This is a genomic window from Limosilactobacillus fermentum, assembly GCF_013394085.1.
Taxonomy (GTDB): Bacteria; Bacillota; Bacilli; order Lactobacillales; family Lactobacillaceae; genus Limosilactobacillus; species Limosilactobacillus fermentum.
This window is the reverse complement of record NZ_CP040910.1, coordinates 579,946-694,491: the sequence shown is the minus strand read 5'-3', so window position 1 is coordinate 694,491 and position 114,546 is coordinate 579,946. Positions and strand designations below refer to the sequence as shown.

The 114,546-nt window shown below is 52.6% G+C and carries 102 protein-coding genes, 19 tRNA genes, 3 rRNA genes, 5 pseudogenes and 2 other annotated features (2 of these 131 cut by a window edge); of the genes and pseudogenes, 15 read left to right on the top strand and 114 right to left on the bottom strand.

Translation table 11 applies throughout. The annotated features are described in order from the left end of the window. From FG166_RS03445 to FG166_RS03350, 20 genes are all read right to left on the bottom strand, one after another. Positions 1-190, bottom strand: the 5' portion of a protein-coding gene (locus FG166_RS03445; protein ID WP_003682112.1) for a 5'-methylthioadenosine/adenosylhomocysteine nucleosidase. 518 nt of this gene lie to the left of the window's left edge; the window shows 190 of its 708 coding nt (coding positions 1-190); its start codon is at positions 188-190; its stop codon lies off the left edge, out of view. A gap of 12 nt (positions 191-202) precedes the next feature. Beyond that, positions 203-439, bottom strand: coding sequence for a hypothetical protein (locus FG166_RS03440; protein ID WP_003682113.1), 237 nt, complete (start codon positions 437-439; stop codon positions 203-205). Further along, the gene (locus FG166_RS03435) at positions 440-988 is read right to left on the bottom strand and encodes an NUDIX hydrolase (protein WP_003682114.1); all 549 of its coding nucleotides are present in this window, start codon (positions 986-988) and stop codon (positions 440-442) included. It lies immediately after the preceding gene. A 1-nt stretch (position 989) separates the two neighbouring features. Next, the gene (locus FG166_RS03430) at positions 990-1,202 is read right to left on the bottom strand and encodes a cold-shock protein (protein ID WP_003682115.1); all 213 of its coding nucleotides are present in this window, start codon (positions 1,200-1,202) and stop codon (positions 990-992) included. Between the two features lie 140 nt (positions 1,203-1,342). Further along, on the bottom strand, positions 1,343-4,135 hold the full coding sequence (ileS, locus tag FG166_RS03425) for an isoleucine--tRNA ligase (protein WP_003682116.1): 2,793 nt from the start codon (positions 4,133-4,135) through the stop codon (positions 1,343-1,345). Between the two features lie 59 nt (positions 4,136-4,194). Next, positions 4,195-4,409: a binding site (T-box leader), on the bottom strand. Between the two features lie 19 nt (positions 4,410-4,428). Further along, the gene (locus tag FG166_RS03420; RefSeq protein ID WP_003682117.1) at positions 4,429-5,115 is read right to left on the bottom strand and encodes a DivIVA domain-containing protein; all 687 of its coding nucleotides are present in this window, start codon (positions 5,113-5,115) and stop codon (positions 4,429-4,431) included. A gap of 24 nt (positions 5,116-5,139) precedes the next feature. Then, positions 5,140-5,925 carry a YlmH family RNA-binding protein gene (locus FG166_RS03415; protein ID WP_014562260.1) on the bottom strand — a complete coding sequence of 262 codons (786 nt, stop codon included), beginning with the start codon at positions 5,923-5,925 and terminating at the stop codon, positions 5,140-5,142. Positions 5,926-5,935: 10 nt separating this feature from the next. Further along, positions 5,936-6,214, bottom strand: coding sequence for a YggT family protein (locus FG166_RS03410; protein WP_003682120.1), 279 nt, complete (start codon positions 6,212-6,214; stop codon positions 5,936-5,938). Continuing rightward, positions 6,211-6,681: a cell division protein SepF gene (locus FG166_RS03405; RefSeq protein ID WP_003682121.1), complete on the bottom strand. Its 471-nt coding sequence runs from the start codon at positions 6,679-6,681 to the stop codon at positions 6,211-6,213. Before FG166_RS03405 ends, FG166_RS03410 begins: the two co-directional genes overlap by 4 nt. A 38-nt stretch (positions 6,682-6,719) precedes the next feature. Next, positions 6,720-8,009, bottom strand: coding sequence for a cell division protein FtsZ (gene ftsZ / locus FG166_RS03400; RefSeq protein ID WP_003682124.1), 1,290 nt, complete (start codon positions 8,007-8,009; stop codon positions 6,720-6,722). Between the two features lie 26 nt (positions 8,010-8,035). Then, complete coding sequence (ftsA, locus tag FG166_RS03395) at positions 8,036-9,418, bottom strand: cell division protein FtsA (protein ID WP_003682126.1); 1,383 nt, start codon at positions 9,416-9,418, stop codon at positions 8,036-8,038. A gap of 143 nt (positions 9,419-9,561) precedes the next feature. Next, the gene (locus tag FG166_RS03390; protein WP_003682127.1) at positions 9,562-10,407 is read right to left on the bottom strand and encodes a cell division protein FtsQ/DivIB; all 846 of its coding nucleotides are present in this window, start codon (positions 10,405-10,407) and stop codon (positions 9,562-9,564) included. Positions 10,408-10,423: 16 nt separating this feature from the next. Continuing rightward, positions 10,424-11,530, bottom strand: a complete 1,107-nt coding sequence (gene murG / locus FG166_RS03385; protein ID WP_003682130.1) for an undecaprenyldiphospho-muramoylpentapeptide beta-N-acetylglucosaminyltransferase — start codon at positions 11,528-11,530, stop codon at positions 10,424-10,426. Then, on the bottom strand, positions 11,530-12,906 hold the full coding sequence (gene murD / locus FG166_RS03380) for a UDP-N-acetylmuramoyl-L-alanine--D-glutamate ligase (protein WP_012390998.1): 1,377 nt from the start codon (positions 12,904-12,906) through the stop codon (positions 11,530-11,532). The genes murG and murD overlap by 1 nt, the downstream gene beginning before the upstream one ends. Before the next feature lie 27 nt (positions 12,907-12,933). Beyond that, the gene (gene mraY / locus FG166_RS03375) at positions 12,934-13,893 is read right to left on the bottom strand and encodes a phospho-N-acetylmuramoyl-pentapeptide-transferase (RefSeq protein ID WP_003682135.1); all 960 of its coding nucleotides are present in this window, start codon (positions 13,891-13,893) and stop codon (positions 12,934-12,936) included. A 36-nt stretch (positions 13,894-13,929) separates the two neighbouring features. Beyond that, positions 13,930-16,086 (bottom strand): penicillin-binding protein, encoded by a 2,157-nt coding sequence (locus FG166_RS03370; protein WP_003682138.1) that lies wholly within the window; start codon positions 16,084-16,086, stop codon positions 13,930-13,932. Continuing rightward, entirely contained in the window at positions 16,086-16,454 is a 369-nt protein-coding gene (locus FG166_RS03365) for a cell division protein (RefSeq protein ID WP_003682140.1), read from the bottom strand. Before FG166_RS03365 ends, FG166_RS03370 begins: the two co-directional genes overlap by 1 nt. Positions 16,455-16,472: 18 nt before the next feature. Then, complete coding sequence (gene rsmH, locus FG166_RS03360; RefSeq protein ID WP_003682143.1) at positions 16,473-17,417, bottom strand: 16S rRNA (cytosine(1402)-N(4))-methyltransferase RsmH; 945 nt, start codon at positions 17,415-17,417, stop codon at positions 16,473-16,475. Positions 17,418-17,431: 14 nt separating this feature from the next. Next, positions 17,432-17,863, bottom strand: a complete 432-nt coding sequence (gene mraZ / locus FG166_RS03355) for a division/cell wall cluster transcriptional repressor MraZ (RefSeq protein WP_003682145.1) — start codon at positions 17,861-17,863, stop codon at positions 17,432-17,434. A 141-nt stretch (positions 17,864-18,004) separates the two neighbouring features. Then, positions 18,005-18,346 carry a hypothetical protein gene (locus FG166_RS03350; RefSeq protein WP_015638729.1) on the bottom strand — a complete coding sequence of 114 codons (342 nt, stop codon included), beginning with the start codon at positions 18,344-18,346 and terminating at the stop codon, positions 18,005-18,007. Positions 18,347-18,467: 121 nt separating this feature from the next. Here FG166_RS03350 and FG166_RS03345 point away from each other — a divergent pair, with 121 nt between their 5' ends. Continuing rightward, positions 18,468-18,584 (top strand): DUF4044 domain-containing protein, encoded by a 117-nt coding sequence (locus FG166_RS03345; RefSeq protein WP_021815855.1) that lies wholly within the window; start codon positions 18,468-18,470, stop codon positions 18,582-18,584. A 134-nt stretch (positions 18,585-18,718) separates the two neighbouring features. Here FG166_RS03345 and FG166_RS03340 read toward each other — a convergent pair whose 3' ends face one another. From FG166_RS03340 to FG166_RS03330, 3 genes are all read right to left on the bottom strand, one after another. After that, positions 18,719-21,028, bottom strand: a complete 2,310-nt coding sequence (locus tag FG166_RS03340; RefSeq protein WP_003682149.1) for a DNA translocase FtsK — start codon at positions 21,026-21,028, stop codon at positions 18,719-18,721. 9 nt (positions 21,029-21,037) lie between these two features. After that, positions 21,038-21,544, bottom strand: a complete 507-nt coding sequence (locus FG166_RS03335) for a tRNA (cytidine(34)-2'-O)-methyltransferase (RefSeq protein WP_003682151.1) — start codon at positions 21,542-21,544, stop codon at positions 21,038-21,040. Between the two features lie 171 nt (positions 21,545-21,715). After that, a complete protein-coding gene (locus tag FG166_RS03330) occupies positions 21,716-22,570 on the bottom strand; it encodes a methyltransferase domain-containing protein (RefSeq protein WP_003682153.1) in 855 nt (284 codons plus the stop codon). 111 nt (positions 22,571-22,681) lie between these two features. On the opposite strand from FG166_RS03330, the gene FG166_RS03325 reads away from it, so the two are divergent. Next, on the top strand, positions 22,682-23,710 hold the full coding sequence (locus tag FG166_RS03325) for a lactonase family protein (RefSeq protein ID WP_035430808.1): 1,029 nt from the start codon (positions 22,682-22,684) through the stop codon (positions 23,708-23,710). Positions 23,711-23,766: 56 nt separating this feature from the next. Here FG166_RS03325 and FG166_RS03320 read toward each other — a convergent pair whose 3' ends face one another. From FG166_RS03320 to yjbM, 3 genes are read right to left on the bottom strand one after another with little or no spacing between them, the layout of a single operon-like run. After that, positions 23,767-24,657 (bottom strand): RluA family pseudouridine synthase, encoded by an 891-nt coding sequence (locus tag FG166_RS03320; protein WP_003682157.1) that lies wholly within the window; start codon positions 24,655-24,657, stop codon positions 23,767-23,769. Continuing rightward, positions 24,657-25,466 (bottom strand): NAD kinase, encoded by an 810-nt coding sequence (locus tag FG166_RS03315; protein ID WP_003686313.1) that lies wholly within the window; start codon positions 25,464-25,466, stop codon positions 24,657-24,659. Before FG166_RS03315 ends, FG166_RS03320 begins: the two co-directional genes overlap by 1 nt. A 14-nt stretch (positions 25,467-25,480) precedes the next feature. Continuing rightward, positions 25,481-26,161 carry a GTP diphosphokinase gene (gene yjbM, locus FG166_RS03310; RefSeq protein WP_003682160.1) on the bottom strand — a complete coding sequence of 227 codons (681 nt, stop codon included), beginning with the start codon at positions 26,159-26,161 and terminating at the stop codon, positions 25,481-25,483. Between the two features lie 162 nt (positions 26,162-26,323). Here yjbM and FG166_RS03305 point away from each other — a divergent pair, with 162 nt between their 5' ends. Further along, positions 26,324-26,950, top strand: a complete 627-nt coding sequence (locus FG166_RS03305) for a DsbA family protein (RefSeq protein ID WP_015638724.1) — start codon at positions 26,324-26,326, stop codon at positions 26,948-26,950. A gap of 330 nt (positions 26,951-27,280) precedes the next feature. Here the strand turns inward: FG166_RS03305 and FG166_RS03300 are convergent, their stop codons facing one another. The 4 genes and pseudogenes from FG166_RS03300 to FG166_RS03285 form a co-directional block, all read right to left on the bottom strand. Then, entirely contained in the window at positions 27,281-28,303 is a 1,023-nt protein-coding gene (locus tag FG166_RS03300; protein WP_003682162.1) for a competence protein CoiA, read from the bottom strand. Between the two features lie 52 nt (positions 28,304-28,355). Next, positions 28,356-29,069, bottom strand: a complete 714-nt coding sequence (locus FG166_RS03295) for an adaptor protein MecA (protein WP_035430811.1) — start codon at positions 29,067-29,069, stop codon at positions 28,356-28,358. A gap of 136 nt (positions 29,070-29,205) precedes the next feature. Further along, entirely contained in the window at positions 29,206-29,610 is a 405-nt protein-coding gene (gene spxA / locus FG166_RS03290) for a transcriptional regulator SpxA (RefSeq protein ID WP_003686304.1), read from the bottom strand. A 294-nt stretch (positions 29,611-29,904) separates the two neighbouring features. Then, positions 29,905-31,192, bottom strand: a pseudogene (locus FG166_RS03285) (ISL3 family transposase). Positions 31,193-31,372: 180 nt separating this feature from the next. Here FG166_RS03285 and FG166_RS03280 point away from each other — a divergent pair. Both FG166_RS03280 and FG166_RS03275 read left to right on the top strand, forming a co-directional pair. Then, positions 31,373-32,358, top strand: a pseudogene (locus tag FG166_RS03280) (IS30 family transposase). 154 nt (positions 32,359-32,512) lie between these two features. Continuing rightward, a complete protein-coding gene (locus FG166_RS03275; protein ID WP_003682168.1) occupies positions 32,513-33,007 on the top strand; it encodes an antibiotic biosynthesis monooxygenase family protein in 495 nt (164 codons plus the stop codon). Between the two features lie 46 nt (positions 33,008-33,053). Here the strand turns inward: FG166_RS03275 and FG166_RS03270 are convergent. The 22 genes from FG166_RS03270 to FG166_RS03165 form a co-directional block, all read right to left on the bottom strand. Continuing rightward, positions 33,054-33,127: transfer RNA gene (locus FG166_RS03270), tRNA-Asp, on the bottom strand. A 7-nt stretch (positions 33,128-33,134) separates the two neighbouring features. Continuing rightward, positions 33,135-33,208, bottom strand: a tRNA-Met gene (locus FG166_RS03265). Positions 33,209-33,218: 10 nt separating this feature from the next. After that, positions 33,219-33,290: transfer RNA gene (locus FG166_RS03260), tRNA-Glu, on the bottom strand. 137 nt (positions 33,291-33,427) lie between these two features. After that, positions 33,428-33,515: transfer RNA gene (locus FG166_RS03255), tRNA-Ser, on the bottom strand. Between the two features lie 3 nt (positions 33,516-33,518). Continuing rightward, positions 33,519-33,592 (bottom strand) — tRNA-Ile (locus FG166_RS03250). 7 nt (positions 33,593-33,599) lie between these two features. Further along, positions 33,600-33,670, bottom strand: a tRNA-Gly gene (locus FG166_RS03245). A gap of 4 nt (positions 33,671-33,674) precedes the next feature. Next, positions 33,675-33,747, bottom strand: a tRNA-Phe gene (locus tag FG166_RS03240). A 14-nt stretch (positions 33,748-33,761) separates the two neighbouring features. After that, positions 33,762-33,835 (bottom strand) — tRNA-Asp (locus tag FG166_RS03235). 7 nt (positions 33,836-33,842) lie between these two features. Next, positions 33,843-33,916: transfer RNA gene (locus tag FG166_RS03230), tRNA-Met, on the bottom strand. 8 nt (positions 33,917-33,924) lie between these two features. After that, positions 33,925-34,012: transfer RNA gene (locus tag FG166_RS03225), tRNA-Ser, on the bottom strand. A 45-nt stretch (positions 34,013-34,057) separates the two neighbouring features. Then, a tRNA-Ile gene (locus FG166_RS03220) sits at positions 34,058-34,131 on the bottom strand. 16 nt (positions 34,132-34,147) lie between these two features. Further along, positions 34,148-34,221 (bottom strand) — tRNA-Met (locus FG166_RS03215). A gap of 33 nt (positions 34,222-34,254) precedes the next feature. Beyond that, a tRNA-Pro gene (locus FG166_RS03210) sits at positions 34,255-34,328 on the bottom strand. 5 nt (positions 34,329-34,333) lie between these two features. After that, positions 34,334-34,407 (bottom strand) — tRNA-Arg (locus FG166_RS03205). Between the two features lie 3 nt (positions 34,408-34,410). After that, positions 34,411-34,499, bottom strand: a tRNA-Leu gene (locus tag FG166_RS03200). An 18-nt stretch (positions 34,500-34,517) separates the two neighbouring features. Further along, a tRNA-Gly gene (locus tag FG166_RS03195) sits at positions 34,518-34,589 on the bottom strand. A gap of 16 nt (positions 34,590-34,605) precedes the next feature. Beyond that, a tRNA-Thr gene (locus FG166_RS03190) sits at positions 34,606-34,678 on the bottom strand. A 22-nt stretch (positions 34,679-34,700) separates the two neighbouring features. Next, a tRNA-Lys gene (locus tag FG166_RS03185) sits at positions 34,701-34,773 on the bottom strand. Positions 34,774-34,776: 3 nt separating this feature from the next. Then, positions 34,777-34,849: transfer RNA gene (locus FG166_RS03180), tRNA-Val, on the bottom strand. A 6-nt stretch (positions 34,850-34,855) separates the two neighbouring features. Beyond that, positions 34,856-34,972 (bottom strand): 5S ribosomal RNA (gene rrf / locus FG166_RS03175). Positions 34,973-35,037: 65 nt separating this feature from the next. Then, positions 35,038-37,958, bottom strand: a 23S ribosomal RNA gene (locus FG166_RS03170). A gap of 197 nt (positions 37,959-38,155) precedes the next feature. Next, positions 38,156-39,731, bottom strand: a 16S ribosomal RNA gene (locus FG166_RS03165). Together the 16S, 23S and 5S rRNA genes with 19 tRNA genes alongside form the textbook arrangement of a ribosomal RNA operon. Positions 39,732-40,313: 582 nt before the next feature. Between FG166_RS03165 and FG166_RS03160 the strand changes: the two genes are divergently transcribed. Then, complete coding sequence (locus FG166_RS03160; protein ID WP_003682883.1) at positions 40,314-40,964, top strand: VTT domain-containing protein; 651 nt, start codon at positions 40,314-40,316, stop codon at positions 40,962-40,964. On the opposite strand, the gene FG166_RS03155 is transcribed toward FG166_RS03160, so the two are convergent. From FG166_RS03155 to ccpA, 17 genes and pseudogenes are all read right to left on the bottom strand, one after another. After that, positions 40,905-41,585 carry a TIGR01906 family membrane protein gene (locus tag FG166_RS03155; protein ID WP_003682882.1) on the bottom strand — a complete coding sequence of 227 codons (681 nt, stop codon included), beginning with the start codon at positions 41,583-41,585 and terminating at the stop codon, positions 40,905-40,907. The two genes, FG166_RS03160 and FG166_RS03155, sit on opposite strands and share 60 nt — an antisense overlap. Further along, a complete protein-coding gene (locus tag FG166_RS03150) occupies positions 41,566-42,348 on the bottom strand; it encodes a TIGR01457 family HAD-type hydrolase (protein WP_003682880.1) in 783 nt (260 codons plus the stop codon). The genes FG166_RS03155 and FG166_RS03150 overlap by 20 nt, the downstream gene beginning before the upstream one ends. After that, on the bottom strand, positions 42,348-42,884 hold the full coding sequence (locus FG166_RS03145; RefSeq protein ID WP_003686077.1) for a YutD family protein: 537 nt from the start codon (positions 42,882-42,884) through the stop codon (positions 42,348-42,350). The genes FG166_RS03150 and FG166_RS03145 overlap by 1 nt, the downstream gene beginning before the upstream one ends. A 26-nt stretch (positions 42,885-42,910) precedes the next feature. Continuing rightward, positions 42,911-43,534, bottom strand: a complete 624-nt coding sequence (locus FG166_RS03140) for a metallophosphoesterase (RefSeq protein ID WP_003682876.1) — start codon at positions 43,532-43,534, stop codon at positions 42,911-42,913. Between the two features lie 56 nt (positions 43,535-43,590). Then, positions 43,591-44,787: an acetate/propionate family kinase gene (locus FG166_RS03135; protein WP_003682874.1), complete on the bottom strand. Its 1,197-nt coding sequence runs from the start codon at positions 44,785-44,787 to the stop codon at positions 43,591-43,593. A gap of 13 nt (positions 44,788-44,800) precedes the next feature. Next, complete coding sequence (locus tag FG166_RS03130; RefSeq protein WP_336297096.1) at positions 44,801-45,820, bottom strand: class I SAM-dependent methyltransferase; 1,020 nt, start codon at positions 45,818-45,820, stop codon at positions 44,801-44,803. A gap of 276 nt (positions 45,821-46,096) precedes the next feature. Then, positions 46,097-46,534 carry a hypothetical protein gene (locus tag FG166_RS03125; RefSeq protein ID WP_015638717.1) on the bottom strand — a complete coding sequence of 146 codons (438 nt, stop codon included), beginning with the start codon at positions 46,532-46,534 and terminating at the stop codon, positions 46,097-46,099. A gap of 2 nt (positions 46,535-46,536) precedes the next feature. Continuing rightward, positions 46,537-46,833: a hypothetical protein gene (locus tag FG166_RS03120; RefSeq protein WP_014562250.1), complete on the bottom strand. Its 297-nt coding sequence runs from the start codon at positions 46,831-46,833 to the stop codon at positions 46,537-46,539. After that, on the bottom strand, positions 46,793-47,278 hold the full coding sequence (locus FG166_RS03115; RefSeq protein WP_012390987.1) for a prepilin-type N-terminal cleavage/methylation domain-containing protein: 486 nt from the start codon (positions 47,276-47,278) through the stop codon (positions 46,793-46,795). Before FG166_RS03115 ends, FG166_RS03120 begins: the two co-directional genes overlap by 41 nt. After that, positions 47,256-47,573, bottom strand: coding sequence for a competence type IV pilus major pilin ComGC (comGC, locus tag FG166_RS03110; RefSeq protein ID WP_003682865.1), 318 nt, complete (start codon positions 47,571-47,573; stop codon positions 47,256-47,258). Before comGC ends, FG166_RS03115 begins: the two co-directional genes overlap by 23 nt. Further along, positions 47,573-48,604, bottom strand: coding sequence for a type II secretion system F family protein (locus FG166_RS03105; protein WP_240839902.1), 1,032 nt, complete (start codon positions 48,602-48,604; stop codon positions 47,573-47,575). The genes comGC and FG166_RS03105 overlap by 1 nt, the downstream gene beginning before the upstream one ends. Continuing rightward, positions 48,558-49,517, bottom strand: coding sequence for a competence type IV pilus ATPase ComGA (gene comGA, locus FG166_RS03100; protein ID WP_003686064.1), 960 nt, complete (start codon positions 49,515-49,517; stop codon positions 48,558-48,560). Before comGA ends, FG166_RS03105 begins: the two co-directional genes overlap by 47 nt. 191 nt (positions 49,518-49,708) lie before the next feature. Next, positions 49,709-51,723: pseudogene (locus tag FG166_RS03095) on the bottom strand (glycosyltransferase family 39 protein); the annotation flags it as partial. A gap of 133 nt (positions 51,724-51,856) precedes the next feature. After that, positions 51,857-52,897, bottom strand: a complete 1,041-nt coding sequence (locus FG166_RS03090) for a C40 family peptidase (protein ID WP_035430962.1) — start codon at positions 52,895-52,897, stop codon at positions 51,857-51,859. Between the two features lie 250 nt (positions 52,898-53,147). Continuing rightward, entirely contained in the window at positions 53,148-53,891 is a 744-nt protein-coding gene (locus FG166_RS03085) for a YebC/PmpR family DNA-binding transcriptional regulator (protein ID WP_003682859.1), read from the bottom strand. Positions 53,892-53,957: 66 nt separating this feature from the next. Next, positions 53,958-54,815: a hypothetical protein gene (locus tag FG166_RS03080; protein ID WP_003682858.1), complete on the bottom strand. Its 858-nt coding sequence runs from the start codon at positions 54,813-54,815 to the stop codon at positions 53,958-53,960. A gap of 17 nt (positions 54,816-54,832) precedes the next feature. Beyond that, positions 54,833-55,855, bottom strand: coding sequence for a catabolite control protein A (ccpA, locus tag FG166_RS03075; RefSeq protein WP_003682856.1), 1,023 nt, complete (start codon positions 55,853-55,855; stop codon positions 54,833-54,835). Positions 55,856-56,030: 175 nt separating this feature from the next. On the opposite strand from ccpA, the gene FG166_RS03070 reads away from it, so the two are divergent. Next, complete coding sequence (locus FG166_RS03070; protein ID WP_014562246.1) at positions 56,031-57,134, top strand: M24 family metallopeptidase; 1,104 nt, start codon at positions 56,031-56,033, stop codon at positions 57,132-57,134. 81 nt (positions 57,135-57,215) lie between these two features. On the opposite strand, the gene FG166_RS03065 is transcribed toward FG166_RS03070, so the two are convergent. Both FG166_RS03065 and FG166_RS03060 read right to left on the bottom strand, forming a co-directional pair. After that, positions 57,216-57,647, bottom strand: coding sequence for a YtxH domain-containing protein (locus tag FG166_RS03065; RefSeq protein ID WP_003682851.1), 432 nt, complete (start codon positions 57,645-57,647; stop codon positions 57,216-57,218). A gap of 11 nt (positions 57,648-57,658) precedes the next feature. Further along, the gene (locus FG166_RS03060) at positions 57,659-58,072 is read right to left on the bottom strand and encodes a DUF948 domain-containing protein (protein ID WP_003682849.1); all 414 of its coding nucleotides are present in this window, start codon (positions 58,070-58,072) and stop codon (positions 57,659-57,661) included. A 129-nt stretch (positions 58,073-58,201) separates the two neighbouring features. Here FG166_RS03060 and FG166_RS03055 point away from each other — a divergent pair, with 129 nt between their 5' ends. Both FG166_RS03055 and FG166_RS03050 read left to right on the top strand, forming a co-directional pair. Further along, the gene (locus FG166_RS03055; RefSeq protein WP_003682848.1) at positions 58,202-59,080 is read left to right on the top strand and encodes a mechanosensitive ion channel family protein; all 879 of its coding nucleotides are present in this window, start codon (positions 58,202-58,204) and stop codon (positions 59,078-59,080) included. Next, positions 59,070-59,912: an HAD hydrolase family protein gene (locus FG166_RS03050; protein ID WP_003682847.1), complete on the top strand. Its 843-nt coding sequence runs from the start codon at positions 59,070-59,072 to the stop codon at positions 59,910-59,912. The genes FG166_RS03055 and FG166_RS03050 overlap by 11 nt, the downstream gene beginning before the upstream one ends. A 238-nt stretch (positions 59,913-60,150) precedes the next feature. On the opposite strand, the gene FG166_RS03045 is transcribed toward FG166_RS03050, so the two are convergent. From FG166_RS03045 to murI, 3 genes are read right to left on the bottom strand one after another with little or no spacing between them, the layout of a single operon-like run. Further along, a complete protein-coding gene (locus FG166_RS03045) occupies positions 60,151-60,663 on the bottom strand; it encodes a YfcE family phosphodiesterase (RefSeq protein ID WP_003682846.1) in 513 nt (170 codons plus the stop codon). Then, positions 60,663-61,256: an XTP/dITP diphosphatase gene (locus FG166_RS03040; RefSeq protein WP_035430959.1), complete on the bottom strand. Its 594-nt coding sequence runs from the start codon at positions 61,254-61,256 to the stop codon at positions 60,663-60,665. The genes FG166_RS03045 and FG166_RS03040 overlap by 1 nt, the downstream gene beginning before the upstream one ends. A 1-nt stretch (position 61,257) precedes the next feature. Beyond that, positions 61,258-62,064 carry a glutamate racemase gene (murI, locus tag FG166_RS03035; RefSeq protein ID WP_003682844.1) on the bottom strand — a complete coding sequence of 269 codons (807 nt, stop codon included), beginning with the start codon at positions 62,062-62,064 and terminating at the stop codon, positions 61,258-61,260. A gap of 159 nt (positions 62,065-62,223) precedes the next feature. On the opposite strand from murI, the gene FG166_RS03030 reads away from it, so the two are divergent. Then, entirely contained in the window at positions 62,224-62,766 is a 543-nt protein-coding gene (locus FG166_RS03030) for a YslB family protein (protein ID WP_003682843.1), read from the top strand. 101 nt (positions 62,767-62,867) lie between these two features. On the opposite strand, the gene FG166_RS03025 is transcribed toward FG166_RS03030, so the two are convergent. The 4 genes from FG166_RS03025 to FG166_RS03010 all read right to left on the bottom strand — a co-directional run bounded on the left by FG166_RS03025 (position 62,868) and on the right by FG166_RS03010 (position 67,583). Continuing rightward, entirely contained in the window at positions 62,868-64,130 is a 1,263-nt protein-coding gene (locus FG166_RS03025; RefSeq protein WP_003682842.1) for a chloride channel protein, read from the bottom strand. Between the two features lie 145 nt (positions 64,131-64,275). Continuing rightward, positions 64,276-64,590 carry a thioredoxin gene (trxA, locus tag FG166_RS03020; protein ID WP_003682841.1) on the bottom strand — a complete coding sequence of 105 codons (315 nt, stop codon included), beginning with the start codon at positions 64,588-64,590 and terminating at the stop codon, positions 64,276-64,278. Between the two features lie 72 nt (positions 64,591-64,662). Then, complete coding sequence (locus FG166_RS03015) at positions 64,663-67,038, bottom strand: endonuclease MutS2 (protein WP_003682840.1); 2,376 nt, start codon at positions 67,036-67,038, stop codon at positions 64,663-64,665. A 17-nt stretch (positions 67,039-67,055) separates the two neighbouring features. Beyond that, positions 67,056-67,583 carry a CvpA family protein gene (locus FG166_RS03010; RefSeq protein ID WP_003682839.1) on the bottom strand — a complete coding sequence of 176 codons (528 nt, stop codon included), beginning with the start codon at positions 67,581-67,583 and terminating at the stop codon, positions 67,056-67,058. An 87-nt stretch (positions 67,584-67,670) separates the two neighbouring features. Here FG166_RS03010 and rnhC point away from each other — a divergent pair, with 87 nt between their 5' ends. After that, the gene (gene rnhC, locus FG166_RS03005) at positions 67,671-68,576 is read left to right on the top strand and encodes a ribonuclease HIII (RefSeq protein ID WP_003682837.1); all 906 of its coding nucleotides are present in this window, start codon (positions 67,671-67,673) and stop codon (positions 68,574-68,576) included. A 122-nt stretch (positions 68,577-68,698) separates the two neighbouring features. On the opposite strand, the gene FG166_RS03000 is transcribed toward rnhC, so the two are convergent. The 29 genes and pseudogenes from FG166_RS03000 to tpx all read right to left on the bottom strand — a co-directional run bounded on the left by FG166_RS03000 (position 68,699) and on the right by tpx (position 103,183). Next, a complete protein-coding gene (locus FG166_RS03000) occupies positions 68,699-69,004 on the bottom strand; it encodes a DUF1292 domain-containing protein (protein ID WP_003682834.1) in 306 nt (101 codons plus the stop codon). A gap of 11 nt (positions 69,005-69,015) precedes the next feature. Beyond that, on the bottom strand, positions 69,016-69,453 hold the full coding sequence (gene ruvX, locus FG166_RS02995) for a Holliday junction resolvase RuvX (protein ID WP_003682831.1): 438 nt from the start codon (positions 69,451-69,453) through the stop codon (positions 69,016-69,018). Then, positions 69,453-69,716: an IreB family regulatory phosphoprotein gene (locus FG166_RS02990; protein ID WP_003686035.1), complete on the bottom strand. Its 264-nt coding sequence runs from the start codon at positions 69,714-69,716 to the stop codon at positions 69,453-69,455. Before FG166_RS02990 ends, ruvX begins: the two co-directional genes overlap by 1 nt. A 209-nt stretch (positions 69,717-69,925) precedes the next feature. Continuing rightward, a complete protein-coding gene (gene alaS / locus FG166_RS02985) occupies positions 69,926-72,574 on the bottom strand; it encodes an alanine--tRNA ligase (protein WP_003682827.1) in 2,649 nt (882 codons plus the stop codon). A 252-nt stretch (positions 72,575-72,826) separates the two neighbouring features. Then, positions 72,827-74,209: a DEAD/DEAH box helicase gene (locus FG166_RS02980; protein ID WP_003682825.1), complete on the bottom strand. Its 1,383-nt coding sequence runs from the start codon at positions 74,207-74,209 to the stop codon at positions 72,827-72,829. Then, positions 74,209-75,168: a DHH family phosphoesterase gene (locus FG166_RS02975; RefSeq protein WP_003686029.1), complete on the bottom strand. Its 960-nt coding sequence runs from the start codon at positions 75,166-75,168 to the stop codon at positions 74,209-74,211. Before FG166_RS02975 ends, FG166_RS02980 begins: the two co-directional genes overlap by 1 nt. Before the next feature lie 225 nt (positions 75,169-75,393). Next, the gene (gene yajC, locus FG166_RS02970) at positions 75,394-75,804 is read right to left on the bottom strand and encodes a preprotein translocase subunit YajC (protein ID WP_003682821.1); all 411 of its coding nucleotides are present in this window, start codon (positions 75,802-75,804) and stop codon (positions 75,394-75,396) included. 82 nt (positions 75,805-75,886) lie between these two features. Next, positions 75,887-76,816, bottom strand: coding sequence for a tRNA guanosine transglycosylase family protein (locus tag FG166_RS02965; RefSeq protein WP_003682819.1), 930 nt, complete (start codon positions 76,814-76,816; stop codon positions 75,887-75,889). A 1-nt stretch (position 76,817) separates the two neighbouring features. After that, entirely contained in the window at positions 76,818-77,837 is a 1,020-nt protein-coding gene (gene ruvB, locus FG166_RS02960) for a Holliday junction branch migration DNA helicase RuvB (protein ID WP_003682817.1), read from the bottom strand. A gap of 10 nt (positions 77,838-77,847) precedes the next feature. After that, positions 77,848-78,450: a Holliday junction branch migration protein RuvA gene (ruvA, locus tag FG166_RS02955; RefSeq protein WP_003682815.1), complete on the bottom strand. Its 603-nt coding sequence runs from the start codon at positions 78,448-78,450 to the stop codon at positions 77,848-77,850. A gap of 53 nt (positions 78,451-78,503) precedes the next feature. Then, positions 78,504-80,447 carry a DNA mismatch repair endonuclease MutL gene (mutL, locus tag FG166_RS02950; protein WP_003682813.1) on the bottom strand — a complete coding sequence of 648 codons (1,944 nt, stop codon included), beginning with the start codon at positions 80,445-80,447 and terminating at the stop codon, positions 78,504-78,506. Positions 80,448-80,463: 16 nt separating this feature from the next. Further along, positions 80,464-83,106: a DNA mismatch repair protein MutS gene (gene mutS / locus FG166_RS02945; RefSeq protein WP_003686021.1), complete on the bottom strand. Its 2,643-nt coding sequence runs from the start codon at positions 83,104-83,106 to the stop codon at positions 80,464-80,466. Between the two features lie 93 nt (positions 83,107-83,199). After that, on the bottom strand, positions 83,200-84,759 hold the full coding sequence (gene rny / locus FG166_RS02940; RefSeq protein WP_003682809.1) for a ribonuclease Y: 1,560 nt from the start codon (positions 84,757-84,759) through the stop codon (positions 83,200-83,202). A 394-nt stretch (positions 84,760-85,153) separates the two neighbouring features. After that, positions 85,154-86,215 carry a recombinase RecA gene (gene recA / locus FG166_RS02935; RefSeq protein WP_024500762.1) on the bottom strand — a complete coding sequence of 354 codons (1,062 nt, stop codon included), beginning with the start codon at positions 86,213-86,215 and terminating at the stop codon, positions 85,154-85,156. Positions 86,216-86,308: 93 nt separating this feature from the next. Beyond that, positions 86,309-87,553 (bottom strand): competence/damage-inducible protein A, encoded by a 1,245-nt coding sequence (locus tag FG166_RS02930; RefSeq protein WP_003682806.1) that lies wholly within the window; start codon positions 87,551-87,553, stop codon positions 86,309-86,311. A gap of 76 nt (positions 87,554-87,629) precedes the next feature. Further along, positions 87,630-88,214 (bottom strand): CDP-diacylglycerol--glycerol-3-phosphate 3-phosphatidyltransferase, encoded by a 585-nt coding sequence (gene pgsA, locus FG166_RS02925; RefSeq protein ID WP_003682805.1) that lies wholly within the window; start codon positions 88,212-88,214, stop codon positions 87,630-87,632. A gap of 15 nt (positions 88,215-88,229) precedes the next feature. Continuing rightward, on the bottom strand, positions 88,230-89,234 hold the full coding sequence (locus tag FG166_RS02920; protein WP_003682804.1) for a helix-turn-helix domain-containing protein: 1,005 nt from the start codon (positions 89,232-89,234) through the stop codon (positions 88,230-88,232). A 96-nt stretch (positions 89,235-89,330) separates the two neighbouring features. After that, entirely contained in the window at positions 89,331-90,632 is a 1,302-nt protein-coding gene (gene yfmH, locus FG166_RS02915; protein WP_003682803.1) for an EF-P 5-aminopentanol modification-associated protein YfmH, read from the bottom strand. After that, positions 90,619-91,893, bottom strand: coding sequence for an EF-P 5-aminopentanol modification-associated protein YfmF (gene yfmF, locus FG166_RS02910; RefSeq protein WP_003682802.1), 1,275 nt, complete (start codon positions 91,891-91,893; stop codon positions 90,619-90,621). The genes yfmH and yfmF overlap by 14 nt, the downstream gene beginning before the upstream one ends. 255 nt (positions 91,894-92,148) lie before the next feature. After that, complete coding sequence (locus FG166_RS02905) at positions 92,149-93,006, bottom strand: amino acid ABC transporter substrate-binding protein (protein ID WP_003682801.1); 858 nt, start codon at positions 93,004-93,006, stop codon at positions 92,149-92,151. Positions 93,007-93,021: 15 nt separating this feature from the next. Beyond that, entirely contained in the window at positions 93,022-93,666 is a 645-nt protein-coding gene (locus FG166_RS02900) for an amino acid ABC transporter ATP-binding protein (protein WP_003682800.1), read from the bottom strand. A gap of 14 nt (positions 93,667-93,680) precedes the next feature. After that, the gene (locus FG166_RS02895; RefSeq protein ID WP_003686002.1) at positions 93,681-94,328 is read right to left on the bottom strand and encodes an amino acid ABC transporter permease; all 648 of its coding nucleotides are present in this window, start codon (positions 94,326-94,328) and stop codon (positions 93,681-93,683) included. A gap of 476 nt (positions 94,329-94,804) precedes the next feature. Continuing rightward, on the bottom strand, positions 94,805-95,338 hold the full coding sequence (gene mreD, locus FG166_RS02890) for a rod shape-determining protein MreD (RefSeq protein WP_003682797.1): 534 nt from the start codon (positions 95,336-95,338) through the stop codon (positions 94,805-94,807). Positions 95,339-95,353: 15 nt separating this feature from the next. Beyond that, positions 95,354-96,205 carry a rod shape-determining protein MreC gene (gene mreC / locus FG166_RS02885; RefSeq protein WP_003682795.1) on the bottom strand — a complete coding sequence of 284 codons (852 nt, stop codon included), beginning with the start codon at positions 96,203-96,205 and terminating at the stop codon, positions 95,354-95,356. 118 nt (positions 96,206-96,323) lie between these two features. Beyond that, positions 96,324-97,334: a rod shape-determining protein gene (locus FG166_RS02880; protein ID WP_003682794.1), complete on the bottom strand. Its 1,011-nt coding sequence runs from the start codon at positions 97,332-97,334 to the stop codon at positions 96,324-96,326. 162 nt (positions 97,335-97,496) lie between these two features. Further along, positions 97,497-98,123, bottom strand: a complete 627-nt coding sequence (locus FG166_RS02875; protein WP_003682793.1) for a JAB domain-containing protein — start codon at positions 98,121-98,123, stop codon at positions 97,497-97,499. A 52-nt stretch (positions 98,124-98,175) separates the two neighbouring features. Beyond that, the gene (locus FG166_RS02870) at positions 98,176-99,498 is read right to left on the bottom strand and encodes a bifunctional folylpolyglutamate synthase/dihydrofolate synthase (protein WP_003682792.1); all 1,323 of its coding nucleotides are present in this window, start codon (positions 99,496-99,498) and stop codon (positions 98,176-98,178) included. A gap of 229 nt (positions 99,499-99,727) precedes the next feature. Further along, entirely contained in the window at positions 99,728-102,382 is a 2,655-nt protein-coding gene (locus tag FG166_RS02865; RefSeq protein ID WP_003682790.1) for a valine--tRNA ligase, read from the bottom strand. Between the two features lie 47 nt (positions 102,383-102,429). Next, positions 102,430-102,648: a binding site (T-box leader), on the bottom strand. A gap of 40 nt (positions 102,649-102,688) precedes the next feature. Beyond that, a pseudogene (gene tpx, locus FG166_RS02860) lies at positions 102,689-103,183 on the bottom strand (thiol peroxidase). Positions 103,184-103,460: 277 nt separating this feature from the next. On the opposite strand from tpx, the pseudogene FG166_RS09745 reads away from it, so the two are divergent. Beyond that, a pseudogene (locus tag FG166_RS09745) lies at positions 103,461-103,771 on the top strand (IS30 family transposase); the annotation flags it as partial. Between the two features lie 271 nt (positions 103,772-104,042). Here FG166_RS09745 and FG166_RS02855 read toward each other — a convergent pair. The 5 genes from FG166_RS02855 to ezrA all read right to left on the bottom strand — a co-directional run bounded on the left by FG166_RS02855 (position 104,043) and on the right by ezrA (position 111,153). Continuing rightward, the gene (locus FG166_RS02855; protein WP_003682784.1) at positions 104,043-105,185 is read right to left on the bottom strand and encodes a glycerate kinase family protein; all 1,143 of its coding nucleotides are present in this window, start codon (positions 105,183-105,185) and stop codon (positions 104,043-104,045) included. 12 nt (positions 105,186-105,197) lie between these two features. Continuing rightward, the gene (locus FG166_RS02850) at positions 105,198-106,493 is read right to left on the bottom strand and encodes a GntP family permease (RefSeq protein ID WP_003682782.1); all 1,296 of its coding nucleotides are present in this window, start codon (positions 106,491-106,493) and stop codon (positions 105,198-105,200) included. Between the two features lie 388 nt (positions 106,494-106,881). Further along, positions 106,882-108,102 (bottom strand): tRNA uracil 4-sulfurtransferase ThiI, encoded by a 1,221-nt coding sequence (thiI, locus tag FG166_RS02845; RefSeq protein WP_003682780.1) that lies wholly within the window; start codon positions 108,100-108,102, stop codon positions 106,882-106,884. Positions 108,103-108,114: 12 nt separating this feature from the next. Further along, a complete protein-coding gene (locus FG166_RS02840) occupies positions 108,115-109,263 on the bottom strand; it encodes a cysteine desulfurase family protein (protein ID WP_035430955.1) in 1,149 nt (382 codons plus the stop codon). 180 nt (positions 109,264-109,443) lie between these two features. Then, positions 109,444-111,153: a septation ring formation regulator EzrA gene (gene ezrA / locus FG166_RS02835; RefSeq protein WP_003682774.1), complete on the bottom strand. Its 1,710-nt coding sequence runs from the start codon at positions 111,151-111,153 to the stop codon at positions 109,444-109,446. Between the two features lie 329 nt (positions 111,154-111,482). On the opposite strand from ezrA, the gene rpsD reads away from it, so the two are divergent. Further along, positions 111,483-112,088, top strand: coding sequence for a 30S ribosomal protein S4 (gene rpsD / locus FG166_RS02830; protein WP_003682773.1), 606 nt, complete (start codon positions 111,483-111,485; stop codon positions 112,086-112,088). A 267-nt stretch (positions 112,089-112,355) separates the two neighbouring features. On the opposite strand, the gene FG166_RS09740 is transcribed toward rpsD, so the two are convergent. After that, the gene (locus FG166_RS09740; protein WP_421648118.1) at positions 112,356-112,553 is read right to left on the bottom strand and encodes a YjcQ family protein; all 198 of its coding nucleotides are present in this window, start codon (positions 112,551-112,553) and stop codon (positions 112,356-112,358) included. A gap of 22 nt (positions 112,554-112,575) precedes the next feature. On the opposite strand from FG166_RS09740, the gene FG166_RS02820 reads away from it, so the two are divergent. Further along, the gene (locus FG166_RS02820) at positions 112,576-113,763 is read left to right on the top strand and encodes an IS256 family transposase (RefSeq protein WP_137876814.1); all 1,188 of its coding nucleotides are present in this window, start codon (positions 112,576-112,578) and stop codon (positions 113,761-113,763) included. On the opposite strand, the gene FG166_RS02815 is transcribed toward FG166_RS02820, so the two are convergent. After that, complete coding sequence (locus FG166_RS02815; protein ID WP_137876815.1) at positions 113,760-114,044, bottom strand: YjcQ family protein; 285 nt, start codon at positions 114,042-114,044, stop codon at positions 113,760-113,762. The genes FG166_RS02820 and FG166_RS02815 overlap by 4 nt on opposite strands. A 443-nt stretch (positions 114,045-114,487) precedes the next feature. Between FG166_RS02815 and FG166_RS02810 the strand changes: the two genes are divergently transcribed. Next, positions 114,488-114,546, top strand: partial view of a YitT family protein gene (locus FG166_RS02810; RefSeq protein ID WP_003682770.1) — the start only. Its footprint extends 787 nt past the window's final position; the window shows 59 of its 846 coding nt (coding positions 1-59); it begins with the start codon at positions 114,488-114,490; the stop codon falls past the right edge of the window.

Sequence of the window (114,546 nt, the reverse complement as noted above, 5' to 3'; positions counted from 1 at the left end):
TAATGAGGTGTTCGGCCGTAATCCCGGCCTCCACCTTCCCAATTCCGGATTCCACCAGGACCACCGCCTGGTTTTCAATCGTTCCCGCTAGGTAGGTTTTTCCCCCCAACACGGTTTCGGTGCGGTCAGTTAACCGCTCACTCAGGGCATGCAACTCTTCTGGCATGGCGCAAATAATTCCAAATGTCATGGTACTTCCTTTCTAACCAACGAAAAAGAGAATCAAATAAACAATTACGATCGCTACCACTAAACCCAAGATCACCCAGTTGAGCCGCCGCTTGAGCTGCCTAGTGGCCATCTCCTGGCGCTCCTTTTTGGCGAGCTCCAAGCTTTCCTGGCGGGTCATCGTCACGTCGCCACTAGCGTCCGGTGCCGCTTGATCACCAGCTTGCCTGCGTAAGTGGCGCCGACTCAGTTCTTCATTTGGCTCTTGCATCTAGTTCACCCGTTGGCTGGCCCAGTAATAAATGGCCATCACCGTTTTCATATCGATGATTTGCCCCGTGGCCACCATCTCTAAGGCTTCCTTCAAGCTCACCTTCAACAGACTCAATTCTTCATCTTGGTCCTTTGGCAGGGCATGGTCAACCGGGCGTAATCCCCTAGCCACAAAGAGGGTGATTACCTCATCAGAAAAGCCGACCGAACTAGCCGTCGCGTTAACCTGATCAAGGTGTTCAGCCGCCAGCCCGGTTTCTTCATTGAGTTCCCGCACGGCACAGGCCCGCAAGTCCCCTTGGTCACGATCGTCAACTTTGCCGGCCGGAATTTCCAGGGTAACCTGCTTTACCGGGGCCCGCCACTGCTGTTCTAAAATCATTTGGTCGTCATCGGTCAGGGCCAAAATGGCAACGGCCGGGGCGTGGTGAACCACCTCCCGAGTGGCGTGGTTCCCCGCCGGGGTCAGCACGTCTTGGACCTCAACGTCAATCAAATGGCCGCTAAAAACCGGTTGGTGTCCAGTAACCTTTTCTTCAAAGTCCATCTTAATCCTCCCGTTGTATAATCGTTACGTGGGCCGCTTGGGGTCCCCGTTGGCCTTGAACAATCACCATCTCGACTGCTTGTCCCTTTTGAATTGGGACCCGGCTGCGACCTTCAATGGCCCGCCGGTGAAAGTAAACATCCCCATCTTGTGGGGTGGTAATGTAGCCCCAACCCTTGGTGGGGTCGTAACTCTTGATCGTTGCTTGAATCATCTTTTCACCTACTTTCCCCCGCCAACGCAAAAACCGCCCACACCCGTCATCCGAGCGCAAGCGGTTTGTTGTACGGAGCGCTCAACGCTGGTTTGCCCAACGTCTTTCGTTCCTATTTTACACCAGTCACCAGGTAGCGACTACTTTTCTAAGCCTTCTTCAACCGTTTGGGGGAAGTTTTCCCGTACTAACTTAGCACAGCGGGCACAGAGTTGCTGGTAGGCCGGATCGGAGCCAACGTCTTCCTTGGTCATCCGGCAACGATCACACACTTCACCCTTGGCCGCTTGAACTAAGACGGCCGCATTATCACTGAAGCTTTCGGCTTCTGCTGGTGCCTCGCTAGCGTCGTGAACGCTCAGCGCTGAAACCCCACACAAGAGTCCCGCATCGGTCCCGAGGTCAGCTAGTAATTCTTGTTGGGAAGCCGTCAGGTACAGGTCGGCGCTCGCTTCAAGTGACCGACCAATCAACTTAGCGTTACGGGCTTCTTCCAAGCACTTAAGGACGTGGGAACGTAATTCCATGAAGCCTTCCCACTTTTCAAGCAGGGCATTGCCATTTTCAAACGTCCGGGCTTCCGGAATTTCCGTTAACTGAACGAAGTCTTCCGGTTCATCCATGTAGGACCACACTTCTTCAGTTGTGTGCGGCAAGATCGGCGTCAACAGCTTGGTCAGGCCGCTAAGAATTTCGTAGAAGGTCGCTTGCATCGAGCGGCGAACGTGGGAGTCTTCCGGTTCGATGTACAAGACGTCCTTGGCCACGTTCATGTAGAAGGATGACAGGTCGTTGTTGACAAAGTTAATCAAGTGCTTGTAGGCGTTTAAGAAGTCGTAACGATCGAACTCATCACGCATCCCGGCCAGGAAGCGATTGAAGTTAACCGTCATATACTGATCAACGGCTTCGCGCTTTTCGTAGGCAACAAAGTTCTCCGGTCCAAAGTCGCTGGTGTTCGCCAAAAGGAAGCGGAAGGTGTTCCGCAACTTCCGGTAGGATTCGGCGATTTGTTGCAGGGTTTCCATTGACACCCGCACGTCGGCGGAGGTGTCGGCCGACATTACCCAAAGGCGGATGATTTCGGCCCCCATTTGCTTAACCACCTTGTTCGGGTCAATCACGTTCCCTAAGGACTTGGACATCTTCTTACCGCTCTGGTCCAAGGTAAACCCTTGGGAGAGGACGGACTTGTACGGGGCGTGCCCAGAAACGACCACCGAGGTGATCAAACTAGAGTTAAACCAACCCCGGTACTGGTCGGAACCTTCCAAGTACATGTCCGCCGGGTAAGTCAGGTAATCGCGTTCGGCTAACACCCCTTGGTGCGACGAGCCGGAGTCAAACCAGACGTCCATGATGTCGGTTTCCTTGGTGAACTTGCCGTTCGGGGAGTGTTCAGAGGTGAAGCCCGCTGGCAAGAGGTCCTTGGCTTCCCGATCGAACCAGACGTTGGAGCCGTATTCCCGAAAGAGGTCGGAAACGTGGTTGATCGTTTCTTCGGTCATGATTGGCGTGCCATCTTCGGCGTAGAAGATCGGCAACGGAACCCCCCAGACCCGTTGACGGGAGATCACCCAGTCACCACGGTCCTTTAACATGTTCCGCAAGCGGACCTTCCCCCAAGTCGGGTAGTAGGTCACTTCGTCAACGGCCTTTAAGATTTCGTCGCGCATCTTGTCGATGGAGACAAACCACTGATCGGTCGCCCGGAAGACGATCGGCTTTTTGGTCCGCCAGTCAAACGGGTAGGAGTGCTCTAAGTCTTCTTCTAAAAGCAGGGCGTCGTGTTCCTCTAACAGGCGCAGGGAAATATCATCGGCGTCTTGGTAGAAGACCCCGTCAAATTCCGGCCCGTTTTCGGCGGTTAGTACCCCTTGGTCATTCATTGGGGCAAAGATCGGCAGGTTGTACTTCTTCCCGAAGTTGTAGTCATCATCCCCGTAACCAGGTGCGGTGTGGACCAACCCAGTCCCGGCGTCATCAGTGACGTAATCAGCCAGGCCAACTAACAACTCACGGTCAATGTATGGGTGCTTGGTGGTCATCCCTTCCATTTCGGCACCCTTAAAGGTCTTGACCACCTGGTAGTCGGTCCAGTTAAACTTCTGGGCTAAATCGCCCAGCAGGCTAGCTGCGACCACGTACTTACGGTCACTGCCGCTCGGTTGAACCAGGGCGTATTCGAAGTCAGCGCTGACGGCAACCGCTTCAGAGGCCGGGATCGTCCATGGCGTCGTTGTCCAGCCCACCAGGTAAGTATCGGAATCGAGCAGTCCCTTGCCATCCTGAACCTGTTCGGTGAAAAAGGCGGTCTTCGCAACGACATCGTGATATTCAACTTCGGCCTCGGCCAGGGCGGATTCGGAAGACCAAGACCAGTAAACCGGCTTCTTAGCTTGGTACAAGAGTCCCCGCTTAGCAAAGGCACCAAAGACCTTGATCTGGGCCGCTTCAAATTCCTTGGCCAGGGTCAGGTATGGGTGATCCCACTCCCCGGCAACCCCGAGGCGCTTAAAGCCCTTCTTTTGAATTTCGACTTGCTCCAAGGCGTACTTTTGACACAGGTCCCGGAACTCAGTTAAGCTCATCTTCTTGCGGTCGTAGCCAGCCTTAGTCAGTTGGTGTTCAATCGGCAACCCGTGGGTGTCCCAACCGGGAACGTACGGAGCCCGGTAGCCGGTCATCGACTTGTAGCGAACGATGAAGTCCTTGGAAATCTTGTTCATAGCATGACCAATGTGAATTGGCCCGTTGGCGTATGGAGGGCCATCGTGAAGCACAAAGCTTGGCTTGCCCTCGTTTAACTTTTGTCGTTGTTCATAAACCTTGTTTTCTTCCCACAGCGCTTCTCGCTGCGCTTCCGTTTCCGGGAGCCGTCCCCGCATTGGGAACTTGGTCTTACCAAGGTTTAAGGTGTCTTTAACGCGCATCTTAAATCCCCCTTCTCTGGTTAAAATCCAACGCTTAAAAACAAAAAGCGTCTCGTCCGCAAAGGGACGAGACGCACTCGTGGTACCACCCAAATTTCAAAAGGACTGCTCCTTTTGCTTTGTCATTTGGTAACGGTCATGAACCGGTGGTCCTTACTCGCTTCAGTACCACGCTCTGGGATGATTTGCTTGAAGGTCTTGATACCGGTCTTGCACCAACCACCGGCTCGCTTAATCGTCGACGTTTCGTACGGGTTCCCATCAATGCTTTTAATCGTCGTTTTAATGTTCGCCTACTTGCTTTCCCCGTCCGGGAAGATGACGACCGTCTTAGCCGCAGCCGGTTCCGCTGCGTTTGACGGTGCCGGTGCTTGACTACTCGGTTGTTCTTCGGCTATTGGAGTAGATTCTACACTGCCCTCAGAATTTTTGTCAAGATTGGATCCTAAAATCTTTTCGATTTCATCGTATTGGGAAATATCATCGTTGGCCAACAGCTCGTCCCATTCGCTTGACTTAACGACTTCCAGTTGGGATTCCAACATTACCTGCAGGCGCTGACGGAAGATCCGGGTTTGCTTCTTCAAGTCATTGGTTTCCGTGGTCAACTTCCGGGTGGAAGCAGCAGCCCTTTCGATCACCAAGTTAGCCTTTTCGTTAGCGGCCGCCACAATGTCAGTCGCCTGCTTTTGGGCCTCGCGAACCGTAATCTCGGCTTCCTTTTTAGCGTTGTTTTTAACCTTATCGGCCGCCTCTTGAGCCACCAAAATGGATTTGTTCAAGGAGTCCTTTAAGTCGGCAAAGTATTTGAGCTTCTCTTCGTTGGCCCGAACTTCTTCTTGCAATTCCCGGTTTTGGCTAGTTAGTTCCGCCACCGTTGCCGCTACCTCATTTAAAAAGGCCCCGACCTCAGCTTGGTTGTAACCGCGCATTTTCGTATCAAATTTCTTGCTTGTAATGTTTTCCGCTGTTAATGCCATTCTAGTTCCTCCAATCGCTGTCCACTATGCATGGATGACGGCTAACCGAATTCTAGTGCGCTCGTGACGGTTTTGCCCAAGCTCCTCTTGCACCTTAATCCGGCCGCCGTGCCGAACCGAAATCAAGTCCCGGCTAGCTAACTCATAATCCGGACGGTCAATTTCTTCCCAATTAACCCGGACCTGACCGCGTTCAATCAGTTGCTTAGCCCGGTTTCTTGAATAATTAAAACTGGCCGCCACCACGGCATCCAAACGTAAGGAAGCGACCGTGGTGACGAGTTCTTGCCAATCTTCTTGCGGTACCCGGGCCCCTTGCAATTCCCGTTTTTCTAAGCGCACCTTTGCTTTACCGATTGACGTTACCTGTTCAATCAGGTAGTCACTTAATTGTCTTTGTACGATAATCTGCCAATGCTCATCACTTGCGATAATGTCACCAAAGGCCCCCCGCTCAACTCCGGTTGACAAAACCGCTCCCATTACCTGTCGATGATGAAGCTCCGCGAACTTTTGGGGGTAGTTAATTTCTAACAGCTGTAATTCGAAATCGTCTTCCGTCGGCTGGTAATAAGCTGGGTAAGCTAAACCACGCTGCATTTCGGCGCCCGGATAAGCGCCTTTAAAGGCCACCTTGACCTCGTCTTGACGATTGGCAATTACCCGCATGATATAACGTTGCCGGGGGTTTAAAAAGGCGGTCAGGACCGGACGGTATTGGTCGCCGGCCGTGGTCAGCCAATCATTAACCTGGTCAATAAACGGGGCTTCATCCGCCCGGAAGTGCTGCTTGACGTTCACCTGCTCCATCATGCTCCCCCTACATTAAGTTGATTAAGATTTGCCCAACCATTTGAACCCCATACTGGGCAAAATAAATCACAATCAAGGCCACCATCGGGGCAAAGGAGATCCCGCCCAGTGGAGGAATAACTCGTTCAAAAAAGTTTAGGTACGGTGCCACTAGCTGGCTTAAAAAGCGGCCTAGTGAGCTATCCATGGCCCCCGGAAACCAGGTTAACAGGCACCAGATCACAATCAGTAGGCTATACAAACTCAACAGGCGGCTAAGCGCCCAAACAATAAAGGTAATAATCAATACCGGTCTCTCCTATCATCCAACCCATCACTAGAAAGGGTCGGGGCTAATTTCCCCGAGATTTCGAAGTTTTGGGGGGTGCACAAGAAAATTTCTGCGTCAATCCGTTCGATCTTTCCGCTAATGGCGTAGGTGGCGCCCTTCATGTACTCGACAATCCGGAAGGCAACCTTTGCGTCCATCTGATCAAAGTTAACAATGACGGCGTTGCCATTTAACAGGTGGTTGACGATTTCCTTCCCGTCCCCGTACACCCGTGGTTCAACTAGCTCAATCTTGCTAGACGAATTTGGTTGCGGAGCCACCCGGGCGTTATTGATCGAAACGACTTTATTTGAACGCGTTGGGGCCGGAGTCGGCACCGGGGCCGGGGCTTGTTGAGCCGGCTGCTGATCTTCGTAGTAGTCGGCCGTCTCTGGTTCATCGTCGACCACCCCAAAAAGGTTGCTAAAAAATTTACTTGCCATGGGCCATTCCTCCAGTCATTCTCTATTTTCGGTTCGTGTTACTTGCGGCGGTTCTTAAAGAAAGCCGGGGTAGAGAGGTCTTCCCCCCCGTCATCAACGTTAGACAGGTTGTCATCTTGGACGCTAAAGGTTGGCTTCTTGACGTGGTTAAAGCTATTCGGCCGGGCGCCACCTTCTAGTTCGTTGCCGAGGTCTTCGTTCCAGTTTTGGAACGGGTCATCGGTGGTTGCGAATTCCGACGTTGGGGCCGGGGCGGCACTAGCCTGTGGTTGTACCTGAACCTGTGGTTGAACCGGGGCTTGACTGACCGGCTGTGCGGCCGGCTGACTTACTTCTTCAACTGGCTTTTCGTCGCCCTGCTTGGTCTTGTCGATCCCCGTTGCAATTACCGTAACGCGGATTTCATCGTTTAAGGTTTCGTCAATGGCCATCCCAAAGGTAATGTCGACGTTGGTGTTAGCGGCTTGACGAATTACGCTAGAGGCGTCTTCGGCTTCGGTCATGGACAAGTCCTTGCCCCCCGTCACGTTAACCAGCACGTGTTCAGCCCCATCGATAGAAACTTCCAGCAGCGGTGAAGAAATCGCCCGCTTGGTGGCTTCCTTGGCCCGTTCGTCACCGCCGGCGGCCCCAATCCCCATCAAAGCGGCCCCTTGGTTGGTCATCGTGTGACGAATGTCAGCGAAGTCCAAGTTAATGTAACCAGGGTTAGTGATCAAATCAGAGATCCCTTCCACCCCTTGGCGGAGAACGTCATCGGCTTCCTTAAAGGCTTCCATCATCGGCGTCTTCTTGTCGATGATTTCTAACAGGCGGTCGTTGGAAACCACGATCAGGGTGTCGACGTTTTTCTCCAGGTTCTCTAACCCTTCGGCAGCTAACTTGGCCCGCCGCGTCCCTTCAAAGGAGAACGGCCGCGTTACTACCCCGACGGTTAAGGCACCGGAGTCCTTGGCAATCTTGGCAATTACTGGTGCGGCCCCGGTCCCGGTACCCCCGCCCATTCCGGCGGTAACAAAGACCATGTCGGCCCCTTCTAAGGCCTTGGTGATGTCTGATTCACTTTCTTGAGCGGCCTTGGCCCCAACCTCTGGGTTTGACCCGGCCCCCAGGCCCCTGGTCAGCTTCGGCCCCAGGTGTAACTTAGTCTTGGCGTGGGAACCCTCTAAGGCCTGCAGGTCGGTGTTGGCAACGATGAAGTCAACCCCTTCAACATTTTCGTTGATCATTTGGTTGACGGCGTTCCCACCACCACCACCAACCCCGATTACCTTAATCTGGGCCTGGGTTGGGTGTAATTGATCGAATTCGTTGGTTGCGTTATCCATGACTGTTTCCTCCGTCGTTATCAGTGTTAATCAAAGAAGTTGTTAAAGAAGTTCGAAAACGGATTCTTCTTTTTCTTCTTAGTTGGTTGGTTGTCTACCGGTTGTTCTTGTGCCTGAGCTTCCGGTTGACTTGGCTGTGGAGCGGGCCGACTCGGGGCCGGACGCCGGGTTGGTTGCGGTGCTGCACTGGTTTGGGCAGCTTGTTGCACTACCTGGTGAACCACACTGGCAAAGTTGCCCTCTTGGTGTACCGTTTCCTTTAGGAGTTGGTCGACGTCACGCAGGTCATCTTCGTATTTGCACAGGGCAATGGCCAGGGCAAAACTTGGGTGCCGAACCCCCATTTGGTCGGGAATGTACACCTTGACGTTGCCATCGTAGTACTCACTAGCGATTTCTTTAATACCAGGTAAAATGGCGACCCCACCCAGGAGAACCACGCCCCCTGGTAGTTGCGGGGCGTTAATGGACTGAAGCTTCTTTTGGGACCGTTCAAAGATCTGGCGGACCCGGGCCTCAATCACTTCGGCTAAGTACTTTTCGCTGTAATTGACCGGCTGATTTTTCCCGACCACGTCAACGGCCAGTTGCACCTCATCGCTAGCCTGGCGTGAATCAGCGTAGCCGTGATCACGCTTTAGTTGCTCGGCGTTTCGCTGGGAGGTATTTAAGACCGTTGAGATGTCGTGAGTAATCAAGTTTCCCCCTTCTGGGTCCACGTAGGCAAACTTGAGTTGGTGGTCGTGGATGATGCTGGTCGTGGTTTGACCACCGCCGAGATCAACCAAGACCGTCCCGAAGTCTTGTTCCCCATCACTCAATAATTCAAAGCCGGTTGCAATCGGGGCTACCACCAAGTCTTGGATCTGTAAGCCCGCCAAGGCGACCGCCTTTTTGGTGTTGTGGACAATCGTCTTAGGGCCCGAGTACATGGTGGCCCGCAACTCTAAGCGGACCGCCACCATTCCCCGGGGGTCTTCAATCTTGTTAAAATCATCAACCGCAAAGTCACGCAAGACAAGGTCAATCACTTCCCGCTCTGGGGGTAGGTTTTGGGTCATTGCGGCCGAGGCAACGTCAATGACGTCCTGATTAATGATTTCGCGTGGTTGACCCTGGTTGGCCACTGTAATCATCCCGTGGACCTCGGTCATTTGCAGGTAATTCGCCGGTAAACCAACAATCACCTTATCAATCTTAATGCCGGATTTCTCGGTTGCCTGACGAACCGCCGCTTGAATGGCGTGGGCCGTCTTTTCGATATCGACAATCACGCCCCGACTAAGCCCACCAGCCGGTTGCGTGCCAACGCCTACAACCCTTAGTTCGCCCTTAACGTCCTCGCAAACGAGGGCCTTAATCGAGGTGGTTCCAATATCTAATCCTACGTAGATGTGTGAGTCGTTCATTTCTCCCGGAACCTCCTAAAAATATTTTAATTAAAAGTAAGGGAAATCCCCTTTAGTTTACACTTTTAGTTAGTCTAAATTTTACCACAGAAAGTCCTTGTCCAAAAACCCCTAGATTGTCAAAAATGAATCCGGTTCCGGACTTACTTACTTTGATCGCCATAAGCATACGAGTAGGCACCGACTTGTAAGTCGATCACCCCCGCCGTATTCATATTGGTGACGATCGACGGGTAGTAATTCATTTTCTGCGCTAAGGTCGAGGCATTGGCTAACACGGTATTACCATCGTTCATGTAAATCTTTAACCGTTCGTCATCCGTACTTGTCGGGCTATAAGCAACTTGGGAAATTCCCTGACGAATTGTCGCCGACAACTGACCAACTTGTTTGGCCGTTTCGGTCAGCATTTCCTCGTGCTTGGCAAACCCGGCGTAAGTAATGAAGTTCGTCAGGTTGTTACTAATCTTTTGGTACTTTCCGGTCGAAAGCAAGAGTTCTTGGTGGCCGTTATGGGTTACGATTCCAATCACCGGGTTTTCCACCACGTGTACCTTCACCGACCGGGGGCCAACGAGGCTCACCCGGATGCTTTTGACCTGTAAATTATTTTGCTGCGCCTGCTTGGAAACCGCGGCTTGGTCAAAAACCAGGCGCCAGATGAAGGCACCAGCTTTAGCACCACTGGCGGCTTCCACTTGCTTTGCGGTCAGGTCCTCATTGCCAACCACTTTAACCTGGTTGACCTTAGAAAAGGGTGAAACCACGTAGATCATCGCCAGTAAAACGATGAAGAAGGGGATTAACACGGTCAAGGCCCGGCCCAAGTTACTCTTGATTTGATAGGCCCGTAGCTTAGGGAGCCCCTTTTTAAGCCCCTGGTGGCGCTTTTTAAACCGGTCACGCCCATCAATCACGCTCTGAGCTTCTAGCGTCGCCAAGCGATCAGCGTAGCGGCGGTGCTCCCGGTTATCACGGTGATTGGCCATGTTCCCCTCCTCCTTTCTACTTCTGGTGGTCTGCGATCGCCTTTTTCAAGACGGCGATTAGTTGGTCACTAGCGTCTGGATGACCAACCGCCTTTGAATTAGCCGCCATCTTTTGCCGGACGGCGGCGTCATTCATCAGGTGATTGGCTTGGGTAATTAAGGAACGCCCGTCTAATTGATCCTCTAAGATCATCAGGGCCGCCCCCTTTTTGACGAGGGCCTCCGCGTTTTTCACCTGGTGGTTTGCCGTCACGTATGGCGACGGGATCAGGATCGTCGGGATTCCCAGCGCCGTTACTTCGGCGATCGTCGTGGCCCCCGCCCGCGAAACCAGGGCGTCGACGTGTGGCAACTTGTCTGGCATGTCTTCAATGTATGGTACCACCTTAACGTTATCACCAATTGGTTGCCCCGCTAGCGCCCCCATAACGTCATCGTAGCGCTTCCGGCCGGTAGCGAAGATCACTTGGTAGGGCTGCTCGTTAAAACTTGGTAAGGCCTCAACCACGGCCTTATTGATTCGGGGCGCCCCTTGGGAACCACCAAAAATCATGATGGTGGGTACCCCGTCTTTAAGCCCGTCTTCGGTCCAGGAATAGGCCGAATTAGTGCGCTGGGCGACCTGTTGGGCCCGTGGGTTCCCCGTCATCGTCACTGACGACTTGGCAAACTGGCTCCGGGCCGCTTCAAAGGCGATCGCCACTTCATTCACGTAACGCGCTAAGAACTTATTGGTCACCCCCACCACGGAGTTTTGTTCGTGGATGACGGTTGGCACCCCCAGCTTGGCCGCCGCATATAAGACGGCCCCGGAAACATAGCCCCCGGTCCCCAAAACGACGTCTGGGCGAAAGTCTTTAATTAGTTTTTTAGCCTGGGCAACGGCCTTTAAAAAGAGGTAGACAGTCTTAACATTTTCGAGCGAAAGGCTCCGCCGGAACCCCTGAACTTCCATGGTTTCCAGCCGGTAGCCCGCCTGGGGGACAATCTTCGTTTCCAGGCCCCGTTTGGCCCCCACGTAAAGGACCTCGGTGTCTGGTTCCACCTGCTTCAACCGCTCAATTAGGGCTAAGGCCGGGTAAATGTGACCCCCGGTTCCGCCCCCCGATACCATTAAGCGCATTAGTTTTCCTCCTTTTTGCCGGTCAGTTGTTCAACGGCCTCAATGAACCGGTCCCCGCGCACCTCAAAGTTGGGGAACTGGTCCCAGCTGGCGTTAGCCGGGGAGAGTAAGATGACATCGCCCGGTTCACTAAGCCGCCAGGCCTCTGGCACCGCCGTCACCGCGTCCGTGCTTTCGACAATCGTCTTCACGCCAGCCTGCTCACCAGCCGCCTTCATCTTATCCTTGGACTCACCGAAGACAATTAAGGCCTTGACGTGCTCCCTGAAGTAAGGAACCAGTCGCTCGAAGGTGTAGCCCCGGTCAAGCCCCCCGGCAAGTAAGATGACCGGTTGCTCGAACCCTTGCAAGGCCACCTCTGTTGCCTCGATGTCGGTCGACTTGGAATCATTGTAAAAACGGCGCCCCTCGTAGTCCAACACGTACTGAAGGCGGTGGCGAACCCCGGTGAAGGTGGTCAAAACCCGGACGATCGCTTCGTTTGCGACCCCGGATAACTTGGCCGCCGCAATGGCTGCCAGGGCGTTTTCAACGTTTTGGGGCCCAATTAAGACCACGTCTTTAGCGGCCATGATCCGTTCTTGTCGCCAGTATAGGTCGCCGCCTTTTTGGTAGGCCCCCTCCTGAGACTTAGCGAGACGGGAGAACGGGACCACCGTGGCGTTGGTCCGCTTAGCTAGCTTTTGCCATTCTTCTTTATCCCAGTTGATGACCAGGTAATCGTCTTTGGTCTGGTTGCGGGTGATCCCCAGCTTAGCGTCAATATAGTTTTGCCGCGTCTTGTGGTAGTCCAAGTGGTTAGCGAAGATATTGGTGATCACGGCGATGTGGGGGCGGTAGGTTGGGGCGCCCAGTAGTTGGAAACTGGAGGCTTCGGTGACGATCGTATCGTCAGGACCTAGCTCTTCGGCCACCTTGGAAAAGGACACCCCGATGTTACCGGCGTACTCCACCCGGTGCGGGTTACCCATGGCCACCATCTGTTCAATCAAGGTCGTGGTGGTCGTCTTCCCGTTGGAGCCGGTCACCGAAATCAAGTGCCCCGCAAAGACTTGGTAACCTAACTCTAGCTCGGTGATAATGGGCGTTCCCTTCTTAACAAAGGCCGCCACTAACGGCGTATCATACGGGATCCCCGGGTTTTTTACCACCAGGTCAAAGCCTTCTTCGGCCAGGCTCAGCGGGTTAGAGCCGGTCACGGCCGTAATCCCCGCCCCTTCCAAGTCGGCGACCACGCGCGGGTCCTTTGGAACCTGTTGATCGTTAGCCACCACCGTTGCCCCCAGTTTTTGGAGGAGGTAAGCGGCGTTCAGACCACTAATTCCAAACCCTAATACCAGTACCCTTTTGCCTTTGTAATCATTAATTTGCTTCACAATCCGTACCTCAAACTCATCCAAGTATTATCCTAAAAACAAGATCGTCGCCACCGTAAGGGCGCCGGCAATTAAACCAACGAGCCAAAAGACCCTGTCAATTTTCCATTCGCTCCACCCCATCATTTCAAAGGTGTGGTGAATCGGCGTCATCTTAAAGAGCCGCTTGCCCGTCCGCCGGAAGTATGCGACCTGCAAAATCACCGACAGGGTCTCCAAGACGTACACGATCCCGATGATCAGAAGCGACCATTCGTGATGTAAAACCAGGGCGACCGCCGCCAGGCTTGCCCCTAACGCTAGTGATCCCATATCCCCCATAAAAATCTTGGCGGGCTTGTGGTTGAAGGGGAAGAAACCTAACAAGGTCCCGATCATGGCCAAACAGAAGAGGGCGACTTCAGTTTGCCCCTGTACTAAGGCTAAGACAAGGTAAGCAGCAAAGGAAATCGTTGCTAACCCGGTCACCAGTCCGTCTAGTCCATCCGTTAAGTTAACGGCGTTGGAGAACCCGACCATCCAAAAGATAATAAACAGGGCGTAAAACCAGCCCCAGTCGGTGAGCCCAAAGCCCATTTGAAAGCCCTCGTGTTGGTAAATGACGGCAAAAACCATTGCCCCCACTACCTGAGCTAAGAACTTTTGCCACGGCTTAAACCCTTCGTTTTGGTGGTTAAAGATCTTAATGGAGTCGTCCCACATCCCGATTAAGCCGTAAGCGATCAGGGTGAACAACAGGGCGCCTAAGGTACCATTCAGTTGGCCTTGCCAAGCCCCCACCCAGCCGCAGGTTAGTGCTGCTGACAAGATGAAGAGTAAGCCCCCCATCGTCGGGGTGCCGGCCTTTTTCTCGTGCCAGGTTGGGCCCTCTTCTCGAATCTGTTGGCCCTCTTTTTTCGCCCGGAAATAGCGGATCAAACTCGGCATTAACAAAAAGGTGATCAAAAATGCACTCACCAGGGTTAAGCCCGCTACCAAGATACTCATTAATTTGCCTCCAATTAAACGTTTTTCTTCTCTTTCTTACTTTCCCGTATAAGCAACCTTCAAGCTGTCGCCCGCCTTAACGGGGGTGCCCACGCTGATTGATTGGTTACTTGCGTAGCCGCTCCCGGTTAATGATAGTTTTAGCCCCATCATTTGTGCCAACTGGGCCACGTCTGCTTGTGACCAGCCAGAAACGTCTGGCATCGTCATTTCGCCGCTGGTCTTTAAGATCAAACGGCTGTTGATGATCGCCTCTTTACCAGCCGTCAACGACTGGGCGGTGATCTTTTTATTGCCACCAATCACGGTGACTTGCAACTTCTTTTTCGCCAGGCTTGTTTGCACCGTTTGGGCATTCTTGCCGACGTAGTTACCAACCTTGACTACCCCTTGTTGCCCCTCGGACTTGAGCTTTTCTTGGTCCAAAAGGTACTTGATGATCGGCGTTGAAATTGACGACAGGTGGGTTTCCGCCGCCTTAGTTAAATTCTTCGGCTTTTTCATCGATAGGTAGATGATGTACTTGGGGTTTTTAGCCGGGGCAAAGCCGGCAAAAGAGTAGATGTAATCATTCGTCCCGGTCTCGTAACCGTTTGTCCCGGCAATTTGGGCCGTCCCGGTCTTCCCGGCAATCCGGTACCCACTGACCTTATAGGACTGCCCAGTTCCGACCTTGTTGTAAATGACCCCTTCCATGTACTTACGGACCTGTTTAGCCGTCGAAGCGGAAATTGGGTGCCCCACCACGGTGGTTGACAGTTTCTTCACCGTCTTACCGGTGTTGGGGTCGGTCACCTTTTCGATCCAGTAGGGCTTAACCATTTTTCCGTTGTTGGCAATGGCAGTATAGGCTTGCATCAGTTCCATCACGTTAACGGTAATCCCCTGACCATAGGCGGTGTTGGCCTGTTCTAGCTTTCCCTTAAAGGTGGTGTAACCCGCCGTTTCGTTCCCCATGCCGTATACGTTGACCTTCTTTAGGAGGCCGAAGCGGCGGATGTATTTCATCCAGGTCTTGGCGCCCATGTTTTGTTCAACGTGGGCAAACCCAACGTTAGAGGAGCGGTAAAACCCCTCTTTATAGGTGATGGTTCCCCACCCACTGGTCACCCAGTCGGTGATCTTCCCCCCACCAAGGCTCCACGTTCCTGAGGTGTAAGTGGCGTTAGGGTCAAAGTTTCCGCTGTTAATGGCGGCTGCTAAGGCTAGCACCTTCATCGTCGAACCAGGTTCAAAGGTTTGCTGCGTTAATGCGTTGGTCCAAGAAGGGGTTTCGGACTTCATGTTTGGCCGTTGGGTGGCCGCCACGATTTTCCCGGTCTTGGCTTCCATCACGATGGCGGTAATCCCTTCTGCTTGGGTTTCCTTTTCCACCTTGGACACTAAGGTTTCCATCTGGTGTTGGACCTTATTGTTTAAAGTCGTGGTGATGTTATCCCCGTTTTCAACCTTACGCCCCTTCGTTGACGAATCAGCCAGTTGGTAACCATAAACGTCTTGTTTTACGGTTCGGTAACCATTCGTCCCGGTCAGCTGTTTGTTAAAGTACCCTTCTAACCCCATGTCCCCCACTAACTGGGTGGTCCCGGTTTTGGTGTTGGTTTTTAACGTGGTCATCCCGAGCAGCTGGCTAGCAAAGTTGCCCTCGGGATATTCCCGGGCCGGGATTTGCGTGAAGTTAATCCCTGGTAGGTTTGCCTTTTTAATCTTTTCCATCGTGGCGACTGACAGGTTAGAGCCGGCCGTCCCAAACTGAACCTGAAAGATTCCCTTACTACTTGGCGAGAGGATCTTGAGAATCTGGGCTTCACTTAGGTCTAAGTACTTAGCTAACACTTTAGCCGTCTTCTTCTTGTTAGTGACGTACAGGGCCTTGCCGCTTGCCGAGCGGTAGCTGGAATCAATGATGGCATAAACGGTGTACTTGCTAGTGTCCGTGGCGATCGGGTTCCCGTCGGCATCGTAGACCGTCCCCCGCTTGGCTTGAATCACTTGCGAGCTAGTGTAGAGCTTGGCCGCCTGCGATTTTAAGTTATGGTTTTGAACATCCTTAAAGATGGCAATATAACTAAAACGAACGGTAAACAGAATGAAAATTATGGCCGCTACCAAAAAGAACCACATCCCAAAGGTCTTTCGGTTTCGCCTGTTCTCCCCATTTATCGTTCGTTTCTTTTGCTGGCGCTTATCCATTACTTATTAACGTTCCTTACACTAGCGCTCGTATCCGTTAACCCGTACTTAGCCGCCATTTTCTTTAGGTGCGACTGACTCGTTAACTCCCCAATTTCTTGTTGCTGACTAGTGTTTTGACTGGTTTGGGTCGTGATCTTTTGCTGGATCGTCTGTAAAACCTGTTGCCGACTGGTGGTTTGAATCTTGGTGGTGACTAAAGCGATTGTCATCCCGATCACCATCGCCACCGCCAGGACGATGGTTAACTTTTCAAAATTTGAAAAGGGGACCCGTCCCGGTTTAGCGGCCGGGCTAGGCGTCGGCTGCGGGGCCGGAATTTTACTCGGGGTTGGGGAGGTTAGTTGTCGTGCTGCGTTCGATGCCATGTTTTCCACTACCTATCTTTATTTAAGTCTTTCAATCACGCGAAGTTTAGCACTGTGCGCCCGGTGGTTAACCTTCAATTCGTCTTCGGTTGGGAGCACTGGTTTTTTGTTGATCAATTTAAAGTCGGGCTGGGCGTCCGCTGGAATAACCGGCAGGCCCGGCGGTAAGTCCGGTAAACTAGTTGCCTCTTTAAACATTGTTTTCACCAAGCGGTCCTCTAAGGACTGGAAGGTGATCACGGAAATCCGACCACCAACTTTTAAGAGCGCCAGGGCCTGTTCTAAAGAATCCTCCAGCGCCCCTAGCTCGTCGTTGACGGCGATCCGAATTGCCTGAAAACTCTTCTTAGCCGGATGCCCCCCGTGGCGACGAGCCGCGGCGGGGATCGCCTCCTTAACGATGTTGGCTAGCTCCATCGTCGTTTGGATCGGTTGCTTTTGGCGCGCCCGTTCAATGGCCCGGGCAATTTGCTTGGCAAACTTCTCTTCCCCGTAGCGGTAGAGGATCCGGACTAGTTCTTGGTATGACCATTCGTTAACGACCTGGTAAGCCGATAAGGGCTGGTCTTGGTTCATCCGCATATCCAATGGGGCATCGTGTTGATAGGAAAAGCCCCGCTTGGCATCATCGAATTGGGGTGATGATACCCCAAGGTCGTAAACGATCCCGTCAATTGCTGTGACTCCCTGATCAGCTAGGGCCTGCTTTAAGTTCCGGAAATTGGTCTGCATTAAGGTTAGTTTTCCCTCTTCAATCGCCGGGCCTAAGTTAGCTTGGTTATAGTGGATCGCCGTTTCATCCTGGTCAAAGGAGTACAGGTGACCACTGGTGAGTTGTTTTAAGATCTCGCCACTGTGACCACCACCACCTAACGTGGCGTCAACGTAGACACCCGCTGGCTGAATGGCAAGCCCCGCCACCGCTTCGTGAAGTAGCACGGTTACGTGGTTAAATTCTGCCATCTCGTTCCTCCTTTCTAAAAGCTAAGCCCATCAAAACCAGCTGCTAACTGGTCAAAATCGCTTGCTGCAGCATCCTGGTAACTTGCCCACCGCTCGGCGTCCCAAATTTCAAAGTGGGAGGCGACCCCAATTACAACACAATCCCGCTCTAAGTAGGCGTGTTGCATTAAGTTGGCCGGTAAGTTGACCCGCCCTTGTTTATCAAACTGACACTCGCAGGCCGCGGAATAAAAATACCGCACTAACTTACGGGCGTTCGCGTTGGTCGATGGTAAGCTAGCCAGCCGTTGTTGAACGGCTTGCCACTCGATTAATGGGTAGCCATATAAACAATGATCCAACCCCCGGGTGATAATGAAATCATCACCCAACTGGGAGCGGAACTTGGCAGGGATGATCAGCCGGCCCTTGTCGTCGATTGTATGCGTGTATTCACCCATGAACACGGCGTCTCACCCCCAAATTAAAAACTACACCAACAGTCTACCACATTCCCCCACTTCTCACCACGGGTACCAATAATTAATTCCTTAAGAAAAAGGAGTGGACAACAACCACCGGTCCCCCGGGTCATTTTCCACTCCTACTTAAACCACTGGTAGTCGGTTACCCAACAGCGATAGCACGAAGGCAACGAGCCAAAAAAACACCGTCAGTTGCCAAAAGCGCGGCCAAAACCGTTGGTACAAGAACTGGTGACTGGTCCACAACTGGTGGATCACCAGTCCAATTCCGATCAACATCCAAATAATCACTGGATAGGCAAACCAGTAAAAAGTCAGGTTGATTAGGCAACTAATTATTAATAATGTTGTCCAAACCCACAACAGGTGAACCGGCTTCTTTTGCCGACGAATTAAACGATTGACCAACCATTCAACCAGGCCATAGCCCACTAGCATCACCAATTCAGTAATAATGTTTTTCACGCGCACCGCATCCTCTCTTACAATCCCGTTAATTCTACCACACAATGGGCTCTAATTTGATCTTAACGACTAGGTTGCGGTACACTTAACGAAAAGCAAATGAAGATGGAGTGAACTTGTAATGCCAAAAAAGAAAACCCGCTTCCAAAAGATCACCATGGTCGCCGTTTGGCTGATGTTAATCGCCATGCTCGGTTCTTTGATCTTCGGGGCAATCGTTTCGTTAGGCTTGCTCTAGGCCTAGTCAACGAAGCAAGTGGGAAATAAACTAGAATACAATAAGGGGCTAGGAGAAACCGTACTTTCTCCTAGCCCCTTATTGTATTTACGAATGTTAGACAGAAAACGCGGCCAATAAGCTGAGGTTGTTTTTTATTCTTCTGGTTGCCGGTAGACCTCACGGGGTTTGGCACCGTTGGCTGGTGAAACGTAACCCCGCTGCTCCATTTCATCTAGGATTCGGGCCGCCCGGTTATAGCCAATCCGGAACCGACGTTGAATCATTGACGTCGAGGCCCGCTGCTGGTCGGTAACAAAGTCCAGCGCCTCATCAAACAGCGGATCCGTATCTTCCGCTTCCTGGGCCGCTTCCATTTCGGCATCGGACACCACCATCGCTTCGTCGTATTCAGCTGGGCGCTCCTCTTTAATGAAGTTGACGACCGCCTCAACGTCTTGGTCGGAAATAAAGGCCCCCTGAACCCGAATCGGCTTGTTCTTGTCGATCGGCTGGAAGAGCATGTCCCCGCGCCCTAACAGTCGCTCCGCCCCGTTAGCGTCTAAGATTGTCCGCGAATCCACCCCGGACGAGACCGCAAAGGCAATCCGGGACGGGACGTTGGCCTTGATTAGCCCGGTAATTACGTCCACGGAGGGGCGTTGGGTGGCGATAATCATGTGGATACCGGCCGCCCGACCCATTTGGGCAATCCGTACGATCGCGTCTTCAACGTCATGGGAAACCGTCATCATCAGGTCGGCTAATTCATCCACGACGACGAGAATCAACGGTAGCGGGTGGTGTTCATCGTCTTCTTCCTTAGTCACCCGTTGGTTATAGCCAGCTAGGTTGCGGATCCCAAAGGCGGCAAACAGCTCGTAGCGGCGTTCCATTTCCGCCACTACTTTAGCCAGGGCCCGGGCCGCCTTTTTGGGGTCGGAAACTACGGGCGATAGCAGGTGAGGGATCCCATTGTAGACAGAGAGTTCCACCTTCTTAGGGTCAATCAAGAGCATCTTCACCTGGCTAGGCTTGGCCTTAAATAAAATACTAGTCAAAATGACGTTAATTGCCACTGATTTCCCGCTCCCGGTCGCCCCGGCGATCAAGAGGTGGGGCATCTTGGTCAGATCGGCGACCATTACGTCACCCGAAACGGTCCGCCCGAGTGGCACCGCTAGCGGTCGGCCATCGTTGGGGGTGGCCTCTTCTAAGGAGCGGAAGCCCACCGTGGCGATCTTTTGGTTCGGGACTTCAATTCCGACCAACGACTTACCCGGGATCGGCGCTTCGATCCGGATGTCTTTAGCCGCCAGGGCTAAGGCCAAGTCATCGGCCAGGTGGGTAATTTTCGCTACCTTCACCCCGACGGCTGGGCGAAGCTCGTACTTCGTCACGGACGGTCCTAAGCTAACATTTTCCACCGTGGCCTCGACCCCAAAGGATTGCAAGGTGTCTTGCAGGGTGCTGGTGTTTTCCTTGATTGCCTCCAAATCCTTGGTTTGGTCGGTAGGGGCCACCTCGGTTAAAAGCGTGGTTGGCGGCAATTGGTAGTCTTCGTCATCGCCTTGACCGTTGGCCCCGGCTAATTCCGGTTCCGCCCCCGCGTCGCTCGCTGGTTCGCTAGGCTTCGGTTGCCCCGCTACCATGATCTTAGGCGCAGGGGCCGGGCTCGGGCTCGGAGCAACGGCCGCTGCCGATTCGTTGCCTTGTGGTGGTTGATCGGCGATTGGTTCCGGCAGGTCCTTGTCCTCGGTCCTTGGCGAGGGGCGGTGGTCCTTAAAGCGTGCTAGCAGCCCCGATTGGTGGCGCTGTTGAACCCGGGACTTAATTGGTGCTTGCCGGGCCTCCTTTTGCTTGGCCCGGTACTTAGCAATGGCGGCGCTCACGAGGGTTGCCAACCCGTCAATCACACGGTGCCACGGGAGGTCGAAGAAAACGACGACCCCGACCAACATCAACAGCCAGGCCAACACTTGGGCGCCCAAATCAGCCACCAAATAAACGGTACCGCTATACAAAAGCCCCCCTAATAGTCCCCCACCAATCGCCACGGTGGTGTCGCCATTAATAATCGCTCGATTCAGGCTATTCCAAGTGGTTAATAAGTAATGACTATGGGCGTTTAAACTGTCAAACATCGCCACGTGCAGGGCCAATAAGAGGCCGGCGTAAAAGAGCACCGCCCCGCTTAACCAGCGGACCTTCACACGGGGGAAGCGTCCGTATAAAGTCAAGCCCAGGCAATAAATAATGGCCACTACCATCAGTTCCGGGGCCGTTTCCCCGCCGATCAGTTCAAATAACCCCATCACTAGGGTACCAATGATGCCTAGTTTAAAGAGGCCGACTAGCAAAATCAGGATCGCCAAAATCCCACTCAGGCTCTTGACCAACCGGTTTTGCACCTTGGGCTTGGCCTTTGCCCGCGGTCGGGTCGTTGTCCGTGCTTTGCGTGCCATAATTTCCCCCTACTTTAACTTATCAAATGGGTACTTGTGCACCCGGGCGAGGTTCGGGAAGCCTTGTTGGCGCAGGGCCTCATAAATCACAATTGCCGCGGTATTGGACAGGTTGAGCGCCCGGATGTTGTTGTCATCTTGAGGAATTCGGATTGCTTTTTCAGGATAACGGCGCATGAAACCCTCTGGCAACCCGGTCGTTTCCTTACCGAACAAGAAGTAGTGGTCCCCGGCGATGGTGTAGTCCACCTCACTATAATCGCGTTCGGCAAACTTAGAGGCGATGTAGAGGTGGTCTAGGTCAATTGAATCCAAAAAGGCCACTAGGTCATCGTGGTAAACCACCTTCACCTTGTCCCAGTAATCCAGGCCGGCCCGCTTCATATGTTTATCATCGGTCGAAAAGCCCAGCGGCTTAATGAGGTGTAAGACGGTATCAGTCCCCGCACAGGTTCTAGCAATATTACCGGTGTTAGCTGGAAAAAGGGGCTCAAATAATACAATGTGATTTGTCATCGTGAATCCTTTCAGCGTTTAAAATACAAAAAAAGCAGGGTCTCGGTGTAGCCACGGCGAAACGCTGCTTTAATGAAGTGCTCTTTAATAAATACCAACGATTGCTCGATGTCATCTACTAAATGATTTCTAAAGGTTATTTTAACACACTCGTTGGGGATTGCTAGTAAATTACGATCTTTTTTCGCCGACCAAAACGGTCACGTCCACCGTGACGTGAGTCAGTTGGCCAAGGTCCAGTTCAGCAATGGGACGGGCCTCCTTTCCCCAATGCAGCGGTGACATTTCAACCATTGCCCACCGAAGTTCGCTTGGCAACGGGAATTGGTAACGAACCGGGACCTGCTTAGCCCCCGGATAGTGGTGCATGAACAGGTCCACCACCGGTTGGTTATCGTATTCGGCGTGCCGACCCGTTTTTCCGTACAAGAGGTGGCGCAACTCTGCCAGGTAGCCGGAGTTGGGGATCACCTTGATTAGGGTCGCGTTAGGGGCTAAGACCCGGTCAAACTCCCGATAGTCAGACGGCGAAAAGAATTCAATCACGGCGCTAAACGCCCCCGCATTAAACGGGAGGTGACGCAGGTCGGCCACACAAAAGAAGCCCCCAAAGTCTAGCTGGGTCGCCAACTGGATACCCGCCTTGGAAATATCAAAACCCACCAAGGTGTCGTCTTCCTTGCGAAGCTTTGCCAACTGTAGGAGCGGGGTCCCTTCGCCAGTTCCCACGTCTAAGATGGTTTGCGACCCCACCGGCAATTGATTAGCTACCGCCTCAACCATCGGCATGAATAACCCCGCCTCTAGCAACCGGCGCCGCTCAGTCAGCATCGACCGGTCGTACTCATCATTGCTCTTTCCCTGCAAAAAGTACAAGAACCCGTGCTTGTTAAAATCGGTTCGGTGCCCGGCAGCGCAAACTAACGAACTTGCTTCCACCCGCAAGTCCTGATCGCCGCAAACGGGGCAGATAAAGAGACCCGGGTGGTTTTGCACCCACTGAATGGCCCGCGCAATTTTTTTCACTTTACTATCGATCCTTTCTACTAACTAGTTAGGTTGGCAACTGGTTTCCCCTAGCGTATTGAGGCGGTGACTGCTATTATTAGTGATGAAACTAACAAAGGAGTGACTATCGTGAACGAAGACTTTTTGATTGGAACTTACACTAGCAAGACTAGCAAGGGGATGTACGCCGTCACCTTGAATCACGACCACCAGCAACTGGAAAATGTCCGCCTCGTGGCTACCTCCCAAAAACCGGCCTACTTACAACAAGTCGGCGACCGGGTTTTCGCCATCAAGCAAGACGGTGACCTGGGGGGCGTGGCCTCTTACCAATTAAAGGATGGTCAAGCCGAATTAATCGACCAAAAGCTGGGGGCGGGGGCGCCACCGGCCTACGTGGGTTACGACCAAGACCGGAAGTTGCTATACAGCGCCAATTACCACAAGGGAACGGTAACGGTCTTTAAGGTTGCTTCTGACGGCACCCTGACCCAAACCGATGAGGTGACTCACCAAGGCGAATGTGGGCCGAAGCCGGAACAAGACGCTCCCCACGCTCACTATGCCGACTTGACGCCTGACAAGCGCCTGGCCGTCTGTGACCTAGGAATGGACCTAGTGGTCGTTTATGACGTTAGCGACGACGGTAAGCTCACCCAAGCATCCCGCTACCAGTCAGAGGCTGGCTTTGGGACCCGGCACCTCGTCTTCCACCCCAACGGTCAAGTTGCCTACGTTTTGGGTGAACTGAGTTCCAAGCTGGAAGTCCTTAAGTACGACGCTGAAACTGGCAGCTTCAGTCACGTCCAAACCGTTGCTACGATTCCGACCGATTGGACCGCCCACAACGGGGCCGCCGCCATTCACATCTCTTCGGACGGAAAGTTCGTGTACTCCTCTAACCGGGGAGAAAACACCCTGGCCGTTTTTGCCGTCAATGATGACCTAACCCTGAGTCACATTCAATCAATCACCACGGCTGGTGACTTCCCACGTGACTTTGAACTGAGCCAAGACGAAACCTTCCTGGTTGCCTCCAACCAAAATGGCGATAACTTAACCCTCTACGCTCGTGACACCACGACCGGTCAGTTAACCTTACTTCAACAAGATGTTGCCTGCCCAGAACCCGTCTGCGTTAAGCAGTGGGTTAAATAAGTCCACCTAAGACATGCCAAACCCCCACCGGTTCCCTTCGAACTAGGTGGGGGCTTTTAGTTTAACCACTCATCCTCAGCCCGCTGAAAGTCCGTGGGCAGTGGGGCGGCGACGGAAATTACCTTCTGCTTAAAGGGAGAGTAAAAACTAACCCGTTGACAATGCAAGGCTTGACGGGGCATCCCAAAGCCAGTCCCGTACATATCGTCTCCCAATAGGGGATGGCCCAAAAAGGAAAAGTGGACCCGAATCTGGTGGGTCCGGCCCGTGTGTAAGCGGACTCGTACCAAACTAGTCGTATCTGTCACCCGTTCACACCAGTATTCGGTTGCCGATGCCTTGCCATCCGGAGCCACCAACCGTTTCACAAAGGAGTCCGGATCCCGGCGGATCGGGGCGTCGATGTAACCATGACTTACGGTTAACCTCCCCTGCACCATTGCCAAGTACTCTTTTTTGACTTGGCGGGCCTTCAGTTGGCGGTCTAAGACTGCGTGGGCGAAGCGGTGCTTTGGAAAAACCACTAGCCCCGACGTATCCTTATCCAAGCGGGTTGCCACGTGGGTCACTTGATTGGGGTAATTTTGCCGTTGGTAATACCCCTTGACCCGGTTGACCAGGCTGTCTTGGACGGCGACGTGATGGGCAGGAACGGTGGCCACGCCGGCCTCCTTGTTAATCACCAAAAAGTCTTCATCCTCATAAGCGATTTCAAAGGTTTGGTCACTGACCGTGATGGTGGGATTAGCCGGCTCATTAGGAACCACTAAATAAACCACGTCGCCGGGCTCAACTTGGTCAATGGCCCACGCCACCCGATCATTGATCCTCATCTGACCGCCATGGAAGATGGCCACCTTAAGTAGCGAATTAGTCACCCCAAAGGAGCGAAAGACCGACCGTAACCGACGTGGTTGCTCGCCCAAGTAGTGCCACTTAAATTCCATTAGTAGGTCTCCCCGATAAAGGAATTCTTCACCCGCATGAAGAAGTTATTGTGGCGGTACTTGGCAAAGTGAATTTTTTCTTTGGCCACCCGGTAGGTAATTTCTTGGAGGTGCCAATCATCTTGCCCTAACATCATCTGTTCTCGGTCGCAGGTTAAAACGGCCGAGGAATCATCACGCAAGCGGAAGGTCAGTTTAGCATCGGTGCCAAAGATGACCGGCGACCCTAACGTTCGGAAGACGCGATTATTTAAGGAGGCCATTTCGGCTAACTGGAAGCCAATGATGTTGGGATCCATGATTGCGCCGCCCGCTGATTTGTTGTAGGCCGTTGAACCGGTTGGGGTGGAGATACACAGTCCATCACCCCGGAAACGCTCAAACAGCTGATCGTTAACGTAAACGTCGCACACCATTGTTTTAACAATGTTACGCAAAGTAGACTCGTTTAGGGCCACAATGTGTTTGACCCGTCCATCGCTCATCGTTGCTTCCATGTCTAATAGTGGGTAGGCCACCGACTGGCCGCTATCGTTTTGCAGGCTCTTTAAGAGTTCTTGAACCTCATAATTGCGCCAATCGGTGTAAAAGCCCAGGTGGCCGGTGTGGATCCCCACAAAACGTACTTGATCAAGTAGGTGTTGGTAACGGTGAAAGGCCGACAAAAGCGTTCCGTCGCCCCCGATGGTAATGACGATGTCTGGGTGATCCTCGTCATACTCGAGTGGGGTCCCTTGAATGCCATCCAAAATGGCTTGGCGAACCCGCATTGATTCGGTTGATCGGTATGTGTAGACTGCAATCTTCATCTCTTTTATGCCCCTTAAGCTTGGTGATTATCATTTTGTTCTTCCTGGTCACGGCCACTGGCCCGTTCCCAACCGGAAGACTTCCCGTAAGAAAAGAGGTTTTGCGCCTCTTGGATCTCTTCTCTGATTTCAGACATTTCTTGGTCCAGTTTAAACGCCGCCGCGGCCGCCCGTTGCAAGCGATCAGCCAGTTTCGTCGGAAAGTCACCCTGGTACTTATAGTTCAGGGAGTGTTCCACGGTGGCCCAAAAGTTCATTGCCAGCGTCCGCACCTGAATTTCGGCTAAGATCTTCTTTTCACCGGTGATCAACTGAACCGGATACTCAATTACAATGTGGTAAGAGCGGTACCCGCTTGGTTTAACGTTAGTTACGTAATCGCGCTCCTCTAAAATCGCAATATCACCGCGTTCACGCAGTAGGTCCACCACCGCGTAAATATCTTCAACGAACTGGCACATGATACGTAAACCCGCAATGTCTTGCATATCTTGTTCTAGCCGGTCTTCTGAAACGTGACGACGAACCATCTTTTCTTTAATGCTATCTACGGGTTTTACCCGTCCAGTGACAAACTCAATGGGTGAATGTTGGGCGCTCTCTTGGTATTGCTTGCGCATTCCCCGTAGTTTGACCTTTAACTCGTTAACTGCTTGTTGATAGGGCAACAAGAACGCATGCCAGTCTTCAATCATTTGATCCCCTCCGTAGCTATCAACTATTCTATCATAACGGCTCCGTTAGTCCCAAAAATGATGCTAGCCAAACCTGATTACTTTACAAGTTTTGCTAAATTTGCCAAAATAACAATATTAAAGGGGCTTTCCCCGAAACCTAATGATTGGAGGTACCTACCGGTGCTTGAAGTATCTTTATTTGTCAACCCGCTAGGGACCCGGTGCTTTAACTGCGAACAAGACCTGTTGCGAGCTGACCACCAACTACCCGACCTCGATTTAACCTTTAACTTCATTCCGCTCGTCAATATGCACACCATCGAACAGACCCTACGTCTATATAACGTTGCCCCCACCTTGGCCAACCGCCAACGGGTTTCTGCCACCCTCTACCAGGTTACCCTCGACTATAAGGCCGCTTTGTTTCAGGGACGCAAGCGGGGACGCCAATTCTTATTGGGGCTCCAAAAGGCATTAATTGACGAGGGACAAAACTACAGCGCTGACCTCGCCTACCAGATCGCTAAAGACAACGGACTCGACCTAGCCATGTTTATGGAAGACCGACAGGGTGAACTCAGTCAACAAGCCTTTAAAGACGACCAGCGGATTGCTAATGAACTGGGGGTCGCCGAATCAACCACCGCCGTCATTTACGACAGTAACCATCCCGATTACGACACCTTAGTTCACGATTTTGACTACGCAACCTTCCTCGAGGCGGTCTCGCCCACCAAATTCAATCATTCCCACCAACGCTTCTTTCGCCGCACTCGGCAGGGGCGCCCTAACTTTAGAACTTATTAAGTTAATGGCGATCGAGAGGCATTTGTCAAAAATAAGCCTAACCTAACCCGTCCTACTTAAAAACGATTTAAAGATCGGGTAATCGTGGTATGTTAAAAGAGTGAAGAAATTAGACCTCCACAAGGGACCTCGAGTCCGCGTACCGGTAATGGTACTCAGTATGGGACTTAATAGATATTTGAGGGTTTTATTCATGCAAACCACCATCGCGACCCTATTCATTTTTGGATAAGGTCGTTTTTGTTTTGCCTCATATCCGAATGTTAGACAGCAAACGTGGTCACTAACTACATGTCGTATGACTAAGTGGTTTATTGGCCACTCCTTTTTCTAGATTCCCTCTTGTTGGCGAACGAAGGCCAGCTTTTGATCAAAGTCGTCAAACCATTGGGGGAGCCTAACGTAACGGTACTCTTCTCCGCGGATGGTAATGATCCCCGCTTGAAGAAGATCCGCGGTTAACTCGTTTAGGTGGTGCATTCGCAGTGCCTGACGTTGGACTGGGGTAAGGGCCGGCAAGGGCAACCACTTCGTCTGTGTCGCTAACCAAGCCTGCCACCCCAGTGGGGGCCAACTTTTTCCTAGCGGTAACTGCTCTAAGGCCAGCAAAATCATGAGGCGCCACCGTACCGGGCGTTCAAAGGTTAAGGGCCACCATTCTCGACGCCCGTGAGCAACTAAGGGACAAGCAGCTACTTGGTGCCCCGCTTGGTAGGCTTGACGAACTAACCCATCCCTTAGCGAGGCGTGGCGGTGTAGATCGACCGTCTCAACACCCACCTGCGCCCACCAACGACCATTCCCAACCTGGCCCTGATAAATTGGCTGTAGGTAGTCTAACTGTGCTCGGTGGGGCTCCCAGAAGGTTAAACTGGGCCGGTTATTAACTAGTTGGGTAAAACGCGCTTGGATTTCACGGTGGAGGAGCCGCTTTTGGTAAGTTGGACCCAGTAGCCAACGAACCGCCACTCCTACTTGCTGATAACCTTGGGTCCGTTCAGCTAGCCGACGTGCGCTCAGGGGGCTACACTGAAATTCCAAGGCAACCGGGTGATTTTGGATGGTCACTAAAACGTCCGCTCGTTGCTCGATCTGGTCAAACGGAACCTCTAGTTGGGGATTCCATCCCCGTTGCTTGGCCCACCACCACAAGGTCTCTTTCCCTAGCAAGTGCAGCTCACTCTCCCCTTGTGCCAACTGACAACCCTGTTTAGGCCGGTGAGCAAAATGCGGCACCCGGCTACCCTGTCGTAAGACGAGTGGGGCGTCACATTCTGGGCAACGGTACCCTCGCGTCCGTTGGGCATCGCTAGCCCGCACCAGTTGTCCCCGTTCGTTTTTAGCCACTAACATAAAAATCCCTCCTTACTCAGTAAGTACGGAGGGATTTTTGCTTGTCACGAAATTAACTGAAGTAGTGGCGTGCCAATTCAAAGGCGGCGTGCTCCATCACCCGGTGGCCGTGTTCAGCAACTACCATGGCTTCCAATTTACTTGGCGAAGCGTATTCGTAAATGACGGCTAAGCGATCCTTTACACTTTCCGGCGAAAGTTCGCCGTTTTCAAAGAAGGTCACCACCAAAATGTAATGGTGGCCTTCTTGGTATAAGTCCGCCGCCATGTTACTGGTATCAATCACCTTGGCAAGGGCGACGAAGTCTTCAAAGGAATCAAACTTCACCACCCGGGTATATTTTTTAACGTCAGGGTCATTTAAGGCCGCGGCAATCTCATCGGCATCATCGTGAGTTTGTTCACTCGTATCAGCCCCGTGGCTTCGCTGGTCATTCTTATCGAAATCGTGCCCCCGTAGTTCATTTTGTAAGAACCGGGAGATATTTTCAGCGGCTTGTTCTTGGACGTCTTTGTCGGTAACGTCGCCATCGTGCTTAGTAATCGTTAACTGGATTCCGTCGTTAGTTGGCATCACCTGAAACAGCACCGTTTGATCCATCGAAAATTGATGCTGAGGGTCTACCTCGTCTAACACGGTCTGGAAAAAGTCTTCCATTTGCTGTTGGTTCCCCATCAAATCCATCATACCAATGCCCCGCTCGGTCAACTCATCCTTTTGGAGCATCACTTGGAGCGTGTAATCATTGATTCTTTTAACTTTCATTTTGCGCCCCCTCACTCCCAATTTCACAGATTGGTTTTGCTTATTCATTACTTAGTAATTTTAACGGATCCTGACGAAAAGTAAAGGGAGAGCCCATAACAAAAGAGGATGGCCAACCAATTGCCATCCCCGTTCATTATTCAACCAAATCTGCCCGCCGTTGCGCTTCCGCTAACTCAAGGGCCCGGACTTCCCGTGGTAGGAAACGACGAATTTCATCCTCGTTATACCCAATTTGAAGCCGCTTGTCATCAATGATGATCGGACGCCGTAACAAACCAGGGGTCTTGCGAATCAATTCGTAAAGTTCCGTCATTGGTAGGTCGTCAACGTCGATCTTGAGGCTCTGGTAGGCCTTTGACCGTTTCGAAATGATATCTTCAGTCCCGTTTTCGGTCATCCGGAGAATATTTTTAATTTCAGCCATTGTCAACGGATCGGCAAAAATGTTCCGTTCAGTAAAGGGAATCTGGTGATCCCGTAGCCACCCCCGGGCCTTACGGCAAGAGGTGCAACTCGGAGACGTGTAAAGTGTAACCATCTGAGATGCCTCCATTCATTTCTACTTTCCTGCTCTTATCGTTTTGTAACTATTATAACCTCCACTAGCAAATAATGAAAGACGTTTTCATAATTTTTTGTAAGTGAATTAGGTAATTTACCGCCTTCCCATTCATAGTCAAATAACGCTATGTCAACCATTCCGTTTTCTAACTCTGGTAACCCCTTCCTTTAGAACATGGTACCCGCTTATTATCAACCGATCATCCCAATTACTAACTACCAACCCTGGTAAAAGAAAAGGCTCTTTGTCAAATCCTGTTGATGGGTCATTTTAGGCGGCGGCCGGTGCTTGCACCTGGCGCCGCCTTTTTTAAAGCTTCCGTTCCCATTTGATGCAATCGGATCCGGGCGATGAAATGACCAAAGTTAGTAAAGCCATATGCCGTCCGTTGAATTAACTTGATCATGCGGTTGATCCCCTCAACCCGACCGTTGGAGTACGGTAATACGGTTGCGTTGTACACTCCTTCGCTGTTCTTGCGGAGGGTCTTAAGAACCGTTTGGAACGGCGCTGGCACGTCCCATTTGGTGAACAAGAGGTCCATTAATTGGTCAACATCGTGCTCTTCAAGAGCGGTCATGGCGCCCTGTAAGAGTTCATAACCGGCCGCTAACTGGGGATCAAGGTCCAGGCCAATTCCCACCCGTTCGGCCATCGTTACCTTTTGTCGTAAGTGGCGATCATAGTACTCCTTAGTGTAGTTAAGCGATGTGCTTTTAAGTAAGTACAGTCGCCACGAATTCTTCAATGCCCGATACTCACGCGTATTAGGGTCGAATTGCTTCATTACTGCGACCCGGACTTGGTTAAACGCCCGCGTAAGCATTGAAACGATGTGGAATCGATCCACAACCAGCTTTGCGTTTGGGAAGTAGCGGCGTACAAGGCCTTGATAGTAACTGTTTAAGTCTGTCGAGACTGATTTGACTCGTTTGCGCTCTTTTAGCGAGAATCGATCAAAGTAATGCGTGATACTACTCTTAAGCCGATCAGGGAGAATTTGGTAGATTTGTGAGGTATCATTATCAACGATAATGAAGCAATACTTCCCCTGCGGACCACGGAACTCATCAATGGCAATATTAGTGGGTAAAGTGCGACTATTAAAGCGAAGGAGCGCTTGATCACTGTCTAGGAGTCGGCCAATGGTACTAGGTGACACACCGGTAAACTTAGACACGTCCTTTTGAGAGACATTACTTTCAAGCATCGTAAGTGCCTTGTGTTTAACTGCTTTGGCAATGGAACAGTATTTATCAACGACGTTGGTCTTCGCCATGAACGAATCTTGGCAATTCTTACATCTCAGGCGTTGCTTACCGATCCGCAACATAGTGGGACAACTTTCGTTAATTGAGAGGTACTTAATGGTTTGGTAAGAATGGCCATTCTTAATGAAGGTATCCGCAAAGCCGCAATGTGGGCACCGATCCAATTTAAGCGAGACCGTCCCAATGAAGACCTGCGTCTCCCATCCGTCATTATTTTCAAAGACAACGTCTGTGAAATGAAGATTGGGGTCTTTAATTTGAAGGATATTTTTAATATAATCAGTCATAAGGTCACACCTCTTACTTTCTGGAATTTGCGTGGTAGTTAATGATCAGAATTTTAAGGCTGGTGGGGCCTTTTTTTGTGCGGCGAATTTACAATTGAAATGCAACACAAAGTAAAAAAATAAACCCATACCGGGTAGAATATGTTTAACGACCAAATCAAACAATTCGAGGTATCCGGTATGAGCTATAAACATCTTACTATAAAAGAACGTGAAATACTTATGTTTTTACGAGCTAAGGGGTTATCTATCCGGGCTGTCGCGTTACGGCTGGGGCGAAATCCAAGCACTATTTCACGGGAGTTAAAACGTTGTGCAGGTAATTATTCCCCAAGCAAAGCAGATAATGACTATCATCAAAAGCGGCAGAATTGTCACAAGAAGCGGCTATTAGACAGCCATCCACAATTACGCCGTCAAATTGTTCATTACATCTTAGATCTGCACTGGTCACCAGAGCAGATTACCGCTCGCTTTAATAAGGAACATCAATGGTGTGTTAGCTACAACACAATTTACCGTCATATCTATCAACACAATTTAGGTGAGAAGTACTCCTCACGTGGTGATACCGGTATTCAGCGCCATCTCAGACATAAACATCGGACCCGGCATTCAAAGAATACTAGACGACATCGAGAAGTACAGACCGACTATATCTCGATCCATGAGCGCCCTGGTTTTATCAACCAGCGTCAACGTATAGGTGACTGGGAAATTGATACTGTGATTGGTCGAACGGGTCACTCCATCCTTTTAACGGTTGTCGATCGGCTTAGTCGGCTTACGCTTATCAAAAAGGTTGTGCAAAAGGACTCGCAGGAGATAAATAAAGGCCTAGTTGAACTGTTAGGGGCCATTCCTAAAGAATTTGTTCATTCTATTACACCAGATCATGGGACCGAATTTCTTCATCTTGATGAAATCAGTGAAAGGTTAGGTGTTACTGTCTATTGGCCCGATCCATATTCGCCTGAACAGCGTGGAACAAATGAGAATACAAATGGATTAATCCGGGAATATTTTCCCAAGCGAACAGATATTGATAATTATACAGAACAGGACGTTGAACACTGCCAAAAGCAGTTAAATCAACGTCCTCGCAAGTGTTAAACTATGAAACCCCATATGAAGTATTTTTTGACAAACCGTTGCACTTAGTTTGACAATTCGCCGCCCTCAAAACCAAAAAATCCTGTCAACGAATCACCACTATGGTAATCCATCAACAAGATTTAGTGTAGAGCCAAAGAAAATAGGCTCATCTTCGTTCCATGTTAAGAAAACCGAGTAGAATAGACCTCGAAAGGAGAATTGCCCATGCTAAATCAAATCTCATATACATCTGGTTCCAAAGGGGTGTTGGAACCATTCTTAGCTAAGTACCCCAGCCGTCACCTTGTTATGACGATGGACGCCGCTGACCAAACTCGGTGCACCCTCTTTGATCTTTCCGGTGAGAAGCCCATCTTCTCTAACCCGATTAGTTTTACAACCCTTCAACAAAACGGTCTCCTAACCAACTTTGGTCCCTTCATTCACCTGGAATCTTATCACTTAGATGCTGATCCCGAAAAAGTACTTTTAAAGCATGCCCGTCAACTTCTGGTTGACCTGACGGATCAGCCCGGTTTTAACGGAGGAATGTTGTTACGTAATAAAGATCGAACGGGAGCCATTGTGATGTTAACCACGTGGGATAATGCTGGCGCCCTTAGCAATTGGACTGAAAGTGTACCAGCAAGGGTCCTAAAGGAATTCCAAGCCCCGGGTCTGCAAAACACCTTCTACCACCAAGATTATTTCGTTTTTTAAACTACAAAAAAGATCGGTTAAACACCGATCCTTTTTCTTCTATAGACGGTCCGTACGAGACTCGAACTCGTGATCTCATCCGTGACAGGGATGCGTCCTAACCAGCTAGACCAACGGACCAAAGAAATTGCGGGGGCTGGATTTGAACCAACGACCTCCGGGTTATGAGCCCGACGAGCTACCAGACTGCTCTACCCCGCGATAATAAAAGTGACCCGTACGGGATTCGAACCCATGATACCACCGTGAAAGGGTGGTGTCTTAACCACTTGACCAACGGGTCATCATAACTGACAACAGTATATAGTATAGCAAGTTATTATCATAATTGCAAGGACTAATTTGCTAACTTACCGGCCACTTTTAAAGAGAAGCTGTGGCCGTAAAAAAACACCACGGGCAACACCCATGGTGTCAATACGGAGAATGAGAGATTCGAACTCTCGCGCCGGTTTCCCGACCTACGCCCTTAGCAGGGGCGCCTCTTCAGCCACTTGAGTAATTCTCCAAATGGGTCTAAGTGGACTCGAACCACCGACCTCACGCTTATCAGGCGTGCGCTCTAACCAGCTGAGCTATAGACCCATCTAAAAGCGGGTAACGAGAATCGAACTCGCGACAACAGCTTGGAAGGCTGTGGTTTTACCACTAAACTATACCCGCAACATGGCGCAGGACGGAATCGAACCGCCGACACATGGAGCTTCAATCCATTGCTCTACCAACTGAGCTACTGAGCCAGTATATATTAAAACGGTCCGTACGAGACTCGAACTCGTGATCTCATCCGTGACAGGGATGCGTCCTAACCAGCTAGACCAACGGACCAAAGAAATTGCGGGGGCTGGATTTGAACCAACGACCTCCGGGTTATGAGCCCGACGAGCTACCAGACTGCTCTACCCCGCGATAATATAAGGAGGATAAGAGATTCGAACTCTTGCGCCGCGCTAACGACCTAGCGGTTTTCAAGACCGCCCCCTTCAGCCACTTGGGTAATCCTCCATAAAGCTGAAAGTGTACAACAGCACCATCAAGCGATGGGCCTGATGGACCTTGTAGGACTCGAACCTACGACCGGGCGGTTATGAGCCGCTTGCTCTAACCAACTGAGCTAAAGGTCCAATACAACCACCCAAATCGCGGCGGGGGGGATCGAACCCTCGACCTCCCGGGTATGAACCGGACGCTCTAGCCAGCTGAGCTACACCGCGAAAAAGATACTACAATTACTATTAAATTGTAAATCGGGAAAACAGGATTCGAACCTGCGACCCCCTGGTCCCAAACCAGGTGCTCTACCAAGCTGAGCTATTTCCCGTTAAATGCACCCAGAAGGAGTCGAACCTTCAACCTTCTGATTCGTAGTCAGACACTCTATCCAATTGCGCTATGGGTGCGTATGGTGCCGAGGACCGGGATCGAACCGGTACGGTCATCACTGACCGCAGGATTTTAAGTCCTGTGCGTCTGCCAATTCCGCCACCCCGGCATTATATAGAATTGGCAAAGCGGAAGACGGGATTCGAACCCGCGACCCCCACCATGGCAAGGTGATGTTCTACCACTGAACTACTTCCGCATAATATTAAGTTTGATGCCGACTAGAGGGCTCGAACCTCCGACCCCCTGTTTACAAGACAGGTGCTCTGCCAACTGAGCTAAGTCGGCGTATAAAACCCACAAGTGGCAATGAGCCGTGACGGGCTCGAACCGTCGACCCTCTGATTAAAAGTCAGATGCTCTACCAACTGAGCTAACGGCTCAAATGGAGGATACAGGGCTCGAACCTGTGACCCTCTGCTTGTAAGGCAGACGCTCTCCCAACTGAGCTAATCCTCCATAACAGCGTGGCAACGTCCTATCCTCGCAGGGGGCGATCCCCCAACTACTTTTGGCGTGCTGAAGCTTAACTTCTGTGTTCGGCATGGGAACAGGTGTATCCTTCAGGCCATCATCACCACACTTTGAAAGCTTGTGCTTTCAAAACTAAACAATATCTTTTCTTATCAAGAATCCTCACACCTGACTTGGTTAAGTCCTCGACCGATTAGTAATGGTCCGCTCCATGCGTCACCGCACTTCCACTTCCATCCTATCTACCACATCATCTCTGTGGGGTCTTACTTCCAAAGGAATGGGAAATCTCATCTTGAGGCGAGTTTCACACTTAGATGCTTTCAGCGTTTATCTCATCCATACATAGCTACCCAGCGATGCTCCTGGCGGAACAACTGGTACACCAGCGGTATGTCCATCCCGGTCCTCTCGTACTAAGGACAGGTCCTCTCAAATTTCCTACGCCCGCGACGGATAGGGACCGAACTGTCTCACGACGTTCTGAACCCAGCTCGCGTACCGCTTTAATGGGCGAACAGCCCAACCCTTGGGACCGACTACAGCCCCAGGATGCGATGAGCCGACATCGAGGTGCCAAACCTCCCCGTCGATGTGGACTCTTGGGGGAGATAAGCCTGTTATCCCCAGGGTAGCTTTTATCCGTTGAGCGATGGCCCTTCCATGCGGAACCACCGGATCACTAAGCCCGACTTTCGTCCCTGCTCGACCTGTCTGTCTCGCAGTCAAGCTCGCTTGTGCCTTTACACTCTGCGAATGATTTCCAACCATTCTGAGCGAACCTTTGGGCGCCTCCGTTACCTTTTGGGAGGCGACCGCCCCAGTCAAACTGCCCACCTGACACTGTCTCCCACCACGATCAGTGGTGCGGGTTAGAGTGGTCATAATACAAGGGTAGTATCCCACCAATGCCTCCACCGAAACTAGCGTCCCGGTTTCTACGGCTCCTACCTATCCTGTACAAGTAGTACAAACACTCAATATCAAGCTACAGTAAAGCTCCATGGGGTCTTTCCGTCCTGTCGCGGGTAGCCTGCATCTTCACAGGCAATTCAATTTCACCGAGTCTCTCGTTGAGACAGTGCCCAGATCGTTACGCCTTTCGTGCGGGTCGGAACTTACCCGACAAGGAATTTCGCTACCTTAGGACCGTTATAGTTACGGCCGCCGTTTACTGGGGCTTCAATTCAGGGCTTCGCCGAAGCTAACTCTTCCTTTTAACCTTCCAGCACCGGGCAGGCGTCAGCCCCTATACTTCATCTTACGATTTTGCAGAAACCTGTGTTTTTGATAAACAGTCGCCTGGGCCTTTTCACTGCGGCTGGTCTTGCGACCAGCACCCCTTCTCCCGAAGTTACGGGGTCATTTTGCCGAGTTCCTTAACGAGAGTTCACTCGCTCACCTTAGGATTCTCTCCTCGACTACCTGTGTCGGTTTGCGGTACGGGCAGTTAAATACTCACTAGAAGCTTTTCTCGGCAGTGTGACATCGGCAACTTCGCTACTTTAATTTCGCTCCCCATCACAGCTTGTCAACCCGGCTTAAAGCATTTGACTCTAAACCTGACTTACTGCTTGGCCAGACACTTCCAATCGTCTGGTTTGCTTAGCCTCCTGCGTCCCTCCATCATTCAAACGCATTTAACTGGTACAGGAATCTCAACCTGTTATCCATCGACTACGCCTCTCGGCCTCGCCTTAGGTCCCGACTTACCCTGGGAGGACGAGCCTTCCCCAGGAAACCTTAGTCATTCGGTGGACAGGATTCTCACCTGTCTTTCGCTACTCATACCGGCATTCTCACTTCTAAGCGCTCCACTAGTCCTCACGGTCTAACTTCGTCGCCCTTAGAACGCTCTCCTATCACGTGTCCAAAAGGACACATCCACAGTTTCGGTAATATGCTTAGCCCCGGTACATTTTCGGCGCAGAATCACTCGACTAGTGAGCTATTACGCACTCTTTAAATGATGGCTGCTTCTGAGCCAACATCCTAGTTGTCTATGCAACTCCACATCCTTTTCCACTTAGCATATATTTAGGGACCTTAACTGGTGATCTGGGCTGTTCCCCTTTCGACGGTGGATCTTATCACTCATCGTCTGACTCCCGGACATAAATCATTGGCATTCGGAGTTTATCTGAAGTCGGTAACCCATGACGGGCCCCTCGTCCAAACAGTGCTCTACCTCCAAGATTCTCGATTCCGAGGCTCCCCCTAAAGAGATTTCGGAGAGAACCAGCTATCTCCAAGTTCGTTTGGAATTTCACCGCTACCCACACCTCATCCCAGCCTTTTTCAACAGACACGGGTTCGGGCCTCCAGTGCGTTTTACCGCACCTTCACCCTGGACATGGGTAGGTCACCTGGTTTCGGGTACATAACTACGTACTTCATACGCCCATTTCAGACTCGCTTTCGCTGCGGCTCCGGTTTTTCCACCTTAACCTTGCACGTAATCATGACTCGCCGGTTCATTCTGCAAGAGGCACGCCGTCACCCATTAACGGGCTCCGACAGCTTGTAGGCACATGGTTTCAGGAACTATTTCACTCCCCTCCCGGGGTGCTTTTCACCTTTCCCTCACGGTACTGGTTCACTATCGGTCACTAGGGAGTATTTAGCCTTGCGAGATGGTCCTCGCGGATTCCGACGGGGTTTCACGTGTCCCGCCGTACTCAGGATCCTGAACGGAGAGAACCAGGTTTCGTCTACTGGACTATCACCATCTCTGGTGTGGCTTCCCAGCCACTTCGACTACCTGATTCTTTGGTAACTCCAAAGTTCAGTCCTACAACCCCACTGAGCAAGCTCAGTGGTTTGGGCTCTTCCCGTTTCGCTCGCCGCTACTCAGGGAATCGAATTTTCTTTCTCTTCCTGCAGCTACTAAGATGTTTCAGTTCACTGCGTCTACCTCTTGGCAGCTATGGATTCACTGCTCAAGTAATCATCGACTAAGATGATTGGGTTTCCCCATTCGGAAATCTCCGGATCAAAGCGTACTTACCGCTCCCCGAAGCATATCGGTGTTAGTCCCGTCCTTCATCGGCTCCTAGTACCAAGGCATTCACCATGCGCCCTTCATAACTTAACCTTACTGATCGTAGATCAGTCAAGTTAGTTGAGTATGCGATTATAATTCGTTAAAAACTCAAATAACGCGGTGTTCTCGGTTTTCTTGATTTTATTAGAAATTGATATTATTTAGTTTTCAAAGTACAAGCTGAGAGGTAAACCCCTCAAAACTGAACACTGTTTCGACAATGTGTAGGTTTCCGATTAATTCCTTAGAAAGGAGGTGATCCAGCCGCAGGTTCTCCTACGGCTACCTTGTTACGACTTCACCCTAATCATCTGTCCCACCTTAGGCGGCTGGCTCCTAAAAGGTTACCCCACCGACTTTGGGTGTTACAAACTCTCATGGTGTGACGGGCGGTGTGTACAAGGCCCGGGAACGTATTCACCGCGGCATGCTGATCCGCGATTACTAGCGATTCCGACTTCGTGCAGGCGAGTTGCAGCCTACAGTCCGAACTGAGAACGGTTTTAAGAGATTTGCTTGCCCTCGCGAGTTCGCGACTCGTTGTACCGTCCATTGTAGCACGTGTGTAGCCCAGGTCATAAGGGGCATGATGATCTGACGTCGTCCCCACCTTCCTCCGGTTTGTCACCGGCAGTCTCACTAGAGTGCCCAACTTAATGCTGGCAACTAGTAACAAGGGTTGCGCTCGTTGCGGGACTTAACCCAACATCTCACGACACGAGCTGACGACGACCATGCACCACCTGTCATTGCGTTCCCGAAGGAAACGCCCTATCTCTAGGGTTGGCGCAAGATGTCAAGACCTGGTAAGGTTCTTCGCGTAGCTTCGAATTAAACCACATGCTCCACCGCTTGTGCGGGCCCCCGTCAATTCCTTTGAGTTTCAACCTTGCGGTCGTACTCCCCAGGCGGAGTGCTTAATGCGTTAGCTCCGGCACTGAAGGGCGGAAACCCTCCAACACCTAGCACTCATCGTTTACGGCATGGACTACCAGGGTATCTAATCCTGTTCGCTACCCATGCTTTCGAGTCTCAGCGTCAGTTGCAGACCAGGTAGCCGCCTTCGCCACTGGTGTTCTTCCATATATCTACGCATTCCACCGCTACACATGGAGTTCCACTACCCTCTTCTGCACTCAAGTTATCCAGTTTCCGATGCACTTCTCCGGTTAAGCCGAAGGCTTTCACATCAGACTTAGAAAACCGCCTGCACTCTCTTTACGCCCAATAAATCCGGATAACGCTTGCCACCTACGTATTACCGCGGCTGCTGGCACGTAGTTAGCCGTGACTTTCTGGTTAAATACCGTCAACGTATGAACAGTTACTCTCATACGTGTTCTTCTTTAACAACAGAGCTTTACGAGCCGAAACCCTTCTTCACTCACGCGGTGTTGCTCCATCAGGCTTGCGCCCATTGTGGAAGATTCCCTACTGCTGCCTCCCGTAGGAGTATGGGCCGTGTCTCAGTCCCATTGTGGCCGATCAGTCTCTCAACTCGGCTATGCATCATCGCCTTGGTAGGCCGTTACCCCACCAACAAGCTAATGCACCGCAGGTCCATCCAGAAGTGATAGCGAGAAGCCATCTTTTAAGCGTTGTTCATGCGAACAACGTTGTTATGCGGTATTAGCATCTGTTTCCAAATGTTGTCCCCCGCTTCTGGGCAGGTTACCTACGTGTTACTCACCCGTCCGCCACTCGCTGGCAACCAAAATCAATCAGGTGCAAGCACCATCAATCAATTGGGCCAACGCGTTCGACTTGCATGTATTAGGCACACCGCCGGCGTTCATCCTGAGCCAGGATCAAACTCTCATATAAAACAAGAAGCTTGAATAGCTCTTTTTAATAAATTAAGCGAATTGACTTCGCAAATGTTTTTGCCTCGATCATTAAGATCAAGGACCCTACACATTTGATTCGTCGAAACATTATTCAGTTTTCAAAGGTCTACCGCCGACCAACTTAGCCAGCCGGCTTATTGATTATATCATGAACGATTTTCGTTGTCAAGAAGTTTTTTATTTAACTTTTTGACAACTTTTCGTTCGTTGCTGGATTAGCAACTCTTATAATATAACAGAGTTACCATCCGCTGTCAACAACTTTTTCCAACTCATCTTCATCCGAAGTGATATCTGTCGTGACAACGGTATATAACTATACAGACAATACCGCAAAGTGTCAATAGAATTTAGTATATATTTTGGATTTTTACAAAACACGAACGTTATACCGAAGTTCCATCCTAGATCAAAAAAATAATTCGAACAATGATGGCTTGTTCAACGTAATCATCCTTTTAATGTTCATTTAGATCCTAAATAGGGACTTTCCTTCACAATTACATGACGTCTTGATACAATTTACCGGTAATTAACCATATTTTTAAAGGAGCCATTTATGTCGACCTTAATTGATTTCATTTTGCACATTGACGTACATCTGATCCAAATTGTTAACAACTTTGGGGACTGGACCTACCTAATCCTGTTTGCCATCATCTTTGTGGAAACTGGCGCAGTGATCCTCCCCTTCTTACCTGGGGATTCCCTCCTCTTTGCCGCAGCGGCCTTAGCTGCTAATGCTAACTACAACCTTAACATTTGGATCTTTGTCGCCATCTTCCTCTTAGCTTGCCTGCTGGGTGACTCATGTAACTTCATGATTGGTCATAAAATTGGGAAGGAACTATCCAATCACTCCCTTTTCGGACGTTTAATTGATAAAGATAGCCTCGCCAAAGCGGAACAGTTCTTCGAAAAGCATGGTGCGCCAGCCATTATCTTGGCTCGTTACATGCCAATCATCCGGACCTTTGCTCCCTTCGCCGCCGCTGGTTCTGGCTTTGCCTACCACAGTTTTATTCGTTACAGCGTCATCGGTTGTATTTCATGGGTCGTAATTTGTTGTGGTGCGGGTTACTTCTTCGGTAACCTCCCCTTCGTTAAGGCCCATTTCTCATTAATTATCCTAGCAATCATCGTTGTCACGTTAATCCCGGCCATCGTTGGTTTCTTCAAGGCCCGTTTCCAAAAAGACGAAGCGGCGTAACTCTTTTTTCACCCACCGATAGATTAAGTAAATGAGTCCCTCGACCAAAAGCCCCCAGCTAATGGCTAATGTCATAAAAAAGCTGGTTGGCCACAGGTTGATGAGGGGCTCTTTTTTTGGATCAAAAAGCCAATCCTGGTTTGAAAAGGCGTGGTAATGAAACCACAAGAAGACTGGTTCAAAATTTAATCCAATTAAAATTACCGCCACTAAAAAACCAATTAGTAGCCATTGCAACCACCCACGCAACCGCCATAGTTGATAGCGCTGCTTAGCCCACCATAGCCCCCACCAGCTCACTAAACTCGCGCCAACCGTTATAGACTCACCCAATAAGAAAAGGTGGCGGACATCTTTAAAGTGACGCAGCACCTTTGCATCCGTGGGCAAATAATCAAGCCGCATCGTCTCCCCTGACCAGGGAAGCTGTAAATACCCCAGAATTCGTAAGTAATCGTGCTCGACAATTCGCTGACTAACTCCCATCAAACGCCCATCTACTAAGAAATATGAAGCGTTCGTTACCAAAAAAAGGGCGCCACCCAAGCACGCTAGCATAATTGCTAACGCGATTAGAAGGGTGCGCCCCTGGTTAATTAAATTATTCCACCATCCAGTCATCTAATGAATCCACCACATGGGTTGGTGGGACCTCCTCTCTTGCCACCTGCTCTTTAGTCGACACTCCCGTATAAACCAGGAGCGTATCCATGCCCACGTTGATCCCAGCTTCAATGTCGGTGTGGTAATTATCACCAACCATCACCACTTGTTCCTTAGTTAACCCGACCCGTTGTAAGGCCATCTCCATGATGATGGCCTCTGGTTTACCAATCATGATGGGTTTCGTTTGGGTTGCGTACTCGACCAACTTGACTAACGAACCCGCTCCGGGAGTCAGCCCCCGCTCATTAGGAAGGTTACTGTCGGCGTTAGTACCAATGAAGGTAGCCCCCGCTAAAATTGCCAAAACGGCAACCTCCAGCTTGCGATAGGTTACCTCGGTATCTAAGCCGACCACCACAAAATCAGGGCGCTGGTCCGTCAATTCAAAGCCCCTGCTTTCCAACGCATCCTTTAGCCCTTGTTCACCGATCATATAAACCCGGCGGCGGTCTCCGGCCCGCTTAGCCAAATAATCGGCCGTCGCCAAGGCCGTTGTGTAGATCTCCGCCGGCTGGGCCGGAATTTGGTGGTTAGTGACTAGGTTGGCCGCCACCTGCTCAGGAGACCGCGTCGAATTATTGGTGACAAAGAGCACCCGTTTGTTAGCCGCGTGCAGGCGCCTTATAAAACTAGGGGCCGCCGGGATCTTCTCCTTGCCCCGGTACATGGTCCCATCCAAATCAATCAAGTAGCCTTCGTAACTCTCCTGCTTGCTCATTAGTCATCCTTTCGCGTCCGTACCACTAGCTTCGTTCGGTTACCCTTTCCCTTCACACGCCGTACCTCTTGGTGCCGTCGCTTGCTTAGCGCCGGTTCTTTAAGGGGCTTTTTCTCTTCACTGATCTCCGCTCGGCCACGCCGCCGCGTCCGGGGTTTCCGTGGTCGCTTGGGGTGAGCAACCTCCAGGTTTTGGATGATAAAGTAAGGACACCCAAAGTTACACTCTTCCATCAGGTAATCATTAATGCATCCTACGCCCTGCTCTTCCTCCCCTTGCCCGGGTTTCGCGTAAAAGCCCCGCAAGCGCAACTGGTCATACCCCCAGTCACCAACAATGTAATCGTACTTCGTCAACAGGGGGCTAAAACGGTCGGCTAAGCTATCGCCGTTGAAGGCCTCCCGGTAGTTTTTCTTCAGTAGGTAGGGGTGGCCATTGAGGGTGAAATGGGTGGCGTCTTGTAACGTCACCTGGTAAAGCCCCTTTCGTTGGCTCATCCGTTGCTCAATTAATTCTTGAATCCGTGCCCGGTTCACCTAGGTCACATCCTTTCATTTTGTTATCATACCACGCCATTAGATTGATTGACCACGGCAACCTTTTTGGCCATCATCTCCATTACCTCTGGCAACGACAAGGGAGTCCCAAAGGGGGGACGGGGCGTTAAGTAGTCGAGCTCTGGGGCGTCAACGCCGACGTTTAAATTAGTTGTCGTTGGGACCATGTAATGGTGAATGTGGCCGTGTAAGTTAATGATCTTGGGCGCAATTCCCATCATCATTGGGTAGTGGGTCAAGTAGAGCTGGTGGTGGTCGTACTTAATTAACTTACCAACGTCATGAAACTCATACTTAACCCGCTTGCCAACCCTTGGGTTGTGAGCCGCTAAGTATTTAAACAGGCTACGCCGATCATGATTCCCCTTAATTAACACTAGGTGACCGTTTAATTGACCAAGGAGGGTCGCAATTTGCTCATTGGCAACCCGTTCTGGTTGGTGGTTTTGGTAGTTAACCGCGATATCTCCAAGGTGGTAAACCGTATCATTTTCCTTTACCCGGGCGTTCCAAGCCTCCACCATCACTTGATCCATTTCTTCAACGGTCTGGTAAGGACGAGGCGCAAACTGATCGACTCCCAATAGTTGCTCGTGAAAAAAGTGGGTGTCTGAGATTACATACTCCATTATTTCCTCCTAAACAAAAAGCGGGAAACCCGCAGGCTCCCCGCTTCTTCAAACCCTTAGGCTTGCTTGCGAAGTCGTTCGATATCGTGAACGATCATCAATTCTTCGTTGGTTGGGATCAAGAGAACCTTGATCTTAGCGTCGTCGGCAGAAACATCGCGTTCTTCACCGCGGACGTCGTTCTTTTCTGGGTCAACCTTGACCCCAAAGTAAGCTAACTTGTCCCCAATTGCTTGGCGGAATTCCTTGTCGTTTTCACCGACCCCGGCCGTAAAGACGATTGCGTCAGCACCGCCAAGCTCAGCTAAGTAGGAACCAATGTACTTGAGAACCCGGTTTTCGTAAATTTCAAGCGCCAGTTCACATTGCTTGTTACCGTGTTCAGCGGCCGCTTGCACGTCACGCATGTCGGCGGACAGTTCAGAAAGACCCAGCAAACCAGACTTGTGGTTCAAAAGCTCGATCATTTCTTCGCTGGAAATCCCCAACTTAGATTGAACAAAGGCAACTAAGGACGGGTCCACGTCCCCTGAACGGGTAGCCATCGTTACCCCCGCTAGCGGGGAGAATCCCATTGAAGTGTCAAAGGACTTACCGTTCTTGATGGCCGTAATCGAAGCACCGGCACCAATGTGGAAAGTGATCAGCTTCAAGTCTTCCAGTGGCTTACCAAGCATTTCGGCAGCCCGGGAAGCGACGTAACGGTGGCTCGTTCCGTGGGCTCCGTACTTACGAGCACCGTATTTTTCGTACCATTCGTAAGGAACGGAGTAGAGTGCGTTCATTTCAGGCATGTTAGAGTGGAAGGAAGTGTCAAAGACCGCCACTGCAAAGGCGTCCGGCAGCACCCGCTTGAAGGCCTTGATCCCTTGAAGTTCGGCCGGGTTGTGCAGCGGTGCGTATTCAGCCAGTTCATCAATCTTTTGCATTACGTCATCATCAATGACCACGGAATCCTTGAAGAATTCTCCCCCGGCAACGATCCGGTGCCCAACGGCAGTAATTTCGTGGTATTCCTTAACAATCCCCAAGTTGATCAGTTGGTCCAACAGATAGGAAACCGCCGTCCCGTGGTTTGGGAACGGCTTTTCTTCTTCGCTGACTTGGCCATCGCCGTACTTAATCTTGGCGTGACCCATGTCCATCCCGATCCGTTCGATGTTTCCTTCTGCAACAACTTCTTCACTTGGCATGTCGAACAACTTGAACTTAACAGTTGAGCTACCGGCGTTAACAGCAATCGTTTTTGACATTACAAATTCTCCTTTATTTGGCGGGGGCTAAGTATTGGGCCACCCAGTTATCAATTTCACGGATAAAGGCAATAAATTCAGGACGATTCTTGACCGACGGGAATGAGCCTAATAAGACCTTGCCCGCTTGGTGACTAGTCCCCCCCTGACGTTGCAACAAGAGGAGCGACTTGGCTACCGTTGAGTTAGCAAACAGTTCCTCTGGCAGGTTAATCAACCCTTGCATGTACGCAACTGATTGGATCCACTCCACCAACCCAGTCGTTTCCTTGCTTTGAAACAGTGCCTTGGGAACCAAGAAGACCCCAAAGCCACCCGGCAACAAGTAATTCATCGCCTGCTCAATCAAGAGGTGGTGAACATAGGAATGACCTTCCTTGGCCCGGGTGCGGTACCGCTTAGTGTTGTCATCCAGCGGGTAGTAGCCCACCGGTAAATCTGCCACCACGAGGTCCACTTGGGGAACATCGAGGTCCCGAATTGCATCCTGGTGGTACAACTGAACGGGAAGGTCCTGGAGTTGGGTCGAAACGGCCGCCACGCTGAGCATTGATTCATCGTTATCAACTCCGTAACCCTCGATTGGTTGGTCGGTAACCGATTGGAGATGATTCATCACCGTGGTCAGCAAGTTAGCCGTCCCCACCACCGGATCCAGGATGCGGTACGGGTGGTCAATTTTGGTCACCTGCTCGATCAACGAGGCCATCAGCATCCCGATTGAGTCGGGGGTCATCTGGTGGGTCGCTTGAATGGCGTCCTTTTGGGTCACCTTCAACATCCCTAGTTGCAATAGCCGTCGCTTGGTTTCCCGATCGGCCTGGCTCAGGTCAATTGACTGGTAGAGCTTCGTTAACTTTTCAGTCGTTTCAGCGTCCGGCACCCCGTCTTCAACCCGTACTGTTCCCCCATCCGCTAGGTTCTCGGCGTTTTCGAGGAAGGCATCGAGGTAAGAGCTTGCTAAGGCCGTTTGAAGCAGTTGCGTTGCTTGATCAAACGGCGTGAATAACGTTTCTGGACTTAAACGTTCCAGTCGTGGTCACTCCCTTCAAAATCCTAGATAAACCAATTTTACCTAGTTTCGTTCACAAATTCAAGGAAGCCCTTGCTTTCCTAATTTACCGTGCCTCCTTCACTTGCTTTTCCCTTGCTTGTCGCTTGTGAATTTGCCTGCCGTAAATTTTGTCGCGCCGCCTCTTGTTGCTCGCGAATTAACTGCCTCGTTATCCGTTCCTGATTGGTCATGTAATTGCTGACGGTAACTAAAATCCCCGTCACACATCCCATTGCCAGGAGCGCCAGTAGGATACTAGTCGCCCGGTGCCGCAAAGCATACCACCGCCGTTTGTTCATGTCGTCCCCCCTTATAAGTAAACCTGACCCGTCTTTGGTCGACTTGCTCCCAGGTCAATTTAGTGGCTTGACCTTCAAAGATCGGCAAAAAGCCTCCCTTTCCTTCGGTTGATAAATAGATATACTGACCGGATGCCTGCCGAGAGAGACGGTACGTTTTGTTCGTTGTCTTGCTATATACACTAACCCCATTTTTGGCGACCTCCACTAGCTGAAACTGATGATCCTTGGATTCTAGCTCGCTGATAAACAAGTACCAATTGGTTGGTTCTGAAGCGTCGACCTTGGTTAAACGGCCATACCCACCCATTACCAGGCCAAACAGGTTCACCACCAACACCACCAATGCTAAGGCTACGATTGCTTCGGCCATTGTAAAGGCCCGCTGTCGCATGCTCATTCCCCCTTGATTTCGACTAGGGTCTTGTTACCGATAAAGGCCCTGGCCCCCTGCCTCGTTGCCTGCGCTCGGACCCCCTGCCGACTCAGTGCCACCTGATCTTTTCCTAGCGCAATTTGATCGGTCGCCTCCTTAACTAAGCGACTGGCGACTAAGTTTTGTTCTAATTGACGACGCTTGACCCCGACTTGCTCCGTTACCACCACCAAGCTGGCGACCACCACGCCCAAAATCGTCAGGGCCACCAGTTGCTCAGCCAGCAGGAAAGCCCCACACCGCAGTCTTTTGAACATAGTATCCCCCCCAACCCATCTGAATTTTCATGTCGTAGTTGGTCATCGTTAACTTGGAAACAAAGGACCAGGTCCGCGGACTAACGTAGCCGTTTTTGTAAATCTTGACCATATCTTCGTTAGAGGCAATGTGAAGTTGTTTGGGAAGTAGTACCTCCTCCGTTACCTTCTTCCCACTATCAGTGTGATACTCAAATCTAATTTCTCGCTTCGATCGGCTCGTCAAATAGATAAAGGTCGCCTTTCCCTCTACCCGGGCCCGGGTTTGGGCCTCTTGCCAGCGCTGCTTAACGTCCCGCCAAAACTGTTCCTCACTCAGCTCGGCGTTCCTTTTTTGGTAAGGAATGGTGGTGGTCACGATCACTAGGGCACTGATGGCCAATACGATCACGACTTCCACCATCGTAAAGGCGCGCCGTTGGCTATTGAACAACGGCCTGACCATTTTGGAGCGTGATATTTTCGCGGCTAGCCTGGCGAACCTGCTTAGCCGTTAGGTAATCACCCTTTTCTAGTTGGGACAAATCGGTCGGGACGTCACCCGTATCGTCATGGTATAGCTCAACCTGGTTTTGAATCATGTTGACTAAGGCCTCTTGGTTAACCGAAGTGGCGTGTTTTCTTTGCGCCCCTAGGTTGGGCACGATGATCAAGATTAACAAGCTAATAATGAACAAGACAATCGTCATTTCCACCAGGGTAAAGCCCTTGGCCACCCGTTTTTTCAATTTCTTTAACATTATTCCACCACCTGTAATGATTGATAGATTGGCATCAGGATACTTAAATACATCACCACAACCACAGCAGCTATCATCACCAGAATCAGCGGCTGGGTTAACTCCAACAATTGCGACGACCGTGACGACAAGCGCTGATAATTTAACCGGGCCACGGCCGCTAATTCCTCCCCTAATTCCCATTGGGTTAGGCCCCGGTTTAAAAATGAAGGCAGCTCCCTTGGTAAGTAATCGAGATGTGAAACGACGGCTTCTAGTGGTCGTCCTCGCGCTAGGGCTCCACTGATCTTTTGACCAACTAAATAAAGCATCGAGCGCTGATCAAATTGACCAACCAGCCGGCTAATTTCTTGTAGGGACATCCCGTTTTCGACCATCACGGCTACGTTGGCCACTAGGTAGTAGGACCAGTAGTACTTGGTGGGTCGCCCAATTACCGGCAGGGTGCACAAGAAGCGGACGCGCTGCTCTGGGTCTATTGTCATCCACCGGACGCCCAACAGGACCACTGAAGCGAGTAGTGCCCCCGCGCACGTTAAACCAATTGTGGTAACCAACGGGGGAATGGCCAGCCCCGCCCCGCTGCCCCAACTAGCGACCTCGGGGAGGACAAAGTGAATCACCATTACGATCACTAGAACTAAAAAGACCAGTAAAATCACCGGGTACTGCATGACCGCCCGTAAACGGGCCCGTTGCTTTGCTTGCAGTGCCATGAACTTGCCCACCTGGTGAATCGTTTCCGCCAACTTACCATGGCGTTCTGCCAAGCGTAGTTGGTAGTAAGTATCGACCGAAAGCCAAGGGCCCAGCGCCTCGGCAAAGGGCTTGCCCATGAGCATTGCCTGGTCAATTTCATCAAACATCCCCTGCCACTTCGGGTAGAGCCGTTGTGACATGTTTACCAGCCGGCGCAGGCTAATCCCCCGGTCAATACCGTCCCCCAAGAATAAGAGCCAGTCCGCCATTTGCCCCTGTTTCATTTTAACCGGCCGCGAATTCTTCCGCCGTTTCCTGCGTAATCTTCCCATTTGCTACCGCCTCCCCTAAGTGTTTCACCCACAGTGGGGTCACCTTCCTCGTTTCCTTTTCCTGCCCCGGACTGGCAAAGTCAAATAACACCGCCGCCCCTTCGCTAGCTAGGGGAACCAGGCGTTGGTAACAAGCCCCAGTTACCGCTTGGGCTAACTCCAGTTCGCTCACCCCCAGTTGGCGTAGGCGAGTGTAAACCCCACCCGCGCTACGGGCATGGACCGTTGCTAAAACTAGCTGCCCGGCCAAACCCGCCCGCACCGCCATCTTCGCCGTCATTGGGTCGCGCACCTCGCCAATGATCAAAATGTGGGGACGGTGGCGCAGACTCACCCGTAGCAGTTCTTGATAACTTAACCCCGCCAGTTCGTTGACCTGGGTCTGGATAAACCAGGGCTCTTCGATTTCAACCGGGTCCTCGATCGTCATCACCACCTGCTCTTTTTTGACTTCGCGCGCTAAACGGTACATGGTGGTCGTCTTCCCCGATCCTAGGGGACCGGCAAATAAGACCAGCCCCCGCTGGCGAGCAAACCGGTGTAAGTTCTGCCATTGAGTGGGAACCAGGAGCTGATAGTCGGTGCTAACCGGGTAGATGAAGCGGATGACTAACGATTCTTGCCCCGTAAAATCACCTACGGTTGATAAGCGCAGGTTGACCACCCCTTCCTTACTGGGCCAACTGATCCCGCCTGACTGTGGCCGCCGGTGCTCAGTGACCGCCATATTGGCGCGGTACTTAAAATAAGCGATTAGCTGTTGTCCCCCGGCCAGCGTCAACGAACGCCGTTCCTTTACCTGCCCCCGTTCAAAGGAGGCTAACCGGTAGCGACCCTGGTGGGGCAAAATATAGGCATCGGCCACCCGCTCACCGATCATGGTGGCCATCTCTTTTCGTAACCAACTTTCCACGTTAATCCCTCCTTGTTTACTAAGTACGGAGGACACGGAAAAAGTGACGAAATTAATGGCAAAAAATCTAGGGCGCTAAAAAGGCCGAGGGAACAATTGGGTTCCTCTCAGCCCTTGGCATTTCCGATTATTTAGTTAGAGAACGTAAGGTATTTAATCCTACTTAGTTGTACGGTCCCTTTGACCAGGCCTTATTTGGATGCTGATAAACGGTAAAGGGTCGCATTGGTACTTCCCATGGCACCCACGCCTTTGGTTTGGCTACTTGTGCCACCATATGCACTGGCACTCACCTTGGTACCGTATTTTTTGACCCACTTAACAATTGCGTTGTTATTGGTGTGGCTCGAAATGTAGAAGTATTTAACCTTCCCGTCCTTGACCAATTGCTTAAATTTCTTCAGGGAAATTGCGTTATCGGTCCCGTTATAGCCCCCGATCGTCATCACGGCCTGACCGGTCTTGATAATGTACGGGGCGGCCGTATTGGAATCGGTGGTGGCAAACAGGTAGGTTGTTGACTTGCCATTATGTTGTTTAAGGTATTTGATCAGTTGGGTATTCACCGTACCAGTGCCAAGTCCGGTGGTCGCACCGCCACGACTCAGTAGGGACGGTCCGGTGGTCGGAACGGCCGCGGATTCACCAGAGATCGTTGAGGTCAGGGCCCAAAAACCCGGAGCCAAACAAAGGAAACCTACCCCTAAGGTTAAAAAGAGGCGTTCCTTAGCTGGGATCAAGGTCATCATGACCAACGCAACCGCGGTCAAAATCAAAATAACCAAACTTAACCACGGATAGTAAGCCCAAACATAATAGGACTGAAGGCAAGCGGTGGTCCCTAAGCCCATGAATAAAAGGTAACGCAACCAGCGCGCCCTCTTATCATCCCTTTTCGACGTGGCCTTTTTTAGCCCACTTGTAATGGCCAGGGCCGCTAATACCGCCAACGGAGGCGCTAGCATGATGGTGTAATAAGGATGAAAGAAGTTAGCAACGCTAAAGAAGGCCCCAACGGGGATTAGCCACCCCGCCCAATAAAGAACATCTTGTTGCTTCCGGTTAGTCTGCCACCACTTCTTCTTACGATCGTACGCAGCCAAGTAAGCCGCTACCATTCCAAAAAGGGCCAATGGCAAGAACCAGCTAATTTGCCGTCTCAATGCCGTCTGGAATAGGCGGGTCACCCCAGCGGTCCCAACGTTGAAGATACCATTGCCACCTTGGCCAGCGCCCCCCTTCATACCAGTTGGGCGTCCCTTGGTGGTTTTTGGCATACTACTTAACGACTTGCCGGAAGGCTTCCCCCCGTTTGTAGTCCCCTTCTTCATCCCGCTGGTTGGCTTAGCCTGCCCAGTTGGGGCTCCGCCAGCTGGCTTTTTCATTCCCCCCTGCTTAGTACCACCCGTTGGGGCCCCGGTCTTAGTTTTACCACTCGCTTTAGTCCCCATCCCAGAGAAAGTCCCCCCGGTTCCAGTGGTTTGCCCAAATAACCGTTGCGTCCCGTTATAACCGAACGCTAGGTTCAAAACCGAGTTGGTTGAAGAACTCCCAATGTAAGGGCGCATACTTTTACTTGTCGAATCGACCGCCAGGGGCCAACTGAGGCTAACCACGGCTAAAGCCAAGGTGGCCAACACGGTCTGAGTAAGTACCCTTTTCCAATTCTGCCGACTAGCAACCCAGTAGTAAAGATACATGGCCGGCAAACCATGTATGCCTGTAACATCTTGATGTTAAAAGCGACCCCCACTAGGGCAAAGGATACCAATACCAGCCATCCCCGTCGCTTTCGAACCGCCCTTTGTAAAACCCAACCGGCTAACAGTAAGAAAAAGACCAGCGTGGCATCCATGTTGTTAGTTCGGGAGTCGGCGACCACGATCGGGGTGATTGTCATAAAGAAGGCGGCTATCCGTGCGGTTAAGGGACCAAAAGTTGGCTTAACCATCTTGTAAATCAAATAGACCGACCCGATTCCAAACAGGACCGAGGATAAAACGATACTCCAACCGTGAAGGCCAAAGATTTTAACACAGATAACCATAAACCAGAGGGCTACCGGGGGTTTGTCGACGGTGATAAACCCAGCCGGATCAAAGCTAGCATACCAAAAGTTATGCCAACTTTTGGACATGCTAACGATAGCTGCCGTGTAAAAATCGTTAGCAATGCCCGCCTCCCAGATATTCCACCCGTACATGAATAAACTTTGAGGATTTTTACGCTAAAGCGGGGTTAATTGTTTATAAGGTTCTTAACGATCCTGGTTTTATAAATAAAAAAAGCTGCGACATCCCTATCGCAGCTCCTTTGGGGAAAATAATGAAACACCCTTATTAGTTGATAACCACGTAGTAGCTTGGCGTGTAAGCGGACATGCTCGTGATCTTAACCGTTTGACCAGTATCTGGGGCTTGGATAAAGGTCCCGTTCCCGAGCGAAATCCCGTCGTGGTACGGTGCACTATCGGAGCCAAAGAAGACGATCGCCCCAGCCGGTGCGTTTTCAACGTCGTAATGGTGGGTTCCCAAGGCTTGTTGTTGGTAAGTCGTCCGGTAAGTAGAACTCAGGCCATATGCCCATTGAACTAGCCCGGAGCAGTCAAAGCCGCTCGTGGTATTTCCACCGTATACGTATGGTGTACCGATTACGGATTCGGCACGGGCCACCGCTTGGGCGGCGCTGTAAGTAGCCACTCCCGACGTGCTTGTGGTAGTCGTGGAAGTGGTGGTCGTTGATGAAGCCGTTGATGAGCTTGCTGAGGACGCACTAGTGGCTGAGACCGTCACCATCGTGGTGTTGGCCGTACTCGTGGCGGAAGCGGAGCTAGCAGCACTGGAGGTGGTGGCAGAAGATGCCACCGCACTCGTGGCTGAATCGCTAGATGCACTTACTGCAGAGTCGGCACTAGCAACGGCGGAACTAGCACTAACAACGTTGGTTGCGCTCGTGGTACTAGTAGCGCTAGAATCAGCAGCCAAATTAGCACTAACTACGGCGCTGCTTACCGCACTCGTAGCGGACGTGTTCGTGGCCACTTCACTGGCACTCGAACTCGTCACACTCGAGCTTGGCGCTGAGTTAGCACTAGTGGCGCTAGTAGCGGTGCTCGTCGCCGTTGAACTGGCCGTGGCCGCCGTGCTTGAAGCACTGGAGCCCCCACTCGTTGGAATATAAATCGTCTTTCCGGCAATAATTAAGTTCGGGTTCTTTAAGTTATTTGCTTTAACAATGTCACCCATCGTCACGTGGTAGCGCTGTGAATAGCCCCACACCGTGTCACCCTTTTGAATCGTGATCGTGTCTGCATGGGCCGTTGCTCCGGCGGCTGCAAGGCCAATGGTTCCAAATCCTAAGGCCACCGTGCACTTGAGCATCAGTTTCGTTTTGATAATCCTTCACATCCTTATATTATTTATCCTTTCACAAGGACCCCCTTAATATAAACGAAAGAAATTACCAGACCATTACAGAAGGTATACAATAGATTGTTATAAGTATGATAGATTTATGAATATTTACGGTAATATATCATTTGTAACGATTGACACCGTTCGTTACCTAGCTGTTACCAAAACGAAAAGAGGTTGAGAGAAACACGAGTTTCTCTCAACCTCTTTACTTAACTTATTCGCCCTGGTCGGCATCTTCAACGAAGGCTGCTTCGTAAACGTCAGCCACGTCATCGTTGTCTTCCAATTCATCGATCAAGTGTTGGTATTGACCAACCTTGTCGGCAGGAACCTTGGTCTTGTTTTCTGGGATCATGGTTACTTCGGCCGTTTCCAGTTCGTAGCCTTGTTCTTGTAAGGCGTCACGAACGGAAGTCATGGCGGAAGGATCCGTGAAGATTTGGAACTTGTCGTCAGTGGCTTGCATGTCGTCAGCCCCAGCGTCAAGTGCGTCCATCAACATGTCGTCTTCGTCCTTGTCCAAGCCGTCACGAAGGATTTCAATTAACCCTTGCCGGTTGAACATGTAGGAAACGGAACCCGTGGCCCCTAAGGAACCACCGGAGTGAGTGAAGGCGGACCGGATAGCAGCGGCCGTCCGGTTCTTGTTGTCGGTCAGGCAGAAGACCATTACGGCTACCCCACCAGGACCGTAACCTTCGTAAGTGATTTCTTCGAAGTTGGCCCCACCAGCACCAGTGTCCTTGTCAATGGCCCGTTGGATATTTTGCTTAGGCATGTTAGCTGCCCGCGCCTTATCCATTACCAACCGGAGTTGAGGGTTGTTGTCGGGATCCGGGTCACCTGCTTTAGCGGCTTGGTACAAGTCACGTGAAATCTTTTGGAAAATTTTACCACGCTTGGCATCCTGAGCGTTCTTACGCCCTTGGATGTTATGCCATTTTGAATGTCCTGACATGAACTAACTCCTCTTTTCTTTAAATGATAACAAACAGTCAAATTATACTAAATCATGGGCGTTTTTTCAAGCCCGTCTGCTAAACCGCCGCCAGACCCGCACCAATAGGCAGAGCAAGAAGATGGCCACCGGGATCACCACTAAGGACCAGCCCTTGTTCACAACGTCAGTCTCCACCTGTGAAACTAGGGGCGCCAGGGTTTGATCATCGGTGATCGCCCCCGACCAGAGTTGCGGCAAGAGCAATAGTCCGCTAAACAAGAGGCTAACCCAGGCCATTGCATCGCCAATTGTAATTGGAAACGAGACCGTTCGCATGAAAGTGGCGGTCACTAGGCACAGGGCCAAAACGACCAAGGACACTAGTAGTACCAAGTTGGTGATTACCTTGCAAGTTTTAATGGCGCTGGCTGCTTCCTGGAGCTGACTCGTGTTTAACTGGGAATTGACCTGCTGGCTTAGCTGATTTTCAATGGCGGCAATCGCCGAGTTGTTGGCGAGACTAACCGAAATTCCCAGCGTCGAAGCTAATTGCTCGCTAGCCTGGTTCGTAAGGCTACTTTCAATGCTCGAGAGGTCGACTTGAATCGTCTTGTCCTCGTAAACCTCTTCGACCACTTGCTCGATTAACTGGTTGGCTTGCTTGGTGGTTACCACCGTTCCCGAGTAACCGTACTGGCTCACGCTTTGGTTGATCATATTTTGTAGGGAGGTCGCTAAACTGGAATTGGTTAGTTCCTGTTTAGCAAAGGACTCGTTTAACACCGTTCCATTGATCAAAATGGTGATCAACAGGGTGAGGGTCGCTAAAACCGTTAGCAAGGCCAAGAAGAAGTGGTGCCCAATTCGTGGCCCTAAGTCAGCTTCTAAGGGGGCCGCCGCTTGTTCTTGGTGCCGCCGTTGGTACTCCGCTCTTGAGATCAAGCCATCACCCCCAGTGATTAGCGGGTCGTTTGCCGTTCTTCAAACCCGTGTGGCAAGATTACGTTTTGCTCGTCATCGCCATCTTCACCATCGGTAGCTTGGTTGTTACCCATCAGCTTGGTCAACAGGCGCATTGAAACGGCACCAATATCATAAAGTGGTTGGGTAACCGAAGTCATCTTCGGCCGAGTAATTTCCGTTAACTTAGTGTCGTTAGCGGCAATCAGTTCGAAATCGGCTGGCACCTTGCTCCCGTGGTCGGTCAGGCCGTTTAACAGCCCGGCGGCAATCCCATCGTCGGAGACAAAGGCGGCCTTGGCGCCACTTTCCAGCACCTTTTCGGTTAGGTCGTAACCTTCCCGGTAGGAATCGTGAGCTTCAAAAATTAAGGCTTCATCTAAGGACTGGCCGGCCTCTTTAAGGGCCGCTTCATACCCCGGAATCCGCATCTGGGCATTGATCGTACTGGCCTTAGAGCCGATCACCAAGGCAACCTTGTCGTTACCGTGGTTAAGCAGGTATTGAACAGCTTCTTTCGTTGCTGCTTGGTAGTTGATCCGCACCGTTGGCAAATCTTCATCGTTGATGGCAGAGCCGGCGACGACCACCGGAATCGTGGAGGAAGAGAATTCTTGCCGCAGTTCTTCGGAGATGTCGTGGCCCATGAAGATGATCCCGTCAACTTGCTTGGCCATCATGCTGCGTACCACTTGTAAGGCCTTGTGGTCATCGGCATCCGAGTTGGTCAAAATCATGTTGTACTTGTACATGGAAGCAATGTCGTCAATCCCGAGGGCTAACTTGGAGAAGTAGTCGTTGGTCACGTCCGGAATCACAACCCCCACCGTGGTGGTCTTCTTGGAGGCCAGGCCCCGGGCCACCGCGTTCGGGCGGTAATTCAATTCCTTGATGACGTCTAAGACTTTCTTACGGGTTTCCGGCTTAACGTTAGGATTCCCGTTGACAACCCGCGAAACCGTGGCCATCGAGACCCGGGCTTCACGCGCAACCGTGTAAATGGTTACTGATTGTTTTTGCATGATGCTCTCCTTCTTGATCTATTATGTTTTCATAGAGTATGTTTTCATAGAGTTTTCAATCCAATCCATAATATAGCAAAGTTCCCTTTAAAGGGCAACTTTATGGATCAATCTTATGGTAATTTTGCGTTATAATCGACTTAATCGCTGTTACAAGACGGAAAGGATTGATTTGATGAATTACGAAAAGTTGCACCACCTTCAACAACTGCTAGCCGACCAACAACTAGACGTCGCCTATTTGAGCGACCCAATGACGATTAAGTACCTAACCGGTTTTGGTTCGGATCCGGTTGAACGGGTCCTCGCCCTGCTGGTCTTTGCTGACCAGGACCCCTTCTTGTTTGGGCCGGCCCTCGAAGTCGAAGCCATTAAGGGCACTGGTTGGCCCTACCCAGTCTACGGGTACCTAGACCACGAAGCACCGTTTAAAATGATCGCTGACCAGGTTCAAAAACGGATCGCTAACCCTACCAAGTGGGGTGCCGAACTAGGCTTTTTGACGGTGACGCGGTTACGGGCCCTGGAAGAACAATTCCCGGCCGCCCACTTTGATTTCGACCTGACCCCCGCCATCGAACGGATGCGCTTGATCAAATCGGCCGATGAAATCGAAAAGCTCAACGAAGCCGGCAAGTGGGCCGACTTTGCCTTCCAGGTCGGGTTCGACGCAGTTAAGGTTGGCCAAACCGAACAGGCCGTGGCCGCCGAATTGGAGTACGCCTTAAAAAAGCACGGCATCATGCAGATGTCGTTTGACACCCTGATCCAAGCGGGCCCCCACGCAGCCGAACCGCACGGCGCCACCAGTAGTCGCCAAATCGAAAATAACCAACTGGTCTTGTTTGACCTCGGGACGATTTACGATGGCTACATCTCCGACGCCTCCCGGACCGTGGCCGTCGGGGCGCTCAACGATCAACAAAAAGACATTTACCAAGTCTGCTTAGAGGCCCAGTTAACCGCCCAGGCCGCTGCCAAACCGGGGATGACGGCCGCTGAATTGGATAAGGTCGCCAGAGACGTGATCGAACAGGCCGGCTACGGTGAGTACTTCATCCACCGCCTCGGCCACGGAATGGGGATGAGCGAACATGAATTTCCGTCCATCATGGAAGGAAACGACATGCAACTAGAACCCGGCATGTGCTTCTCAATTGAACCGGGGATTTACATCCCGGGCGTGGCCGGCGTTCGGATCGAAGACTGCGTCCACATTACCGAAGACGGCTGCCTCCCCTTCACCCACACCAGCAAGGAACTACAAGTCGTCGGCTAAGCCAAGCAAACACAAAAAAGCCCGTACCAGCCCAATCGCCTTCGATTGGCCCGGTACGGGCTTTTATTACTATTCTTTTGGTTATGGTTCATGCAATGGCTCACCGGCTGTCTTTTCCGGTTCTTTTGCTTGCTCTTTAGTTTGGTCGATTACGATGTCTTCTTCTGGCGCCGCTTGTGCTTGGTGCGCTTGGGCCAAGGTTTGGCGCAACTCCTCAGTTTGGGCGTCGAAGTTGTCGTTGGTGAAGTGGTTACCAACCTTGCTTGCCTGATCCTTCAAGGTGTCCTTTAGGTTATCAAGCTTGTCGCTAGCAGCTTCTTGGTAATCGCCAACCGCCCCGTCAACGACGTCCAGCGCTAACAAGGAGTACTCCGTCAGGTAATCCATCAGGTCCTTAAACCGTCCTTGGAACTGTTCGCGCAGTGCTTGGCGCTTTTCTTCGCTCAGTGCCTTATAGGCAGCCACGGCGGCCACACTTCCCAGTGCCAGCCCCGTTAAAAACTTTCTTGCCATTCGACGTCCTCCTACTGATTCTTCTTGCGCTTAAAGACCCGGCTAACAACCCCCATCGCCGCTGCTTGGGCCGCGGACTTCATGAAGCTGTTGCGGCGCTTTTCACGCCGGCTCGCTAAGTTTTCCACCAGTGAACGGGAGGCTTGGTTGACGTCTGAAACGCTCTGTCCCAGGTCAGCAATCGCCTGAACGGCTGGATCGACTTGAACCGCCTTTTTGTTGATGTCCTCCAAAAGGGAGTTGCTGTTCTTCAGGATTCCGTTTAATTCCCCGCTGAGGGTATCAACATCCTTGGTGAGTTGCTCGACACTAGTGATGGCATCCCGAATTGCCCCGGCCACCTTTACGAGGAACCAGGCGATAAAAATTACCAACACGACGAGCGCTAGGGCCGCAATTAAGCCCGCAAGTTGTCCAACAGTCATAGTGAAACCTCCTTTATTTAATCTTAAGGATAGCATTATTAGGTATCGACCGCAAATTGATTTGCCGGCGTGCCACTGGGTTGTTATGATAGAAAACAATAACGTTTTTATGGATAAAGGAACAATTTTATGGAACTACTTGCCTCCACCTCGCTGACCAACCAGGCCAGCCAAATCAGCCATTACTTCTCCACCCTTAATTGGGATGCGATCGTCAAAAATCTGGGTGATCGGATCTTGTCCATTCTCCTCGCCTTTGTCATCTTTGGCGCCATCCTCTGGGTTGGAAAACTAATCATTGACGCCGCCTTTCACCAGACCAGGCGCATCCAGGTGCTGGGCGGAACGCACCGGGCGGCTACCTTTCACGCCTTAACCCTCAACATCTTTCGCTACACCTGTTACTTTTTCTTACTCTACGCCCTCTTATCTTTAATCGGGGTTCCCGTGGGCACTCTGTTGGCCGGGGCCGGAATCTTCTCCATTGCCCTGGGGCTTGGGGCCCAGGGGTTTGTTTCCGACGTGGTTAACGGTTTTTTCATCCTCTTGGAACAACAGATTGACGTTGGCGACGTGGTTCAAATTGGCACCACCAAGGGAACCGTGGCCGCCATTGGGTTACGGACCACCCAGGTTCTCTCCGCAGACGGGACTCTGACCTACATTCAAAACCGCAACATCACCATGGTACAAAACTTCTCCCGCCACAATCTGACCGCCAACGTCGACATCCAAATCACGCCGACGACCCCGCTCGACCAGGTGGAGGCGATCGTTAAAAAGGCCGGCCCAAGCCTGCTAAAGGAGGTCGACGGCTTAATTAAAGAACCCGACGTCACCGGGCCAACCACCGATCAAATGGGACGGCTGGTCTTCCGGGTGGTCATCACCACCCGTTCCGGCACCCAGGGTAGCGCGGCGGCCACCTGCTTAGCCACCTACCTAAAGGATTTAAATGACGCTGAAGTTCCTCTAGGCAACGAATGGGGGCACCCGCATGGCCACTAAAATTAAAATGATCGTCACTGACATGGACGGCACCTTTTTAAACGACGCCCACGGTTACGACCACCAACTCTTCTCTAAAACCTACACCCGGATGGTCACCGCCAAGATCCCCTTGGTGATTGCCTCCGGTTCTTCTTACCACCGCTTAACCCGGGAGTTTGCTAACCAGGTCGACCAGCTAACCTTTATCTCCCAAAACGGGGCGGTCGTCCACCTGGGGCGCCAACTGCTATCGGTTAGCCCCCTAACCAACGCCCTAATCACCGACGTCCTAGCCCTAATCACCGACCACTTTGCAGCGGGCCAACTAGCACAACTGGTAGTCTCCGGGGTTAACGCCTCTTACATTGACCAGTCGATGTCCCCCACTAATCGGGCAATCGTTAAAACCTTTTATGAGAAGGTGATCGCCGTTTCGGACTTGCGGCAGGTGGCAACCCTGGTCGATGACCAATTAACCCGGGTCTCGGTGACCTTTAGCCCGACCGTTGACTGGCAAGCGGCCACCGCCTGGCTAACCGCTCACTTACCCGCCGGCCTCGCCCTGGAAAACTCGGGCTTTCACACCTCCCAAATCGGCCTCGCTTCGGCCACTAAACAGGGCGCCCTACTGACCCTCACCGACCAAGAACGGGTAGAGGCTGAGCACGTGGTGACCTTTGGCGATAACGAAAACGACCTTGGCCTTTTGACAATGACGCCCCAATCCTACGCGATGAAAAACGCGGCGCCCTTCATTCAAGGACAAGCGGCTAACGTCACTACCCACACCAATAATGAGAGCGGCGTTTTGCGGACCATTAACGCCCTGCTCGACCAACGAATTAAATAAACGCAAAAGAGAGTGGAAAATAACCTTCTCGGCAGGTCGTATGACTAAGCTAGGACGAACGGTTAGTGCGAAACGCACTGTTCTTCGGCCTGCTTAGGCACTAGGTCTGCGGTTATTGACCACGTTTTCTGTCTAGCATTCGGGAATACAACAAGGGGCTGGGAGAAAACTGTGTTTTCTCCCAGCCCCTTGTTAATTTGAGGGATCGGGAAAAGCTCCGTTTCCCCCTACACCTCTGTTATCGTTTCAAGCGCTTATCTAAGCCGACGTTGACCAGGTCGCGGTTGAAGTAGCGCACGATGAAGTGCTCGGGCGTCGTTTCTACCGTGGCAAAGGTGCCGCCCAGGTAATCGTACTCGCCGCGGGGTTGGTTAATTGAGCCCGGGTTTAACAACAAGATCCCGTCCACCACCTGGCAAGCCAGTTGGTGGGTGTGGCCGTACGCCGCCACCGTAGCGCCCGCTTCCTTGGCCGCTAGCTTCAGGTTCAACAAGCTCTGGTTGACGCCATACAGGTGGCCGTGGGTCACGAAGACGTGCTCATCGCCCACTACTTGGTCCACCACCCGCGGGAAGGGATCCCAATCGGTGTTGCCCACCACCACTTGAAAACCGGCTAAGGCTGGGTCATCCGGGGATAAGTTTGAATCGCCGCAGTGAAACATAGCGTCAACTTGATCCGCCAAGCCTTCCTTAACCCGCTCTAAAATAGCGGCGTCACCATGGTTATCGCTAATAAATAGTGCCTTCATTACTTCTCCCACCATTCTTTAAAGTCTGCCATCAACGCCCGCAGCGCCCGTCCCCGATGGCTAATGGCGTTTTTTTGTTCATCCGTTAGGTTCCCCATCGACGTTGCCAATTCGTCAACGTAAAAGAGCGGGTCGTAGCCAAAGCCGTTCGTCCCGGTTAATTCGTGAAGAATGTGACCATTGACTTGGCCGTTGGCGACTAGCTTGGCGCCGTTTGGCTTTAGGCCCACGATCGTCGTGTGGAAATGGGCGGTCCGCTCTTCATCCGGTACCCCAGCTAATTTGGCCAGGAGCTTTTGGTTATTAGCGGCGTCATTATGGTCGCCGGCATAGCGCGCCGAGTGAATCCCGGGCTCACCGTCTAAGGCGTCAACCATCAAGCCCGAGTCGTCGGCGACCACCGGTAAGTTGAGGGCTGAAACGGCTGCCTGGGCCTTTTTTAGGGCGTTTTCTTCAAAACTGTTTCCATCTTCGACAATTGGAAATGGGGGGAAGTCGGCCAACGTTTTGACCTCGATCCCCATGGGTGCGAGCATTTCTTGAAATTCCCGGGCCTTGCCGGGGTTGTTAGTTGCAACGACGAGTGTTAACACGTTAATCCCCCTCTTCAATTTGGGCGGTTCCTAAGTCAAAGTGCCCCGACAACAACCACTTATTCACCCCGGCCCTTAAGTCAGGGAGGTTGCCCGTTGAATATAGGTGGTAGTTGGGGTGGGCGTGGTTACCCATTGCTTGGTGCTGTTCCAGCCAGGACTTGGCCGTGGCCACCGTTTCCTTAGCCGGGTCGACTAAGGCCACCGTTGGTCCGACCGCCTTACTTATTTCCGGGGCCAAAAACGGGAAGTGGGTGCAGCCCATAATCAGGGTTTTTACCGGGTGCTCTTTAAAGGTCATTAGCTGTTCACTAACCACTTCTTGGGCCTTTGCCGTCCCGGTCTGGCCGTGCTCAACGATTTCGACCATTGGCTGGGTGGCCTTTGCAATGACCGGGGTACCCGGCGCTAGCCGTTCGATCGTAGCTGGGTAGGCGCCGGCCGTGGTGGTTGCCGTGGTGGCGATCACCCCAATCGGTCCCTTTTTATCCTGGGCCAGGGCCGCCCGGGCGCCGGGCTCAATGACCCCAATTACGGGAATTGGGAGCACCGCTTGCAGGGCCGGCAGTGCGGCCGCCGTCGCCGTATTGCAGGCCACGACCATCATCTTTACGTCATGCTTGAGTAAAAAAGCACCAATCGAAAGCGCCAGTTGACGGACCTCCGCTTGATCCTTGGTTCCGTACGGGAAGTGACCTTGGTCGCCCACGAAGATGACCTCTTCGTTGGGTAGTTTTTGCTGGATAACCCGGACGACTGAAAGGCCCCCCAAGCCAGAATCCATCACTCCAATTGGGCGATTGTCCATTTTATGTTCACCCTTTCTCTTTTTCAACAGGTTGAAACCTTATTTTCGCCCAAATCAAGCTGCTTTGCAATCCTCGCCCCTAAATTTTCATTAAGTCCCTCGCCCGGCTGCCGATTTCCGGTATAATAAAATAGATTTCCAAAGAAAGAAGTTATTAAAATGACCCAAACACGTTACAACCACCTCATTAACAGCCACCGGGGTCTTGGAGCCGCCACCCTGCGTGACATCATTATCCCCGCCCTTTTAGGAACCGAAACGGAGGGGATCCTCTACTGGATCGGTAAGGACCTGGCGCGTGAATACCCGGTTGCCACCGAAGAAGAACTGATCGTCTTAACTAACCAACTAGGCATGGGCGAATTAAGCCTGAAAAAACGGAGCGCCACCCAGCAAATTTGGGAGCTGGGCGGCCCCATCGTTGACGAGCGCTTGACCCTCGACAAGGAAACCACCTCCTTTGCCCTGGAAGCCGGCTTTTTAGCCCAGGAAATTGAATTCCAACTGGGCTCGGTTGCCGAAGCCGAGGTCCAAGAACGCGGCCGCCACACCGCCACCTTCCTGGTTCAAAACGACCCCCAAGACACCTCCGATTCCGAACGCACCGAACTCGTTGAATTCATCCACCCCCAAATGCCGACTACCGAAGAACCCACGTCCAAGAAGCGTACCGGCTTGTTTGGGCGAAAGAAAAAGAAATAGGAAGTGCGACCCCCACCGTTAAACGGGCCGTGGGCTAAAACGGTGACTACCTTATCCACAGAGATTAAAAAAAAGAAGCTGGAATTTTCCAGCTTCTTTTTTTAGTTGCTCGCCGCACTCAGCCACTTATTAACGGCGATCGATAAACCCGCCGCTAGCGCTAGCATCAAAAAGGAACCGCTAGCCAGGTGGCAAACTTCAAAGAGCATAAAGAGGGCCATTAAAGGCGCCGTTTGCGAGGAGGTCAAAAAGGCGACCGCCCCGACCACGGCGAACTGGGCGAGTGGGATGCCCGGCACAATAATGGCGTACACCATCCCTAGCAAGACCCCCAGTGAGGCACCAATTGAAATGGACGGGGTCAAGACCCCACCGTAGCCCCCAAAACGAATCGTCATCAGGGTGACGATTGGTTTGGCCACCAAACCAAAGAACAGGGCCACGATGGCGATACGGCTCGGTGCCGTCGTCGACATTGCCAACTGGGCTAACCCCCGCCCGTTCCCCATGATTTGGGGGTAAACGGCGGCCACTAACCCGGTCACCAGGCCGACGATTGGAAAGAGCACCAATAGTTTGACTTGGTGGGGTCGCTTGGCGCTACAAGCCTTGATCGCCCGCCCAAAGAGGTGGCCTAACCACCCCATTAACGGGGCGACCACGATAACGTAGGGGAGCAAGCGTAACGAAAGCTCCCGGTCAGAGACCAGGTAGTAAGGAACGTAACCCTTGACCAAAGCACCAATCATGGTGGCGATCGAAGACATGGTCAACGAGACGGCGATCGCCCGTGGGGTAATTCGTTTGTAGAGTAGTTCCATGCAAAAGAAGGCGCCGGTAATCGGGGCGATGTAGACCCCGGCAAAGCCCGCTCCGGCAGCGGCCGCCACCAACAAGCGTTTATCGTCGTCTTCCAGTGTTAAAGCGGGGTGTTGGTTAGCAAAATCTTCCCACTTCTGGGCAAAGGCGGCCCCGGCCTCCCGTGGTGCCAATTCACGCCCAATTGAGCCCCCGGTCCCAACGAAGAAGATCTGGGTTAAGACGTGGGCAAGGGTGCGGAAAAGGGGCATCCGTTGTCCTTCCACGGCCTTAGCTAGCCCCACCGGACGGTAGCCCTTTTTTTGTAGGAGGTACCAAGAGAACCCAGCTAGGATCCCCCCCGCTATTACCGACAAGCCCCGGTGAATAGCGCTGGCGTCCAGGTTCACCGGCATCCGGTTACTCTCTTGAAAGCCCAAAAAAAGGTGCTCAACGTGGTCCAAAAAGAGACTTAGTAAGGCTGAACTTGTCCCCACAATCACCCCGATTACCACCGTGGCAATAATAATCGGGAGGTTCCTTTGTAGTTGTTGTCGGAGTTGCATCCGTCATTCCCCATTTCACTAAAATTCACACCTTCCTAGTTAAACGCGCTTAGGGAAAAATTACAAGTCCTGGTCCAATTTTTAAGAAAATCGAAAAGGGGGGCGCCAATTAGAAACAAGCTTCTAACCAGCGTCCCCCTTATGACTAGAGGTATTGTTTTAAAAGTTGGGCGACCTGCTCTTTGCTGTGGTAGCCGATTAATTGGTCGACTACCTGGCCGTCCTTGGTAATCATTAGGGTGGGAATACTCATGATCTGAAACTGTTCGGCCACGTTGTGGTTAGCGTCCACGTCTAGCTTGTGAAAACCAACTTGCTCCCCCATTTCCTGGTCGAGGGCTTCAATAACTGGTGACTGCATCCGGCACGGTCCACACCAGGTCGCCCAAAAATCAATTAGGGCCACGCCGGTCGCCGTGTCTTGTTCAAAAGTGGCGTCGCTTGTTTCGTGTACTGACATGCTCCAACCTCCCTTTGTTTAATTACCCCTATTTTACCATTTATTTAATGGTCCGGCGCCCCGATTCACCCGCTAAAAGTAGGCGATCGTTGCCCCGTCGCCCCCATTGCTAGGGCTAGCGTATTCAAAGTTTTTTACCCGGGGGTTGCTCTGGAGGTACTGTTGGGTCCCCTTACGTAGGGCCCCGGTCCCCTTCCCGTGGATGATCGTTACCGACGGCAAGTTGTTTAACAAGGCGTGGTCAATAAAGGACGCCAGTTCACTCATCGCCTCTTCGTAACGGTGACCCCGCAAGTCTAACCGGGCACTGGTTTGCCGCGTTTGAATCGTCCGCACCGCCATTCGCCGGGGCTGAGCGTGCTTTTTCTCGGCTTGCTTAGCCTGCTTAGCCGAAATCTTTTCGAGGTCGGCCTCGTCAATGGCCATCTTCAAAATTCCCAGTTGGACCTCCCACTTATGGGCGCCGCGCTTGTTTAACAAGACCCCTTGCTGGCCATAGGACTTGACGTTGACGTGGTCCCCCACCTTAAGTTGGTGCTTTTGCTTGGCCCGTTGTAAAACGCTGTTGTGATTTAAGCGTGGGTTATCCTTGTGTAGGGCGTTTAAGGCCCCCTGGGCGTCAATTAATTCATTTTCCTTAACCGTGGCGCCCTGAATTTCTAGTTGTCGGAGGTGGTGGATAATCTGGTTGGCCTTCTTTTTAGCTTGGGAAACCTCGTGGTTGGCCTCCGAACGGGCCCGTTCCAAGAGCTTATCGCGCTGCTCGTTAAAGCGATCGAGTTTGGCGTCTAACTCCTCTTTGGTGGCCGCGTTTTCCTTAACTAACGCCTGAAGCCGTTCGTTTTCCTCCCGGGCCCGCTTGCGTTGTTCGACCAGGTCACCGATCATCTTGTTTAAGTCCTGGCTGTCATCAGAGACCAACGATGAGGCCTCGTCAATGACCGCTTGCTCAATCCCTAGCCGCTTGGCGATCGCGATCCCATTGGACTGCCCTGGCACCCCAAGTAAGAGCCGGTAGGTCGGCTGAAGGGTTTGCTGGTCAAATTCCATTGAGGCGTTGATTGTCTTGGCCCGGTCGTAGCCGTAGACCTTCAGTTCCGGGTAGTGGGTCGTCACGACGACTTCGCTACCCGTTGCCCCAATTTGGTCGAGGATTGCCATCGCCAGGGCCGCCCCTTCCTTAGGGTCGGTCCCGGCCCCCAGTTCGTCCAAGAGTACCAGGGAGTTAGCGGTGATTTGTTCTAAGATCCGCTTAACGTTTTCCATGTGGCCAGAGAAGGTCGACAGGTTTTGTTCCAACGACTGCTCATCCCCAATGTCGGCAAAGACGTTATCAAAAATGGCGACCGTCGAGTTTTCGTTGGCCGGGATAAACATCCCCGACTGGGCCATTAACTGGATTAAGCCCAGGGTCTTTAAGGTGATCGTCTTCCCACCGGTGTTCGGCCCCGTGATCACGATTGCCTGGTAGTCCTTACCCAGGGCAATGTCGTTGGCAACCACCTTCTCCTGGTCGATCAAGGGGTGACGGGCCATCCGTAAGTTGACCTCACCCTCCTGGTTTAAAAGCGGTACGCTCGCCTTCATCGCCGCCGCCAACTTGGCCTTGGCGTTAATCAAGTCGAGGTGGCCTAGCAACTGGGCATTTTGCGCGATGTCGTTGCGGTAGGGGCGCACCAGGTCTGATAACTCCGCTAGGACCTTACGTACCTCTTGGCGTTCCTCAATTTGGGCTTGGCGCAAGCGGTTATTTAACTCCACCACGCTCCCCGGCTCAATGTAGAGGGTTTGCCCGGACGCTGATTGGTCGTGGACCACCCCGCCAAACTGGTTGCGGTACTGAGCCAAGACTGGGATTACGTAGCGGTCGTTTCTGATCGTAATAATCGGGTCCGACAGCTTCTTGGCCTGCTTGCCCCGGGTGTAACGCTCCAGTTCGTGGCGAATATCAACTTCGGTTTGGGTGATCAACTGACGAACCCCATGTAGCTTAGTTGATGCCTCATCGGTCACCCGGCCGTCCGGATCCAGTGAGCGAGCGAGGCGCCGGGTAACCTCCGGAATCGTCACCAATGACGTCGCCAGGTTATCAATGGTCCGCAAGCGAATTTTCTTTTCGACTAGGCCCTCAAAAAAGTTTTGCACCGCCATGCTGGTCCGCAAGACCTGGGTGATCTGGGCCAGTTCGGTCCCGTTTAAGCTGGCTTGCACCTTCAAGCGCTTGAGTTGGGGGCTAACGTCGGCTAACTCCGGCAGGGGAATTCCCCCGACCAAACGTAATAGGTCGGCCCCATCCTCCGTTTCTTCCACCCAATGGTGAATGGTGGTGTAATCGGTTTGGGGTTCGAGCTTAGCCAGTTCCGCCCGTCCCGTGGCCGAAACGATAAACTGGGCGAGCTGCCCCTTGACCCGGCCGTACTCTAAGGTTTCTAAAATTTTATGGTTCATTGACAAATCGATCCTCCTTAAATGACCCAGGAGATGACCACCTTGGCCATCCCCGGGGTTTGATTAATGATCCACTGGGCCAATCCCGACGCCGCTAGTTGGCTTTGCCACCAATCAACGGGGAGGAGCTGGAAGATGAACAAAAAGACGAAGATGATTAAATACCCCAACAGGCAATCTAGCGCCCCGCCGGCCCAGCCGTTAACCGTCCCGACCACCGGAACCTGGCGGACCCAGTTAAAGCGGTGCAACAACCAGCGGGAGAAAAAGGTGATCGCCCAAAAGATCAGCATAAAGCTGACCCCACTGTAGAAAAACTCGCTGGTGCTCGTCTTTAACAGGCTCGTGACCGTTGAATTGGTGCTGTCGGTGATCGACGGTAAGATACCAGCCAACGCGGCCCCCACAAACCGGGCCCCCAGCCGGGCCATCAACCACGCCAAAAAATAAGCGACCGTCGTAATTACCAGGCCGATCAGCCCCATCCGGCGGCCGTGAATCCAACAACCCATTAAAATGATGATGATAATGGCGGTAAGGATCATGTGTTCCCTCCTAAATTTTCACTGAATATTTTAGCATTTTCACCCCGGATTTGCTATCGTAGGGATTGCAACAGAAAGGGGAGCAACATGAACATCGTAATTAACGTTGATACACCGACCTTTGAACAGATGAAGTCAACCTACCAGGCCCCGGGAACCCTCCCGGCCGGGGCGTCCTTTCACGCCAAGCTAAAGGGGGTCACCGTGACCGGCTACACCAAGAGCCACAAGGTGATGTTTCAGGGCGCCCTTGCCAACCAAGAGGCCGCCCGGTGGCAACCAAACGACGCCCCAGCCCCCTCGCGTTCGACACCTGCCCCGGCTGGCTTACCCGCCGGTTTTGCCACCTGGTCGGTCTTGGGGTCCGATGAGGTCGGGGTGGGCTCTTACTTTGGCCCCCTCACCACGGCGGCCGTCTTTGTCGCCGCCGACCAAGTCGCTTCCCTCACCCAGCTGGGCGTCGCCGATTCCAAAAAACTAACCGACCCGGAAATCATTCGCTTGGCCAAACAGATCATGGCAACTTGCCCGGTCACCTACCTCAACTTGATGCCCGCGGCCTATAACGCCCGCATGAAAAAGTATAACCAGGCCCAGTTAAAGGCCCTGTGCCACAACTACGTTCTCGCTAAGACGTTAGAACGGTTAGCCACCAAGCCGCAGGCCATCTTGATTGACCAGTTCGTCAGTGAACGGACCTACTTTAATTATTTGCAGGGCCAACCACAGATTGTTAGCCACCACGTTTATTTTCAAACCAAGGGGGAACAAGCTCACGTGGCGGTGGCAGCGGCCTCGATCGTCGCCCGCTACCAATCGTTGAAGGCAATGGATACCCTGTCTGAACAAGCCGGCATCACCCTGCCAATTGGGGCCGGTCACGCCGTCGACTTAATCGCCGCCAAGCTAATCCGCAAGGGCCTCGACCTCAACCAGTTTGCCAAGGTCCACTTCGCTAACACCCAAAAGGCCCGCCAGCTGGCTCGCCAATAAAATAGGGAAAGCTTCCGTCTTGTTTCGGTGGCCCCCACTTAAACTACTGCTCAAACTAGCACATCCGGATATACAGCAAGAGGCTGGGGGAAAACATGGTTTCCTCCCAGCCTCTTATAATATTAGGCGTTAAAATTGCCATCGTCATCGATAAAGGTGTTAAGCACCTCTTGGACCATTTCCCATTCGGCATCGTTTTCGATCGGCAATAGTTCTAACTCGTCTTCTTCTGAAGTAGGTTCTTCAAAGGCAAAGGCCTGAATCCCAACCTCCTCGTCGTTTTCTTCGTCCAGCGGGTAGAGGCAGATGTACCACTTGCCCGTCTCCGGTGATTGGAAACGCATTGCCTCTTTGTATAATTCTTCGTTGCCGGCTTCATCAACCAGGGTGAAGATTTCGCCGTCATCGCGTGGCGTTTGCTCACTCATGACAATTCCTCCTATAGCTTGGCGCACAACTTACCGTGGCGATCCAAGTAATTCTGTAAGATTAAGGTGGCCGCCAATTCGTCGATCACCTTTTTTTGTTTGCGCCGGGAAACGTCAGCCTCTTCGACTAACATCCGGTGGGCTTGGACCGTGGTTAAGCGCTCATCTTGATAGTCGATTGGCAAACCAAACCGCTCCTCCAAGAGCTCACCGTAATGGCGTGCCGCTTCAACCCGTGGTCCCTCCGTGTTATTCATGTTCTTGGGTAGGCCGAGCACAAAACCAGCGACCTGACGGGATTTAACCAGTTCCGCCACCCGCTCTAAGCCAAAGACCTCCGCTTCCTCATCAATGGGGATGATTTCCACGGCTTGGGCCGTCCAGCCCAAGGGATCGCTTTCCGCCACCCCCACCGTCTTGGAGCCAACGTCTAATCCTAATAAGCGCATTACTGAACGTCCCCACTGTTCTTCAGGTAGGACCGAACGAGTTCTTCGATAATTTCATCGCGCTCGTGCTGGCGAATCAAGTTCCGGGCGTTGTTTAGCCGCGGAATGTAGGCAGGATCACCAGACAAGAGGTAACCCACGATCTGGTTAATCGGGTTGTAGCCCTTTTCTTCAAGGGCATCATAGACCGTCTTAAGGGTCTCTTTGACGTTTTTTTCGTGCAACTTATCAAAGTCAAAAAACATCGTTTCATCAGTTGCCATTTCAGTCACCTCCATCAAATGTACCATTGCTAATTGTACTATATCCCCACCAAAAGTACAATTTAGCCCCCCGGAAATGGGGCCAAACAAAAACCCCTACCAGCTTGCGCAAGCCGGTGAGGGGTTTTATTTCGTAATGGTGCCAGGAAATTCCCCGCGGACTTAGTGTCTAAATCCAGTCTACCGAGGAGGAAAATGTCGACTTTCCCTTAATCATTCATGAATTGGCTAGCCAGCTTGAGAGCTTCGCTAATCCCGGCTGGGTTCTTTCCGCCGGCCTGGGCCAGGGTTGGGCGACCGCCCCCGCCCCCGTTAATGGCCGGGGCAATTGCCTTGATCAAGTCACCAGCCTTGACCGTCTTGGCCAGGCCATCCTTGACTGCTACCAAGAGGTTGGCCTTGTCACCAGCGGCCGTGGCTAAGACCAAGACATCGGAGTAATCCTTTTGGCGCCAATCGTCAGCCATTTGACGCAGTTGGTCCATTCCGGCCACCTTAACTTCGGCGGCAATCAAGGTTCCCTTCGCCGTTTCTTCCGCCTGGTTGAAGACGTCGCCGGCTTGTTGGGCGGCTAACTTAGCTTGCAGGGCCTCGTTTTGCTTCGTGGCTTCCTTGAGCTGGTCTTGCAACTCACTAACCCGGTGGGCGACTTCCTTAACTTGAGCCACCTTCAGGTCGGCGGCGATGTGGTCTAGGCTGTCGACCCGCTCTTGCATGAAGGCAAAGGCGTCACTGGACGTCACGGCTTCGATCCGCCGGACCCCGGCGCCGACCCCACCTTCGGAAACAATCTTGAAGAGGCCGATTTCGTTGGTGTTTTTGACGTGGTCCCCACCACAGAATTCGGTGTTGAAATCACCAATCTTAACGACGCGTACCTTGTCACCGTACTTGTCGGAGAAGAGGGCGATTGCCCCCATTTTCTTAGCGGAATCAATGTCGGTTTCGACCGTCGTGACCGGAATTTCCTTCCAGATCTGTTCGTTGACCATGTCTTCAACCTTCTTAAGGTCCTCTTTAGTAACCTGACCGAAGTGGTTGAAGTCAAAGCGTAGGTAGTGGGCCTCCACTAAGGACCCGGCTTGTTGGGTGTGGCCGCCCAAGACGTTGCGTAAGGCTTGGTCCAGCAAGTGGGTGGCGGTGTGGTTCTTTTCAATCTTGAGGTGGCGGGCCCGGTCCACCACTAACTTGTAGCGGGCGCCCTTCTTAATTGGGGCGGTTAACTCTAAGGTGTGGAGGTTTTGTTGGTGTGGGGCGTGTTGGACGTCTTTAACCGTGGCAACCACCTTGCCGTAGTTATCGATGACCTGACCGGTGTCAGCTACTTGGCCCCCCATTTCGGCGTAGAACGGGGTCTGGTCGAAGATGACGTCGACGTGTTGACCCGGTTCCGCTTGGTCAGCTTGCTTACCGTCGGCGGCCAACCCGATTACCTTGGCGTTATCAACCACCAGGTCGGTGTAGCCCACGTACTTACTTTCGTCCGTGAAGTTGGTCCACAGGTCGCTTTGCACCCCCATCCCGTTGTCCATGTCACGGGCGTTGCGGGCGCGGTTTTGCTGTTCGGTCATCGCCGCTTCAAAGCCCTGTTCGTCAACGGTCAAGCCCTCGTCGGCTGCGTATTCACGGGTCAGCTCAACCGGGAAGCCGTAGGTATCGTAAAGCTTGAAGGCCGTTTTCCCGTCGATTTGCTTGCCATCAGTTTGCTTAGCCTCATCGATCACGCTGTTTAACAGGCTCAGCCCCCCGTTTAAAGTGGCGGAGAAGCGGTCTTCTTCAGAGGAGATCACTGAGGCGATGTAGTCGGCGTTTTCTAAGACGTCTGGGTAGTAGTCCTTCATGATTTCGCCAACGGTGGGTACCATCTTAGCTAGGAACGGTTCGTCAATCCCTAACTTCTTGCCGGCCACCACCGAACGCCGTAAGAGCCGGCGAATCACGTAGCCACGCCCGACGTTGGATGGCAGGGCCCCGTCGCCAATCGCAAAGGTGATCGAACGGATGTGGTCGGCGATGATCTTGAACTGAACGTCATCGGCGGCGTTTTGGCCATACTGCTTGTCGGCAGAGAAGCCTTCTACCTGCTTGATCAGCGGCATGAAGAGGTCGGTTTCAAAGTTGGTCTTGGCGTTTTCAAAGATTGAAACGACCCGTTCCAGCCCCATCCCGGTATCGATGTTCTTGTTCGGTAACGGTTCGTAAGTGTCTTCTGGGGTGTGGTTAAACTGGGAGAAGACGATGTTCCAGATTTCCAGGTAGCGTTCGTTTTCGCCCCCCGGATAGGATTCCGGATCGTCTTCCGGTAAGTTGTTCATTTCCTGGCCGCGGTCGTAAAAAACTTCCGTGTCCGGACCGGACGGCCCCTGGCCAATGTCCCAGAAGTTATCCTGGTCGGCTAAGAGGTGGTCTTCTTTGACCCCGGCGTCCAGCCAGAATTGGTGGGCGTCGTTATCCTTCGGGTAGTAAGTGATGTAGAGGCGTTCCGGGTCAAAGCCAAACCATTCGTCACTGGTTAACAGTTCCCAGGCCCAGGTGATGGCTTCCTTTTTGAAGTAGTCACCAACCGAGAAGTTCCCCATCATTTCAAACATGGTGTGGTGGCGGGCCGTTTTCCCCACGTTTTCAATGTCGTTGGTCCGGATACTCTTTTGCGAAGAGGTCATCCGCGGGTTGTCCGGAACCACCTTACCATCGAAGTAGTTCTTCATTGTTGCCACCCCGGAGTTGATCCAGAGCAGGGTTGGGTCGTTAACCGGCACTAGGGAGCGTGACGGCATCTCGGTGTGTCCGTGTTGAACAAAGAAGTCTAAGTACATCCGCCGAATCTGGGCGGAGTTCAGTTTTTTCAGTTCTTTCATTGCCTTTCCTTTCTAAAACAAAAAATCCACCCCTGCTAGACAGAGACGCCGGTCGACGCGGTACCACTCTGCTTGCAACGATGGATTCGTTTGCCACTTTTAATCCCCCGTGGGGGTTGATCACTAAATTATCCCCTGGGGAGCAACCTGGTTTGGTTCGTCGTGCTTTGCAGCCACCAGCACGTTTCTAAAAGTTCCCCCAACCGGTCATGTCCCAGATGTGTTTCATTATAACCAAGGGGCGGGGCAAAATCAACGCCCATTCTGTTGACGAGCCCGCTCCGCCCGGTGTTGTTTTTGCCGAGCCCGCTTCGCCTTGCGCATTTCGTGGCGCTGGGCCTGCTTAACCTTTTGGCGCTCGTCTTCTTTAATCCGCTGCTTGATGCGGCGCTTGTAGCCCGGCTTGACCTTTTTCTTGGCCTTCTTGACAAAGCCCTTAACGGTCGGGTCTAAGGCCGCCTTCTTACGGCGGTGGGCCTTGCGGCGGTTCCGGTCGTAAGTCGTGACGATCCGGCCGTTTTTCAAGTCCTTTGGAATAAAGGTGATGCCCCGTTCCTCTAACTTTTCAATCAGGACGTCTTCGGCGGGCGCGTACAGGGTGATGGCGGTCCCGGCCATGTTCGCCCGACCCGTCCGGCCGACCCGGTGAACGAAGTATTCCAGGTCACTTGGAATGTCATCGTTTAAGACTAAGGAAACCCCCTCCAGGTCAATCCCCCGGGCGGCTAAGTCCGTCGCCACGATGTATTGGTAGTCCATGTCCCGAATTTGGCGCATCGTCCGCTTGCGGGCCCGTGGTTCCAGTCCCCCGTGAATCAGGGCGACCTTTAAGCCCCGTTCTTGCAAGTAGTTAGCCAGTTCTGTCGCCCGGTCACGGGTGTTGGCAAAGACCAGGGCCAAGTACGGGTCCCCTAGGGTCAACAGGCGGTAGACCAGGTCGTTTTTGTCGCGCCCCTTGGTCGACATCAACCAGTTTTCCACGTTGGGGTTGATGACCGTTTCGGTGGGAATTTCTTCAATCACCGGGTTTTCCAAGTACTTCTTCAAAAATGGCCGTAGCCCTTGGGGAATCGTGGCCGAAAAGACCATCATCTGGAGCTTTTCGGGGAAGCGGGCGGCGATTTGGTCAACCGTTTCTAAAAAGCCCATGTCCAAGGTCATATCGGCTTCGTCGATCACGAACTGGCTAGCCGTGTGGATATCTAAGGCCTGGGAGTTAATCAGGTCTAAGATTCGCCCCGGCGTCCCAATCACCAGTTGGGGTTGGCGCCGGTTCAATTGTTCGACTTGGTGCTCCTTGTCGGTCCCACCGACGTAGTTGTGAATCGTCAACGGGGTGGTCGCAAAGCGGTTTAGTTGCTTGGCGGCGTTATAAATTTGGTAGGCTAATTCCCGCGACGGGGTGGTGATAACGGCTTGGACCGTCTGGTTGTTGGGGGCTAGTTGGCTAAAGATCGGCAACAAAAAGGCATGGGTCTTCCCACTCCCGGTTCGCGATTGGCCCACCACGCTCTTACCGTTGAGGATCAACGGGATCACCCGGGCTTGAACGGCGGTTGGTCGTTCAAAGTGAAGGTCCTTTAGAGCCGGCGTTAAAAAGTCGGCCAAGTGAAGGTCCGCAAAAGATTCAATCATTAAAGTTCTCCTTTTAGAAACTGGGTCGTTAACTCATCCAGTTCCTGCATAATTTGTTTCATTTCTGCTTCGTCATTGGCCCGGGCCCCGGAGGCGAGCGGGTGGCCCCCTCCGTGGTGGCGCTTGGCCAATTCATTAATCACCGGCCCCTTGGAGCGCAGGCGCACCCGGAAACCGCCATCCTCTTGTTGGACGTAGATTGCCCAGGCCACGACGTCTTTGATCCGTCCTGGCAGGGAAACGACGGCCGAGGTGCCGGCTTCAGTCAGCCCAAATTGGTTGAGGACTTCATCGGTTAATAAGACGCTCCCCGCCCCGCTGTCGGTAATCGTTAAGTGTTCGTAAACGTAAGCGGACAACCGGGCCAGGGGGAGCGAAATTTCGTTTTCGCGCTGGGAAATGGCGGCGGCGTCCGCGCCGGCGGCCATTAAGGCTCCGGCCACCAGCATCGTCTTGGGCGTCGTGGCCGGGTACAAAAAGCGTCCCGTGTCGCCAATGATCCCGGCGTACAGAGCCGTTGCCGCCTCCTTGGTCATCGTTAGTTCCTTAGCAAAGTGTTGGTAAAAACCGTAAATCAGCTCGGAACAAGAACTCGCCTGGTCATCGACCCACATGAGGTCACCGTAGGGCTCGTCGTTAGGGTGGTGATCAATTTTAATCAACTCATCGCCGTTATTAAAGCGCCGGTCGTCAATCCGCGGGGCGTTGGCCGTGTCGGTAACAATCACCAGGGCGCCATCGTATTCGCTACTGTCGACGTCGTCCATCTGGCCGATCCAGTTAAAACCGGGGATTTCCTTACCCACGACTGCCACTTCCTTGTAGGGAAAAGACGCCCGTAAAATCGACGCTAGGCCCACCTGTGAACCAATCGCATCTGGATCCGGGCGTTGGTGCCGGTGGATAATGATCCGGTTGTACTTTTTAATTTGTTCAAAGATCGCATCTAAGTCTGCCATCGTAATCTTCCTTTCGTCCGCTTGGGGTAACCGGTTCTTAGTATACCAGTTTTTGACGGCGAACCAAAAACTCACCGCCCGACTTTCCCCTCTTCTCGGCCCTAACTTCATTCACCAAGAACGCGAATGGGCCCCAGCCGTCCGGAAATCCCGAACCAAGCTGGAGCCCAATCCCGTTTTTAGCGCGGGGCCACCGAATTTTAAATTGTTCTGCTGGCCTGCGTACTACTTTTCGGCTTGTTCCGCTGGCTTTTCGTCGTCAGCGTCGGTTGCAGCCGAAGCAGGCGCTTGTTCTTCTTCAGCCTGAGCAGCCGCTTCCTTGTTGGCCGAAGCTGATTCAACTGGTGCTTCAGTCACGGTCGTTGCAGCGGCCGGAGCTGGCGTTGCCCGGTTGACCTTGGCAACGGCGGACAGGTCGAAAGTTAAGTAAATCCCTTCGCAGTCAATCGTTACCGTTTGTTCGGCCGTATTAACTTCGTGGACCATCCCGTGTAAGCGACCAATCGTCACCACGGCATCACCCGGCTTCAATTGGTTCACCATTGCTTGGTGTTCTTTTCGTTGGCGCTGTTGAGGCCGGATCATGAAGAAGTACATGAAGGCGATCATCAGCACGATCAAAATAATGCTTGACATGTTAGCGTTCACAAGAATTCATCCCTTCTGGTGTTAATCTTAGTAATATTTTAACTATACCAAAAACCAGCTTAAATACCAGTTAATTTAACATTTCCCGGTGTTTTTTCGCAAAGTAAGCCGTCCAGTTCTTCACGTTAGCCTCGGTCAACAGGCGCGTTGCTAAGCCGACGTGGCGCTCGGTTAAGTAGGGCCAGGCTTGCTTGGGTAAACCATGCGGCGCCCCTTCTTCGACCGGCACGTCGCTGAGGTCTTCTTGCAGGTAACGGTGGTGGCGCGCCAAAGTCAGCGGTAAATCGGAAATGATCAAGTGGACCCCCGCTTCAATCGCCGCCTGAATCCGGAAGGGCGTTGCCGCTTCAACCATCACCAAGCCGTTGGGTGGTAACAAGTCAGTGGTCATCTCCAAACTCCGTTGCCACTCCTCGTCTTCGAGTGGTTGCTCAAAGCCACCCAGGTAAAAGTTGGTAATGTTTTGCTCGACCAAGTAGGCAATGCTCTCCTGGCGGGCGGCCTTTAGCCCCGCCCCCTGCACGACGCCCCACCCGGTTGGCGTTTGAGCGCCCCAGGCGGCGTTCACCGCCACGGAGCGCACGATGTCGTCAACCGGGGCGTAGTGGTCAGGCGCCTGGCTTAACGGAAGGGCCACCGAAGCGTGGGCTGCCTTTAACCACTCCTCGTATTCGGCACCGTTAACGGTTTTCTTGGCGCCCCCATGGGGGAGTTGGTAGTGGACGCCGACCCGTTCGCTGTTTTTCTTCACCTTCGTTAGGGGCTGACCGAACCCGGGGAGGACAACGGTGAGGCCTTCCCACTTGAGCCAAGCACCGAGGCCGCCAACCTCCCCCAGGGTGGCCGCGCCGGGGGCGTCCATGGCCGGTGCTAGCGGTAAGGCGACGATCCGGACCCCACAGTGGGAAAATAACTCCCCGGCGGTTAGCGGATCGGTGGTCAAGAGGGGGAGCTTTAATACCGGCATCGGGACCGTTAGGGGGTAGCTAGTCATGGTCATGTTAATTTTCCTCCTGGTCAAAGGGTATCTTGAGGTGTTCGTAGGCCGCAGGGGTCACCACCCGCCCCCGCGGGGTACGCATCAAAAAGCCGATCTGAAGGAGGTAGGGTTCGTACATCTCTTCGATCGTGTTGACCTCTTCGCCAATGTTGGCGGCAATCGTCCGGATCCCCACCGGGCCACCGTGGTAGTGCTCGATCATCGTGGTGAGGAGCTTGCGGTCAATCTCATCAAGCCCCTGGTCATCAACGGCCAATAAGTCTAGGGCCCGGTCAACCGTGGCCGGGTCAATTGCCGCCTGACCGCCCACCTGGGCAAAGTCACGCACCCGCTTTAAGAGCCGGTTGGCAATTCGGGGCGTGCCCCTGGAGCGTAGGGCTAGTTCGTGGGCCCCGTCTTCTTGAATCTTAGTGTTGAAGATGGTCGCCGAACGGTCAATGATTTGGCTGAGCTCCGTAGTAGTGTAATAATCCATCCGGGCCACGATCCCAAACCGGTCCCGTAAAGGCGCCGCTAGTAGCCCGGCCCGGGTGGTAGCCCCAATCAGGGTGAAGGGCGGCAGCGGGAAGTGGACCGGGTGGGCCGTGGGACCCTCGCCAACCACGATGTCGATGTAAAAGTCCTCCATCGCCGAGTAGAGCATTTCTTCGACCACCTTGGGTAGGCGGTGGATTTCATCGATGAACAAGACGTCCCCCGGTTTGAGGTCGTTTAAGAGTGCCACCAGGTCACCCGGCTTTTCAATCGCTGGCCCCGAGGTGGTTTTGATGGCCACTTGCATTTCGTTGGCGATCACCATTGCTAGGGTCGTCTTCCCTAACCCCGGCGGCCCGTACAAGAGGACGTGGTCTAAGGCCTCCCCGCGTGACTTAGCCGCCTGAATGTAGACCGCTAGTTCATGTTTGATCCGCGCTTGGCCGATGTAGGTCGCCAGGGTTTGGGGGCGCAGGCTAACCTCGTCTCGCCCCTCCTGGTCATCAGTGACCTCATTTGAAAGAACGTCATCAAAGTCTTGTTCCATGAAAACCTCCTTATCTGCTCAACAACTTCAGGCCCTGGCTGAGGTAGTCGTTGGTGGACAGCTCGCCTTGCAAGCCTTCCAATTGCTTTTGAACCCGTTCGACTTGCTTGGTCGTGTACCCTAGCGACTCCAGGGCTGCCAAGGCGTCTTGGAGTGCCGCGGACGGACCCAGTGGCCCTGGGGCCGTGAAGTCGAGTTGGACCTCGTCTTGAACCGCCACGACCTTGTCCTTTAACTCAATAATGATCCGCGAGGCCGTCTTCTTACCAATCCCCGGGAACTTGCTCAGGTACTTATCGTCGCCGTTTTGAATCGCGTCGATTAGCCCCTGGTGGTCGGGAGTGGCTAAGATTGCCAGGGCACTCTTCGGCCCAATCCCGGAGACCCCAATTAGCTGGGTGAACAGGCGCTTTTCGGCCTGGGTTGCGAACCCAAAGAGGGTAATGGCGTCTTCTTTGACCGCTTGGTAAATAAAGACCTGGACGGCCTGTTGATCGTCTTCTTGGTAGGCGTAGGGGTTGGCCACCGCCACCCGGTAGCCGACCCCGTTGACGTCAACCACGATAAAATCGGGGCTGACCATTGTAATTAAACCGGTTAAATATTCAAACATCCGTGTTCCTTACCTTTCGTCTTCGTTCCCCTATTTTAGCACACCTGTTCGCCTTAGTCCTCGTGGTCGTCAAAGTCGTCGGCAAAGGGTTGGTGGGACTCTTGGATCCGCTTAAAGAGCTTCTCCAAGTCGGTGGTGGTAAAGTGAATCGTTACCGGCCGGCCGTGGGGACAGTTAAAGGGGTTCTCACACTGGGGCAGGCGGGCCAACAGTGCCTTGGCCTGGCGTTCGTCCAAACGGTGGTTAGCCTTAATCGCCCGCTTGCAAGACATCATGATCGCCGCCTTGGCCCGGAAGTCCTTGACGCTCAGCTTGCCACTGGCCAAAACCCAATCGATCATCTCGCGGGCGGTATCCTCTTCTTGGCCCGCCACAAACCAGGTCGGGTGGCTAGCGAGCATAAAACTGTTTTGCCCAAACGGCTCTAGTTTTAGGCCGCAGGCGGCTAACACTGCTTGGTGTTGTTGGATCTTTAAGGCGTCGGCTAAGGAGTAGTTTAAAACCAAGGGGGTCAAAAAGTTTTGCTGGTCGGCAGAGACCTTGCCAATCTCTTCACGGTAGTATTCGTAATTGATCCGCTCCTGGGCGGCGTGTTGGTCAACAATGTACAGCCCATCTGAGGCTTGGGCCAACAGGTAGGTCCCGTGGAGCTGCCCCAGGTAGGTAAGGTCCGGGAAACGTTCGCTCGCGACGTCGCCCCGGTCGTCGATGTCTAGGCTCACCTGTTCCACCGCCGGTTGCGCCTGGCTAACCTTCGCGTCCGCCTGGGCGCCAAAGGGGGTCGCCACTTCTTCATTTTGGTAGCGCCGGTCAAAGGCTTGCACCGCCGGGCTAGCTAATTCGCTACGGCGACTAATAATCACCGGTTCCCCACTGGTCGGGCTGGGCTGCCAGGCCGGCGGCTCGTCGCTGGCCCGTTCGCTGACCCGGGGGGCGGCGCTTCTCGGGGCGTGAACGGTCTGCTCCCTGGTTAAAAGTTCGTCGGCCCGGTCACCAACGTCGGGAATCAGGTTCTGTTGGTCGATGGCCTGGCTGACGACCCGCTCAAGTAAGTCCACTAACTGGGGTTCCATGCTCAAGCGAACCTCTCGTTTAGCCGGGTGGACGTTGACATCCACGAGCACCGGATCGAGGTCAATGTTGATCACCGCTAGCGGGTAGCGGCCCACCATTAACTTGGAGCGGTAACCGGCCACCAGGGCCTTGGTCAGCTGGAAGTTCCGAACGTAGCGGTGGTTAATCATGATCGTCATGTACTGGCGCCCGGCCCGGGTTAACTCGGGCAACGAGACCAAACCAGATACCTTGAAGTTCGGGTCTTCTCCTTTAACCTCAACCATCTTACGCCCGGCTTGGACCCCATAAATAGCGGCGACGACCTGTTTTAAATTACCGTTCCCTGCCGAGCGAAAGACCTCCTTGCCGTCATGGGTCAAGGAAAAGGCCACGGTGGGGTTGGCCAGGGCGAGGCGGTTAACGATGTCCACAATCCGGGCTAACTCGGTGTGGGGCGACTTCAAGTACTTGAGGCGGGCCGGGGTGTTGTAAAAGAGGTCGCTAACCAAGATGTCGGTCCCCGGTCGGGCACTGGCCTGGCCGTGGGCGAGGATCTCGCCCCCCTTAATGTGGATCTGGCTGCCCGCCGCCCCGCCAGTCGCCGTGGTTAACAAGACATCCGCTACCGAAGCAATGCTGGGCAGGGCTTCGCCGCGAAAACCCATCGTCGTCACCTTAAAGAGGTCGCCTTTATCGGCGATCTTACTGGTGGCGTGGCGCAAAAAAGCCCGGGCCACGTCGTCTGCTTCGATCCCCTGGCCATCGTCAATCACCCGCACGCTCTTGAGCCCCGCTTCTTCAACGATGATGTCGATTCGGTGGCTGTTAGCGTCCAGGGAATTTTCCGCCAATTCCTTCACGATTGAGGCGGGGCGTTCAATCACCTCGCCGGCCGCAATCTGGTCGGCTAAGACGCTATCTAATTCATGGATCTTGCCCATCGTGTTCCCTTCCTTGTTACTTTAGATTCTGTTGCCACTTGTAAACCTGGTTCATCACGTCCATCGGCGTCATGCTCATCAGGTCCAAGTTCTTAACTTGCCGGGCAAGTTTATCGGCCTTACCGTCCTTTTTTTCGACCGGGGCCGTGGCAAACAATTCGAGTTGACCGCTACTCTCCTCGACTAACGGGGTCGTTTGCTCTTTGACCGGCGTTTGCTCCTTTGCTGGCGTTGGTTCTATCACCGGTGCTGGTGGTTCGACACCCCGCGAAGGAACCGCCGCCGTTTCTTGCCCCTCCAGGCTGGTTAGGATTTGGTTGGCCCGGGTTAAGAGCGGCGTCGGCATCCCCGCTAACTTAGCGACGTGGATCCCGTAGGACTTATCAGCTGGCCCCGGGGTTACCTTATGCAAGAAGACCAACTCGCCGTTTTCTTCGGTCGCCCCGACGTGAACGTTTTGCAGGTGGTCCAGTTCGCCTTCAAGGGCGGTTAATTCGTGGTAGTGGGTTGAAAACAGGGTCTTGGCGCCAACCCGGTTATGCACAAACTCAATAATCGCCTGGGCTAAGGCCATCCCGTCGTAAGTAGCGGTACCGCGGCCAATTTCGTCAAACAAAATCAGGCTGTCGGCGGTAGCGTTTTGCAGGGCGTTGTTGGCTTCCATCATTTCCACCATGAAGGTCGATTCACCGGATACCAAATCATCGGCGGCCCCAATCCGGGTGAAGATTTGGTCAAAAATCGGCAGCTGGGCCCGCTTGGCTGGCACGAAGCACCCCATCTGCGCCATCACCGCCGTCAGGGCTAGTTGGCGCATGTAGGTTGACTTCCCAGACATGTTCGGCCCGGTAATCAACAGGATGCTGGTATCGCCACCCATCAAGACGTCGTTAGGCACGTACTCCTGGTGGCCCATGAACTTTTCCACGACCGGGTGGCGCCCGTCTTCAATCTGCAGCTGGTGATCGTGATTCAGGCTTGGCCGCACAAAGTGGTAGTCCTCGGCCACCTTAGCGAAGGCCTGAATGACGTCTAGGGCCGCCAGGTTCGCCGCCAGCTTTTGCAGGCGGTCAATCTGTTCTTTGACGGCTTCTCGAACCTTCACGAAGAGCTCGTATTCCAGGGCGGTTGACTTGTCCTGCGCCCCTAAAATCAGACTTTCCTTTTCCTTTAGTTCCGGGGTGGCAAAGCGTTCCGCATTCACCAGGGTTTGCTTTCTTTCGTAGCGGTCAGCGGGTAACTTGTCGATATTGGCCTTGGTGACCTCAATGTAGTAGCCAAAGACGTGGTTGTAGCCAATCTTTAAGTTATTGATCCCGGTCGCCCGGCGTTCTTGTTCTTGCAGGTCGGCAATCCACTGCTTGCCGTTTTGCATGGCGCCCCGGTATTCATCGAGTTGGTGGTTATAGCCATCCCTAATAACGCCACCATCCGTGACCGAGATCGGTGGTTCCGGGGCGATTGCCCGGTCAATCAGACCCGCTACGTCCTCAAGGGGGTCTAAGGCCTGTTCCAGGTCATCAAAGGCCGGCACGTCTAACGTCTGCAAAATGTATTTAATCTTAGGTACCTGCTCCAGGGAGGTCTTTAACTGGATCAAATCACGCCCGTTCACCGACCCGTAGGCGACCCGACCGGCCAAGCGCTCCAGGTCGTACACCTTGATCAATTCTTCTTGCAGGTTTTGACGCTCAAAGTAGTGATCGAGTAGCTCCTGGACCCGGTCGTAGCGCCGCTCAATCTTTGCCTGGTCCAACAGCGGTCGGTCTAACCACTGCTTTAACAGTCGTGACCCCATCGCCGTCTTGGTCTCATCGAGGAGCCAGGCCAGCGTCCCCTGCCGCTTGCCCGAGCGCAAGTTGGTGGTCAACTCCAGGTTCACCTTGGAACGGTGGTCAATCTTCATAAAGGAAGAGAGTTGGTAGGCCACCGCCCGTTGTAGGTGGGCCAGGGAGCGTTTTTGCGTCGTTAACAGGTAGGAAACCAATAAGGCGACCACGTCTCGTTGCCCGGCGTCCGTGAGGTCTTGGCTCAAGTAGGCCACCTCGGCTTGGTTCACCACTTGCCCTTGCGTTGAACGTAAAATGTTGCGCTTGGTCAGTTGGTCAAGCAGGCTCGCTGAAACTTCCGGTTCGGTGACCACCTCCCGCGTTTGCAGGTTAACTAATTCGTTAATGGCGGCGGCCTCGTTTGACACCTTAGTGACCTTTAACTCCCCGGTTGACAGGTCGGCGTACGCCAGGTTGTAGCCGCCTTGCTCTTGTTTGAGCGCCGTTAGGTAGTTATTTTGCCGGGCGGCGTCCCCCGCTAGGTCCATCGTCGTCCCCGGGGTTACTAGCCGGGTAACTTCCCGCTTAACCATCCCCTTGGTCGTCTTGGGGTCCTCCATTTGCTCGCAAATCGCTACCTTGTAACCCTTATCGATTAGGATATCGACGTAGTTATCGACCGCCCGGTGGGGTACCCCACACATCGGGATCGGGTTATCCTTGCTCTTGCTACGTGACGTTAGGGTCAGTTCCAGTAACTGGGCCCCCTTAACGGCATCCTCGTTAAACATCTCGTAAAAGTCGCCCAAGCGGTAAAACAAAAAAGCATCCGGGTACTGATCCTTGACCCGTTGGTACTGTTCCATCATCGGCGTTTGTTTACTTGCCACACTGCCACCCCTTTTTAATTACTGCTTTCATTCTATCATTTTCTCTTAGAAGAGAACAAAAGAGCCGCTAGCAATGCTGCGGCTCCCCTATCTCTACTTGGCATAATCGACGGCCCGGGTTTCCCGAATTACCGTCACCTTAATGTGCCCTGGGTATTCAAGTTGCTTTTCAATCTCTTGCTTGAGGTCGTGGGCCAAGGTGACCGCTTGCTTATCGGAAACCTTGGTTGGTTTGACAATCACGCGAATCTCGCGGCCAGCCTGGATAGCGTACGAATGATCAACGCCGCTATTTTGGTTGGCCAACTCCTCTAGCTTCTTGAGTCGTTGAATATATTGTTCCAACGACTCACTACGGGCACCAGGACGGGCCCCGGAAACGGCATCGGCAGCCTGAACTAGGACGGCAATGATCGAGGTTGGCGCCACGTCGCCGTGGTGAGATGCGATCGTGTTAATAACGACCTTGTTCTCCTTGTACTTACGGGTTAGTTCCACCCCTAGTTCAACGTGGGAACCATCAACTTCGTGGTCGATGGCCTTACCAATGTCGTGCAGGAGGCCGGCCCGCTTAGCGAGGGTCACGTCTTCACCGAGCTCAGCGGCCATGATCCCCGCTAACTTGGCGACTTCAATTGAGTGCTGTAAGACGTTTTGACCGTAACTGGTCCGGTACTTCATTCGCCCGACCGTCTTAATCAGGTCCGGGTGCATGGTGTGCAGGCCTAGGTCAAAGACCGTTTGCTCCCCGACTTCACGCAGCTGGGTATCCATGTCCTTGCGGGCCCGTTCAACCGCCTCCTCAATCCGGGCCGGGTGAATCCGGCCGTCTTGGATCAAGCGTTCCAGGGCCATCTTGGCAATCTCACGCCGTACCGGGTCAAACCCGGATAAGACGACTGCTTCCGGCGTGTCATCGATGATCAGGTCGATCCCGGTCAGGGTTTCTAAGGCCCGGATGTTACGGCCCTCGCGCCCAATGATCCGCCCCTTCATGTCGTCATTGGGGAGGGTTACTACGGTCACGGTGGTTTCTTGAACCATATCCGCGGCTGAGCGTTGAATTGCGGCCACGATTAAGTCCTTGGCGTTCTTTTCCGCCGTTAATTCGGCTTCTTGTTCGCTTTGCCGAATCATCGTTTCCCGTTCACTTTGCAACTCTTCTTTTAGTTGCGAAAGGAGCCGTTTTTTGGCCTCTTCGTGTGATAGCTGGGCGACCTTTTCGAGCTCGGCTTGGCGCTGCTCGACTAAATCCGCTGCCTGTTGTTGACGCTTTTGAATCTGCTCCGTCTTTTGATCGAGCTTCCGTTCCCGGGCGCTGATCGTAGTTTCGCGGTTCTCCAGACTGGTGTCCTTGCGGTCAAGGGTTGCTTCGCGTTGGAGCAAGCGCTCTTCTTGTTTTTGGACCTCACTACGACGGTCCTTGAGTTCTTGTTCCACGACTTCCCGGTAGCGATGGCTTTCTTCTCGGGCCTCTAAAATGGCCTCCTTTTTCGCCGTCGCCGCCTCCTTTTGGGCAGTTGCAATAATCCCCGCGGCGTTTTCCTTCGCCTGGGTTAATCGTTGTTCGAAAACGATTTTCCTACCCACGTAACCGGCAATTAGACCGACAACAATAGCGACAGCGGCGATTAATAAGCTGATTGCATTCATCAGTTCACCTTCCTATCAACTATTGACTTGTTGGTTCAAAAGTTTGATTAATTTTAAGTAATGCAAAAAAAATTCACATACAAAATAATTTTAAGCGTCCCGCCATGGGGTGTCAATCAACTTCGCTGAGATTTGGAAAGAAAAGGAAGTGCGAACCAACCTCCTCGACAGGCCGTTGGGCTAAGCTAGGATGAAGGTTGTTGCGGCACGCAGCGTTCTTCAGCCGTACTTAGACACTAGGCCTGTGGTTGGGGAGCACGTTATCTGTGTAATAGTTAAAAAACAAATTCAACGGCCTGCTTAGGTGACATGGCTGACCTCGTTTTCTACCTACCATTACGGAATACAGCAAGGGGCTAGGAGAAAAGACGGTTTTCTCCTAGCCCCTTGTCCATTATTTGTCACTCGACGCTTCTTCAATCGTTTCTTGTTGCGGTTCGCCTTCCTTGGCGGCCGGCGCTTCGTCCGGTTCCATCCCGTAGGCCACCCGCACCTTGTTCATCAGCTCGTTCATGGCGTCTTCGTGGTCCGCAAACCACTGCTTGGCGTTTTCACGCCCTTGGCCAATCCGTTCGTTACCATAAGAATACCAGGCCCCGGACTTGTTGACCAGGTCCTTTTCGACGGCCATATCGAGCAGTTCCCCCGTCTTGGAGATCCCTTCCCCATACATGATGTCTACTTCGGCCTTGCGGAACGGCGGTGCCACCTTGTTCTTCACGACCTTAATCTTGGCCCGGTTCCCGATCACATCGGTCCCGTTCTTCAGTTGTTCACCGCGCCGGATTTCCATCCGAATGGTTGAGTAGAACTTCAGGGCCCGACCACCAGGGGTGGTTTCCGGGTTCCCAAACATCACCCCCACCTTTTCCCGGATTTGGTTGATGAAGATGGCGATCGTCTTGGTCTTGTTGATTTCCCCGGAAAGCTTCCGCAGGGCTTGGGACATCAAGCGGGCCTGTAACCCCACGTGGGTGTCCCCCATTTCCCCTTCGATTTCGGCCCGGGGAACCAGGGCGGCCACGGAGTCAACCACCACGATGTCGACGGCTCCCGAAGCGATCAGGGCGTCGGCAATTTCCAACCCCTGTTCACCGGTGTCTGGTTGGGACAAGAGCAAGTCGTTAATTTGAACCCCCAGGGCGGTAGCGTACTGGGGATCGAGGGCGTTTTCGGCGTCGATGTAGGCGGCCGTCCCCCCACGGCGTTGCACTTCAGCGACGGCGTGGAGAGCGACGGTCGTCTTCCCGGAACTTTCCGGACCGTACATTTCAATGATTCGGCCCCGTGGGTATCCCCCTACACCGAGGGCTTCGTCAATGGCTAAGGAGCCACTGGAAATGGTTGCAATCTTGGTGTCGGCGGCGTCACCCATACGCATGATCGAACCCTTCCCAAAGTTCTTTTCAATCTTACGTAGGGCGTTATCTAAGGCTGCTTTTCGTTGATCTGCCAACTTGTGTTCCTCCTTTGATCCGTAGGTGTCTTTAATCATTCTATCAGGTTCTTTGCAAAAGACAAGCAAAAAGTCGAACAGGGGTTCGGAAAGTTACCGTAGGGCGTTGTAGGCCAGGCGCATCCCCTCCTGGACGCTTTGCTGGCGGACGAACTGGCGTGTTTGCCCCGGCAAGCGGAGGAGGTGGCTTTCGACGGGGCGTCCCTTGATCGCCAGGCCGAGCCATACGGTGCCGGCCGGGTGGCCCTCTAAGTCATCCGGTCCGGCCACCCCAGTGAAGGAAAGACCCACGTCAACGCCCATTTTTTGTTGGCAGCCACTCGCCATTGCCTCCGCCGTTTGCTTCGAAACCACCCCGTATTGGCGCACCGTTTCAACCGGAACGCCGAGCAGTTGTTCCTTGGCCGAGGCCGCGTAGGTGACAAAACCGCCGTCAAAGACCTCGCTGGCCCCCGCCACCGAGCACAGGGTGGCTTGAAAAAGGCCCCCGGTTAGACTTTCGGCCCCGGTAATCTTAAGCCCCTTTTCCTTTAAGAGGGCCACCAGCTGGCTGGCCATGCTGACCCCAGCGCCCCGGCCAATGTAGTAGTCCGCCTCTTGTCGGGCGATCTTGGCGATGGCCTGCTCCAATAAGGAAGTCGCTTCTTCTTTAGCCACGTCATGGAGTGTCACCCGGACCTGAATTTCATCAGGCTGGACGTAAGAGGTCACCACTAGGCGTTCGTCAAGCCCTAGCGAGGCCAGCTCTTGCATTAGCAGCGACTCCGGGCGGCCAACGAAGTGCAAAAGGGCGGAGTAAGTCTGGTGGCCCTTTCCGAAGTCCGCCTTTAGGTGCGGCAAGAGGGATTGGTCAACCATTGGCTTAAATTCGTGCGGTGGCCCCGGTAAAACGACGTAGGTATGGGCGCCGTCTTTTAAATAGACCCCGAGGGCGAGGCCAGTAGGGTTAGACAGCGGGGTCCCCCCCGCTAAGTAGTAGGCCTGGCGGATGTTTTCCGGGCTCACGGTCGCGGAAATCGACCGGGCCTCCAGTTGGGCCTTGATCTGTTGCCAGTAGTCTTCATCGAGCCGTAGTTGGCGCCCCAAGTAGTCCCCCACCGCCGCCATCGTCCGGTCGTCTTCGGTCGGGCCTAGTCCGCCACAAATAAAGATCAGATTGGCACGTTCCTTGGCGGTTGCAAGGGCCTGCTTGATGCGGGCGGGGTCATCATCAACGTTGGTTTGCCACGGGGCCTCAATTGCCAACTGGCGCAACTGGTCGGCGAGGTAGCGGGCGTTGGTGTTGGTGATTTGACCCAAAATGATTTCGGTTCCGACAGAAATAATTTCCGCTTGCATGGCGGTTCCCCCTTAATCAATAAATACGGCAAAATGGCAAAAAGGGACGAACCAAATTGGTCTCGTCCCCGAAAAATTATTTGAACCCGTCGGCAAAGACGCCGCGGCCCTTCACGAAGTAATCCACCCCGGAGTACACCGTGAAGAATAAGCAGATGTAGAGCATGATTTGGCCGAAGGGAATTCCCCACATGGCAAAGATCACGTTGTTTAATAACAAGAAGATGATCGCGATAAACTGCGTCGTCGTCTTGATCTTACCCGGCATCTTGGCGGCTAGGACCTGACCGTTTTGTTCCACGATCAATAAGCGTAAGCCGGTCACGGCTAGTTCACGCCAGATAATAATCGTCGTGACCCAGGCCGGTACCACCCCGGACCCCGTCATGACGATGAAGGCCGTCATTACCAAGAGCTTATCGGCCAGCGGGTCGGTAAACTTACCGAAGTTCGTAACCAGGTGCTGGCGGCGGGCGATTTGACCATCGAGGTTATCGGTGATCGTCGCGGCGATAAACAGGATCGCCGCAATCAATTGGCTCACCGGGATGGTGGCCCCCCAAAAGGTGACGGCACCCCAGTGGAAGGGGATCACCATCAGGATCAGGAAAAACGGGATTACAATTAAGCGGACCACGGTCAGCTTATTTGGTAAATTCATTGCAAATTAACTCCTTTAGCGCGTCGATGAAGATTGGGTGGAAGTGTTAGTCGTCGCCGTCGTTGACGTTGAGTTCGTCGTGGTTGCGACACTGGAACTAGCCGCACTAGTTGAAGTTGAACTAGCACTGGAACTAGCGGTCGTCGTCGCCCCAAACTTAATCGTCACCGTCCGGGTGTTGGCGTACTTACCGCTGTCAGTCAGGTCTAGGGTTTGGTCGCCGATCTTAACCGTCGTTGCGCTTGCGTTCCCCAGGGTCAAGACCACGGTTTGGGCACCCTTGGGCAGGGAAACCGTTGACGTCGAATTATCCGTCAGGGTCTTAGAAAGTTTGCTAGTCCCATCAACCGTCACGCTAGTCCAGGCTTGACCGCTGGCCTTAATCGTCATGTCGGTATCCTTGGTCAGACTACTGGTAGTTGAAAGGGTGACGGAAGAAGTCGTCCGGTTCGCAGCGGTGAATTCCAGCTTAGCAGCCTTGCTAGACGAGCTGGAAGACTTGGAACTGGAGCTAGAGGAGGACGACTTTTTCGACGATTCCCCGGAAACCGACACGGAGCTGGAATCGATCTTGGTAGCGGCGTCCTGGCGGTTACGAACGATCGCCGTTGCCCAAATCGCCCCCAAAATAATTACCACCACCACCGCAATGATCACGGTTGGTAAGTAACGGCGCGCCCGGTCAACCCGGTCAACGGTTGGTTGGCGGTTGCCAGTCCGGGTTTCCACCGCTTGGGCAAGGTGGTTAGAATACTCGGCGGTCTTGGTTTGCGGCAGATCGTCGTCGTAATCCTTTAAAAGGGTATTACCGTCTAACCCCACCGTGTCAGCGTATTGTTTAACAAAGGCCCGGACGTAAAAATCCCCCGGTAATTCGTCAAACTTTTCGTCTTCAATGGCGATCAGGTAGCGCTTTTGAATTTTGGTGGCTTGTTGCAAGTCATCAAGCGTTAAGCCCTTTTTCTCCCGTGCCTCCCGCAGCTTTTTGCCGACGTTGACTCTTTCTTCGTTTTCACTCATTACCTAATTCCTCATTCTTTTTTACAGTATTAACAGTTACCAAGTATAGCATACTCTCTTGAAATTGCTGGGCTTGCCCGTAAATCATAATAAAGTTTAAACTTCTTGCTTCCCCTCCGGAAGGACGAAAAAGGCACTCAGTCGTTGCGGGACAATTAACTGGGCGACTGCGTTTTGCAGGTCAGCGAAGGTAATTGACTCCAGCGACGCCAATTCATCGAAGATCGTGGCCTGATCAAAGAGGTGGCCGGAAAAGCGGTTGGCAATCTGTTCTGGTGAGTCCAGGCAAGCGACTAGGCGGCCCACTTGTCCCCGCTTAATCGCTTCAAACTGGTCCCTTGCAGCGTCGAGTTCGCCGGGCGCCCGCCTTAAAATGTCGATAATCGCATCGGCAAAGGCCTCGGGCCGGTTGGTTTCGCTCGCAAAGGTGGCAAAGTGGAACCCACGTTCAATCTCCAGCCCGAAACCAAAGGAATCGTCCAAGACCTCTTCGTTGTACATCCGCAGGTAGTTTTCCGACGTGTCGTCAAATAGCAGTTCCAGCGCCATCCCGATCGCTTGAACGAAACGGAGGCGCTCCTGGCCACTTTCAAAGTCGCTAATCCCCCGCAGGCCAATCATCGCCTTGGGCCGGGCCACTGGCATCTCTAAGGTCGCAAAGGGAACGACGTCGTTTGCCTGGGGGTCCACCGGGGCAAAGGTGTGGACTGGTAGGGGCGCCGCCGGCCAGTTGGCCAGGGTCTGGTTAGCTTGTACCCATTCAACTACCCGGTCCGGGTCCAAGTTACCGACCACAAACAGGTTCATGTTACCGGGTTGGTAAAAGGTCCGGTGGATCTGGTACAGCAACTCCGGGGTAATCTTGGCAATCGAATCCTCACTCCCGGCGATGTCGATTTTAACCGGGTCCTCCGGGTACAGATTCCCCAGGGTCCCCATGTACAGCCGGTTATCCGGACTGTCAGCGTACATCCGAATTTCCTGGCCGATGATCCCCTTTTCCTTGTCCACCGTTTGTTCGGTGAAGTAGGGGTCAAACACAAAGTCCAGCAAAACGTCCAGGCTCTCATGAAGGTGCGCGGTGGTCGAAAAGAGGTAGCTGGTCTGGGTAAAACTGGTAAAGGCGTTGGCGTCGGCCCCCAGCGCTCCGAAGAGGTCAAAGGCATCGTGATCGGCCTTTTCAAACAGCTTGTGTTCTAAGAAGTGGGCCACCCCGTTGGGTACCGTTTGTTGCTGACCATCGATAACAAAGGTGTTATCAACCGAACCGAAATCGGTCGTTAAGATCGCGTAGGTTTTGTGGTAATCCGGCATTGGCAACAGGTTAATCTTCAAGCCGTTAGCGAGGGTCGTTTTATAGAGTTCCCGCCCGTAAGCAGGGTAATCAAGCTTCTCCATCGGTTTCTCCTCCCTTCCCGTCGAGTAAAAAGACGGCCTCTAGTGTCATCTGGGCCGCTAAGTTGGCCACTTCCTCTTTGGTAACCGCCCGGAGCCCCTCTGCCACCTTTTGCAACGGCTCGAGGCCCATTAAGGCGGTGATCAAGCGAGCTTGGGCCAAGACGTTGGGGTTATCTAGCCCCGTCACGTATTGGTTCACCAATCCCTCCTTGACCCGCTGGAACTGGGCGTCGTTAAACTTACCCGCCGCCAGGTCGGCCACCTGTTGTTCGATCAGCGCCCGCGCCTGCGTTTGATCGGCCGGGTTAATCCCGGTTTCAACCAAAATCTCGCCGCTAAAGGCCCGCAGCGAACTGGTGGCGTAATAAGCCAAGCTAGCCTTCTCCCGCACGTTGGTAAACAGCAGTGAGTACGGGGTGCCCCCGAGCAGGCCGTTTAAAACGATCGCCGTTAGGTAGTTGTCCTGCCGGTAGTAAGCGGGCAGGTGGTAGGCCAGGTCCAACTTAGCCTGGGCCAGTGGCTGAACCTCAGTTGCAAAGGCTGGTGTTTGGCGGGCCGCTTGGTGGTACAAGAGGCTTTGGTGCAGGGGAGATTGGCGCGGGGAAAAGTCTAACGCACGCATGGCCTGACACACGGCCGCTTCGTCAACGTCCCCCACCACCACGATGTCAATCTTGTCGTGGGCCAGCATTTCTTGGTAGGCCTGGTAGGTTTGCTGACTAGTTATATTTTGGACCTCCGCAACCGTCCCGCTGGCCGGGCGGCGCAACTCAGCCCCCTCTGTAAAGTAGGTTTGTTGCAGACGCTTAAGGGCGTAAAAACGCTTGTCATCGTCCCAAGATTGCAAGTTCCCAATCGTGTTGGCTTGCTGTAGGCGGTAGGTTTCCGCATCAAAGGCGCCGTTTTCGACCAGGGGGTTAAATAATAGCTCCTTTAAAAGGGCGCTCCCCCGTTCAAACAGGGGGGCCTTGGCTGCCTGATCATTAATCAGCGCTAGCTTGAGTCGGACGGTGTGGGCCAAGCCAACCCGGCTCACGTAGCCGCTCAACGAGGCTCCGTACAGGTCGTTTAAGTGGCGGGCTAACACCGTTTGGGTGCGGTACTTGGCCGACGAGGTTACCAACAGGTTCGCCACCAAGTTCCGGGCACTCGGTGAAATTTGGCGCTGCTCGGTCGCAAAGTTCACCAAAATCCGGGTCACCTTAAACTGCTTGGTGGCAATAATGTGCAAATCAACCCCGGTGGTTAATTGAATGTCCAAGGATTATTCTTCCTTTCCTAAGCAAAACGAGGCCGGGAGAAAACCGTATTTTCTCCCAGCCCCTTACTGTATTTCCGAATACTCGACAGAAAACGTAAGCACTAACCAACGCCCGCGTGTCCAAGTGCGGACCCAACCGCTACGTGCTGTAGTGGCTTACGACCGCCCCTCCAGGCGACCGGCTTGGTTATTTCCCACTTTCGTCTTCTTATTGATCCGTTTCAAATGATACGTGATTACCAGTTAAATTACAACCTACTTGATCTTGTAATTAACCGGGCCCAAGAAGTTCGAGGCCTTGCCGAACCACTTCTCATTGATCTTTTTAAGCTGGCCGTCTTCTTGGAGGCGCTTGAGCCCTTCGTTAACCTTCTTTTTCAGGGTCTTGTCCCCCTTGCGCATCCCAACGGCAAAGTAATCGGCGCCCATCTTGTTACTAATGTACGTTGAATAGGACTTGGCGTTTGCTTGGTGTTGGATGTAGTAGTTGGCGTAGACTTCATCCATCAAGATCCCCTGGATCCGGTTAGCGTTTAAATCGATAAAGGCGTTCGGGAAGGTATCGTACAGGATCGGGCTCTTGCCCTTAATCTTGTCTTTTAACAGTTTCGGGTATTCATCCAGGTCGGTCATCCCGGTCGACCCGTTTTGTACCCCTAACACCTTCCCCTTCATGTCGTTAAAGTTGTTAATGTGGTCCCTTTTCTTGGTGACCAGTACCTGGCGGTTTAAGAGGTAAGGCCTGGAAAAGGCTACTTGCTTGGCCCGTTCCGGCGTCATCGAGTACCCGTTCCAAATCAGGTCAATCGTCCCGTTTTTCAGTTCGGTTTCCTTCATTGACCAGTCAATCGTCTGGAAGTCCACCTTAATCCCGTACTGCTTGAAAACGGCCTTGGCTAAGTCGATGTCGTACCCAACCAACTTCCCGTCCCGTTCCCGGAAGCCCATCGGCACAAAGGAATCGTCCAAGCCGACGATTACCTTCCCCCGCTTTTCAATCCGCGACCAGGTATCCTGGGTGCCGGCCCGCTGGGTCACACTCTCACAGCCGCTCAAGAGGACCGCCGGAATGACAAGCAGGACCAAGACAAATAAGTATTTCAGTCGTTTCATCCCACTGCTCCCTTTCTACTTTCTGGCGTCTAAGGCTTGCACCTTCAAGATCTTGTCGGCAATCTTTTCGGCAAAATCCATGTCGTGGGTAACAACTAACTGGGTCATCCCCTCCTTTTTCAGTGACAAGAGGAGGTTGGCCACTTCATCACGCAGGTTCGGGTCCAAGGCACTAGTTGGTTCGTCATAACACAGGATCCGTGGGTTCATCGCCAGGGCCCGCGCGATGGCGACCCGCTGCTTTTGCCCCCCGGACAATTGGAACGGGTAGTGGTCACTGAGACCGGTCAAGCCCAGTTCTTCTAACAATTCGGCCGCCTTCTTATTGGCCTCGTCTTTACTTTGCTTTAGAACCATCGTTGGCGCCAAGGTGATGTTTTCCAGCACCGATAAGTGGGGGAAGAGGTTGAAGTCTTGGAAAACCACCCCGATCACGGCGTCGCTTTCCTCGGTTCCCTGGGGGTCGAACGGTTGCCCGTCAATTAAAAAGGTCCCACTGTCGGCACTCTCTAACCCGGTGATGCAACGCAACAGGGTCGTCTTCCCGGCCCCGGATGGACCAACGATACTGAGGATTTCACCGTCTTCCACCGTCAGGTCAACCCCGTTTAAAATCTGACGCCCGTCAAAACTCTTTTTTAGGTCTTTAATTTCTAACATCTCAATCCCCCCGATTACTTGTAGTATGAGTACCGCTTTTCAACCCAGCGCAGGATGACCGTGCAGACCCCGACCATCAGCAGGTAGATTAACCCAACCAAGAGGAGTGGCACTAAGGTAACGTCACGTGAGGTGGCAACGTTCCCGGCCCGCAGCAAGTCGCCTAACCCGATTACGTATACCAAGGAGGAATCCTTGATCAAGTTGATGACTTCGTTTCCGATTGACGGGATTACAATCTTGACCACTTGTGGAATCACGATCTTCCTGACCGTTTGCCAGTATGACAGGCGCAACACCCGGGCCCCTTCGTATTGGCCCTGGCTAATTGATTGCAACCCACCACGGAAGATTTCGGCGAAGTAAGCGGCGTAGTTTAAGATAAAGGCCACCAAGGCGGCATCGTAACGTTGGAAAACGATTCCGATGATTGGCAGGCCGTAAAAGACGAAGATTAATTGCAGCAGCAACGGGGTCCCCCGCATCAGCCAGACGTACATTTCCAAGACCCACTTGAGCGGCTTGATCTTAGAAGTTAAGCCCAGACTGACGATGATCCCCAATGGCAAGGAGCCAATTAGGGTCCAAAAGAAGAGTTGCAGGGTTAATCCTGCACCCTGAAATAACGATGGTAAAATTTCCATGATATATTTAAACGACATGGTTGATCCTCCTTTGTCTTCCCCCATTAAGCAAATTAATAAAAAACGCCCCTTGAATCGTGGTGATTCAAGGGGACGCCTTAACGTGGTTCCACCCCAGTTCATTACCAGCTCACACTGGTAACCTCAGCAAGTTTACAAAAGACAAAACGCCCTCCTAGCCACTTGGCTAAGAGGGCGTTGCCGCGGTTCCACCTCATCTTGTCGCCCCCTCACGGAAGACGACCTCAGTAAGTTCACGAATTGTAAACTTTGCGCGCTAACGGGCTTCCCCGGACCACCTTTTGGTCAGTGGCCAACTCACAGTTGTGATTCGAACGGGAGTACTGTAACCTTCCCACCACCGGTTACTCGCTGATAGCACGCATCGTTCTACTAATCTGCTCAATGTCGTTGTTAATGTTGTAAGTATCTTAACTAGATTTGATTTTCTTGTCAACAGTTCTGGCCGAAAAATTAAATTTTTCTCATCGATTCTAATGTTGCTCCCCAAGCGCCCGTTGATAGAGGCGGTGAACCGGCCAATACAACAAGATGAAGTAGACCAGGTTCAGGGCCAAGGTTGGGCCAAGGGTATCCAACAAGAAACCGGCAAAGCCCACCCGGGTCACCCCCACCAAGTAGTATGCCCAATAGTTGAGTAACTCCAGCAGGGCGATTGAAACAAAGAAAATTAAAATATGGGATAAAAACGACGGGGTGTAGTAGCGGTTGAGGGCCCGGGCAAACATCACGATGGCCGGGTATAAGAACATAAACAACCCTAGAATCCCCGAGTAGTAAAGGTCCGCACAGATCCCCGCTGCAACGGCAAAGCCAGTCAGGGGAATTTGGATATCCTCTTCAAAAAAGGCCCCGAAGATCAGCCACAAAACAACCAGTTGGCTAACCATTAAGTAGGGGTAGCTGAAGAACTGGTTGGCAAAGATCTTGCTCAGTGAGCCATCCAGGAAAAAACAAATAAATAGGCCAAGCGGGAACAGGAACCTCAGACGTGATAATCGGTACATGGTAACCCTCCCTACTTAATCATCAAGCTTGGCGACGGTCACAATGTTGATCTCGTTGAAGTTCGTGGCCGGGGTGATGTAAACCTTTTGGGCCAGCCCGTAATCATCCGTTCCGATCTTAGCCACCTTACCGACGTAGAGTCCCTTTGGCGTGATTCCCCCTAATCCAGAGGTCGTCACCGAGGTCCCCTTCTTGATCTTGGCCTTGGAAGTTACCTGCCCCATGATCAACTGGTTGGTTGACGAGTTGTAGCCAGTGATGATCCCGTTAACCGTCTTACCGTTAGTACCTTGAATCGTAATGGCAAAGCGGTTCGATGATTCACTAGTATCACTAAGCAACTCAACAATACTGTTGGTCTTGTTAACTTGAGAAACCCGGCCGACCAAGCCCCCACCCGATAAGACCGGCATGTTCTTTTTAATTCCGGCCGAGGAACCCTTATTGATCACTAACTGGGCCTGCCAAGACGACGGGTCCCGGCTTAAAACGGAGGCGGCAATGGTTGAGTAATCAGTCAAAGAGGACTTTACCTTTAGTTCCGCCTTTAACTGCTTATTTTCCTTGGCCAGGGTTTGGTCCCTAACCTTAACTTGGGCTAATTCCGTAACCTGTTGCTTGAGCTCCTTGTTTTCCGAGTAGGTATTCATTAACTCGTTAACGTTGGACAGCCCCCCCTGGATGATGTTAGCCGGGTAGGTTACCACGCTACCGGCAATCCCGACAATGTCATCACCAAACTGCTGGATCAGAGGCGGCGTGCTCCGCCGGTTCCGTAAGGCCACGGAACCGGCCATCAAGCTAAAGCAGACCACGAGAATCACCACTAAAATAACTAGGCGACGGTTTGAAAAAAACTTTTGCATGGAAGAAAGCTCCTCTTTAGCCCCCGAGAACGATGAACGGGGCTGGGCAAAAACATTGTTTTGCAACCAGCCCCGCCCGTTTCACGATTTCTCGTTGGTGATTTATCAATGAAATCCGTTACTTCTTTTTGCGCATGGCGTCGATGCTCTTCAAGGATTCCCCAGTCCCGATGGCCACACAATCCAGTGGATCGTTGGCAATAAAGACCGGCACCTTGGTCGCTTCCGCAATCACTTCTGGCAAGTGCTTCAATAAAGCGCCCCCACCAGTCAGCACAATCCCGTGGTCGATAACGTCAGCGGCAATTTCAGGTGACGTTTCTTCCAACGTCCCCTTGATAGCGGCGATAATTTCGTTGACCACATCTTGAAGGGCTTCGGAAACGTCCAAGGCGGAAACCTCCATCGTCTTCGGTAACCCAGTAATCAGGTCCCGACCACGCACTTCGGTTGTCCCCATTTCCTTGGCAGCGTCCAAGGAGGCAGAACCAATGTCCCACTTCAACTTTTCGGCCGTCCGTTCCCCAATCAAGAGGCTCTTGTTTTGGCGGACAAATTGGGCAATGGCGTCGTTCATCTTGTCACCAGCCATCCGAATTGAACGACTGGATACGATGCCCCCTAAGGAAATCGTCGCCACGTCCGTCGTCCCACCACCAATATCAACCACCATTGAACCGGTCGGATCCATGACTGGCAGGCCAGCCCCAATAGCAGCAGCGTATGGTTCTTCGATAACGTAAGCATCACGCGCCCCGGCAACCCGGGTTGCGTCAACCACGGCCCGCTTTTCAACTTCGGTGATCCCACTTGGGACACAAACCATTACGTATGGCTTGCCGCCGTTGTTGCCCAGCGCCTTGTCCATGTAGTACTTCATCATGGCAACGGTGGTGTCATAATCGGCAATGACCCCATCTTTCATTGGCCGGATGGCAACGATACTTGCCGGGGTCCGCCCAATCATGTCCCGAGCTTCGGACCCAACGGAAATTACTTCGCCGGTACCCTTCTTACGTGCAACCACGGACGGTTCCCGCAAGACAATGCCCTTTCCATCAATGTAAACAATTGTATTGGCAGTTCCGAGGTCGATACCAATATTTTTAGTTCCAAATCCTAATGGCAATCTGTTTCTTCCCTTCGTTTGTACGTTTAATACGTTCTTTTGTGGTAATCCATATCGCCGATATTATACCATAGCCAAACGTTAGATTAACAGACCCTACTATACTATAATGGCCCGGGAATTGACAGATCCGCCCTAGAGCGTTAACGATTATTTAAGATTTCACCAATCGGTTTCTTCCTCTTCTTGACGGGCCTCGCGCCAACTATAGTAATCCCTTCTGCCCACCACGAGGGCGTCAATCAGGGCGATGCCAATTAATTTACCGGCTTCTTCCATCCGTTTAATAAAGATCATATCGGCCGTTGAAGGGGCCGGAGAACCGGATGGGTGGTTGTGGGCCAAGATCACCCCGTGCGCCCCGGTTTTAATGGCGAAGCGGAACACCTGATTAGGATAAGTGGAACACTCACTGGTCCCGCCAATGAAGAGCCGCTTGGTGGCAATGATTTTATTGTGGACATCGGTACACATTGCCACCACCATTTCCTGTTCTTCGCCGGCAAACTCGTCGATCAGCGCCGTCCCCACCGAGGTCGACGAGGCCGCCTGCCCGTAGAGATCGTGGGGTGAGCGTACCGCCATCGTCCCCAGGTTGACCGCCGCCAGCAGTGGTTTAAAGGCTTGTTGGTCGTATTCGGTCAACTCCTCTTCTTCTTCGGCCGTGATGTTATGTAGCGCCCGGGGAGTTGGGAAGCGGTCCAAAAAATGCTGGGCCAAGTCGGGATCCGGCAAGGCCTCGTGAATCGTCTGGTGGTAAAGCGGAAATTGTAATTGTTGTTTTAGCATATTAAAACCTCCTCACCATCTAAGTACGGTGAGGAGGTTTATTTTAACGAAATTAGTCTAATAAAAATTGGCGAACTTCGGAAACAAAGTACAAGGAGCCGGTGATGATGATTACGTCGTCACCCTGGGCCTCTTGGGCCAGCCGGGCGATCCCCAGCTGCCAGTTAGGGACGTATTCCACCGGGTAGCGGGTCGCCAGTTCCTTAACGGCCAATCCTAGGTCCGCACTGGGGCGGCTCGCTGCCGGCCCGGCAAAGTGAGTCACCAGCAAGTGAACGTTGGCCAGGCTCGCTAATTCGCCCAGCATCAGTTCATACTGCTTATCGGCCAGGATCGCCACTTCCAAGTAGACCTGCCGATCAAAAAAGTCGTCCTTGATCGTTTGCACGAGCGCCTGCACCCCCGGCAGGTTATGGGCCCCGTCTAAAATCATCAGTGGTTCATCGTTAACTACTTCCATCCGGGCCGGCCAGGCACTTTCTTCTAAGCCCCGCCTGACGTCCTTGGCTAGCACCGGTAGCCCCAGGGCGGCTAAGGCCAGTTGGCTAACCGTGATCGCCACGGCGGCGTTTGCCACCTGGTAGTCGCCGGCCAGGCCCAACTTAAACTGGGCCCGGTGTAGCCCTAGCCCCGAGTATGAAACGGTTGGGTACAGGGCGTGGGGAGTGACGTTTGGTGCGTCAAAGTCGGTCCCGAGCTCATACAATTTAGCGTGGTGAGCTTTGGCCACTTGGGCCACCACTTCCCGGGCACTGGTCGGGAGGTGACCAATGACTAGCGGCGCCCCCTCCTTTATGATTCCCGCCTTGTGGCTAGCGATCTGTTCATAGGTGTCGCCCAGGTAGCGCATGTGGTCGTAACCGACGGTCGTAATCGCCGTTACCAAGGGGGCTTCGATCACGTTGGTTGAATCCCACTTACCCCCAATCCCCACCTCTAAAATGACCAGGTCGGGGCGTTGCTCATTCATATAGCAAAACATAATCGCCGTACCGATTTCAAACTCGGTCGGCCCGCCCTCCGTTAGCTCCTGGTCTAACACCGTCGCCACCTTGGCGACCCGGTTAGCGATCCGGGTCAAATCTTCGTCACTAATTGGCTGCCCATCGATGGCCATCCGTTCGTTGTAGCGGGTAATGAAGGGCGACGTGAAGGTCCCCACGCGCAGGCCACTGGCGCCCAAGATGTCCCTAGTCATCGCCACCGTCGACCCCTTACCGTTGGTCCCGGTGATGTGGATCATGTTCAGGCCCTCTTGGGGGTTGCCGAGCCGCTCCAAAAAGAGGCGCATTCTTTTGAGGGTCGGAATTTTTTTGAACCGGGTCCGGCCGTGAATGAAGGCTAGGGCCTGGTCGTAAGTTGTAATCTCTTCCATTATTTTCCCTTTTCATTAAAGGGGCTGGGAAAACTTTCCCAACCCCTCATCTGATTCTTAACTATGACGGATAACGTGGTCCGCTGAGAAGGTTGGGTCACACTTCCTGATATCGTGCTCCCAACCACGGGCCTAGTGGCTAAGTACGACCGGAGAACGATGCGTTCCGCATCAACCCCCGCCCTAGCTTAGCCCAACGGCCTGTCGAGAAGGTTGGGTCACACTCACTTTATCCTTCTTGCAGGCTCGCCAAGCGTTCCTTGGCGCTCGCTAACTTTTGTTGCCACTCTTCGGCCTTGGCCCGTTCCTTGGCCACCACCTGTTCAGGGGCGCTGTTGACGAACTTTTCGTTCCCCAGCTTCTTGGTTGAACGAGCAACCTCTTTTTCTAGCTTGGTAATTTCCTTTTCCATCCGGGCCCGTTCTTCGTCCAGGTCCACCAGTTCGGCCATCGGGATGTAAACCGTGGCGCCGGCCAAGATCCCACTCATCGCCAGCTTCGGCACGTCGACTTCGGTGGCAATCGTTAGGTCTGACGGGTGGCAGAAGCGGTCAAGGTAATCCCGGTTTTCGTTGAAGACGGCGGCGTGGGCCTGATCATCCACCTTAATCATCATTTTAACCGGTGACGACATTGGGGCGCCCGCTTGGTTCCGGATGTTACGAACGGCCTTGATCAGTTCGATCAGGTCTTCCATTTCCCCTTCGGCCTTTTGGTTGGCCAGTTCGACGTGTTCAACCGGGTAGTCCGCTACCATGATCGATTGACCATCGTGCGGCATTGCCTGCCACAGCTTTTCAGTTACGAACGGCATGATTGGGTGGATCAGCTTCAGGGTCTGGTCTAAGACGTAACCCAAGATGTTCTTGGTGGCGTCCTTTTCTTCGTCAGTCCCGTTGTTCAACTTCTCCTTGGTCATTTCGATGTACCAGTCACAGAAGTCGTTCCAAATGAAGTTGTATAGGTCACGGCCAGCTTCCCCGAATTCAAACTTCTCGAACTTGGCGGTAACGTCCTTGACGGTCGTGTTCAAGCGGCTCAGGATCCAGCGGTCGGCCAGGTCCCACTTGCTTTGGTCCGGCAGTTGTGGCGCCGGCATGTCACCGAGGTTCATGATCACGTACCGGCTGGCGTTCCAGATCTTGTTGATGAAGTTCCAAGAGGCGTCCATCTTCTTGTAAGAGAAGCGGATGTCTTGGCCAGGCGTTGAACCAGTTACCAAGAACCAGCGCAGGGCGTCAACCCCGTACTTTTCTACCACGTCCATCGGGTCGATCCCGTTACCCAGGGACTTAGACATCTTACGCCCTTGTTCGTCACGGATCAAACCATGCAAGAGGACGTTTCTAAACGGCGCCTTGCCGGTGAACTCCAGGGATTGGAAAATCATCCGGGAGACCCAGAAGAAAATGATGTCGTAGCCCGTTACCAGCGTGGTGGTTGGGAAGTAGCGCTTGAAGTCTTCGGCATCGGTGTTTGGCCAGCCCATCGTCGAAAATGGCCACAGGGCGCTGGAGAACCAGGTATCTAAGACGTCCTTGTCTTGAACCCAGTTTTCCGCATCGGCTGGGGCTTCCATTCCGACGTACATCTCGCCGGTTTCCTTGTGGTACCAGGCCGGGATTTGGTGCCCCCACCAGAGTTGACGGGAGATCACCCAGTCGTGAACGTTTTCCATCCACTGGTTGAAGGTGTGTTCAAACCGTTCCGGAATGAAGTTGACTCGGTCATCGGTCTTTTGGTTAGCCAAGGCCCGTTCTGCCAGCGGCTTCATCTTCACGAACCACTGGGTCGACAGGCGGGATTCGACTTGCACCCCGGTCCGTTCGGAGTGACCAACGGAGTGCACGATTGGTTCGATCTTGAGCATGTAACCCTGGTCTTGGAGGTCCTTGACGATCGCTTTCCGGGCGTCAAACCGGTCCATGCCGACGTACTTGCCGGCGTTTTCGTTCATCGAGGCATCCTCGTTCATCGTGTTTAATTCCGGCAGGTTGTGGCGCTTACCAACTTGGAAGTCGTTCGGGTCGTGGGCCGGCGTAATCTTCACCATCCCAGTCCCAAAGTCCGGCGTCACGTAATCGTCGGCAATGATTTCGATTTCGCGGTTAACCAGCGGCACCATTACATGCTTGCCGACCAGTTCCTTGTAGCGTTCGTCGCTTGGATTCACGGCGACGGCTTCGTCACCAAACATCGTTTCTGGCCGGGTGGTGGCGATTTCAATGTAGTCCTTGCCGTTGAAGGTCGTCCCGTCGGTGAACGGGTACTTGACGTGGTAAAAGGCGCCCTTATCGTCCTTGTGTTCGACTTCGATGTCGGATAAGGCGGTCCGCGCCTTCGGGTCCCAGTTGATGATGTAAGTGGCCCGGTAAATCAAACCCTTGTTGTAAAGGTCAACGAAGACCTTGCGCACGGCCTTGTTTAACCCTTCGTCTAAGGTAAAGCGTTCCCGGTCGTAATCAACGGAGATCCCCATCTTGGCCCATTGCTGGTGAATGATGGCGGCGTATTCGTCCTTCCAGTCCCAAACCTGCTTAACAAACTTTTCGCGACCCAGGTCGTAGCGGGAAACCCCTTGCTTGGCCAACCGGGCTTCCACCTTGGCCTGGGTGGCAATCCCGGCGTGGTCCATCCCCGGCAGCCACAAGACGTCGTAGCCCTGCATCCGCTTTTGGCGAATGATAATATCTTGTAAGGTCGTGTCCCAAGCGTGGCCCAGGTGCAGCTTCCCGGTCACGTTTGGCGGCGGGATCACGATGGAGTAAGGGTGCGCCTTTTTATCCCCAGACGGCTTGAAAAAACCTTGGTCGATCCACCATTGGTAGCGCCCTTCTTCGACCGCTTGGGGGTCGAATTTGGTTGCCATTTCTTTTTCGGTCATTTAAATTTCTCCCTTCGGTAACGGGTACAAAAAAAAGACCCGCCCTAACATAGGACGAGTCTTCTCGCGGTACCACCTAATTTGAAGTGGCCACTGCCACTCCCTCTTTGCCATTTGATAACGGTAAATGAACCGGGAACCCCTACTTAATTCAGGACTCCTGCTCACGAGCTACCTTCATGATCAGAGTACCGGGATCCTTTCCACCACCGGATCCTCGCTTAGGCGGTCCCTCTATTCATTACTCTCTCGTTCATCGCATTGAATGACTTAAATCATAGATAACTTTTCGCCAGCCGTCAAGTCCTAGAGCAACTTTTTCAGGGCGGCTAAAGCGGCGTCGTAATCTGGTTCGTCAACGACTTCTGGCACCACTTGTTCGTAGACAATCTTGCCATCGGCATCCAGCACCCAAATTGAACGGGCCAGGATCCCTTCGTCCGGAATCAAAACCTTGAGGGCGTAACCAAAGGATTGTTCCGAATCGGCCACCATCTTCATGTTCTTAACCCCTTCAGCGGCGCACCAGTTTTGCTGGTCTTAAATCGTGTTCGTCGACACCGTTAAGAAGTTGGCGCCTGGGTATTGGTCCATCAGTTGGTTGAACTTCTTGGTTTGAATTGAGCAGACCGAGGTGTTGATGTTAGGCACCACCGAAATCAAAGTGGGCTTACCAAACAGTTCCCGGGTCTTGATCTTTTGGTTATCCTCATCAAAGACCTTAAAGTGCGGAACGTCTTCACCGACGGCCGGCGGATTTCCAACTAATTGACGGTGTTCACCATTGATCGTTACTTCCACGATTGTGGCCTCCTTTTAATGATTCTTTAATCTAGCAACTATGGGTTAAGTATAGCAGATTGGGCTTACCTTTCACCAGAAAAACGCCCACCGAAATTGGTGAGCGCTTGGACTGGGTAAAGGGGTACACCCTTACTGAATTGAAAACAGGTTACTTAAGCTGGAGCATGTCATCAACATCTCCATCGCTCGTAATGCGGTAGTTATCAGCGCCCTGTAACTTCCCATTTTTGAAGGTAAGGCCATCTAATTTACAGTACAGAGTTTTTTCGGACCTGACTTTAAGGATCATGACAAGTTTGAATCATTAGATTCGCAAAAATGCTCACCTTACGCTGCGCTCAAGATTGCAGAATCGCTTGTTAATGACGATGTAAGCTTCCCGCATCGGAAAGGTCCATTTACAACTGGATTGATAAGGGACTCCTAAGAACGAAGATTATTGACCTTCTAGAGAAAACTCGGCGTACTAAGGCCAAACATGGTCGAACTCCAAAGCGTGAACAGCCAGGTAAGAACATTTCCCAACGACCAAAAGAGGTGGAAACTCGCACCACTTTCGGTCATTGGGAAATGGATACCGTTCAAGAGTTCCTTAATGATTTAATCTCAATGGTCAATCGATACAACGACAAAACCCCTGAACCATAATGATTCAGGGGCTCTATTAGCTAACGTATTCACCTTCGACCGATCTTACATCCGGCCTGCCAAATGGTTGGGTCACACTTCCCAAGATAACGTGCTCCCAACCACAGGCCTAGTGGCTAAGTCTGGCCGGAGAACGATGCGTACCGCATCAACCCCCGTCCTATCCTTAGCCCACGGCCTGTCGAGTAGGTTGGATCGCACTTCCTTATTAATGACTAACCTTAATCAGCCGGGCAACGTTCTCCGCGGTCAGCGCCACGTCCTGGGCGGCGTCGGCAATCGCTTGTTCTAAGGACTTGGCTCCAGACGGGCTGGCAAAAACGGCGTCGATCACGCCCTCGTCGGCTAGTTCGGCCACGCCCTTACCGAGGTGACCGGCGATCCCAATTACCGGCGCTTGGGGGGCCACCCGCTTGGTTGTCTTAGCCACGCCGTACGGGGTCTTACCAAACTTGGTCTGAAAATCGATGCTCCCCTCGCCGGTCAAAACGTAATCGGCGCCGGCCGCCTGCTCCTCTAACTGGCTGTACTCAACCACCAGTTCAATTCCTTTTTGCATGGTGGCGTTGGTAAAGGCCAAGAGCCCGGTCCCCAATCCGCCAGCCGCACCGGCTCCCGGCTTTTCCTCCAGGTCCCTGCCCAGGTCGGCTTTAATCACCGCTGCGTAGTGGTGCAGGTTGTCATCCAAAAGCTTGACCATCTCCGGGGTCGCCCCCTTTTGCGGGCCAAAAACGGCCGACGCCCCTTCCGGCCCGGTCAAGGGGTTAGTGACGTCAGAGGCGATTAACACCTTCACTTCCTTGACGCGGCGGTCGACCCCACTGACGTCAACGTGGGCGACTTCCCCCAGGGCGCCACCGCCGAGGCCCACCTGCTCGCCGGCATCATTGAGAAGTTTCACTCCCAAGGCCTGGGCCATCCCGGCACCCCCATCGTTGGTGGCACTGCCGCCAATCCCGATGATGATTTGATCGACCCCGTGGCTAACGGCATCCAAAATCAGCTCCCCGGTCCCGTAAGTGGTGGCGATCAGCGGGTTCTTGGTTTCTTCGGTCACGTAGCCAATCCCGCTGGCCTCGGCCATCTCAATCACCGCCGTGTTGGAATTACCCAGCAAGCCATAGTGGGCTTGAACCGGTTGGTTAAGCGGGCCGTGAACGGTCTTGATCAAGAGCTGGCCGTTGGTAGCGTCGACTAAAGACTGCACCGTTCCCTCACCCCCATCGGCCATGGGCACCAAGGTTTGCTCGGCGTCGGGATAAACCCGTTTAATGCCGGTCGCCATGGCGGTGGCCGCTTCCTTAGCCGTTAAACTGCCCTTAAACGAATCAGGCGCAATCACAAACTTCATTTTACTTCCCCCTTAAATCAGGTGTAAGAAACCGTAGAGAATCGTGGCGGTCAGCATTGCCGAGCCCCCAACCATGGCTTCATATAGGATCCCTTGCGACCGTTGCCTCAGGTCCATGTGCATGGCGTTGGCCGTCACGTGGAAGTAGTTCCCCTGTGGCAGCTGGTCGATCACGATCGCCCCGGTGTGGACCATGGCGGCGGCGGCCAGTGGCGCGACCCCAAAGCCTAAGATCGCCTTAGCAAAGGAGCCGGTCGCTAGGATGACCCCGGTCGAAGTCGAGGCGGTGGCGGCCGCCATTAAGATCCCGGAGATCGGTGCCAACAAGACCCCGGGCATGTGGCTAGCCTCCACTCCCTTGATTAAGAGTTGTGGCAGGTTCGACGAGGTAATCGTCGCCCCGATCGCCCCGGCCCCGATCAAGATCAAGACCACGTCGGTCATCCGCGTCATCCCGACCCGGGCGTAATCGCGCAACTCCCGGCCCTTTTTCATCACCAGGGCGCCGACAATCGCGGCAAACGGCAGTACGTAGGTCGCGTCTAAGTTCACCTTAGTCAACAGCGTCAAATGGGCAACTTGGCCGATGGGATTTAATAAGAGTAAGACAATTGCTAAAATCGGGGTCACCACGGCCTGACCAAGGGTGGGTAAGTTGCCGGTGTCACTATCCACCATGTCGCCTAAATCGGCTTCCATAACGGCGTCGCCCTTTTTAACCAACAAGCGGGCCACGATCACCGTCACAATCAGGGCCACCACCGCCGGGATAAAGTCGGCGATCATGACCTGGCTTAACTCGAGCCCAAAGCCCTTGGCCGCCGCAATCGTGTTGGCGTTAGGCGAAATGATGTTCCCGGCCTTACCTCCACCGGATAAGGCGACCAAGAGGGCTAGCTTGGAAATATGCATCCGTCGCCCCACTTCCAGGGCAATTGGCGCCACGATCAAAACGGCCACCGGAATGAAGACCCCCACGGCGGTAATGACCATCGTCGCTAGGGCCAGTGACAAAATCGCCATTCGATCGCCCAGCTTATCCACGATCGTGCGGGCCAAGGTTTCGGCAGCCCCGGATTCCATCATTACCCCGGCTAGCATTCCGGCGGCTAGCACCCGTAGCACCGTCCCCATGACGCTTTGCTCCCCCTTGACCAGGATGTCAATGGTACCAGTCAGGCTGGCCCCACCGAGCAAGGCCCCAATAATCGCCCCAAGCATCAGGGAATAAACCGGATTGAGCTTCTTTAAAATTAAGTAGATTGCGAGCGCCAAGCCAATCAGCGCTCCCCACCACGAAATAACCATCGTCAACCTCCTTTAGGTTCTGTGTAACCGATTACATTAGCGATTATACTCCACCTTGGTGTAAAAGAAAGTCGAAATTAGGTTAGTTTCAATGGTCAATTGGGAAAACTGAGTAGCGCAAAGCCGAAAGTGAGACAGGACAAATATTTGGATTTGTGCAATAAAAAGGAGTGCGACCCAACCACGGGCCTAGTATCTAAGTACGGGCGAAGAACGGCGCCGAGGGCGACAACCATTTGCCCTAGCTTAGCCATACGGCCCGTCGAGAAGGTTGGATCGCACTTCCAGTTTGCGTAAATTTGTAGATTTGTCCTGTCCCCAAAGGTAGCAAGCAACAAAAAAAGAAGCCAGGAAACCGTAACTGGTTCCCTAGCCCCTTGACTAACAATTATAGTAATTCCGCGAAGACGTCTTGGTTTTGGTTCAAGAATTCGTCGCCGGCGTGAATTTCGGTGATCTCAATTCCGTCCAAGGCCCGTTGCATCAAGCCTTCCACGTCTAGGCGCGCCTCGTATGAGCGGGCCCGCTTCAGGTTTGGCTTGGTCTTTGGCGAAGGCGGCGTGAAGACGGTGCAGCAGTCTTCGTAAGGCAAGATCGACAGGTCGTAGGTGTCGATGTCTTCGGCGATCTTGATGATCTCGTTTTTGTCGTAGGACAGCACCGGACGCAGCACTGGCATCGTGGTAACGTCTTCGATCGCCAACATTGATTCCATCGTCTGGGAAGCCACTTGCCCCAGGGACTCACCATTAAAGACAGCTAAGCCCGCCCGCTTTTGGGCTAGGGCACAGGCCAAGCGCAACATCAAGCGGCGTTGCACGGTCATCAAGTAGCCCTCCGGTACCTTTTCCTTGACCGTTTCTTGGATCTCGGTAAACGGCACCTGAATGAACTTGATCGAGCCGGAGTACTTAGCCAACTTCCCGGTCAATTCCTTGGCCTTGGCCAGGGCTTGTTCGGAGGTGTACGGCGGGGAGTAGAAGTGGACCATTTCTAAGGAAACGCCCCGCTTCAGCGCTAGGTAGGCGGCCACCGGGGAGTCGATCCCCCCCGACAGCATCATCATTCCCTTCCCGGCGGTGCCGACCGGCAGACCACCGGCCCCTAAAATTTTGGCGCTGGTCAGGTAAATCCCGTTTAAGCGGATTTCGACCCGCAGCGTGATGTCCGGGTGGTGAACGTCCACGGATAAGTCGGTTGGGAATGCCTTCAAAAGGGCGCCCCCCAGTTGCTTATTCATTTCAAAGGTCCCCATCGGGAATTTGTGGTCGGCCCGCTTGGTTTCCACCTTGAAGGTGGTCGGCCCCTGGACCTGTTCCTTAAATATCGCTACGGCCGCTTCGACCACGGAATCAAAGTCCTTTTCCACCCGCAAGGATGGGGAAAAGTTTTGGATCCCAAAGACCTGCTTGAGCCGCTCCATGACTGGTTCGGCGTCGGTCCCATTTAACTCCACGTGCAACCGGTCCTGGTTCGGGTGAATCTTGACCTGGTCGTATTGGTGGAGCGCCTTTCTAACGTTGGAACCCAAGCGGTCAATGAATGACTTCTTGTTGTGGCCCTTGGTGGACAATTCACCGTAGCGGACCATAATTTCATCGTACTTCATGAACGGTTCTCCTTAATCAATAATCTTTTTAAACCCGGCGTAAAGCTGATCAAAAACCCGGTTAAATTCTTCGGCATCGGCGAGGGTGTTTTGGTCCCCCAAACTAACCCGCACGGCCGAGGTGGCAACGTTATCCGGCACCTTCATAGCGGCCAAAGTAGAGGCCTCCGAGTGCTTCTTTGATGAGCATGCGCTGGTGGTTGAAATGTAAATGTCGTGTTCTTCAAAGGCGTGGACGATCGTTTCGCCCCGCACCCCGACGATGGCAAAGGTCAACACGTGAGGGGCAAAGCCGGCGCCTAAGCCGGAGAAGACTTCCACGTGGTCAAACTGGCTGATGTGATCGTAAATGGCCTTGCGGACCGCCTGTTCGTTAGCGACATCCGTGGTTTCTTGTTCCTTCATTAAACGAATTGCCCGGGCCATGGCGGCGTTACCCGGGGTGTTTTCGGTTCCCCCGCGCAATCCGCGTTCTTGCCCACCGCCATCGATCAGTGGGGCTAACTTACGGCCGGCCCGCTTGTAAATAAAGCCAGTTCCGCGGGGGGCGTGGAACTTGTGACCAGAGAAGGTGGCAAAGTCGACCCGTTCGGAAAAGACCAGGTCGTCTAAACCCTTACCAATGGCCTGAACGGCGTCGACCATGAAGTGGACGGTCGGGTAGTCCTTTAAGATTGCACCGATTTCTTTAATTGGTTGGATGGTGCCGACCTCATTGTTGACGGCCATGATCGAAACTAAGATCGTATCCTTACGCAGGGCGGCCTTCACGTCTGCGGGGTTCACCCGTCCCTCCTTGTCAACCGGCAGGTAGGTGACTTCAAAGCCCAACTTTTCAAGGCTTTGCATCGCGTTACGAACGGCGGCGTGTTCCACCGATGAGGTGATGATGTGCTTGCCAAACTTTTGCTTTGCAAGCGCCGTTCCCTTAATGACCCAGTTGTCCCCCTCCGAGCCGCCGGAAGTAAACAGGATTTCACCGGGTTGAACGCCAAAGGTATTGGCGATCTGGGTCCGGGTTTGTTCTAGCAGGTTCCAAGCCGTTTCGCCGAGCTTGTGTAAAGAACTGGGATTCCCCCAAATCTTCTCGGAAACCTGTTTGTAGGTCGCAAGGACCTCTGGGCGTGCCTGTGCGGTGGCACTATTATCAAAATAAATCATTGTGTGTTCCCTCTTTTCACACGCGCTGGATACCAACGCAAGATATGCCATTAGTGTGGATAAAGTGATTGCGTGCGTCACCAATGGCCTGTTCGACTCCAAATACCGATCAATTATAACAGATCACTAGGGGCTTGGATAGCAAAAGGGGCGCGACCAGCGTCGCACCCCTTTTGTTATCTATGACTCTTCTTCATCTAATTCATCGTAGTAGTTGTCTTCCAAACGCTTGAAGGAACCCGGTTCTGCCTTCTCGAGGGCCGCCCCGATCGTTTCCAAACTCTGCTCGTATTCGTAGCAGTCGTAGAGTTTTTGCGCCTCGGTAATGGCGGCGTCAATCTCTTGGTTGTCATCGACAAAGCGGAGCCCGTATTGCATTAAGCGGGCGGTCAGTTCCGCCGAGTCACGCACCTTGTTGGTTCGGTCGATTAATTCGCTAACGTCGCCTTGAACCTTTAAGAGTTCCTTAGTGATGGCCTCCATGTCGATCCGTTGCTGGTTCATGTCCTTGGCCAAGTGGCTAATTTCATCGGAGACCAGGAAGAAAAAGTCCAGGTAATCTTGCGGCAGCCCCGGCAAGTTGAGGGTCTCAACGTGGCGCTTGGTTGCCCGGACCGTGGTAACGAAGCGTTGCAAGGCCTTGCGGGCCCGCTGCTCGTCTTCGCTGAGGTAGGCCACCCCATCATTGATTTCCTTTTGCTGGGTTTCGATCGCCGTTAAGACCTTTTCGTCTTCCATGAAGCGTTCTAGGACTTGACTGGCGACGGCCGCTTGGGCGTTAACGGCTACCTGATCCTTTTCGTATTCCTTTTGGATCTGCTTAAGTTGTTCTTCTAGCTCGCGGGTGTGGGCAACCTCGTCGTGATTAAGGGTGTAGCTTTCGGACAGTCGGTCTAATTCGGCCATCAACTCCCGGTTTTGCTGGCGAGCGTGATCTAGGTGATCGCCAACCACCCCGACCAATTTTTCAACCTGGGGCCGGGCATCCATTTCGTTCTGCATCACATCGTATAGGTGATCGATTTTTTCTTCCAAACTCTTGTTGGCCACCCGGACCGGGGCTAGCGAAAGGGCGGCAATGTGATCCAGGGCGGTCTGCCGTTGCGCCTCTAAGCCTTCAATTTGGTCATCCAAATTATTGACCGGGAAGCGGTAGTGGTTAGCCACTAGCTTGCGGTAGCCCTCACGCAGCTCGCTAATTTGGTCCGGGAAGGTGGTAAATAGTGGCTTATAAAGTTCTGGAATCTCCTCAGCCAGCTTGGTAAAGTGGGCCTCTTTTTCCTTTAAGTCGGTTAAAATTTCGGCCGCCGCTTCGTGATCACCCTTGGCGGCGATCTCGTTAAAGCGGGTAAACTGCTCTTGCAGATCGGCTAACTGGGAACGCAAGGGCCGAATGGCATCCCCGTACTGGTAGGCGGTGTCATCCAGTTTCTTTTGGAAGTCGCCTAGTTGCTCGCCCATCGTGGCGGTCGCCTTTTTTTGCTCTTCTTCTTTTTGGTCCGCCTTTTGGAGCCGGTCAACGACCCGCTTTTGCTGCCGTTCGGCCTCTTCGACTAACTCCCGAACCTGGTTCAACTGTCCCGTCACGGTGAAGACGTTGAGCCCGTTTAGGTTCTTGCTAACCTCTTCTAATTGTTCGTTAGCGTCGTCAACGGCCGGGGCCACCTTTTTTAAGTAGTCATCTTGCAAGGCGGTGAACACCTTCAACGATTCCCCCATTAAGTCAGCGAGGCTGGCGTCATCCAACCGGCGTGCTAACCGGGCTTCTTCCAGGGCCACCAGCCGGGCCCGTAAGTCTGTAATGACCCGCATCGCCCGTCGTTGGCACACGTAAAAAATGATGACAACGATCACGGCAATCGCAATGATCCCAATTAACACTTGTAACATCCGAATCCCACCTATACTTTTAAGTCTTAATTAACTTTTGATTATAACATAATCTTACCCTACTTATCCCCAGACAAGCAATTGAACTCCCGGATTTCTAACCGTTTTCCTTCAAAGAATTGCTTGACCCGGTCGATTTAAGCGTTGTATGATAGTGGACGTGTAAAATAATGCAGCAATGAAGAGGCAAGCTCGTCAACAGACCAATGCCAAGTTGGTGTTTCTAGTAACCCAGCTGCGAGGGTGAACGATCCAATTGGCCTGCACGAATGTCAGCTTCACCATCGGATTATTTTACTCCAATACAAATTATTTGGAGGAATTCAATTATGTCACGTTACACTGGCCCAAGCTGGCGTCTTTCCCGGCGCCTGGGCGTTTCACTTTCTGGTACTGGTAAGGAACTTGCTCGTCGTCCGTACGCTCCTGGTGACCACGGGAACGACCGTCGCGGTAAGCTTTCCGAATACGGGACCCAACTTCGCGAAAAGCAAAAGCTTCGTTTCATGTACGGGATGACCGAACGGCAATTCTCTAACCTGTTCGTTCGCGCCGGCAAGATCAAGGAAGGTACTCACGGTACTAACTTCATGGTTCTGCTTGAACGTCGTCTGGACAACATGGTTTACCGTCTTGGTTTAGCTACCACGCGTCGTCAAGCACGCCAACTGGTTAACCACGGTCACATCACTGTTGACGGCAAGCGCGTTGACATTCCTTCCTACGAAGTTAAGGTTGGTCAAGTCATCGCCGTTCGTGAAAAGTCCAAGAACCTGGACGTTATCAAGGGTGCTGTTGAAGCCGTTGTTGCTCGCCCGGCTTACGTTGAATTCGACGCTGACAAGCTCGAAGGTAAGCTGACCCGTCTTCCGCAACGTGAAGACATGAACGCCGACATCGACGAAGCCCTGATCGTTGAATTCTACAACAAGTAATCTCGGTTACTTGTTAAAAAAGCCGACTCCGTTACGGGGCCGGCTTTTTGTTTTGGTAAAACATTAGGAGCGTCCTTCTTCGGTACTTATTCCTGTGATTCGACATCGATATTTTCCGCAACGTTCTTTGGTTGCTCGTTAACATCTTGTGGCATGTTGAAACCTCCTACTCGCATTTAACGGCTTGGGAGCCTGTCTCGGGTTTTATTTAACGTCCACAACTGCACGGAAACGGACATAAAAAAACGGCTACCATCTGGTAACCGTTTATAGCCATTCTTTAAACGACTTAAAGATTCTAAAAGCTTTCTGCATCATTGAGTTCTCGGCCAGGTATTCCAAGCCTTCGATAGTGATTCTTGCGTCCTGGAAAAGGGAGTGTAAAATATTTTGTGTAAATTGATACCTTGAGGGTATTGAAAAAGGGAAAGCCTTCCCCGTATGATTGAAATCGCTAAAAACCAATCAGAATACGGAGGCTTTCCCCATGAACCAGTTTAACAAAGATATTATCGCAGCGCTATCTTCAGACAAAGATATTACCCTGAATGAAGTCTTACGTCGTCAAATTGAAGTGGCCGCTAATCAGTTCCTTCAAAATGAACTGACTGCGGTGCTAGGCTACGAACCACATACTCGGATCGACCGATCAAAAGACGACGTGAACTACCGGAACGGGACGTACACCCGCACGATCGACACTGAGTACGGTGAAATTAATCTGACGATCCCACGGGACCGGTTAAACAAGTTTCAAAACGCCCTCTTCCCTCCTTACGTGCGTCGGACTGATGGACTGGAGGAAATGGTCATCAAGATGTACTCCAAGGGCGTCACAACTCGTGAAATCGCTGATATGGTTGAGAGAATGTACGGCCACTACTACTCACCAACCACGGTTTCAAACATCACTAAGCGGACGGAACACCTGGTTGAAGAGTTCCACGAGCGCAAATTCAAGTACTCACAGTACGTCTGTGTGTTCCTCGATGCTACTTACATTCCGTTACGCCGTGGTACCGTTGAACGAGAAGCCGTTAACGTAGCGATCGGAATTCGAAGTGACGGCGGTAAGGAAGTTCTTGACTACAGTATCGCACCGACCGAGAACGGAGCCGCTTGGTCTGAACTACTCCAGGGATTACGCGCACGGGGGATTAAAGATATTCAGTTGTTCATCGCCGACGGTTTAGTTGGACTTCAATCTGCGATTGAGGCTAACTACCCGCAGGCGAAGTTTCAACGGTGCTGGGTCCACGCAGAGCGCAACCTTTTAGGGTACGTTCGCAAAAACGATCGCAGGGAGATTATCACCGACTTTAAGGCTATTCGGCAAGCAGAGAACCTACAAGCCGCCCAAGAACGATTGGCGGCTTTCAGTGCTAAGTGGGAGTCCAGTTATAAGCGTCGAATCAAGAATCTAGTCCAAATGGAGGAGCTATTCACGTTCTTCAGTTTTCCAACTGCGATCCGTCAGACCATCTACTCGACGAACCTAATTGAGTCGTTCAATAAGAGCCTGAAGAAGATGGTCCGACGTAAAGAGCAGTTCCCAAACGAAGGAGCCCTCGATCGCTTTATCATGACGCAAGTGATGGAGTACAACGATAAATTTGAGAATCGAGCACATCGGGGATTCAAGGACTGTCACGACACGCTTGATTCGATGTTTTAGAATCGCCAATTCATGCGGGCGAAGTTTCCTTTTTTACACAACATTCTTGACACTCTCTCCTGGAACGAATACAAGACTCCCTCCTTCGTGTGGGTGAAGGTAACTCCTTCAATGTAGTTGTGATCGCTCAACATTCGCAATGTCTCAACGTACTGGGCTTTGGAAATCAGCAGCGTTCGCTCATTAATCACACCTGGATCAGGTTGTTCACCATGTTCATAACAGTACTTGAGGTAACTTAGAATTTTATAGGCTACCGTGAAGAAATCGTTACTTCCCATTGTTTGACCTCTCTTGGCGACGTTTCTCGATCTCCCTAAACCTTTTGTGGGCGGCTTTTTTATAAGCTTCCCGTCTTTTTAGTTCTTCAGGAGTTAATTTTGACTTTGGGACATCCTTCAACCACTCTCGTAACTGTTCAGTAGTTGGTCGATCCAAAGCTCTCAATCGTCGCATCTCTTCATCATTCAACTTCTTCCACATCGATTATGTTTTTACCATTCTCATCTTGGTAGTATTTTACAACTTTGAATCGAGTCCCACGAGGGAAAAGAATTTCACCTTCATCACTTTGAATACTAGAAACATATCGTTCACTATGGCTCTTTCCAATGATGATCCTAAAAGTATCATCTTTATCGAATACCTTTTCCCGATTCCCCCTAGCCAAAGTCAATCTCAGACGTGATAATAGAAGCAATAACTAAACCTAAGGAGGATTTTCATGACCGTCCGTCGCAACCTTATTCGTGTCTCAATCGCCCTGGTTTTCGGGCTCCTGTC

Bases quoted from the DNA above. Each gene is read 5' to 3' on its own strand.
- ruvB (WP_003682817.1), bottom strand. From the start codon at position 77,837: ATGGAACAAGACTTTGATGACGTTCTTTCAAATGAGGTCACTGATGAC.
- FG166_RS02865 (WP_003682790.1), bottom strand. From the start codon at position 102,382: ATGACCGAAAAAGAAATGGCAACCAAATTCGACCCCCAAGCGGTCGAA.
- FG166_RS03415 (WP_014562260.1), bottom strand. From the start codon at position 5,925: ATGGAGCAGGTGAACGTCAAGCAGCACTTCCGGGCGGATGAAGCCCCG.
- FG166_RS03390 (WP_003682127.1), bottom strand. From the start codon at position 10,407: ATGGCCAATCACCGTGATAACCGGGAGCACCGCCGCTACGCTGATCGC.
- yajC (WP_003682821.1), bottom strand. From the start codon at position 75,804: ATGTCAAGCATTATTTTGATCGTGCTGATGATCGCCTTCATGTACTTC.
- FG166_RS03045 (WP_003682846.1), bottom strand. From the start codon at position 60,663: ATGAAGGCACTATTTATTAGCGATAACCATGGTGACGCCGCTATTTTA.
- pgsA (WP_003682805.1), bottom strand. From the start codon at position 88,214: ATGAATTTACCAAATAAGCTGACCGTGGTCCGCTTAATTGTAATCCCG.
- FG166_RS02980 (WP_003682825.1), bottom strand. From the start codon at position 74,209: ATGATTGAATCTTTTGCGGACCTTCACTTGGCCGACTTTTTAACGCCG.
- FG166_RS03155 (WP_003682882.1), bottom strand. From the start codon at position 41,585: ATGACTGGATGGTGGAATAATTTAATTAACCAGGGGCGCACCCTTCTA.
- thiI (WP_003682780.1), bottom strand. From the start codon at position 108,102: ATGAAGTACGATGAAATTATGGTCCGCTACGGTGAATTGTCCACCAAG.
- FG166_RS03090 (WP_035430962.1), bottom strand. From the start codon at position 52,897: ATGCTCAAGTGCACGGTGGCCTTAGGATTTGGAACCATTGGCCTTGCA.
- FG166_RS03025 (WP_003682842.1), bottom strand. From the start codon at position 64,130: ATGCAACTCCGACAACAACTACAAAGGAACCTCCCGATTATTATTGCC.
- FG166_RS03365 (WP_003682140.1), bottom strand. From the start codon at position 16,454: ATGGCATCGAACGCAGCACGACAACTAACCTCCCCAACCCCGAGTAAA.
- FG166_RS02920 (WP_003682804.1), bottom strand. From the start codon at position 89,234: ATGAGTGAAAACGAAGAAAGAGTCAACGTCGGCAAAAAGCTGCGGGAG.
- FG166_RS03435 (WP_003682114.1), bottom strand. From the start codon at position 988: ATGGACTTTGAAGAAAAGGTTACTGGACACCAACCGGTTTTTAGCGGC.
- FG166_RS03060 (WP_003682849.1), bottom strand. From the start codon at position 58,072: ATGACTGTTGGACAACTTGCGGGCTTAATTGCGGCCCTAGCGCTCGTC.
- FG166_RS03370 (WP_003682138.1), bottom strand. From the start codon at position 16,086: ATGGATAAGCGCCAGCAAAAGAAACGAACGATAAATGGGGAGAACAGG.
- mutL (WP_003682813.1), bottom strand. From the start codon at position 80,447: ATGGGCAAGATCCATGAATTAGATAGCGTCTTAGCCGACCAGATTGCG.
- FG166_RS03140 (WP_003682876.1), bottom strand. From the start codon at position 43,534: ATGGAGTATGTAATCTCAGACACCCACTTTTTTCACGAGCAACTATTG.
- ruvX (WP_003682831.1), bottom strand. From the start codon at position 69,453: ATGCGCTTATTAGGATTAGACGTTGGCTCCAAGACGGTGGGGGTGGCG.
- FG166_RS03105 (WP_240839902.1), bottom strand. From the start codon at position 48,604: ATGGGAAGATTACGCAGGAAACGGCGGAAGAATTCGCGGCCGGTTAAA.
- FG166_RS03345 (WP_021815855.1), top strand. From the start codon at position 18,468: ATGCCAAAAAAGAAAACCCGCTTCCAAAAGATCACCATGGTCGCCGTT.
- FG166_RS03010 (WP_003682839.1), bottom strand. From the start codon at position 67,583: ATGATCCTTACCGCCATTATCATCATCATTTTAATGGGTTGTTGGATT.
- FG166_RS03150 (WP_003682880.1), bottom strand. From the start codon at position 42,348: ATGAGCAAGCAGGAGAGTTACGAAGGCTACTTGATTGATTTGGATGGG.
- FG166_RS02975 (WP_003686029.1), bottom strand. From the start codon at position 75,168: ATGGCAGACTTAGATGCGATCTTTGAACAAATTAAAAAGTACAACCGG.
- ezrA (WP_003682774.1), bottom strand. From the start codon at position 111,153: ATGTTACAAGTGTTAATTGGGATCATTGCGATTGCCGTGATCGTTGTC.
- ccpA (WP_003682856.1), bottom strand. From the start codon at position 55,855: ATGCAAAAACAATCAGTAACCATTTACACGGTTGCGCGTGAAGCCCGG.
- FG166_RS02905 (WP_003682801.1), bottom strand. From the start codon at position 93,006: ATGAAACGACTGAAATACTTATTTGTCTTGGTCCTGCTTGTCATTCCG.
- FG166_RS03125 (WP_015638717.1), bottom strand. From the start codon at position 46,534: ATGCGACAGCGGGCCTTTACAATGGCCGAAGCAATCGTAGCCTTAGCA.
- yjbM (WP_003682160.1), bottom strand. From the start codon at position 26,161: ATGATTGAAGACTGGCATGCGTTCTTGTTGCCCTATCAACAAGCAGTT.
- mraY (WP_003682135.1), bottom strand. From the start codon at position 13,893: ATGAGTATCTTGGTAGCGGGCTTAACCCTGGTGAGTGCATTTTTGATC.
- FG166_RS02815 (WP_137876815.1), bottom strand. From the start codon at position 114,044: ATGGGAAGTAACGATTTCTTCACGGTAGCCTATAAAATTCTAAGTTAC.
- FG166_RS03085 (WP_003682859.1), bottom strand. From the start codon at position 53,891: ATGTCAGGACATTCAAAATGGCATAACATCCAAGGGCGTAAGAACGCT.
- rsmH (WP_003682143.1), bottom strand. From the start codon at position 17,417: ATGGCAGAATTTAACCACGTAACCGTGCTACTTCACGAAGCGGTGGCG.
- FG166_RS03160 (WP_003682883.1), top strand. From the start codon at position 40,314: ATGTCGACCTTAATTGATTTCATTTTGCACATTGACGTACATCTGATC.
- FG166_RS03030 (WP_003682843.1), top strand. From the start codon at position 62,224: ATGACCCAAACACGTTACAACCACCTCATTAACAGCCACCGGGGTCTT.
- ftsA (WP_003682126.1), bottom strand. From the start codon at position 9,418: ATGAACGACTCACACATCTACGTAGGATTAGATATTGGAACCACCTCG.
- FG166_RS03055 (WP_003682848.1), top strand. From the start codon at position 58,202: ATGGAACTACTTGCCTCCACCTCGCTGACCAACCAGGCCAGCCAAATC.
- FG166_RS02990 (WP_003686035.1), bottom strand. From the start codon at position 69,716: ATGGCAACTGATGAAACGATGTTTTTTGACTTTGATAAGTTGCACGAA.
- FG166_RS03440 (WP_003682113.1), bottom strand. From the start codon at position 439: ATGCAAGAGCCAAATGAAGAACTGAGTCGGCGCCACTTACGCAGGCAA.
- FG166_RS03015 (WP_003682840.1), bottom strand. From the start codon at position 67,038: ATGAACCATAAAATTTTAGAAACCTTAGAGTACGGCCGGGTCAAGGGG.
- FG166_RS03430 (WP_003682115.1), bottom strand. From the start codon at position 1,202: ATGATTCAAGCAACGATCAAGAGTTACGACCCCACCAAGGGTTGGGGC.
- FG166_RS03340 (WP_003682149.1), bottom strand. From the start codon at position 21,028: ATGGCACGCAAAGCACGGACAACGACCCGACCGCGGGCAAAGGCCAAG.
- ileS (WP_003682116.1), bottom strand. From the start codon at position 4,135: ATGCGCGTTAAAGACACCTTAAACCTTGGTAAGACCAAGTTCCCAATG.
- FG166_RS02895 (WP_003686002.1), bottom strand. From the start codon at position 94,328: ATGTCGTTTAAATATATCATGGAAATTTTACCATCGTTATTTCAGGGT.
- FG166_RS03300 (WP_003682162.1), bottom strand. From the start codon at position 28,303: ATGTTAGTGGCTAAAAACGAACGGGGACAACTGGTGCGGGCTAGCGAT.
- FG166_RS03335 (WP_003682151.1), bottom strand. From the start codon at position 21,544: ATGACAAATCACATTGTATTATTTGAGCCCCTTTTTCCAGCTAACACC.
- ruvA (WP_003682815.1), bottom strand. From the start codon at position 78,450: ATGTTTGAATATTTAACCGGTTTAATTACAATGGTCAGCCCCGATTTT.
- FG166_RS03135 (WP_003682874.1), bottom strand. From the start codon at position 44,787: ATGTCAAAAACGATTGCTGTTAACGCCGGTAGCTCAACTGTTAAGTTC.
- FG166_RS02930 (WP_003682806.1), bottom strand. From the start codon at position 87,553: ATGCAAGCGGAAATTATTTCTGTCGGAACCGAAATCATTTTGGGTCAA.
- FG166_RS02850 (WP_003682782.1), bottom strand. From the start codon at position 106,493: ATGGTTATTTCGTGGTGGGGAGCGCTGATTGGCTTGGCGCTCGCAATC.
- FG166_RS03315 (WP_003686313.1), bottom strand. From the start codon at position 25,466: ATGAAGATTGCAGTCTACACATACCGATCAACCGAATCAATGCGGGTT.
- murI (WP_003682844.1), bottom strand. From the start codon at position 62,064: ATGGACAATCGCCCAATTGGAGTGATGGATTCTGGCTTGGGGGGCCTT.
- FG166_RS03050 (WP_003682847.1), top strand. From the start codon at position 59,070: ATGGCCACTAAAATTAAAATGATCGTCACTGACATGGACGGCACCTTT.
- FG166_RS03275 (WP_003682168.1), top strand. From the start codon at position 32,513: ATGCTAAATCAAATCTCATATACATCTGGTTCCAAAGGGGTGTTGGAA.
- FG166_RS03295 (WP_035430811.1), bottom strand. From the start codon at position 29,069: ATGAAAGTTAAAAGAATCAATGATTACACGCTCCAAGTGATGCTCCAA.
- FG166_RS02840 (WP_035430955.1), bottom strand. From the start codon at position 109,263: ATGATTTATTTTGATAATAGTGCCACCGCACAGGCACGCCCAGAGGTC.
- yfmH (WP_003682803.1), bottom strand. From the start codon at position 90,632: ATGGAGAAGCTTGATTACCCTGCTTACGGGCGGGAACTCTATAAAACG.
- ftsZ (WP_003682124.1), bottom strand. From the start codon at position 8,009: ATGGATAACGCAACCAACGAATTCGATCAATTACACCCAACCCAGGCC.
- rny (WP_003682809.1), bottom strand. From the start codon at position 84,759: ATGAATGCAATCAGCTTATTAATCGCCGCTGTCGCTATTGTTGTCGGT.
- mreD (WP_003682797.1), bottom strand. From the start codon at position 95,338: ATGTACCGATTATCACGTCTGAGGTTCCTGTTCCCGCTTGGCCTATTT.
- rnhC (WP_003682837.1), top strand. From the start codon at position 67,671: ATGAACATCGTAATTAACGTTGATACACCGACCTTTGAACAGATGAAG.
- FG166_RS02900 (WP_003682800.1), bottom strand. From the start codon at position 93,666: ATGTTAGAAATTAAAGACCTAAAAAAGAGTTTTGACGGGCGTCAGATT.
- FG166_RS03405 (WP_003682121.1), bottom strand. From the start codon at position 6,681: ATGGCAAGTAAATTTTTTAGCAACCTTTTTGGGGTGGTCGACGATGAA.
- FG166_RS02875 (WP_003682793.1), bottom strand. From the start codon at position 98,123: ATGCTAAAACAACAATTACAATTTCCGCTTTACCACCAGACGATTCAC.
- spxA (WP_003686304.1), bottom strand. From the start codon at position 29,610: ATGGTTACACTTTACACGTCTCCGAGTTGCACCTCTTGCCGTAAGGCC.
- FG166_RS03320 (WP_003682157.1), bottom strand. From the start codon at position 24,657: ATGGAATTTAAGTGGCACTACTTGGGCGAGCAACCACGTCGGTTACGG.
- FG166_RS03000 (WP_003682834.1), bottom strand. From the start codon at position 69,004: ATGAGTGAGCAAACGCCACGCGATGACGGCGAAATCTTCACCCTGGTT.
- alaS (WP_003682827.1), bottom strand. From the start codon at position 72,574: ATGAAAGAACTGAAAAAACTGAACTCCGCCCAGATTCGGCGGATGTAC.
- FG166_RS02870 (WP_003682792.1), bottom strand. From the start codon at position 99,498: ATGGAAGAGATTACAACTTACGACCAGGCCCTAGCCTTCATTCACGGC.
- FG166_RS02855 (WP_003682784.1), bottom strand. From the start codon at position 105,185: ATGAAGTTTGTGATTGCGCCTGATTCGTTTAAGGGCAGTTTAACGGCT.
- FG166_RS02965 (WP_003682819.1), bottom strand. From the start codon at position 76,816: ATGACCATGACTAGCTACCCCCTAACGGTCCCGATGCCGGTATTAAAG.
- FG166_RS03120 (WP_014562250.1), bottom strand. From the start codon at position 46,833: ATGTTCAAAAGACTGCGGTGTGGGGCTTTCCTGCTGGCTGAGCAACTG.
- FG166_RS03070 (WP_014562246.1), top strand. From the start codon at position 56,031: ATGAATTACGAAAAGTTGCACCACCTTCAACAACTGCTAGCCGACCAA.
- rpsD (WP_003682773.1), top strand. From the start codon at position 111,483: ATGTCACGTTACACTGGCCCAAGCTGGCGTCTTTCCCGGCGCCTGGGC.
- mreC (WP_003682795.1), bottom strand. From the start codon at position 96,205: ATGCAAAAGTTTTTTTCAAACCGTCGCCTAGTTATTTTAGTGGTGATT.
- FG166_RS03065 (WP_003682851.1), bottom strand. From the start codon at position 57,647: ATGGCAAGAAAGTTTTTAACGGGGCTGGCACTGGGAAGTGTGGCCGCC.
- comGC (WP_003682865.1), bottom strand. From the start codon at position 47,573: ATGTTAAAGAAATTGAAAAAACGGGTGGCCAAGGGCTTTACCCTGGTG.
- FG166_RS02820 (WP_137876814.1), top strand. From the start codon at position 112,576: ATGAACCAGTTTAACAAAGATATTATCGCAGCGCTATCTTCAGACAAA.
- trxA (WP_003682841.1), bottom strand. From the start codon at position 64,590: ATGTCAGTACACGAAACAAGCGACGCCACTTTTGAACAAGACACGGCG.
- FG166_RS03420 (WP_003682117.1), bottom strand. From the start codon at position 5,115: ATGGCATTAACAGCGGAAAACATTACAAGCAAGAAATTTGATACGAAA.
- murG (WP_003682130.1), bottom strand. From the start codon at position 11,530: ATGCGCTTAATGGTATCGGGGGGCGGAACCGGGGGTCACATTTACCCG.
- FG166_RS03115 (WP_012390987.1), bottom strand. From the start codon at position 47,278: ATGGTCAGGCCGTTGTTCAATAGCCAACGGCGCGCCTTTACGATGGTG.